This is a genomic window from Sphingomonas sp. S-NIH.Pt3_0716 (assembly GCF_003950715.1).
Lineage (GTDB): Bacteria > Pseudomonadota > Alphaproteobacteria > Sphingomonadales > Sphingomonadaceae > Sphingobium > Sphingobium yanoikuyae_A.
The window spans coordinates 1-108,116 of record NZ_QLJK01000021.1; the positions used below are offsets into that span (position 1 = coordinate 1).

At 63.7% G+C, this 108,116-nt stretch carries 117 protein-coding genes and 1 pseudogene; 53 read left to right on the forward strand and 65 right to left on the reverse strand.

The window, feature by feature from the left end; genetic code table 11:
* Positions 1 to 113 precede the first annotated feature (113 nt).
* Positions 114 to 566: a hypothetical protein gene (locus BRX37_RS16810; RefSeq protein ID WP_125988425.1), complete on the reverse strand. Its 453-nt coding sequence runs from the start codon at positions 564 to 566 to the stop codon at positions 114 to 116.
* A gap of 86 nt (positions 567 to 652) precedes the next feature.
* Positions 653 to 1,003, reverse strand: a complete 351-nt coding sequence (locus BRX37_RS16815) for a hypothetical protein (RefSeq protein WP_069338508.1) — start codon at positions 1,001 to 1,003, stop codon at positions 653 to 655.
* 408 nt (positions 1,004 to 1,411) lie between these two features.
* Between BRX37_RS16815 and BRX37_RS16820 the strand changes: the two genes are divergently transcribed.
* Genes BRX37_RS16820 through BRX37_RS16915 form a run of 20 tightly spaced genes read left to right on the forward strand, consistent with a single transcriptional unit; the run spans position 1,412 to position 21,382 of the window.
* A complete protein-coding gene (locus BRX37_RS16820; protein ID WP_234792482.1) occupies positions 1,412 to 1,660 on the forward strand; it encodes a hypothetical protein in 249 nt (82 codons plus the stop codon).
* Positions 1,661 to 1,701: 41 nt separating this feature from the next.
* Positions 1,702 to 1,986 carry a type IV conjugative transfer system protein TraL gene (traL, locus tag BRX37_RS16825; RefSeq protein ID WP_007406330.1) on the forward strand — a complete coding sequence of 95 codons (285 nt, stop codon included), beginning with the start codon at positions 1,702 to 1,704 and terminating at the stop codon, positions 1,984 to 1,986.
* Position 1,987: 1 nt separating this feature from the next.
* On the forward strand, positions 1,988 to 2,572 hold the full coding sequence (locus BRX37_RS16830) for a type IV conjugative transfer system protein TraE (protein WP_099231087.1): 585 nt from the start codon (positions 1,988 to 1,990) through the stop codon (positions 2,570 to 2,572).
* Positions 2,569 to 3,381 carry a type-F conjugative transfer system secretin TraK gene (locus tag BRX37_RS16835; RefSeq protein WP_069338505.1) on the forward strand — a complete coding sequence of 271 codons (813 nt, stop codon included), beginning with the start codon at positions 2,569 to 2,571 and terminating at the stop codon, positions 3,379 to 3,381. Before BRX37_RS16830 ends, BRX37_RS16835 begins: the two co-directional genes overlap by 4 nt.
* A complete protein-coding gene (locus BRX37_RS16840) occupies positions 3,378 to 4,697 on the forward strand; it encodes a TraB/VirB10 family protein (RefSeq protein WP_125988427.1) in 1,320 nt (439 codons plus the stop codon). The genes BRX37_RS16835 and BRX37_RS16840 overlap by 4 nt, the downstream gene beginning before the upstream one ends.
* Before the next feature lie 24 nt (positions 4,698 to 4,721).
* Positions 4,722 to 5,534, forward strand: coding sequence for a DsbC family protein (locus BRX37_RS16845; RefSeq protein ID WP_069338503.1), 813 nt, complete (start codon positions 4,722 to 4,724; stop codon positions 5,532 to 5,534).
* Positions 5,531 to 6,334, forward strand: coding sequence for a conjugal transfer protein (locus BRX37_RS16850; protein WP_069338502.1), 804 nt, complete (start codon positions 5,531 to 5,533; stop codon positions 6,332 to 6,334). Before BRX37_RS16845 ends, BRX37_RS16850 begins: the two co-directional genes overlap by 4 nt.
* Positions 6,335 to 6,337: 3 nt before the next feature.
* A complete protein-coding gene (gene traC / locus BRX37_RS16855; protein ID WP_069338501.1) occupies positions 6,338 to 8,905 on the forward strand; it encodes a type IV secretion system protein TraC in 2,568 nt (855 codons plus the stop codon).
* The gene (locus tag BRX37_RS16860; RefSeq protein ID WP_069338500.1) at positions 8,902 to 9,279 is read left to right on the forward strand and encodes a hypothetical protein; all 378 of its coding nucleotides are present in this window, start codon (positions 8,902 to 8,904) and stop codon (positions 9,277 to 9,279) included. Before traC ends, BRX37_RS16860 begins: the two co-directional genes overlap by 4 nt.
* Entirely contained in the window at positions 9,272 to 9,958 is a 687-nt protein-coding gene (locus tag BRX37_RS16865; protein ID WP_069338499.1) for a TrbI F-type domain-containing protein, read from the forward strand. Before BRX37_RS16860 ends, BRX37_RS16865 begins: the two co-directional genes overlap by 8 nt.
* Positions 9,942 to 10,529 carry a S26 family signal peptidase gene (locus tag BRX37_RS16870; RefSeq protein WP_069338498.1) on the forward strand — a complete coding sequence of 196 codons (588 nt, stop codon included), beginning with the start codon at positions 9,942 to 9,944 and terminating at the stop codon, positions 10,527 to 10,529. The genes BRX37_RS16865 and BRX37_RS16870 overlap by 17 nt, the downstream gene beginning before the upstream one ends.
* On the forward strand, positions 10,526 to 11,185 hold the full coding sequence (traW, locus tag BRX37_RS16875) for a type-F conjugative transfer system protein TraW (protein ID WP_069338497.1): 660 nt from the start codon (positions 10,526 to 10,528) through the stop codon (positions 11,183 to 11,185). Before BRX37_RS16870 ends, traW begins: the two co-directional genes overlap by 4 nt.
* Complete coding sequence (locus BRX37_RS16880; RefSeq protein WP_069338496.1) at positions 11,182 to 11,469, forward strand: hypothetical protein; 288 nt, start codon at positions 11,182 to 11,184, stop codon at positions 11,467 to 11,469. The genes traW and BRX37_RS16880 overlap by 4 nt, the downstream gene beginning before the upstream one ends.
* On the forward strand, positions 11,466 to 12,479 hold the full coding sequence (gene traU, locus BRX37_RS16885) for a conjugal transfer pilus assembly protein TraU (RefSeq protein ID WP_069338495.1): 1,014 nt from the start codon (positions 11,466 to 11,468) through the stop codon (positions 12,477 to 12,479). Before BRX37_RS16880 ends, traU begins: the two co-directional genes overlap by 4 nt.
* Positions 12,480 to 12,487: 8 nt before the next feature.
* The gene (trbC, locus tag BRX37_RS16890; protein ID WP_069338511.1) at positions 12,488 to 13,231 is read left to right on the forward strand and encodes a type-F conjugative transfer system pilin assembly protein TrbC; all 744 of its coding nucleotides are present in this window, start codon (positions 12,488 to 12,490) and stop codon (positions 13,229 to 13,231) included.
* Positions 13,232 to 13,233: 2 nt separating this feature from the next.
* Positions 13,234 to 15,327, forward strand: coding sequence for a conjugal transfer protein TraN (locus BRX37_RS16895; RefSeq protein ID WP_099231089.1), 2,094 nt, complete (start codon positions 13,234 to 13,236; stop codon positions 15,325 to 15,327).
* Positions 15,324 to 15,737 carry a hypothetical protein gene (locus BRX37_RS16900; RefSeq protein ID WP_069338494.1) on the forward strand — a complete coding sequence of 138 codons (414 nt, stop codon included), beginning with the start codon at positions 15,324 to 15,326 and terminating at the stop codon, positions 15,735 to 15,737. The genes BRX37_RS16895 and BRX37_RS16900 overlap by 4 nt, the downstream gene beginning before the upstream one ends.
* Position 15,738: 1 nt before the next feature.
* Positions 15,739 to 16,644 carry a conjugal transfer protein TraF gene (gene traF, locus BRX37_RS16905; RefSeq protein ID WP_069338493.1) on the forward strand — a complete coding sequence of 302 codons (906 nt, stop codon included), beginning with the start codon at positions 15,739 to 15,741 and terminating at the stop codon, positions 16,642 to 16,644.
* Positions 16,644 to 18,086 carry a conjugal transfer protein TraH gene (locus tag BRX37_RS16910; RefSeq protein ID WP_069338492.1) on the forward strand — a complete coding sequence of 481 codons (1,443 nt, stop codon included), beginning with the start codon at positions 16,644 to 16,646 and terminating at the stop codon, positions 18,084 to 18,086. The genes traF and BRX37_RS16910 overlap by 1 nt, the downstream gene beginning before the upstream one ends.
* 17 nt (positions 18,087 to 18,103) lie before the next feature.
* Positions 18,104 to 21,382, forward strand: a complete 3,279-nt coding sequence (locus BRX37_RS16915) for a conjugal transfer protein TraG N-terminal domain-containing protein (protein WP_125988429.1) — start codon at positions 18,104 to 18,106, stop codon at positions 21,380 to 21,382.
* On the opposite strand, the gene BRX37_RS16920 is transcribed toward BRX37_RS16915, so the two are convergent.
* Positions 21,363 to 21,623, reverse strand: coding sequence for a hypothetical protein (locus BRX37_RS16920; RefSeq protein ID WP_125988431.1), 261 nt, complete (start codon positions 21,621 to 21,623; stop codon positions 21,363 to 21,365). The genes BRX37_RS16915 and BRX37_RS16920 overlap by 20 nt on opposite strands.
* Positions 21,624 to 21,742: 119 nt before the next feature.
* On the opposite strand from BRX37_RS16920, the gene BRX37_RS16925 reads away from it, so the two are divergent.
* The 5 genes from BRX37_RS16925 to BRX37_RS16945 all read left to right on the forward strand — a co-directional run bounded on the left by BRX37_RS16925 (position 21,743) and on the right by BRX37_RS16945 (position 24,033).
* Positions 21,743 to 22,105, forward strand: coding sequence for a MaoP family protein (locus BRX37_RS16925; RefSeq protein WP_069338490.1), 363 nt, complete (start codon positions 21,743 to 21,745; stop codon positions 22,103 to 22,105).
* Positions 22,106 to 22,131: 26 nt separating this feature from the next.
* Complete coding sequence (locus BRX37_RS16930; RefSeq protein ID WP_257211437.1) at positions 22,132 to 22,794, forward strand: SOS response-associated peptidase family protein; 663 nt, start codon at positions 22,132 to 22,134, stop codon at positions 22,792 to 22,794.
* A gap of 45 nt (positions 22,795 to 22,839) precedes the next feature.
* Complete coding sequence (locus tag BRX37_RS16935) at positions 22,840 to 23,124, forward strand: HU family DNA-binding protein (protein WP_069338488.1); 285 nt, start codon at positions 22,840 to 22,842, stop codon at positions 23,122 to 23,124.
* A 3-nt stretch (positions 23,125 to 23,127) separates the two neighbouring features.
* On the forward strand, positions 23,128 to 23,349 hold the full coding sequence (locus BRX37_RS16940) for a hypothetical protein (RefSeq protein WP_069338487.1): 222 nt from the start codon (positions 23,128 to 23,130) through the stop codon (positions 23,347 to 23,349).
* Positions 23,350 to 23,451: 102 nt separating this feature from the next.
* Entirely contained in the window at positions 23,452 to 24,033 is a 582-nt protein-coding gene (locus tag BRX37_RS16945; RefSeq protein WP_069338486.1) for an HdeD family acid-resistance protein, read from the forward strand.
* A 24-nt stretch (positions 24,034 to 24,057) separates the two neighbouring features.
* Here the strand turns inward: BRX37_RS16945 and BRX37_RS16950 are convergent, their stop codons facing one another.
* Positions 24,058 to 24,537, reverse strand: a complete 480-nt coding sequence (locus tag BRX37_RS16950; RefSeq protein ID WP_125988434.1) for a hypothetical protein — start codon at positions 24,535 to 24,537, stop codon at positions 24,058 to 24,060.
* Positions 24,538 to 24,622: 85 nt separating this feature from the next.
* On the opposite strand from BRX37_RS16950, the gene BRX37_RS16955 reads away from it, so the two are divergent.
* Both BRX37_RS16955 and BRX37_RS16960 read left to right on the forward strand, forming a co-directional pair.
* On the forward strand, positions 24,623 to 25,069 hold the full coding sequence (locus tag BRX37_RS16955) for a LexA family protein (RefSeq protein ID WP_069338484.1): 447 nt from the start codon (positions 24,623 to 24,625) through the stop codon (positions 25,067 to 25,069).
* Positions 25,070 to 25,076: 7 nt separating this feature from the next.
* Positions 25,077 to 26,336 (forward strand): Y-family DNA polymerase, encoded by a 1,260-nt coding sequence (locus tag BRX37_RS16960; protein WP_069338483.1) that lies wholly within the window; start codon positions 25,077 to 25,079, stop codon positions 26,334 to 26,336.
* On the opposite strand, the gene BRX37_RS16965 is transcribed toward BRX37_RS16960, so the two are convergent.
* The 4 genes from BRX37_RS16965 to BRX37_RS16980 form a co-directional block, all read right to left on the reverse strand.
* Complete coding sequence (locus tag BRX37_RS16965; RefSeq protein WP_139150106.1) at positions 26,284 to 26,727, reverse strand: SpoIIAA family protein; 444 nt, start codon at positions 26,725 to 26,727, stop codon at positions 26,284 to 26,286. The two genes, BRX37_RS16960 and BRX37_RS16965, sit on opposite strands and share 53 nt — an antisense overlap.
* Positions 26,728 to 26,890: 163 nt before the next feature.
* Entirely contained in the window at positions 26,891 to 27,412 is a 522-nt protein-coding gene (locus tag BRX37_RS16970; RefSeq protein WP_069338481.1) for an SGNH/GDSL hydrolase family protein, read from the reverse strand.
* Complete coding sequence (locus BRX37_RS16975; RefSeq protein ID WP_069338480.1) at positions 27,412 to 28,044, reverse strand: hypothetical protein; 633 nt, start codon at positions 28,042 to 28,044, stop codon at positions 27,412 to 27,414. Before BRX37_RS16975 ends, BRX37_RS16970 begins: the two co-directional genes overlap by 1 nt.
* An 83-nt stretch (positions 28,045 to 28,127) precedes the next feature.
* A complete protein-coding gene (locus tag BRX37_RS16980; RefSeq protein WP_069338479.1) occupies positions 28,128 to 28,640 on the reverse strand; it encodes a hypothetical protein in 513 nt (170 codons plus the stop codon).
* A gap of 341 nt (positions 28,641 to 28,981) precedes the next feature.
* Between BRX37_RS16980 and BRX37_RS16990 the strand changes: the two genes are divergently transcribed.
* The 9 genes from BRX37_RS16990 (at position 28,982) to BRX37_RS17030 (ending at position 36,681) form a co-directional block, all read left to right on the forward strand.
* Positions 28,982 to 30,337, forward strand: a complete 1,356-nt coding sequence (locus tag BRX37_RS16990; RefSeq protein WP_012112698.1) for an IS1380-like element ISPme1 family transposase — start codon at positions 28,982 to 28,984, stop codon at positions 30,335 to 30,337.
* A gap of 214 nt (positions 30,338 to 30,551) precedes the next feature.
* A complete protein-coding gene (locus BRX37_RS16995) occupies positions 30,552 to 30,713 on the forward strand; it encodes a hypothetical protein (RefSeq protein ID WP_206434175.1) in 162 nt (53 codons plus the stop codon).
* 95 nt (positions 30,714 to 30,808) lie between these two features.
* Positions 30,809 to 31,318 (forward strand): DUF1269 domain-containing protein, encoded by a 510-nt coding sequence (locus tag BRX37_RS17000; protein WP_099231069.1) that lies wholly within the window; start codon positions 30,809 to 30,811, stop codon positions 31,316 to 31,318.
* A gap of 61 nt (positions 31,319 to 31,379) precedes the next feature.
* A complete protein-coding gene (locus tag BRX37_RS17005; protein WP_099231071.1) occupies positions 31,380 to 32,435 on the forward strand; it encodes a patatin-like phospholipase family protein in 1,056 nt (351 codons plus the stop codon).
* A gap of 65 nt (positions 32,436 to 32,500) precedes the next feature.
* Positions 32,501 to 33,559: an AI-2E family transporter gene (locus tag BRX37_RS17010; protein WP_099231073.1), complete on the forward strand. Its 1,059-nt coding sequence runs from the start codon at positions 32,501 to 32,503 to the stop codon at positions 33,557 to 33,559.
* A gap of 142 nt (positions 33,560 to 33,701) precedes the next feature.
* On the forward strand, positions 33,702 to 34,196 hold the full coding sequence (locus tag BRX37_RS17015) for a Na+/H+ antiporter subunit E (protein ID WP_164522480.1): 495 nt from the start codon (positions 33,702 to 33,704) through the stop codon (positions 34,194 to 34,196).
* Positions 34,189 to 34,476 (forward strand): MrpF/PhaF family protein, encoded by a 288-nt coding sequence (locus BRX37_RS17020; RefSeq protein ID WP_099231077.1) that lies wholly within the window; start codon positions 34,189 to 34,191, stop codon positions 34,474 to 34,476. The genes BRX37_RS17015 and BRX37_RS17020 overlap by 8 nt, the downstream gene beginning before the upstream one ends.
* Positions 34,473 to 34,709, forward strand: coding sequence for a monovalent cation/H(+) antiporter subunit G (locus tag BRX37_RS17025; protein ID WP_099231079.1), 237 nt, complete (start codon positions 34,473 to 34,475; stop codon positions 34,707 to 34,709). Before BRX37_RS17020 ends, BRX37_RS17025 begins: the two co-directional genes overlap by 4 nt.
* A 247-nt stretch (positions 34,710 to 34,956) precedes the next feature.
* On the forward strand, positions 34,957 to 36,681 hold the full coding sequence (locus BRX37_RS17030; protein ID WP_206434176.1) for an alpha/beta hydrolase: 1,725 nt from the start codon (positions 34,957 to 34,959) through the stop codon (positions 36,679 to 36,681).
* Between the two features lie 75 nt (positions 36,682 to 36,756).
* On the opposite strand, the gene BRX37_RS17035 is transcribed toward BRX37_RS17030, so the two are convergent.
* The 9 genes from BRX37_RS17035 to BRX37_RS17070 are packed head-to-tail and all read right to left on the reverse strand — an operon-like array spanning position 36,757 to position 45,280.
* Positions 36,757 to 37,410 (reverse strand): CsgG/HfaB family protein, encoded by a 654-nt coding sequence (locus BRX37_RS17035; RefSeq protein ID WP_278986336.1) that lies wholly within the window; start codon positions 37,408 to 37,410, stop codon positions 36,757 to 36,759.
* The gene (locus BRX37_RS17040; RefSeq protein ID WP_069338477.1) at positions 37,403 to 37,732 is read right to left on the reverse strand and encodes a hypothetical protein; all 330 of its coding nucleotides are present in this window, start codon (positions 37,730 to 37,732) and stop codon (positions 37,403 to 37,405) included. The genes BRX37_RS17035 and BRX37_RS17040 overlap by 8 nt, the downstream gene beginning before the upstream one ends.
* 28 nt (positions 37,733 to 37,760) lie before the next feature.
* The gene (locus BRX37_RS17045; RefSeq protein WP_069338476.1) at positions 37,761 to 37,970 is read right to left on the reverse strand and encodes a hypothetical protein; all 210 of its coding nucleotides are present in this window, start codon (positions 37,968 to 37,970) and stop codon (positions 37,761 to 37,763) included.
* Positions 37,967 to 38,770 (reverse strand): type IV secretion system DNA-binding domain-containing protein, encoded by an 804-nt coding sequence (locus tag BRX37_RS17050; RefSeq protein ID WP_069338475.1) that lies wholly within the window; start codon positions 38,768 to 38,770, stop codon positions 37,967 to 37,969. The genes BRX37_RS17045 and BRX37_RS17050 overlap by 4 nt, the downstream gene beginning before the upstream one ends.
* Positions 38,760 to 39,008: a hypothetical protein gene (locus BRX37_RS26790; RefSeq protein WP_069338474.1), complete on the reverse strand. Its 249-nt coding sequence runs from the start codon at positions 39,006 to 39,008 to the stop codon at positions 38,760 to 38,762. The genes BRX37_RS17050 and BRX37_RS26790 overlap by 11 nt, the downstream gene beginning before the upstream one ends.
* Positions 39,005 to 39,466: a hypothetical protein gene (locus tag BRX37_RS17055; protein WP_125988441.1), complete on the reverse strand. Its 462-nt coding sequence runs from the start codon at positions 39,464 to 39,466 to the stop codon at positions 39,005 to 39,007. The genes BRX37_RS26790 and BRX37_RS17055 overlap by 4 nt, the downstream gene beginning before the upstream one ends.
* Complete coding sequence (gene mobF / locus BRX37_RS17060; RefSeq protein ID WP_069338472.1) at positions 39,466 to 42,537, reverse strand: MobF family relaxase; 3,072 nt, start codon at positions 42,535 to 42,537, stop codon at positions 39,466 to 39,468. Before mobF ends, BRX37_RS17055 begins: the two co-directional genes overlap by 1 nt.
* A 3-nt stretch (positions 42,538 to 42,540) precedes the next feature.
* On the reverse strand, positions 42,541 to 45,045 hold the full coding sequence (locus BRX37_RS17065) for a type IV secretion system DNA-binding domain-containing protein (RefSeq protein ID WP_099231128.1): 2,505 nt from the start codon (positions 45,043 to 45,045) through the stop codon (positions 42,541 to 42,543).
* The gene (locus BRX37_RS17070) at positions 45,038 to 45,280 is read right to left on the reverse strand and encodes a hypothetical protein (RefSeq protein WP_163000184.1); all 243 of its coding nucleotides are present in this window, start codon (positions 45,278 to 45,280) and stop codon (positions 45,038 to 45,040) included. The genes BRX37_RS17065 and BRX37_RS17070 overlap by 8 nt, the downstream gene beginning before the upstream one ends.
* A gap of 588 nt (positions 45,281 to 45,868) precedes the next feature.
* Here BRX37_RS17070 and BRX37_RS17075 point away from each other — a divergent pair.
* Positions 45,869 to 46,087, forward strand: a complete 219-nt coding sequence (locus tag BRX37_RS17075; protein ID WP_069338469.1) for a hypothetical protein — start codon at positions 45,869 to 45,871, stop codon at positions 46,085 to 46,087.
* A 178-nt stretch (positions 46,088 to 46,265) separates the two neighbouring features.
* Here BRX37_RS17075 and BRX37_RS17080 read toward each other — a convergent pair whose 3' ends face one another.
* Positions 46,266 to 46,823, reverse strand: coding sequence for a hypothetical protein (locus tag BRX37_RS17080; RefSeq protein ID WP_125988443.1), 558 nt, complete (start codon positions 46,821 to 46,823; stop codon positions 46,266 to 46,268).
* 226 nt (positions 46,824 to 47,049) lie between these two features.
* Between BRX37_RS17080 and BRX37_RS26795 the strand changes: the two genes are divergently transcribed.
* Entirely contained in the window at positions 47,050 to 47,238 is a 189-nt protein-coding gene (locus tag BRX37_RS26795; RefSeq protein ID WP_164522481.1) for a hypothetical protein, read from the forward strand.
* A 218-nt stretch (positions 47,239 to 47,456) separates the two neighbouring features.
* On the opposite strand, the gene BRX37_RS17085 is transcribed toward BRX37_RS26795, so the two are convergent.
* The 20 genes and pseudogenes from BRX37_RS17085 to BRX37_RS17180 form a co-directional block, all read right to left on the reverse strand.
* Positions 47,457 to 48,446: an SLOG family protein gene (locus BRX37_RS17085; protein WP_069336083.1), complete on the reverse strand. Its 990-nt coding sequence runs from the start codon at positions 48,444 to 48,446 to the stop codon at positions 47,457 to 47,459.
* Positions 48,447 to 49,095: 649 nt separating this feature from the next.
* Positions 49,096 to 49,548 (reverse strand): hypothetical protein, encoded by a 453-nt coding sequence (locus BRX37_RS17090; RefSeq protein ID WP_069336082.1) that lies wholly within the window; start codon positions 49,546 to 49,548, stop codon positions 49,096 to 49,098.
* 133 nt (positions 49,549 to 49,681) lie between these two features.
* Positions 49,682 to 50,020 carry a single-stranded DNA-binding protein gene (locus BRX37_RS17095; protein WP_069336081.1) on the reverse strand — a complete coding sequence of 113 codons (339 nt, stop codon included), beginning with the start codon at positions 50,018 to 50,020 and terminating at the stop codon, positions 49,682 to 49,684.
* A 714-nt stretch (positions 50,021 to 50,734) separates the two neighbouring features.
* The gene (locus tag BRX37_RS17100; protein ID WP_069336080.1) at positions 50,735 to 51,163 is read right to left on the reverse strand and encodes a hypothetical protein; all 429 of its coding nucleotides are present in this window, start codon (positions 51,161 to 51,163) and stop codon (positions 50,735 to 50,737) included.
* On the reverse strand, positions 51,108 to 51,428 hold the full coding sequence (locus BRX37_RS17105; RefSeq protein ID WP_069336079.1) for a type II toxin-antitoxin system Phd/YefM family antitoxin: 321 nt from the start codon (positions 51,426 to 51,428) through the stop codon (positions 51,108 to 51,110). The genes BRX37_RS17100 and BRX37_RS17105 overlap by 56 nt, the downstream gene beginning before the upstream one ends.
* Positions 51,429 to 51,571: 143 nt before the next feature.
* A complete protein-coding gene (locus tag BRX37_RS17110) occupies positions 51,572 to 52,039 on the reverse strand; it encodes a DUF736 domain-containing protein (RefSeq protein WP_099234220.1) in 468 nt (155 codons plus the stop codon).
* A gap of 194 nt (positions 52,040 to 52,233) precedes the next feature.
* Entirely contained in the window at positions 52,234 to 52,716 is a 483-nt protein-coding gene (locus BRX37_RS17115; protein WP_069338175.1) for a hypothetical protein, read from the reverse strand.
* Positions 52,717 to 52,973: 257 nt separating this feature from the next.
* A complete protein-coding gene (locus tag BRX37_RS17120) occupies positions 52,974 to 53,486 on the reverse strand; it encodes a DUF736 domain-containing protein (RefSeq protein WP_099234222.1) in 513 nt (170 codons plus the stop codon).
* Between the two features lie 187 nt (positions 53,487 to 53,673).
* Positions 53,674 to 54,198: a hypothetical protein gene (locus BRX37_RS17125; protein WP_037444040.1), complete on the reverse strand. Its 525-nt coding sequence runs from the start codon at positions 54,196 to 54,198 to the stop codon at positions 53,674 to 53,676.
* Positions 54,199 to 54,317: 119 nt separating this feature from the next.
* A complete protein-coding gene (locus BRX37_RS17130; RefSeq protein WP_037444036.1) occupies positions 54,318 to 54,851 on the reverse strand; it encodes a hypothetical protein in 534 nt (177 codons plus the stop codon).
* A gap of 28 nt (positions 54,852 to 54,879) precedes the next feature.
* Positions 54,880 to 55,164 (reverse strand): DEAD/DEAH box helicase family protein, encoded by a 285-nt coding sequence (locus BRX37_RS17135; RefSeq protein WP_037444033.1) that lies wholly within the window; start codon positions 55,162 to 55,164, stop codon positions 54,880 to 54,882.
* A gap of 102 nt (positions 55,165 to 55,266) precedes the next feature.
* Positions 55,267 to 55,821, reverse strand: a complete 555-nt coding sequence (locus BRX37_RS17140; protein WP_037444031.1) for a hypothetical protein — start codon at positions 55,819 to 55,821, stop codon at positions 55,267 to 55,269.
* A 21-nt stretch (positions 55,822 to 55,842) separates the two neighbouring features.
* Positions 55,843 to 56,901: a phosphoadenosine phosphosulfate reductase domain-containing protein gene (locus tag BRX37_RS17145; protein ID WP_318276739.1), complete on the reverse strand. Its 1,059-nt coding sequence runs from the start codon at positions 56,899 to 56,901 to the stop codon at positions 55,843 to 55,845.
* Between the two features lie 69 nt (positions 56,902 to 56,970).
* On the reverse strand, positions 56,971 to 57,675 hold the full coding sequence (locus tag BRX37_RS17150; protein ID WP_069336077.1) for a hypothetical protein: 705 nt from the start codon (positions 57,673 to 57,675) through the stop codon (positions 56,971 to 56,973).
* 36 nt (positions 57,676 to 57,711) lie between these two features.
* A complete protein-coding gene (locus BRX37_RS17155; RefSeq protein ID WP_069336076.1) occupies positions 57,712 to 58,221 on the reverse strand; it encodes a hypothetical protein in 510 nt (169 codons plus the stop codon).
* 63 nt (positions 58,222 to 58,284) lie between these two features.
* The gene (locus BRX37_RS17160) at positions 58,285 to 58,599 is read right to left on the reverse strand and encodes a hypothetical protein (RefSeq protein WP_069336075.1); all 315 of its coding nucleotides are present in this window, start codon (positions 58,597 to 58,599) and stop codon (positions 58,285 to 58,287) included.
* Positions 58,600 to 58,618: 19 nt separating this feature from the next.
* Positions 58,619 to 59,503, reverse strand: a complete 885-nt coding sequence (locus tag BRX37_RS17165; protein WP_234792002.1) for a Mom family adenine methylcarbamoylation protein — start codon at positions 59,501 to 59,503, stop codon at positions 58,619 to 58,621.
* 27 nt (positions 59,504 to 59,530) lie between these two features.
* Positions 59,531 to 60,559 (reverse strand): deazapurine DNA modification protein DpdA family protein, encoded by a 1,029-nt coding sequence (locus BRX37_RS17170; RefSeq protein ID WP_069336074.1) that lies wholly within the window; start codon positions 60,557 to 60,559, stop codon positions 59,531 to 59,533.
* Entirely contained in the window at positions 60,556 to 60,915 is a 360-nt protein-coding gene (locus tag BRX37_RS17175; protein WP_069336073.1) for a DUF3768 domain-containing protein, read from the reverse strand. Before BRX37_RS17175 ends, BRX37_RS17170 begins: the two co-directional genes overlap by 4 nt.
* Before the next feature lie 42 nt (positions 60,916 to 60,957).
* Positions 60,958 to 61,317: pseudogene (locus BRX37_RS17180) on the reverse strand (hypothetical protein); the annotation flags it as partial.
* Positions 61,318 to 61,489: 172 nt separating this feature from the next.
* On the opposite strand from BRX37_RS17180, the gene BRX37_RS17185 reads away from it, so the two are divergent.
* From BRX37_RS17185 to BRX37_RS17200, 4 genes are all read left to right on the forward strand, one after another.
* Complete coding sequence (locus BRX37_RS17185) at positions 61,490 to 62,842, forward strand: tyrosine-type recombinase/integrase (protein WP_037522502.1); 1,353 nt, start codon at positions 61,490 to 61,492, stop codon at positions 62,840 to 62,842.
* A gap of 110 nt (positions 62,843 to 62,952) precedes the next feature.
* Positions 62,953 to 64,617: a hypothetical protein gene (locus BRX37_RS17190; RefSeq protein WP_125988445.1), complete on the forward strand. Its 1,665-nt coding sequence runs from the start codon at positions 62,953 to 62,955 to the stop codon at positions 64,615 to 64,617.
* A 2-nt stretch (positions 64,618 to 64,619) separates the two neighbouring features.
* Positions 64,620 to 66,728 carry a site-specific integrase gene (locus BRX37_RS17195; RefSeq protein WP_048939652.1) on the forward strand — a complete coding sequence of 703 codons (2,109 nt, stop codon included), beginning with the start codon at positions 64,620 to 64,622 and terminating at the stop codon, positions 66,726 to 66,728.
* Positions 66,725 to 67,093, forward strand: a complete 369-nt coding sequence (locus BRX37_RS17200; RefSeq protein WP_010409068.1) for a hypothetical protein — start codon at positions 66,725 to 66,727, stop codon at positions 67,091 to 67,093. Before BRX37_RS17195 ends, BRX37_RS17200 begins: the two co-directional genes overlap by 4 nt.
* Before the next feature lie 781 nt (positions 67,094 to 67,874).
* On the opposite strand, the gene BRX37_RS17205 is transcribed toward BRX37_RS17200, so the two are convergent.
* The gene (locus BRX37_RS17205) at positions 67,875 to 68,051 is read right to left on the reverse strand and encodes a hypothetical protein (RefSeq protein WP_202907049.1); all 177 of its coding nucleotides are present in this window, start codon (positions 68,049 to 68,051) and stop codon (positions 67,875 to 67,877) included.
* Positions 68,052 to 68,338: 287 nt separating this feature from the next.
* On the opposite strand from BRX37_RS17205, the gene BRX37_RS17210 reads away from it, so the two are divergent.
* From BRX37_RS17210 to BRX37_RS17225, 4 genes are read left to right on the forward strand one after another with little or no spacing between them, the layout of a single operon-like run.
* The gene (locus BRX37_RS17210; protein WP_048938958.1) at positions 68,339 to 69,181 is read left to right on the forward strand and encodes a hypothetical protein; all 843 of its coding nucleotides are present in this window, start codon (positions 68,339 to 68,341) and stop codon (positions 69,179 to 69,181) included.
* Positions 69,178 to 69,912, forward strand: coding sequence for a DUF4410 domain-containing protein (locus BRX37_RS17215; protein WP_048938957.1), 735 nt, complete (start codon positions 69,178 to 69,180; stop codon positions 69,910 to 69,912). Before BRX37_RS17210 ends, BRX37_RS17215 begins: the two co-directional genes overlap by 4 nt.
* Complete coding sequence (locus BRX37_RS17220; RefSeq protein ID WP_048938956.1) at positions 69,881 to 70,072, forward strand: hypothetical protein; 192 nt, start codon at positions 69,881 to 69,883, stop codon at positions 70,070 to 70,072. Before BRX37_RS17215 ends, BRX37_RS17220 begins: the two co-directional genes overlap by 32 nt.
* A 22-nt stretch (positions 70,073 to 70,094) precedes the next feature.
* Positions 70,095 to 70,514, forward strand: a complete 420-nt coding sequence (locus BRX37_RS17225) for a hypothetical protein (RefSeq protein ID WP_048938955.1) — start codon at positions 70,095 to 70,097, stop codon at positions 70,512 to 70,514.
* Positions 70,515 to 70,527: 13 nt separating this feature from the next.
* Here BRX37_RS17225 and BRX37_RS17230 read toward each other — a convergent pair whose 3' ends face one another.
* From BRX37_RS17230 to BRX37_RS17245, 4 genes are all read right to left on the reverse strand, one after another.
* Entirely contained in the window at positions 70,528 to 71,862 is a 1,335-nt protein-coding gene (locus BRX37_RS17230; protein ID WP_048938954.1) for a TolC family outer membrane protein, read from the reverse strand.
* Complete coding sequence (locus tag BRX37_RS17235) at positions 71,859 to 74,954, reverse strand: efflux RND transporter permease subunit (protein ID WP_199909693.1); 3,096 nt, start codon at positions 74,952 to 74,954, stop codon at positions 71,859 to 71,861. The genes BRX37_RS17230 and BRX37_RS17235 overlap by 4 nt, the downstream gene beginning before the upstream one ends.
* On the reverse strand, positions 74,951 to 76,024 hold the full coding sequence (locus BRX37_RS17240) for an efflux RND transporter periplasmic adaptor subunit (RefSeq protein WP_063976908.1): 1,074 nt from the start codon (positions 76,022 to 76,024) through the stop codon (positions 74,951 to 74,953). The genes BRX37_RS17235 and BRX37_RS17240 overlap by 4 nt, the downstream gene beginning before the upstream one ends.
* A gap of 139 nt (positions 76,025 to 76,163) precedes the next feature.
* Positions 76,164 to 76,574: a hypothetical protein gene (locus BRX37_RS17245; RefSeq protein WP_048938952.1), complete on the reverse strand. Its 411-nt coding sequence runs from the start codon at positions 76,572 to 76,574 to the stop codon at positions 76,164 to 76,166.
* A gap of 224 nt (positions 76,575 to 76,798) precedes the next feature.
* Here BRX37_RS17245 and BRX37_RS17250 point away from each other — a divergent pair, with 224 nt between their 5' ends.
* The 4 genes from BRX37_RS17250 to BRX37_RS17265 all read left to right on the forward strand — a co-directional run bounded on the left by BRX37_RS17250 (position 76,799) and on the right by BRX37_RS17265 (position 79,794).
* Positions 76,799 to 77,056 (forward strand): EF-hand domain-containing protein, encoded by a 258-nt coding sequence (locus BRX37_RS17250; RefSeq protein WP_125988450.1) that lies wholly within the window; start codon positions 76,799 to 76,801, stop codon positions 77,054 to 77,056.
* Between the two features lie 81 nt (positions 77,057 to 77,137).
* Complete coding sequence (locus BRX37_RS17255; RefSeq protein ID WP_037522488.1) at positions 77,138 to 77,875, forward strand: response regulator; 738 nt, start codon at positions 77,138 to 77,140, stop codon at positions 77,873 to 77,875.
* A gap of 62 nt (positions 77,876 to 77,937) precedes the next feature.
* Complete coding sequence (locus tag BRX37_RS17260) at positions 77,938 to 79,215, forward strand: ATP-binding protein (protein ID WP_206434177.1); 1,278 nt, start codon at positions 77,938 to 77,940, stop codon at positions 79,213 to 79,215.
* 81 nt (positions 79,216 to 79,296) lie between these two features.
* Positions 79,297 to 79,794 carry an RcnB family protein gene (locus BRX37_RS17265; RefSeq protein ID WP_051887035.1) on the forward strand — a complete coding sequence of 166 codons (498 nt, stop codon included), beginning with the start codon at positions 79,297 to 79,299 and terminating at the stop codon, positions 79,792 to 79,794.
* A 254-nt stretch (positions 79,795 to 80,048) separates the two neighbouring features.
* Here BRX37_RS17265 and BRX37_RS17270 read toward each other — a convergent pair whose 3' ends face one another.
* The 10 genes from BRX37_RS17270 to BRX37_RS17320 all read right to left on the reverse strand — a co-directional run bounded on the left by BRX37_RS17270 (position 80,049) and on the right by BRX37_RS17320 (position 91,950).
* Entirely contained in the window at positions 80,049 to 82,505 is a 2,457-nt protein-coding gene (locus BRX37_RS17270) for a S8 family peptidase (protein WP_080727355.1), read from the reverse strand.
* Positions 82,411 to 83,502 (reverse strand): AAA family ATPase, encoded by a 1,092-nt coding sequence (locus tag BRX37_RS17275; RefSeq protein WP_202902493.1) that lies wholly within the window; start codon positions 83,500 to 83,502, stop codon positions 82,411 to 82,413. The genes BRX37_RS17270 and BRX37_RS17275 overlap by 95 nt, the downstream gene beginning before the upstream one ends.
* Positions 83,503 to 84,036: 534 nt before the next feature.
* A complete protein-coding gene (locus BRX37_RS17280) occupies positions 84,037 to 84,699 on the reverse strand; it encodes an adenine nucleotide alpha hydrolase family protein (protein ID WP_234792325.1) in 663 nt (220 codons plus the stop codon).
* Positions 84,696 to 84,890 carry a hypothetical protein gene (locus BRX37_RS17285; RefSeq protein WP_063976906.1) on the reverse strand — a complete coding sequence of 65 codons (195 nt, stop codon included), beginning with the start codon at positions 84,888 to 84,890 and terminating at the stop codon, positions 84,696 to 84,698. Before BRX37_RS17285 ends, BRX37_RS17280 begins: the two co-directional genes overlap by 4 nt.
* Before the next feature lies 1 nt (position 84,891).
* Complete coding sequence (locus BRX37_RS17290) at positions 84,892 to 86,529, reverse strand: ATP-binding protein (RefSeq protein WP_234792334.1); 1,638 nt, start codon at positions 86,527 to 86,529, stop codon at positions 84,892 to 84,894.
* A gap of 326 nt (positions 86,530 to 86,855) precedes the next feature.
* The gene (locus tag BRX37_RS17300; RefSeq protein ID WP_063976904.1) at positions 86,856 to 88,088 is read right to left on the reverse strand and encodes a hypothetical protein; all 1,233 of its coding nucleotides are present in this window, start codon (positions 88,086 to 88,088) and stop codon (positions 86,856 to 86,858) included.
* On the reverse strand, positions 88,085 to 89,290 hold the full coding sequence (locus tag BRX37_RS17305) for a helicase HerA domain-containing protein (protein WP_063976903.1): 1,206 nt from the start codon (positions 89,288 to 89,290) through the stop codon (positions 88,085 to 88,087). The genes BRX37_RS17300 and BRX37_RS17305 overlap by 4 nt, the downstream gene beginning before the upstream one ends.
* The gene (locus BRX37_RS17310) at positions 89,287 to 89,856 is read right to left on the reverse strand and encodes a hypothetical protein (protein ID WP_063976902.1); all 570 of its coding nucleotides are present in this window, start codon (positions 89,854 to 89,856) and stop codon (positions 89,287 to 89,289) included. The genes BRX37_RS17305 and BRX37_RS17310 overlap by 4 nt, the downstream gene beginning before the upstream one ends.
* Positions 89,857 to 89,866: 10 nt before the next feature.
* A complete protein-coding gene (locus tag BRX37_RS17315) occupies positions 89,867 to 90,538 on the reverse strand; it encodes a DUF7007 domain-containing protein (protein ID WP_063976901.1) in 672 nt (223 codons plus the stop codon).
* Positions 90,539 to 90,642: 104 nt separating this feature from the next.
* Positions 90,643 to 91,950, reverse strand: coding sequence for a hypothetical protein (locus tag BRX37_RS17320; RefSeq protein WP_063976900.1), 1,308 nt, complete (start codon positions 91,948 to 91,950; stop codon positions 90,643 to 90,645).
* Between the two features lie 75 nt (positions 91,951 to 92,025).
* On the opposite strand from BRX37_RS17320, the gene BRX37_RS17325 reads away from it, so the two are divergent.
* Positions 92,026 to 92,550, forward strand: a complete 525-nt coding sequence (locus BRX37_RS17325) for a hypothetical protein (RefSeq protein WP_063976899.1) — start codon at positions 92,026 to 92,028, stop codon at positions 92,548 to 92,550.
* A 64-nt stretch (positions 92,551 to 92,614) separates the two neighbouring features.
* Here BRX37_RS17325 and BRX37_RS17330 read toward each other — a convergent pair whose 3' ends face one another.
* The 11 genes from BRX37_RS17330 to BRX37_RS17380 form a co-directional block, all read right to left on the reverse strand.
* Positions 92,615 to 93,130 carry a thermonuclease family protein gene (locus BRX37_RS17330; RefSeq protein ID WP_063976898.1) on the reverse strand — a complete coding sequence of 172 codons (516 nt, stop codon included), beginning with the start codon at positions 93,128 to 93,130 and terminating at the stop codon, positions 92,615 to 92,617.
* Entirely contained in the window at positions 93,127 to 93,333 is a 207-nt protein-coding gene (locus BRX37_RS17335) for a hypothetical protein (RefSeq protein ID WP_063976897.1), read from the reverse strand. The genes BRX37_RS17330 and BRX37_RS17335 overlap by 4 nt, the downstream gene beginning before the upstream one ends.
* 32 nt (positions 93,334 to 93,365) lie before the next feature.
* Positions 93,366 to 93,980, reverse strand: a complete 615-nt coding sequence (locus BRX37_RS17340) for a DUF6927 domain-containing protein (RefSeq protein ID WP_063976896.1) — start codon at positions 93,978 to 93,980, stop codon at positions 93,366 to 93,368.
* 34 nt (positions 93,981 to 94,014) lie between these two features.
* Positions 94,015 to 94,659, reverse strand: a complete 645-nt coding sequence (locus BRX37_RS17345; protein ID WP_063976895.1) for a hypothetical protein — start codon at positions 94,657 to 94,659, stop codon at positions 94,015 to 94,017.
* Between the two features lie 68 nt (positions 94,660 to 94,727).
* Entirely contained in the window at positions 94,728 to 95,216 is a 489-nt protein-coding gene (locus BRX37_RS17350; protein WP_063976894.1) for a hypothetical protein, read from the reverse strand.
* Positions 95,217 to 95,231: 15 nt separating this feature from the next.
* Positions 95,232 to 96,170, reverse strand: a complete 939-nt coding sequence (locus BRX37_RS17355; protein WP_063976893.1) for an ArdC family protein — start codon at positions 96,168 to 96,170, stop codon at positions 95,232 to 95,234.
* A 112-nt stretch (positions 96,171 to 96,282) separates the two neighbouring features.
* Positions 96,283 to 98,379 (reverse strand): ParB/RepB/Spo0J family partition protein, encoded by a 2,097-nt coding sequence (locus tag BRX37_RS17360; RefSeq protein WP_125988454.1) that lies wholly within the window; start codon positions 98,377 to 98,379, stop codon positions 96,283 to 96,285.
* A 155-nt stretch (positions 98,380 to 98,534) separates the two neighbouring features.
* Positions 98,535 to 102,743, reverse strand: a complete 4,209-nt coding sequence (locus BRX37_RS17365; RefSeq protein ID WP_063977165.1) for a strawberry notch family protein — start codon at positions 102,741 to 102,743, stop codon at positions 98,535 to 98,537.
* A 57-nt stretch (positions 102,744 to 102,800) separates the two neighbouring features.
* On the reverse strand, positions 102,801 to 103,640 hold the full coding sequence (locus tag BRX37_RS17370; RefSeq protein WP_063977164.1) for a DUF7146 domain-containing protein: 840 nt from the start codon (positions 103,638 to 103,640) through the stop codon (positions 102,801 to 102,803).
* A gap of 52 nt (positions 103,641 to 103,692) precedes the next feature.
* Complete coding sequence (locus BRX37_RS17375; protein WP_081261105.1) at positions 103,693 to 103,986, reverse strand: chromosome partitioning protein ParB; 294 nt, start codon at positions 103,984 to 103,986, stop codon at positions 103,693 to 103,695.
* A complete protein-coding gene (locus BRX37_RS17380) occupies positions 103,983 to 104,645 on the reverse strand; it encodes a ParA family protein (protein ID WP_063977163.1) in 663 nt (220 codons plus the stop codon). The genes BRX37_RS17375 and BRX37_RS17380 overlap by 4 nt, the downstream gene beginning before the upstream one ends.
* Before the next feature lie 757 nt (positions 104,646 to 105,402).
* Here BRX37_RS17380 and BRX37_RS17385 point away from each other — a divergent pair.
* Entirely contained in the window at positions 105,403 to 106,149 is a 747-nt protein-coding gene (locus BRX37_RS17385) for a lytic transglycosylase domain-containing protein (protein ID WP_234781661.1), read from the forward strand.
* On the opposite strand, the gene BRX37_RS17390 is transcribed toward BRX37_RS17385, so the two are convergent.
* Positions 106,116 to 106,391, reverse strand: coding sequence for a hypothetical protein (locus tag BRX37_RS17390; protein WP_063977162.1), 276 nt, complete (start codon positions 106,389 to 106,391; stop codon positions 106,116 to 106,118). The genes BRX37_RS17385 and BRX37_RS17390 overlap by 34 nt on opposite strands.
* A 273-nt stretch (positions 106,392 to 106,664) precedes the next feature.
* Here BRX37_RS17390 and istA point away from each other — a divergent pair.
* Positions 106,665 to 108,116, forward strand: a 1,452-nt coding sequence (gene istA / locus BRX37_RS17395) for an IS21 family transposase (protein WP_318276744.1), incomplete at its 3' end; no start/stop codon positions are given.

Below are 108,116 nucleotides of genomic sequence, written 5' to 3' on the forward strand. Positions count from 1 at the left end.
CGTCCTCACGCAGCTTTTTGCGACGCATCGACCGTGCGCTCCTTGTCGTCGAGTCCTTTTCGGGCATGGGGCAGGATAGTCATAAGACATCTGCTTTCAACACCGCGCTCGACTCATGATGCTGTAGCAACCGGGCTTTGGATGTCGCCTAACAGCTTTTGAAAGATAGACGGCGCGCCCGGTGCGGATCCAACCTCGCTGGCAAGTGCCATGAACGTGGCGCATTCCTCACCCGCATTGTCATAATTGGACGCGACGTCGACGATCCAGCGAACGAACTGCCGGAAACCCGGGTCAAAATAGAGTTCGGGCTTCCCCAGTATGTCGATGGCGAAAGATGCAACGTCGATATCGATCTCGAGGACAGCGACGAGTTGATTGTGAATGACCGGGGTAACAGCGGCATTGCATGCCTTGATCTTGTTGATCAGGCTGAGACTGCGGCCGAGCCTGCGGGCCATTTCCTTGTTCGTGATCCGGCGTCGTCTCCACTCGTGAAGAAAGAGGCGCCTGAAGCACTCCTGGCGTTTGACGCTTTCTTGTGACCCGATACTCCGGTCGCTCATGGCATGGCACCCCCGGTTAGGGGGGTATCATACAGCCGTATGAGTCGGTTCTGTCAATCCCATGTGAATCACCGTTCATCGCAGATTTAGGAATCGGTTCCTTCAAACACGGCGAGAAGAGCGCTGACAAAGACGAACCGAACTGGAGGAACTGTGCCGGTCGCCTTCGCGATGGCCTCCCTCGCGGCCTGGAAGGCGGGTTTGTCTCGAAGATTGATACGCAGCGTTATGCGATAATCACCTGTCTCGTCACGCTCGCTCGCCGACCGCCAGATTTGTCGGAAATCGAGCATTTCTCCAATAATTCCGAGACCATGTATGGCAGTCGAGGAAACCGTCTCGAATTGGCCGGTCTTAAGGGAATAGACCCTGATCGCATCGGCGGTGAGGCGGAAAACGCGGTCGCTAACGCGAAAGGTATATAGGGCTTGGGACATTGAGGCGATTGATACCGCTGTAAGCGGACGCCCGCCAGCGCAGACAGAAGAAAGTTTGCCGCAGTAATAAAAATATTTCAGCGAACGAAAATTTCGGGAATGCACCTGAACTGGTAATACGTTTCCACATCGCAACGAAGAGTGTAAAAATTTTACACTGTTTGCTCGTCAATGATGTGGAGTGTGTAACCTGGTTACACAGGTGTGTAATCCTATTACACCATTTAGTGTAATTCTATTACACACCATGATTTAATACTTGCGATCACCATGAGTTTATATCCTCTTAACGGAGACGACGTGCTTGTGCGTCGTCTTCCAAGGGGAAAGAGCATGACTGCACTTTCGATGCCGAAGGGTAACCAGATCAACGGTATCCTTCTTGGCCTTGCGATCATCGCCTGCGTGATGATCCTGGGCGCTTCGGCGGCCTTTGCGGGCACCGACACCACGTTCAATACCGCGCTCACGAAGTTCACGGACTTCCTCGAGGGCTCGGGCGGCAAGATCATCACCGTGATGAGCCTTGCCGGCGGCATCGTCGCGCTTGCGTCGGGTCGCTTCAGCCTCGGCCAGGTGGCCGTTCCCGTCGCCGTCGGCGTCGGTGCGGGCACCGGCATTCCGATCGTCACCTCGACCGTCACCGCGACGATCTGAGGACCGACTGGGATCAACCGCTGGGAGGGCGGTGAGCGCTTATGGACAGGTATACCATCCCTTCGCATCTCGACGATCCGGAGCTGATCGGCTTCTGGACGCTGGACGAGTTCCTCGCGATGGCGATCCCCTTCATCTGGGGCATCCTTTCGCAGCACGTCGTGATCGGATTGATGGTCTCGTTGCTCGGATGGTGGGGCTTCCGAAAGCTCAAAGCCGGCAAGGCCACATCGTGGATTCTCCACATGGCCTACTGGCACCTGCCGTCGAGTTTTACCGGTCTCAAGGCGACGCCACCCTCCCACCTTCGCGTGATGGTGGGCTGAAATGGATTATAGTGTCGGTCTCGCGCAGTCGCAGCGGGTTCTCAAGCAGCGCAACATGCTCGGCATCGTGGCGCTGGTTCTCGCGGGCCTCGTGGTCATCCTCTTCCTGGTCGGCGCGACGCGCGACCGCGAGATCGTCCTTCAACCTATCGTCCGCACGCCCCTGACGCTGTCCTCGAGCGGGGTCAGCCGGGAGTATCTCGAGATGGTCACGCGCGACACCGCGCTGATGACGCTCAACCGCTCGCCTGAAAATCTCGACTACTGGATGGAGTCGATCCTCAAGATCGCGACGCCCGAAAGTCACGGCTCGCTCAAGCGCGATCTCATGAAGATCCTGAGCGAACAGCGCGGGTCGAGCATCAGCCAGTATTTCACGCTCGCCAGCATGAAGGTTGATCCTGAGAACCTGACCTCGGAAGTGACCGGCACGCTGCATACCGTCGTCGGCTCCAAGGCGGTGACTGCCGAGGCGAAAACCTTCCGCTTCTACTGGTCCTATCGCGGCCTGTCCCTTCAGCTGAAGGGCTTCGGCATGGTCACCAAGGTCGACAAGGACGACGCTGCAACCGGAGACGAGGCATGACGCCCCTGATCGCATTTGGCCTCATCGGAGGCGGGACGGCGATCGCCTCCCGCGTCTGCTCGCTCTCGCGCTTCGTCGGCGCAGGCATGATCCTGGTCGGGGGAATGGCGCTCGCTGCGCCTGCCTTTGCCGACGAGCATCTGCTTGCAAAGGACAATAGCGAGGTTTCCTGCACGCTTTCCAAGTCCGGCCTCACACGGATCAGCCTCAAGGACGACCGCTTTGCCAGTGTCTCCAAGCTGACCACCGGCGTCGAGAGCGACGATTTCACGGTCGTCAACGAGCCGACGCGCGGCGACATCTACGTCTCTGTTCCCGAAGCCTATTCGCGGGCCAACGTCTCCTTCTTCGGCACGACCTCCAAGGGGTATGTCTACAAGTTCAGCTGCCGCCTTGCAGGCGACGACGCGCAACAGGTGTTCGTCGAGAACAAGGATATCGCAGGCGAGGCGCAGACAGCGGTCGCACAGGCCGACACCACGCCGCAGGAAGCGTCCGCCACGCTCGTCCAAGCGATGTTCCAGCAAGCCCCGCTCGAGGGCTTCGACGTCCGCCCCGCGGTTACCGATCCGGTCATGGTGGGGTCGCTCAAGGTGCAGATGCTCACCGAATATCGGGGCACGGCGCTCGCAGGGCGCGTGTTGCGGATCGAGAACAAGGGCGGATCGCCTGTCGCGCTGGGCGAAGGAACGATCGCGCCGTCGAACGCGATCGCCGTATCGGTCGCCAATCCCAACCTCAAACCCGGTGAAGTCACCACAGCGTATATCGTCACGCCGTCGGGCCTCGCCAACGGAGTGCGGCCATGAGCCTCAAGGACCTTTTCCCCGGCAGGAAACCCAAGCAACTCGATGCCGAGCCTGAAGAAGGCGAGGGCGAACTGATGGCCGGCAACGACGCCGTCCGAAAGAAGCAGCTGCTCTACCTTGGCTGCGGCGGCGCGCTCGCACTGGTGCTGGGGTCCTGGTACGTCATGGGCGACGATACCAAGCTCAAGACGTCGGGCGCAGACGACAAGGTCGTCAAGATCACCACCGACGACATGGTCAACCGGAACATGTCGGACCGGGAGTGGCAGGCGGCATCCGAAGCGCAGATGCAGTCGATCAACAACCAGTTGAAGGGTGTCGACGGCCAGCGCGCGCAGATGGAGCAGCTTCAGGCGCAGATCGCCGCGCTCCAGGGCGAGAAACAGTCGATGGCCTCAGATGGCCAGCGGGTGATGAGCGCTTACCAGCAGGAGAACGACCAGCTTCGTCAGCAGCTTGCGCAGCGGTCGAGCGCGCCCCCTGCGCCGGCGCCCGCGCAGATGTACGGGCCGATGGGCCAGCCCAACTATCGGGGTCCGGGCGCACCGATGAGCGCAGGGGAGGCGGCCGCTGCCGCGGTGTCGCAGTCGCGCTCGATCAAGCTCGTCTCGTTCGAGGGCGGGCCGAGCGGAACGGCGACGCGCATTTCGGGTGGCACGACCAGCTATACCGACAGCCCCAATTATCTGCCGCCCAATTCGATCGCGAAGGCCAAGGTGATCGTCGGCGTCGATGCGTCGGCAGGGGTGCAGTCGCAGAGCGATCCGCTTCCCGTCGTGCTGCGGATCACAGGGCCGGCGCGCTCGGTTTACAGCAACGGCAAGCTGCTCACGACCCGGATCGAGGGCTGCGTCATCAACGGCGCGGCACGCGGCGACCTCTCCTCGGAGAAGGTCTATGTGAAGCTCCAGCGGATGACCTGTCCGCAGGCCAATGGGCGCTTCGCGGTCTCGGACGTCAAGGGCTTCATCAGCTTTGCCGGCAAGACCGGCGTGCGCGGGCGGGTGGTCAGCCGCGAGGGCGGGCTTGTCGGCCAGGCCTTCATCGCCGGTATCGCAGGTGGTTTCGGTCGCGGCTTCTCGGCCAACACCAACTCGCTCCTCACCGGCAACAACGTGACGGTCAACGGGAAGCGCGAACAGATCGGCTTGGGCGACATCGCACAGGCCGGGCTGGGCAACGGCATCGCCCAGTCCGCCGACATGGTCAGCAAATATCTGATCGAGCGGGCCGAGCAATATCAGCCGATCATCGAGATGCCGACCGGCATCGATGTCGAGATCGTCTTCCTCGAAGGCGTCTTCATCCAGAACTGAGCCTCGGGCCGAAAGGATATGCTTATGACACAGAATATTCTGCTTGGCGTCGCGGCCAGCGCGGCGATGATGCTGACCGGCAGCGCGGAGCCGGCGATCGGGCCGCAGGTGCAGGCCGCGCTCCAGCAGCGGCTCCCCAAGACGCCGATCACCGGGATCGATTGCACGAAGATCGAGGGGCTGTGCGAAGTTACCGCCGGCGCCAATCTCTTCTATGTCGACAAGTCGGCCCGCTATCTCGTGATCGGCCGGGTCTATGACATGGAAACCCGGCAGGACCTGACGGCAGCGCGCCTGTTGGCGCTCAACCCCGACATGCTGGTGGGCGGCGCGGCGCGCGCCAATGCGGCAGCCGATGCGCCCGAGCCTTCTGCGCCCGGCAACGGGGCGCGGGTGACGGAACAACGGGGGGCCGTCCGCACGCTCGACCTTTCGAAGCTCTCGAACAAGGGAGCGATCATATGGGGTTCGGGGTCCCAGAGCGTCACTGTCTTTTCCGATTTCCATTGCGGCTATTGCCGGGCGCTCAGCCAGACGCTCGAGACGATGAACGTGCGCGTGATCGAGCGGCCGATCTCGGTGCTCGGAAGCCGGGACGTCGCCGATCGCGTGCTGTGCGCGAAGGACCGGCATGCAGCGGTACGCGCCGCCTATGCGCAGGACCCGGTGCCAGGGACGGGCAAGTGCGACACCAGCGGTCTCGACGAGAATGAGGCGTTCGCCAAGGCGCACGGTCTCAACGGCACGCCCGTTCTCGTGCGCTCCGATGGCGCGGTGATGGAGGGGTTCCAGCCCAAGGCGCAACTTCTTGCATGGTTGAAGGGAGCAAGGTCATGAGCCGTTCGGCGATCCGTCTGCCGGACTGTCCGGTGTCCCAGTATCGCCCGCGAGGCCGCACCCGGCGGGTCGCGATCGCGATGGCAACGAGCCTTGTGCTGCTGGCAGGGTGCACGACCTTCGGGACCAACATCAAGGGCAGCTTTGCGTGCGGTGCCCCGCAAGGGGGCAGCTGTGCGCCCGCAACCGTGATCGACGACAAGGCGCTCGCGGAAATCAGCGGCGAGACGAGCTATCGTCCCGCAGGTCCCTTCCAGGCGCCCTTGCGGCAGGCGGGGCCGCAGCGCATCGCCTATGCAGCGACCCCGCAGGCGTCGGGTGTGGGTCCGCAGAAGGTGTTGCGCATCGTCTTTCCCGCGCATGTCGACGGGGCAGGGCGCTATCATGAAACGAGCGTCGTGCAGGCCGTGGTCGATAACGGCCAATGGCTCGCCGCGACCGACGGGCACGGTCCTGCCCTTGCCGCGACGCAGGTCCTCAACGTCAGCCCCGAGATCCTCTCGCAGCTCGGTACGCCGATCCCGCCGTCCGCGTCGGCACCTGTCGAAGTCCCGGCGACCGCGCCGGTCGTGGCAGTACCGCCGGCGAGCGCTGTGGGTGCCCCGACCGCCGCGGCGGTCGCAGCCGCGCGCGCCAAGGCGCGAGAGGCGGCGGCAGGGAAGGGGGTCCCGGTCGCTGCACGGGCTGCAACCCCCGCGCCGGCACCGGTCGGTGCCAAGCCCAAAAGCAATGCGCCGGAATTCGCTTCGGGGAACCCGGCGAACCGGCCTGCCTCGTTCTCTCCGCGCGTGGAGGACTGAGCCATGGCCGCTAAGACAGGCTTCATCGCGCGGCTGCTGGGTGACACACGCGGCCCCGATCAGGGTACGCCCTCGCACGGCGCGCCCATGCTCTCGCAATGGCTGCCCTATCGGAGCTTCGACGCGCGCAACGATCTGTTCTACCAGACCGACAGCCTTGCGTTCGCGCTCGAGCTGGCGCCGCTCATGGGGGCCGATGAGCGCACCGGCGAGATCCTCGCGCAGATGCTTTCCGAGAGCGTGCCGCCCAGCGCGCGCGTCCAGCTTCTCTCGTTCCAGAGCCCGCGCGTGGGCGCGCTGATCGCGCAATATGCGCTGCCACGGTTCAAGGCCGGCGGCGTGCATCGCAAGATCGCGGAGCGGCGATCGGCGTTCCTGCGGCACGGGGCATGGGTCTCGATGTCGAAGGACGGGCCTTTCCATGTCCGCAATCATCGCATCTTTCTGTCGGTGTCGATCGCTGCGTCGAAAGCGACACCCGAAGAACTGATTGGCGTGCGCGACAGTATCGTCTCGACCCTGGCGTCGATCGACATGCCGGCCACGCGAATGAAGCCGGTCGATCTCATTGCGCTGATCGATGACATTACCGCGCCCGCGTTCGACGTGTCGGACCAGGTATCGGAATATTCCGACCTCGATCCGATTGCCGACCAGTGCGTGCGCCGCGACGTCCAGACCGTCGTCCACGCCGATCGTCTGCTCGTTTCGGTCGAGCCGCTGCGCGCCGTGACCAGTCTTTCGGGTGAGACCCAGTATGAGGAGATCCGACCCGACACGTTCGACTATCGCTTCTTCTCGGTTCGCAATCTTCCCAACCGCTGGGCACCGTGGGACGTGCAGAAGCTGATCGGTGACATGTTCTCCGACAAGCTGCGCCCTGGCTGTCCGACGCTGACTTCGTTGTGCCTGTGCTATCAGGACGAGCAGGCCGCCTCGTCCAAGGCGGGTTACAAGTTCATGCGCACGTCGAGCCTTGCGGATTCGAAGTCGGCGCGCCTGCTGCCGCAGCTCAAGGACCAGAGCCGCGAATGGGAGCATGTCACCCAGGAACTGCGCCTCGGCAAGAAGCTGGTGCAGGCCTATTATGCGGTCGGCATCATCAGCCCCAAGGGGATGGGCGATGCCAACGAGCGCACCGTCAAGTCGATGTACAAGGCCGCTGGCTGGGACCTGCTCGACGAACGCTTTCTCCAGATCATGGCGTTCATGTCGTGCCTGCCGATGACGCTGGGCAACGGCCTCGACAGCGATCTCAAGCGCATGAAGCGGTTGCGCACGATGCTCACCAGTACCGCGGCGAACATGCTGCCGATCCAGGGCGAGTTTCTGGGCGGGGGCTTGCCGCACCTCATGTTCATCGGACGGCGCGGCCAGCCCTTCTTCTGGTCGCCCTTCGAGAACAAGGCGGGTAACCACAATGTCGCGGTGTTCGGCAAGTCCGGGTCGGGTAAGTCGGTCGCGCTTCAGGAACTGTGCGCGGCGTTCGCCGGGGTCGGTGCCAAGATCATCGTGATCGACGATGGCCGCTCGTTCGAACATATGTCCAAGAGCCTGGGCGGCAATTTTGTCGAGTTTCGCCTGCGCGACGGCTTCAGCCTCAATCCCTTCTCGATGATCGACGAGGCGCTGGTCGCGCAGGATGAGGATTATCTCATCGACGCGCTCGCGATGCTCAAGTCGATCGTCGGTCAGATGGGTCGCCACATCGACAAGCTCAACGATACCGAGCGCGGCCTTATCGATCGCGCGGTCAATCAGGTCTGGGAAGCGAAGGGGCGGGGGGGCAGCGTCGACGATGTGGTCGAGGCGCTGCGCACCGACGGATCGCCGCAGGGCCAGGATCTGGCGATCGCGATGTTCCCGTTCTCGAGTGCGGGCACCTATGGCAGCTTCTTTACCGGCGAGGCGTCGGTGGACATGTCGAACGCGCTCACCGTCTTCGAACTGTCGGACCTCTCGAGCCGCGAGGAACTGCGCTCGGTCGTGCTGACCGCGATCATGTTCATGTCCTCGCAGACGATGCGCCGGATGGATCGCCAGATCCCCAAGGCGCTGCTGATCGACGAGGCGTGGCAGATGCTGCGCGGCGGATCGATGGCCGATTTCGTCGAAACCTACAGCCGGACCTGCCGGAAATATGGCGCGTCCCTCATCACCGCGACGCAGAGCCTGAACGATTATTACAAGTCGGAAGGGAGCCTTGCCGCGCTCGAGAATTCCGACTGGTCGGTCATCCTCATGCAGAAGCCCGACACGATTTCGGACTTCCAGAAGCATGGCCGGTTCGACATGGACCCCTACACCGAAAGCCTGCTGCGCTCGCTCAAGCGCAACGGCGCGGAATATTCCGACATCATGATCAAGGGGCCGGATTCGATGGCGGTCGGTCGCCTCGTGCTCGATAAATATTCCGCGACGCTCTACTCTTCCAGCCCTCAGACCTTTGCCGACATCGAGCATCTGATCGAGCAGGGATGCTCGATGGACGAGGCGATCGAGCGGGTCGCCTATCCCGAGGAATATATCGGCAAACCGATCGGTACGCCTCTCATGGAGGCGGCGGAATGAACGCGCTCACGCCTTTCGACACCGACTGGAAGACGCCGACGCCCTTTTCCTGGAAGCGCGCGTTCGCCCGGGCGTTCGCGGACATGTGCTATGTGCTGCTGCGCACGTCGGGCTGGATGGCGATGACGCTGCTTGCGACCTTCGGGGTCGCGATCCTCTTCTTCCTGATGCTCGGCGACTTCACCGCGATCGGTTTCTTCTCGCAGGTCGCCAATCTCGGCACGCACTTCGTCGCGGCTGACAGCGCGCGCCGTGCGGTGTTCGGCGACCAGCTTTTCTTCACCTTCATCGTCGCCTTCGGCGTGGTCGCGCTGCTGCGCGGCAAGCTGCTGCTCGCGATCGTCACTTCCACGAAAGGCACCCGGCATGGTTGACGTTCTCGATCGGTCCACAGCGGCCCCCGTATCCGGCGAACCCGCGCCTGTCCCTTTGGCGATCCATCCCGAGGCCACGCCCGCTTCGCCGGCGCGCGGCACGGGTGCGAAGGCCGTGCGCCGCAAGCCCGAGGGTCTGCCCAGGATCGCCTATGTCGCAGCCGCGCTTATCGTGGCGGTGCTGCTTTGGGGCGCATGGGTGACCAAGCATCTGCTCACGCCCCCTGCCACCGTGCCGATGGCAAGTGTCCGGCTCGAGGGGATCGTGTCGGAATATGTGCAGGCCCAGAGCCACAGCAACAGCCCGCCCGAGCAGGTTGCGGCCCAGACGCGGGCATTCATGGGTACGCTCGACGAGGAACTGCGCAAGGTCGGCGCGGGCGGCACCACCGTCCTTGTGGGCGAAGCGGTCCTCTCCAAGAATGTCCCGGATATCACCGATCAGATCCGCAAGGCGGTTTTCGCGCGCGTGCCTCTCCCTGCGGCCGCGCCGGCTCCCGCCTCCGGTCCCGCGGTCGGCGCGATGCTTCCATCAGCCTCCGGAAGTGTCGCGCCGTCCGCGCAGGTTCAGGCGGCGCCAGCGCCCCAGGGTTCGCCGTTCGGCCCGGCACCGGTCTCGCCTGTCGAAGCGACGGTCGCACCGCCCGCGCAGGGAGGCCTCAATGGCGGCGGCTACTGACAGGCTCGCGCCTGCGGGCGCGGTGAGCGGTGCGGCAGGGGAGGGCGATCCGCTCGCCCGCAAGGCCCTCATCGCGCGGCGCGTGCGCCAGTGGAGCGCTGTGGCGCTGCTGGCAAGCGCATGGGCGGGGTATAATGCGCTCGGTGCCTGGCAGCAAAGCCACGCCTTCATGATCAACGCCTCGGAGAGCCTGCCCAACTGGGCCTTCTTCGTCGCGCGCGGCAAGACGCCGGCCAAAGGCGACTATGTGTTCTTCGTGCCGCCCGACAACGCTCTGGTCCGTCGTCATTTCGGACCGGAAACAGGGCCGTTCGGCAAGCGGGTGATCGGGATGGCGGGTTCGCTGGTCGAGCATCGCGGCGCGTATGTCTATGTCGACGGCGTCCGCGTCGCGCACATGAAGCCGCTGACGCGCACCGGGGAACCCCTGACACCGGGGCCTGTCGGGCGCGTTCCTGAGGGCTGCTACTATGTCGGCACGCCCCATCCCGACGGGTTCGACAGCCGCTATGCCGAGATCGGCTTTGCCTGCGCAAAGCAGCTGGTCGGAACCGGGACGCCGATCCTGTGATCCGCCAGGTCGCCCTTGCCGGTGGCTTCCTCGCCATCGCACTGGTCGCCAGCTCTGCCTGGCCTGTCGTCGAGGGCGCATTGGCCCATGACCATGGGGTGATGGGACAGACCTGGGGGATCGTCGAACCCGATCTTCTGGACACGATCGACCGGCGTCTCAAGACCATGCAGGCCGATGGCAGCATCGAGCGCATGCAGGCGGCGCTGCGCGTCAAGGCGCAGGAGCGGGTGCGCAATCCGTTGCCGGTTGCAGGGATCGGTGCGGTACGCGAGGCGCGCAGCTGGACCTTCGATCCCTCGATCGTGCTCGACCAGGACGTGCGCGATCAGAAGGGTCGGCTCGTCGCGCAGGCGGGGCAGCGGGTCAATCCGCTCTCGTTCGTGGCGATGAAGACCGATCTTGTGTTCATCGACGGGCGCGATGACGCACAGGTGGAGTGGGCGATGAAGCGCTGGAGCGCGCAGAACGCCAAAATCATTTTCGTCGCCGGGTCTCCCTTCGATCGCATGGGCGAGAAGAAGCGCCGCTTTTTCTTCGACCAGCAGGGCAAGCTCACCAGCCATTTCGGGATCGCGCATGTTCCCGCTGTCGTAGCGCCCCAGGGGGAAGTGCTCAGGATCAGCGAGATCGAGATGCCGGGAGCGGGCGCATGATGTGGCTCGACATGCTCAGGACGCCGATGGCCGCGCCCGAAACGCCGGGCCTCAAGGCGATGCGCCTGTCGATCCTGTGGTCCGCGCTTGCACTGGCGCTCGCCGTGCCCGCGATCCGACCGCTCCACGCTCTGTTCGGACCGGGGGCAGGGGGCATGATCGCGGGACTTGTCCTCGCTCTCGTCATCCTCGTGCCGCTCTACGTCGTGCGCAAGAACCGCGCCGACAATGCCTATTTCGACGCGAGGGTTCGCAAGAGCGAAGGTGAGGAGCCATTGCCATGATGCGGCGTCTTGTGGGCCTTCTGGCGTTCCTGGCCGCGCTCGCTGCATGGTCCGCGCCCGCCAGTGCGCTGCCTGCCAACTGCACCGGCAAGTTCGTAAACCCTGTGACCGATGTGTGCTGGTCCTGCCTGTTTCCGCTGTCGATCGGCGGCGCGCATATCTGGCCGGGAAGCCGGCCCGACACGAAGAATCCGTCGTTGCCCGTTTGCGCGTGCGGATCGCCTGTTCCCCGGATCGGCATCTCGATCGGCTTTTGGGAACCGGCGCGGCTCGTCGACGTCACGACCAAGCCCTGGTGCTTTCCCAACCTTGGCGGGCTGCGGCTCAATCCGGGTCTCGACATTGGGCAAGGCCAATATACCGGCCCCCGGATCGGTGGCGGCACGACGCAGAACTCTGCCAACTGGCAGGCCCATTATTACGTCTATCCGCTGCTCTACTGGATGGAGATCCTCACCGACTTCCTGTGCTTCGAGCAGGCCTCGTTCGACGTCGCCTACATGACCGAGATCGATCCGCTCTGGAACGACGATGTACTGACGACGCTCATCAATCCCGAGGTCGCGCTGTTCAACAATCCGATCGCGGTCGCGGCATGCGCGGCCGATTGCGCGGCGGCGACCGCGGCGCTGCCGATCGATCAGATGTTCTGGTGTTCCGGGTGCAACGGGTCGATGTTCCCGATGAACGGCAACATCGCGGCGCATAATTCGCCGGTGCAGTCCTCGCGCCTCGCGGCCGAGCGGCTGCTCTTCAAGATGCACCGGCAGGGCCTCGCATGGGGGACGGCAGGGTCCAAGGCGCTCTGCAACAAGTACGTCATGCCGATCCTCAAGAAGTCCCAATACCGCATCCAGATGACGAACCCGACGCCGACCGTGAGCGGCAAGTTCGCCTGCTCGACGATCGGGGCGTCCACGCTGCCGCCAGACGCCGGTCGCGCCTTCCCGGTGGGGGGCGAGGACTTTGGGTATCTGCTCTGGCGCAAGCGCAACTGCTGCATGTTTTGAGGTTGGCGATGAAGAAGCTCCTTCTATCGATTGCCGCGATCGCTTCCATCGGCACCGGCGCGGCCGTGCTCGGCCAGAGCGTGGAGGGGCTCGATCTCGATGCCGTCCGTGCGCGCTCGGCCAAGGCGGACGCCGATGCAGCCGCGCTCGTCGGCGAGGTTCAGCGGCGTGGCGAGGCGTTCCGCCAGGATGCGCAGACCGTGCAGGCGGTCGCGATGGAGAAGATGCGCACGATCGACAAGGCCCGGTTGCCCAAGGGACCGGCAGGCGTCGTCGATTTCGACGAGATGATCCAGACCGCATCGGCCAACCTCAAGGACAATCGCGGCACCGCGCCCCAGTTCATGGTGTTCGTCTCGACCTCGATGCCGCCCCAGGCCCTTAAGCGCATTATCGCCGAGACCTCGGCGGCGGGCGGCGTGGTCGTGTTCCGGGGATTTCCCGGCAACTCAGGCAAGGCCTTCATCGCAGCGCTCGCAAAGGTCGTGGACAAGGAGCAGCAGTTCGCCTCGATCGGCATCGACCCGCGTCTGTTCCGCGCTTTCGATGTCAGCGCCGTCCCGACCTATGTCGTTGCATCGAGCGATTTTACGCCCTGCGACGGGCTGACCTGCAAGACGACGCCCCCTCCCTTCGACCGGATGGAGGGCAATGTGACCGTCCGCTATGCGCTGGAGACCTTTGCCGATGCGAACGGTCCGGGGGCGCTGGTTGCAAGGACCGCGCTCGCCAATCTCGTGCGGACGCCCTGACGATGGCGGGGAGGGGCATCCTTGCGAGCGCCGTTCTGGCTCTCCTGTCCCTGCCGGGGGCCGCGCTCGCGCAAACGAGCGGGCAGGCAAGCCCGAGCGGTGGCTATTACGATCTTCAGGACTATCCCTATTTCAATGAGGCGGCGCAGCCGACACCGCCTGCCCAGGCATCGCCTGGCCCGTCCGCGACCTCTGCGCCCCAGCCCGCGCCGGCACAGTCTGCCATGTCAGCGCCGTCCCTGACGGTGACACAGGCGCCCAGCGCATCGAGCGCAGCCGCACGCGTTCAGGCGCAGGCCGAGCAGCAAGCGCCGACCCAGACACCGGGCCAGCCCTATGTCTATCCCAAGGGCGATCTCGCTGCGGCGCGTGAGCAGGCCAAGGCGCTCGGCAAATCGTCGCGGGCCAGCGCGGCAAGCCTGCCGACCTCGACACCGCTCAGCCAGGTGCCCGGCTATTCGGCCACCGCCAATCCGGCGCAAGCCTATGCCGACGATCCCGATGCCCTGATCGCGGCGGGCGGATCGGCCGCAGGACATAACGATGCGTGGCGCATGGTCACCGATCCGGGTCGCCTCAAGGTGACGCTGGGGGCTGGCGAGGTCGGTCGCGCGCAAGATGTCGAGAAGGACCCCAACAGTTATCTGAGCGGTCAGTCGCTGGGCGCAGCCGACGGCAGCTGCAAGCCGCTCCCTCCAGGCGGGTCGGCAGGCTATTATGAGGCGACCTGCAACACGGGAACCAAGGTCGAGGAAAGCGCGGCGGTGTGCCGGACCCCGCTCGTCATGGATGTGACGCCGGGTTCGACCAAATATATCTATGTTTGCGAAAACTGGATCGGCAATCCGCCGCGCGCGGGCAACAATACGGGCCGGCGCTGCTTTCCTGCGTTCACGCAGCCCGTCGCTAACGGCGTATGCCGGGTGCGCTCGCGCGAAACGGTGCATTATCCCATCTGCCACCAGGGGACGCTCGGGAAATGCTTCGAGCCCGATGTCGCCGATGGCGAGGAGATCACCTATGAGTGCGACAGCCCGGCAGTCGCCCGCTCCTATGTCGTCGAGACGACAGGACAGGTGGTCAACGAGCGCCGGGACGAGACGATGTGCAACGCGTCGACCGCGGGCAAGACCTGCGAGCTGAAATCGGAAACCTGCGTCGATCCCGATCCCACCACGCGCACCGTCAACGGGGTCCAGATTACGCGGGCTTGCTGGAACTGGGAGCGCACGTACAGCTGCGTAGGCACCACGCAAGCCAGCGATTGCGGCGAACTCGCCGGCAATCCGCAGTGCGTCTATGTCCGCGACGAATGCCTCGACGATCCCCAGGTCGGTCCGTGTCAGGTCACGACGAAGGTCTATAAATGCCCGATCCCGACGGCGCCGACGACGCAGCCCAAGCAATATATTTGCGGCGATGATGTCTATTGCCTCGACGGTCAGTGTGAGCCGGTCGAGCGCGAGGCATCGACCGAGTTCAAGGATGCAGTCGTCGGTCTCCATGCGCTTGGGCAGGCGAAGGAAGAGTTCAATCCCGACACGATGACCTTGTTCTCGGGCAAGCGGCAGACTTGCCACAAGCCGGTATTCGGTCTCGTCAACTGCTGCGCGGGGAAGGCCTCGGGCCTTATCACGACCGCTGCCGGCGCGGCGGCGATCGCCGGTGGGCCCGCCGCCATTGCCGCGCTCGCGACCCCGTTCCTCACCATGTTCATGTGCTCGAGCCAGGAGAAGCTGCTCGACGTCCAGGATCGCATGGGGATGTGCCACAAGCTCGGCCAATACTGCACCGACAAGGTGCTGGGCATCTGCACGTCCAGGTCGACGGCCTATTGCTGCTTCGAGAGCAAGCTCTCGCGCATCCTTCAGGAACAGGGTCGCCCGCAGATCAACAAGCCGTGGGGGAGCGCCAAGAAGGAGACATGCAAGGGCTTCACGCTCGACGAGTTCTCGCGGCTCGACCTTTCGAAGATGGATTTCACCGAAGTCTATGCCGAGTTCGTGGATGCAGCGAAGCTCCCCGACGAGATCGAAACCTCCAGGCAGATCCAGGAACGGATCAAGGCCTATTACGACAGCAAGGCGGGCAAATGAGCGTGATCGCCAATCTCGCGGACCATCGGCCGTTTCCCGATCTCTCGATCGCCGAGTTCGCGCTGCTTGTTGCGCTGCTGCGGGCAGGGCCTCATCCGGCGGCATTCCTCATTCCCACGCTCGACGCATGGTTCGACACGAAGCTACGGGCGATCGATCTGGAACCCACGATCGCCCGCCTCATTCGCGCGAACCTCATCCTGCGGCGCGGCACGACCCTGTATCCCAAGCGTCACGCCCGCACGCTGGTCATCGCCGTTTACGGCAACCTGTTCCGCATCCTGGGCGAGGACATGGCCAAGCTGATCTCCGCCCGCGAGCCGTCCCTCCTTGGCATGCTGCGCGCCTATCTCGACCGTCGCGCGAAAGAGGATCGCGAGAAGAAGAACCCCAAGAAAGATGAGGATTGATATGCGCAACGCCCTGACCCTTGCCCTCATCCTGTCGCTCGCCACAGGCGGCATCGCCCCTGTGGCGGGCGCAAGCGCGCAGGAACTGACGCCGCTGCTCGATTCTGTATCCTCGGCTCGCGAGAGCGAGGCGCCATCGTCGGCCGACCGGGAGCGCGACGAGGATCTTGGCGGGGCCGACCGGGTCGCCGCCCAGACAGGCGACGATTTCTACTGCCGCGAGCGGCGGCTCGGCACCTGGTTCTATTGCGACAAGCCCAAGCCCAAGCCGAGCGAGCAGCAGTCGGCGCAGCCCGCCCGCTCTTCGGCCGAACGGCTTGCGGCGATCGCCAAGGAACTGGAGGAATTGAAAGCGCGCGCGATCCTCGAACCGACGCCGGAGAATATCGCCCATTATATCGCGTTCCAGCGCGAGCAGCTCGACCGGGCGTCGTCCTTCGCCGACATGTGGCAGCGCACGATCTGGCAGAACCCCGACCTCGACTACACCCTCCAGCGTCCGGTCAACCAGTTGGGCAAGCGGACCTGGCTCGATACGCGCAACGCCGACCGCGAACGGGTGCTGTCGCAAATTTCGCAGCGCTACGGCGTCTTCTATTTCTATTCGTCGGCCTGCGCGGCGTGCGAGACCTTCGGCCCGATCATGCGCAGCATCTCGGATCGCTTCGGTCTCACCGTCATGGCGATCTCACTCGATGGCGGTCCGACCCGCGCCTTCCCGAACTACACGGTCGATACCGGTCAGTACAAGGCGATGGGCATGCGCGGACAGCAGGTCCCCGCACTCGTCCTCTTCGATACGGTCACCAAGCGGCCGATGCCGATCGGCTACGGCGTGATGGCGGCCGACGAGGTGATGAACCGCATCTTCACGCTCACCAGCATCAAACCCGGGAGTGACTTCTGATGGTCAGGCAGATCCTTCGCCTCTGCGCGGCGATCCTCGCGCAGGCCAGTATGATCCTTGCAGTCGGGGGGCTCGTGGCGACGCCGGCGATGGCCGACGTCCAGGGCGAGATGAACAGCTATTTCAACCAGTCGGGCGCGGCGGCGAACGTCACCGGCCCGACCGCTTTCCAGGGGCAGTCCGCGGGCTATTATTCGGGCGGATCACTCTGGAGCCGCTTCCCGCAAAAGTCGATCAATCCGGTCAATGTCGCGCTGCCTAGCGCGCGGGGCGGGTGCGGCGGTATCGACCTCTTTGCCGGCTCCTTCTCGTTCATCAACGCCGACGAAATCGTCGCGATGCTCAAGGCGACCGCGAACAACGCGATCGGCTTTGCCTTCCAGCTCGCGATCGATTCCATCTCCGCGCAGATCGGCGGGGTCATGAAGGACATGAGCCAGCGCGTGCAGCAGCTTAACGCGTTCAACATGTCGAGTTGCGAAGCGGCGCAGCAGGCGATCGGCTCGATCTGGCCGGCGATGGACGGGGCTTCGTCCACCATCTGCCAGCAGGTCGGTGGCGCGAAGGGCTTCTTTTCCGATGCGGCCGCGGCGCGGCATGGCTGCACCAACAAGGGCGAGCGTGAATCGACCCTCGCCAAGGCGGGCGACGACGGCGAACTGGTGCAGTCGAAGAATTACACCTGGTATGCGCTCAACGCCAAAAGCGCGACTAAGCCATCGCGAGAATATGCCGAATTCCTCATGACGATGGTCGGGACCATCATCTACGATGCGGCCAATACCAAGGACAGCATGGGGACGTTCCGGTTCATCGCGCCGGCGAGCTGGGACACCTATCAGGCGCTGCTCGACGGCACCGCTACGGCGCCGACCGATGTGTGGCGGTGCGACACCACCGACGACAAGGGGTGCCTCAAGCCCACGCCGACCAAATTGACGATCTCGACCAACGAGGCGCTGCGAACCCGCGTCCTCAAGGCGATGGACAGCATGTCGTCGAAGATCCGCTCGAACGCGCCCCTGTCGGGCGACGAGATTGCGCTGCTCGGGATCACCTCGATCCCGCTCTACAAGATCCTCGTCGTCAACGAGGCGGCGCATATGGGCCTGTCGGGCGGTGATCGCGCCACGCTCGCCGAGATGGTTTCGATCGACATGCTGATGTCGATGCTCGACCGCATGCTCGACACGATCTCGCAGGCGCAGGCGGGCGCGAAGTTCGTCTCCACCGATGAGTTCAAGGCGTGGCGCGCGCAGGTCGACACGGTCAAGACCGAGCTGTCGCGGCGCAACGAGAAGATGGCGGGCCAGATCTCCAACACTTACCGGGTAATTCAATATACCCAATTTATGGAATCGACCCTCAAGAACGCAATGAGCCCGCAGCTGTCCGCCTCGCTCCGCTTCGGGCGTGGTCTGTCGGCGCAGGGCGTCCGCTAAAGGGAGGGAACGGCACGATGGGCGCGCTCGAAGTCTTCACGATCGGCGGCGGCGAATATATCGTCAACGTCTTCAACGCGGTCGCGGCGTGGACGGGGGGAGGGGGCTATCGCTCGCTCCTCCAGGTCGTGATGGTGATGGGGTTCATCTACTCGCTGTTCATCGTGGCCTTCTCGCTTGACTGGCGGGCCTGGTTCAACTGGTTCCTCCAGTCGACGCTCATCTACATGATGCTGATGGTGCCGACCGTGACCGTGAAGGTCACCGACCGCATCAATCCGACACTGGCGCCGGCGGTGGTCGACAATGTCCCGCTGGGCCTTGGCGTGATGGCATCTTTCACGAGCCAGGTCGGTGACTGGATGACGCGCACGGCCGAGACGGTGTTCGTCATGCCGAACGCGCTTTCGCTCTCGACCAACGGCATGATCTACGGTGCGCGACTGATGGACAAGGCGCGGACCTTCCAGATCACCGACAGCGTGTTCCGGGCGAACCTCGACGAGCATCTCAAGCAATGCACCTTCTATGACGTGCTGCTGGGCTTCAAGTCGATGGACGATCTCACCCGGTCGACCAATGTCTGGGAGGCGATCGGACCGGGCAGCCCAGCGCGCAGCCAGCGCTGGATCGCCTCGACGGGACCGGGCACCACCGAAAATACGATCATTCCCTGCAACGAGGCCTATTCGCGACTGGACGGGCAGTGGCAGGCAGCGTTCGACAAGGATCTGATCCCCTTTGCCAGGAGCGCCTATCCCGGTCTCTCCGATGCGGTGGCGGCGCAGAAGATCCGCGATGACCTTCCCATCGTTGCCGCGCAGATGCACGGCACGCCGAGCGACGCCTATACCTATCTGCGACAGGTCTCGATGATCGACGCGTTCCTGGCCGCGCGCGAAAGTTTCTCGGACGCAGGATGGGATGCCTATGCCGCCCAGCGTGCCGATGCGCAGGCGAAGAACACCTATACCTCGATCGCGACGCAGGCGATGACCTGGGTGCCGTTGCTCGGGATCGTGCTGACCGTCGTCTTCTACGCGATGTTCCCGGTCCTCTTCCCGCTGTTCCTGTTCCCGCGAACGGGCATCCAGACCCTCAAGGGCTATGGAACGGGATTCTTCTACCTTGCCTCCTGGGGGCCGCTCTACGTCATCCTGCACATGTTCGTGATGAGCCGTGCGGCGGCGCTCTATCATGGCGTCTCGCCGACAGGGCCGACGCTGCTGGTCAGCGACGGCATGGCGAACGTCAACGAGAGCATATCGACGCTTGCCGGTTTCCTCATGATGAGCGTGCCGTTCATCGCCGGAGGCATGGCGCGCGGCGCGATGGCGATCGCGGGACATGCGACCTCGATGTTGCAGCCGGCGCAGAGCGCGGCCGAACAGGCGGCGACCGAGCGCACGACGGGCAATTATTCCTACGGGAATACCTCGTTCCAGAACCTGACCTCGGGCATGACCCAGTCGAACAAGTGGGACACCCAGCCCAAATATAATGACGGGTTCGCGGTCGGGTCGTACACCAATGCCGATGGCGGGATCACCTACGGTTTTGCCGACGGCAGCAACGCGTTCGACACCCGGCAGGGCATCTCGAACCTCTCCTTCACGCCGACGCGGACTTCCGGCTTCGACAGCCAGATGAGCCGCGCCCTGTCGGAAGGGCAGTCGCACACGCAGTCGCTGCGCAACTCCGCGTCGCAGTCCTGGAACGCGACCGCCACCACCGCCACCGATCTGCTCTCGGCAGCCGAACATCGCCGGGGCAGCTCTACTGAAACGGGGTCTGGGTTCAACAACAGCGTTGCGAGGATGACGGATGTGTCGCGTAGCCTTTCGAGCGGCCTGACAAGCAAGTTCGGGTTAACCGAATCAGACAGTCAGCAGGTTGCCCGAGCAACACAAATGACTGGCGACGCAAATGCAGGTATCGAGGCGCTTGCAAGCGTATGGAAGAATAAGTTTGCTGATGTTGGCGTCAAAGGTGGACTTGGAGTTCGTTTAGCATCCATTGCGTCGGAGAATACGGGGCGTACAATCTCAGGTGACCAAGCTTATTCAGAGTTGAAAGATTACCTCACCAAAGAGACCAATTCGACACAGGCCCGTGCAGCGCGGGATGAGTTCATGCGAGAAACCAGCACGAGTGGCGATAGCGAGGTGCGCTCCCTTTCGCAGAAGCTTGGCGTCAGCGTTGGGGAATCGCGCTCGGCGTCGCTCGAGGCGACCCGAGCCGAAGAAACCTTCCAGCGTGTCAGCCAAGACGTGCGCGAATCTGAGCAACGAGGCTGGTCGCTCAACCGTAATGAGAGCCAGGAATTTGTCGTGTATGCGCAGGAGCGTTTGCTGAACGATCCGACCCTGTCGCAATTCAATTGGACGCCGGGCATGGTCATGCCGCGCACGCGTGAGCAGGAGCAGGTCCGCGATATTCTTCTTGGCGAGTTTATGGAGCGCAAGGTGGCTTCGGTCCGTGAAGAACTGGGCGTGACTATTCCAGGGCAGCTCGACAACTCGCTGCACGGTCCCGCCTCCACCACGGCGGGCGGGGTCCAGCAGTGGGGGGAACGCCGCGCCGCTGGCATTCGAGCGCAAGGTCCCGAAGTGTCGATCAGGGAGAGTTCGCGCGATACCGGTCTTGCCGGGGAGGTGGCCGATGCCATTCCCAATGCGTCGGTCCGGATCACCCATGGCGCTTTCGAGATCGGCAACGGCGTCGATGAAGCGAAGGGAACGGCCGCACAGATCGGGAAGCATGTTCAGGAACGCAACGATGCGTGGATCACCACGACATTACCCGGTGTCGAGAGTATTCGCGATACGGCCCGCGATAGGCTTGGCATCGGTCAAGGCACCAGCCACGTTTATGAATTGCCGCGCGGCGAGCGGGCTACACTGCCGATCTCCGGGCGATTGACGTCGAACATGGGGGGGAGGGTGGACCCGGTAACCGGACAGCCCGGACACCATCACCGGGGCGTCGATATCGCGCAACGCGCCGGAGCCCCGATTCCTGCTCCGGCGTCAGGACGCGTGGTTAAGAACGACTTTCAGGCGAACGGCGCTGGCAATTACATCGTGCTCGAACATGGCGATGGCTCGCAAAGCAAATATTTCCACATGCAGGATCGCTCGCGCTTTCCTGTCGGAAGCACGATCGAACAGGGTGAGATATTGGGGCGTGTGGGAAGTTCAGGGAAATCGACCGGCCCCCATCTCCACTATGAATTGTGGAAGGACGGAGCGCCGGTCGATCCTCGGCGTTTCCAGCTCAGGAATGGCCGGGGATGACAAAAAATCCCAAGAACATAACAAACAAGATGAAATAGAAAAACATCTTGGAAGTATGCGGCTCGCTAGGCGCACCATCTCTACGAGAAGATGGATAAACTTCATCCATCAGCTCACGCCCGCGCGGCGTAGCCATATCATACATATTTTCGGGATTGATCGAATAGGACGAACTGGGGAATGGTGCGCCACCGATAGGATGCCGATCCCAGTCCATCTGGCCAGTATCATGGTTCAACATGGCTGCTCCTTTCCCGCCCGTCCGACCCGATGGTCGAATAACGCTTGCAAAGCGTATCACTTCGCGGTGGGATTGGCGAGCGACTTTCCGCATTTGTTCTCCGTGGCAGGAGAAGGCGCATGCAGGGTGAAGCTGGTCCTGAAGATGCCCGCACGATCGCGATGTACGAGCGACTGCTCGACAGGCATCTGAAATTCTACGACGCCCTTCGCCTGCGGGAGCGCCGGCCCAAGAGTGCGGCCCAGCGTCAGTTTCAGGAGGTGGCCTGGGGGAAGGCGGAGCCGGTTTCGGATCATGAGCGCGCCTATGTCTGGTATCTCAAGGCGCTAAAGATCGCACCGTTCAATCGTCCCGCGCCAGCGCCGCACATCGATGACGTGATGGCAGGCTATGATGTGGGGGCCAGGCCCGTCGCGGGTGAGGTCGGCACGAAATGGGATAATGCGTGGCGGGAATATCGGGGCGGTCGCGAGTTCTGGTAACGTCGATGGGCTGAAGGAGAGGAACGATCTGCAATCGCTATCGACTGAGCGCTCGGCAGACGGCCGTGATGCAGGCATGCGGATATGAGGCGTTCGAGGAAAACCCGGTCATCTCGATCCCTCTCGAAATCTTTCCCACCGGCAAGAAGACGCCCAGGCACGGGCTTGTCATCCGGCGATCGCCGGCAGGCAATCGGCCGCTCGAGCCGGTCGCGATGGAATGGGGCTTCCCGACCAAGGTTGCGAGCAAGCGCGATCCGGCGATCAAACTCGACAAATATGTGACCAACGCGCGCAACCTCGCGTCCTCGATGTGGAAGCCATCGATCTCCAATCCCGAGCGTCGCTGTCTGGTCCCGTTCACGCATTTTGCCGAACCGCATCCCGAAGGCGGGAAGGGGGACGATGGCAAACCGCGGCAGATGTGGTTTTCGTTGCCCGATCATCCGATCGCGTTCTTCGCCGGGATCTGGCGGCCGACCGAGCGGGGCGAGGCCTATGCCTTTTGCACCACAGCGCCCAATGCGATTGTCGCCCCCTGGCATCCCAAGGCAATGCCGGTCATCCTTCACCGCGCCGACCTGAGCCAGTGGCTCGATGGCTCGGCCGACGACGCGCTCGCCCTTGTTCGACCCTATGACGGGAAAATGCTCGAACAGGTTGCGACGCCGGACAATGGTGAGGCATAAACCAGGCCCAACCCGATACTTCAACCATAGGCACAGGATTACATCATGCCCGTTTCGACCTCGGATCTTGCCGAGCAACTCTCCAGCGTTCACGATCTTTCAAAGGCTGACGCCAAGAAAATTGTCGAGGCTGTCTTCGCGGATATTACCGATGCTGTCGCTAAGGGCGATGAAGTCAGCATCAACGGGTTCGGCAAGTTCAAAGTGAAGGATTCGCCCGAGCGTCAGGGCCGCAATCCCGCGACCGGCGAGGCGATCACGATCGCTGCATCGCGCAAGATTAGTTTCGCGCCTGCCAAGCAGGTCCGCGATCGTTTGAACGGCGGTTGAGCGATGACGCAGCCCCGGCATGGAAGTGACGAAAGCATTGCCGGGTCTGCGGACGACGCTGGCGCTGCCGCAACGCTCGACGCGGACAACGCGAATGCCGTGCGCACAATGGTCGCCAACCTTTCCGACGAAGACGTCGTGCGCATCTACGAGATGACTGGCGGCGCGGGGCTTGTTGCCGATCTGGCGGCAACGCAGATGGAGAAGCGCAACCTCGATTACTGAGCGCGGCTGCTCGGAAGTCGCTTCGACCTCGCGCCTCCAGGCCCGTTACGGGGAGAAACTCTTCGCCGATTTGGGAATTGTGCGGAAAAAGGGAGACGCATCATGGCAAGCAACACTGCATGGGATCAAAGGTCGGAAGCGCGTTCAGGGTCGGCCTGGGGCTGGATTCTGGCTTATGCCATTCTCGTGATTTTGATCGGATTTGTCGCGCTTGCCAATCCGATCGCCACCGGGTTGACGACGGGCGTTCTCCTGGGCGTGTTTCTGATCGGTTACGGTGTCCTCGCGATTGTCTCCGGTGTTTCGTCGTTGTCCGATCGGGGACGCTGGACCGAAGTGCTGCTGGGCGTCCTGGGTGTCGTGACGGGCGGAATTATCCTGTTCAATCCCTTTGCCGGCGCGATCTCCCTGGTCTGGGCGTTAGGTTTCTGGCTGCTTGTTTCGGGCATATTTCAGGTCGCGAGCGCCATCCGGGGCGCTTACGATCGCGGATGGCGTCTTGCGCTGGGCGTCCTCGATATTCTTCTGGGCGGATATCTGCTGTTCGCTGGTCCCGCGACCAGCCTCGTCATGCTCGCGACGATCGTCGGGATCAGCTTCATTTTCCGCGGCGTATTTCTCGCTTTTGTCGCGTTTGGTCTGCGCAAGCTGGCTCAACCCGGCAGAGCTAATATCCGCAACTAAGTCATTGATTTAACATAAGATATATTATCGTATCGACATCGAAACGATCTTGTGTTGCTGTTTTAGCTGGAGTTTGTGGCGGGCGGCAACCGGATCGTCATAGAGGTCGCGCAGCGCTCGGAAGCGAAAGGCATTCCACCAGCGCTGCCAGCGGTGTTCCTCGGCGTCGTGGAGGATGTGGCACCGCTGGCAGAGCGCGGCGAGATTGGCGGGGCGGCAGTTGCCAGGGTCATGATCGAGGTGCGCGCAGGCGAGAACGACATAGGTCGTTCGCACCAGGTCGAGCGAGAAGCCGGCGGCAACCTTGACCTTCCTGCCGCGCCCGGAGCGCCAGGCGCGTGCCTCGACGTCCCACCAGCGGCCGTCACCCAGATGCGCGACACGCCGCTTGTGCGGTCGGCCGCACTGTTCGCAGCGTCCCCCTGCCCGCCCGAAACGGATATGATCCGAGATTTGCGGCCAGTCGATCGGGTAAAGCCAGCGGTTTTCGGGGCGGATCGGCATCGATGACTCTATGAGTCATCGCGCAAAAGAACAAAAGGGGAAAAATGCGTTCCCCTGATGTTCCTTTGCGGATTATCATGCGCGCATGTCGACCTGCGTGATTCCCCTCTCCCGTCCCGTTCCGATCGCCCACATACCCACTGACCTGTGCCTCAAGATCGTCAGCGCAGCAGGGGCCGGCTTCCCTTCACCCGCGCAGGATTGGGAGGAAACGGCGGTCAATCTGGTCGAGTTGCTGCGCCTCGATCGCGCCGCCAGTTTCGTGTTCCGGGTCAGCGGACATTCCATGCTCGACGCGGGCATCCATGACGACGATGTCGTCGTCGTCGACCGGGACGTGACCCCGTCCAACGGACGGATCGTCATCGCCGTGGTCGATGGCGGGTTCGTCATCAGGCAACTGGTATGGCGCGAAGGAAAGCCGACGCTGGAGGCACGCAACGCTCGCATGAGATACGAGCCAGTCGTCGCGGATGAAGCCGTCGAGATCTGGGGCGTCGTGCGCGCCACTGTCCGCAACCTGCAAGGCTAGACAGGCGATGTGGGGGATAGCGGACGTCCAGAATTTCTATTGCTCGTCGGAGCGGGTCTTCGATCCCTCGCTCCGGGGCAAGCCTCTCATCGTGCTGTCGAACGGCGACGGGTGTGCGATCGCCCGCTCGGAGGAAGCCAAGGCGCTGCACATCAAGATGGGCGCGCCGCTTTTCAAGATCCGGGACATCGTGCGCGAGCACGGTGTCCAGTGCCGATCGAGTTCATACGAGCTTTACGCGGACATGAACCGGAGGTTCAACCAGGTGCTCGCCGATCACAGCGACACCATCGAGATCTACAGCATAGACGAATCCTTCTTCCGCCTGCCGGTCCTGGCGAACGGACTGGGCGACGTCGAGAGCGCGCATCGCATCATCGCGGACGTGAAGCGGGCGACAGGCTTGCCGATCCGGATTGGCCTTGGACCGACGCGGACCCTGAGCAAGGTCGCCAATGCGCTGGCGAAGGCGTCAGAGAAGGTCTGGCGCGGGGTGGTCGACCTGCACGATGTCGAACTGCGCCAGCGCATGTTCGCACAATGGCCGGTCGAGGAAGTCTGGGGCATCGCGCGCGCGATGACACAACGCCTGCGACCGCTGGGCGTGCGCACCACGGCCGATCTTGCAGCGCTTCCGCCCGAGGTCGCGCGCGATGTGGGGACCGTCGTGCTCGAGCGCCTCGTGCGTGAGTTGAACGGGGTGGAATGCACCGATTTCGAGCCTGAGCCGCCGGCATCCAAGGCAACCGCTGTGACGCGGTGTTTCGGGGAGCCGGTGAGCGACGTGGACGCGCTGCGCGAAGCGATGGTTCGGCGCGCCGTTCGCGCGGCCGAGAAAATCCGCAATCAGGGTCTGGCTGCGACGAGGCTGATCGCGTTTGCGCATGGCAGCAGGTTCAAACCGAACGCGCCATCGGCATCGCGCGTCGGTCGATTGTCGCCGGCAACCAACGATCCCCGCGTCATCGCCGGCATGGCCGCGCGCATGGCCGAAGCGATGTTCGAGACGGGCCGGGTCTATACCAAGTGCGGGGTGATGCTGGAGGGATTGGAAAGGATGGCGGCGCATCAGGCCGACTTGTTTGCAAAGCCCGACCCGCGATCCCCTGCCCTTCTGTCCGCGATCGACGGGCTCAACGGTCGCTTCGGCCGCAATACCATGCGCCTTGCATCCGAGGGGTTCGGAACCAAGTCCTACGATACGAAGCGAGCGTTCAAAAGCCCGTCATGGACGACGCGGATCGATCAGGTGCCGATCGCGCGGTGATAATGTCAGCGCGCCCCGTTCCCGCATGTGCAGTGCCTGTTCGATCGGCGGAGAACAGCCAGGTCTTCGCGGCTTCGTCGTTGTCGAACAACTTGCCATTCTCACCGATCAGTCTCTTTGCCTGAAGGCGCTGAAGGGAAGAATCCGATCCGACCACCGCGATGCGTCTGGCCAGCTTGCCATAGAGCGGAATGAACTGCGCGATCTCCTCGGCGATCGTTCGATCCTGAACCGGAAATCCGTTCGCATTGACCAGGATATGGCCTTCGCCGGGCGTTGCTCCGTTGGCTATTGCACGCTGCAATACAAGCCGGGCCTCATCGTGGAACCGAGCTAGGACTTCCCGCGTCCAGAAACCCCGCAATTCGACGTACAGAAAGCGGCGTGCCATATCGTGATTCAGTCGAAACATAAGACATATCCCCTTTCTTCAAAAAGGCTGAGCGGTCGCAACGACCTCTCCACCCTTTGAATATGCTTTTTACAAGTAAACCGATCATTACGGCGCTGCGCGGCTGCGACGATCTGCGCGAATGCTCATGCCCGCCGGGCAGTCATTCCATGACGAGGACCGTGGCTCGTCTATCTGGCACCGGGGTCGGTCTCGTTGTCCCTGGCGCAGGCGGTCGCGCGGAACCAATGGCAACATGGTGCCAATTTTCAGACAGACTTTTCCAATCCAGCGCGGCCGCGATCGGACGATAGCTGGCGGGATGGACGCCATCGGCGGTCGGCACCGCGCTCAACTGGATGACGGTATCGCCAAAGCTGCGGGCAACTGCTGCAACGATGCGGGAAGCGCGTGCATGGTAGGGCGCCAGCCATGTCACGCGAAACGCCGTCGTGCGGCTGCGCAGTGTCGTGAGATTGCGGGCGAGCGCTGGGTTTTCAGGGTCGTTCGATCCGAGCGCAATCAGAGCGAGCGGTGCTGGCGATCGCGACCGGGGCATGCGGGCTATCTCGGCCGACGGCGCACCGACGCGGGCATGGACCTCGCAGCGGATACCCTGGGCCGCCAGCGCGGATGCGGTGCCGATCGCGGTGCTGTCACCCAGGATGAGGCAAAACAGTATCATCAGCGAACTTGCTGCCCGGGGAGGGTTTTGGACGGGGGCTTCTCCAGAATGTGCAGTCCCTCAGCTGGCAAAACGTGTACGCCGTGATTGGTATAAATCGCGATCCGGTCGGAAGTCTCTGCAATGGGATAGCCACGAACCCGAATATTGCCGGATTGATAGAAGGCGCAGCAGCCCTTCTGAACCTTCGCAATCGTCGCTTCGCGCTCGAACTTGGCGGCTTCGACCCCGGCCGGTCCTGAGCTGACGGCTACGACAACGACTATGCCCCCAGCGATAATGTAATTAGGAAGATTGACGACGCGGTTGGCGACGGCGTGCAGGATTTCCAGAATGAGCTCTGATGAGTTCGAACCTTTCCGTTTGCCGTAGACGAGTGCCCCAAGGGCAACAGCGATAACTGACCAAATGAGGAGCGACGACACCATCACCCGCCACAGCCAGTCGAAAAAGTGTGTGATAGTGAGATACAGTACGACGGTGTAACCCTGGCCCATGACCTCACCCGTCGACATTGTCGTCGCTCCGAACGTGAGCCCGAACGATCGCAGGTAGGTGTCGATGTAACTGTAGCCCGCAAAGTAGAGGAACGCGCCACAGACGATCGCCAGCGACGGGATCAGCGCTAACATCGACGAAAAAAGGCCAGTGATCCGAACCGGAACTGCTGAGGCATCCGGGGACGGCGACGTGGGCGCGGGAGGCCGCTCAGGGTTCATGGTCTTGTGGTTTGAACGTCGGGAGGCGGAGCCGAGCCTAATGGCGCGCCGTGTATTTCACCGAACAGCATGATGCCGATCACGGCAACCGCGCATCCAGCGAGACCGAAGACAATGCGTAGCATGCCGATTGTTCGTGCAGCACGTCCGCGCCTGATTTTCAGGAACAGCCGTCCGATGCCCGTGCGACAGGCAAGCCAGCCATCGGCTATGTCGATCGCCCCGAGGGCGGCGATCGGCAGCGCGACCGCGAACACCAGCCATGCCGGCGGTGCATCGAGCAGGATGGCCGTGCCCACCCCCAGTATGAGTGCGAGTGCGGCACCGGCGTGAATTACGGCCGCAAGCGGCGCGATCCTCCACGTCCGGCTCTGGAAAAGCAGCCGGAAAAGCACCAGCGGTCGCCGGCATGTCTCGCAACGGTGGATGCGGTGACCGGGCTCCCACGGCATCATCGCACGATGGCAGTAGGGACAGGGTGTAAGCCCGAAGCCGGCCATCATGTTCATGACGTCTGAACCGTCTGGATCGATTTCTTAGCGATCATCGCATTTCCCGGTCATTGCGGTCTGGAGGGAAGCGGCTGCGTCGTCGGCGTGGACGGTGCGGCAGCAGGCGGCGTCGCAGGCACGAGCCTTGGCTCAAGGCGCGGCCGTGCGTCCCCGATGAGCTTTCTGAAGGCATCGAGGGTCGCAAGCGTGGTGATCTTGCCGATGTCGGTCGAGGCATAGCTGCCGCCCAGAGCGCCTACACCAACCCACATTCTCCAAGTAAGTCGCTGATTTCGCTGTCGTAATCGTGATATTTCGCATATAAATCATGGCGTTGACGGCTGCGAGGGGCGCGTTTCATGGATCACCTGGAGGGTGCGGGCTTGGCGCGGGGAGATCGGGTTGATTTCGACCGCCGTGTGCGTCTGGAGTTCCGTGGTGCGCAGATCAGTTCAGACGGTGGCCTGCTGGTGATGCGCGAGCTTGATGACGTGCTCGGCCTGTCCAATCTGGCGTCGGAGGCGCTGCGAGACAGCCGCACCGGGAAGAACACGCTCCATCGGCTTGACGGATTGTTCCGGCAATCGGTGTTCGGACGACTGGCCGGATACGAGGATGTGAACGATGCCGACCGCTTGGCCCTCGATCCCGTGATGCGTCAGGTCGTTGGCGGCAGGGCCGTCGAGGCGCAAGCTGCTTCGGCATCGCAGATGGGACGGTTCGAGACCGAGACGCTGGCTCTGGCCGCGAACCGGGCGGCGCTGGCCGATCTGAACGGCCAATGGATCGACCGGTTTCATGACCGCAACGGGTTGAAATACATCGTGCTGGACATGGACAGCTCGGTCAGCCCCACCCACGGCGATCAGGAAGGTGCTGCCTGGAACGGGCATTTCGACTGCACCTGCTATCACCCCATCTTCTTGTTCAACCAGTTTGGCATGCTGGAGCGCTGCGCCCTGCGTAACGGCAATGTCCACAGCGCCGATGGCTGGCGGGATGTCCTTGATCCCGTCATTGCCCGATATGCTGGCCGCGACCTTGGTGGACGCTTCTTCCGGGCCGACGCTGCCTACGCGATCCCCGCGATCTATATGCGGCTGGAAGAAGCCAGGTTCTTCTACGCCATCCGTCTGCCCGCCAACGCCGTCTTGCGCGAGAAGATCGCGCATCGGCTGACACGGCCCGTGGGACGGCCTTCGCTGACCAAGGTCAAACGGTTCTTCGAGGACTTCGAGTATCAGGCGGCGTCCTGGGACAAGCCGCGCCGCGTCATCGCCAAGATCGAATGGCATCCGGGCGAGCTGTTCCCCAAAGTCGGCTTCATCGTCACCAACCTGCCGATGGAGCCAGACTGGGTGGTGAGGTTCTACAACCAGCGCGGCACCGCAGAGCAGCACATCAAGGAAGGCAAATATGCCTTTCGCTGGACGCGGCTGTCATGCCGGAAGTTCCGGCACAACGAGGTGCGGCTGCAACTGCACGCGCTGGCCTACAACCTGGCAACCTTCCTGCGCTGCATCGAACTGCCCGAGGCCATGGCGGACTGGTCGTTGACCAGCCTGCAACTCAAGCTGATCAAGATCGGCGCCCGCGTCGTCCGCCACGCCCGCGCCATTACCTTCCAGTTGGCCGAGGTCGCCGTCACCGGCCCGATGGTGCGGGCCGTCCTTGCCGCCATCCGCCGTCTTCGAACGCCTCCGTCATGCGCATGACCACGATCCATGCCCAAGCTGAACGAAAGCGGCAGGACAGGTCCGTCTGCCGCGCGGAAAAGCGGCTCTGCCGGGCCAGAATGCTGCGGGTTCGAGGCTTGATCCACCCGACTTCGGCCGTTTGCGCGACGACAGACATCGCTCGGGGCGAAAAACGCTTGCCCAGCGAGCAAAATCAGGCGATCTTGAAGTCAAGCGGAAGGCCACTTGGGGAATGTCGGTCGACGTGCTGCGCTTCGATCCCAGCAAGATCATCCTCTCGCAGGGACTGGCACCCGGCGAGATGATCGTTTCGGCCGGCACGCAGGCCCTGCATCCCGGCCAGCGCGTCAGGCCGGGGCCGCAATCCGCCGCGGCTTCGCCGCAACGGCCATGAGGAGGGCGCGTGCCTGCCTCCCCCGCACCGGAAGCTTTCCGGCCTGACCGGCTGGCTTCCGGTTCTTTCTCACCCACGATTACGGAGTCATCGACATGAGCAATCTCGTCTTCATCGCCTTCCCGACGGAACAGAAGGCCGAGGAGGTCCGCCAGAAGGTCCTATCCCTGCAGCGCGAATATCTGATCGAGCTGGGTGACGCAGTCGTCGTGGTCAAGGACGACAAGGGCCATGTGAAGCTCAATCAGATGATCAACCTCACCGCCACGGGCGCCGCTTCCGGTGCGCTCTGGGGCACCCTGATCGGCTTCATCTTCCTCAATCCGCTGATCGGCACGGCGCTCGGTGCCGCGTCCGGCGCTCTCGGCGGCAAGTTCAGCGATATCGGTATCAACGACCAGTTCATGAAGGATGCCGCCGAGGCCCTGCAGCCGAACACGGCGGGCCTGTTCCTGCTCATCCGCAAGATGACGACCGACAAAGTGCTGGCGGATCTCAAGGGCGTCGGCGGCACGCTGATGCAGACCTCCTTCGACGAGACCAAGGAGGCACAACTGCGCGCGGCGCTCTCGGCCGCGGCGGAGACCGAGGCCCCGCAGGCTTGAAGCATCGACCGAAGCCCGCCGCCATGAGGCGGCGGGCCGCGCCGACGAAAGAGGGACTTCGGTGAGCAAGACGCCTTCCGCCCCCAGCCGCGGCAACGACGCGCGCGCTCCACTGAACATCGACCTCGCTCTTCAGGGCGGCGGAGCCCATGGCGCGTATACCTGGGGCGTGCTGAGCCGGATTCTCGAAGAGGACTGGCTGACGATCGAGGCGATCTCCGGCACCTCGGCTGGTGCCATGAATGCCGCCGTGCTGGCCTCCGGCTATGCGCTGGGCGGGCGTGCAGGCGCTCGCGACGCATTGGACCGCTACTGGCGGAAGGTGTCCGAGGCGGCACGCTTCAGCCCATTCCAGCGCTCGCCGCTCGATGTGCTGCTCGGCCGCTGGACGCTCGACACCTCGCCGCTCTTCGTGGCGATGGACATGATGTCCCGCGTCGTCTCGCCCTACACCCTCAACCCGTCGGGTACGAACCCGCTGACGGACATCCTCGCCGAGGCGATCGATTACGACGCTATCGCAAGGGGCCCGATCAAGCTCTTCATCTCCGCGACGAATGTCAGGACGGGGCGCAACCGCATCTTTCGGAACGGCGAGATCACGCCGGACGTGCTGCTCGCCTCGGCCTGCCTGCCGACGCTGTTTCAGGCGGTCGAGATCGACGGCGAGAGCTATTGGGACGGTGGCTATTCCGGCAACCCGACGATGACCCCGCTGATCGAAGAGAGCACGGCCAGCGACACCATTCTCATCCAGATCAACCCGGTCGAGCGGCCGGGCACGCCGCGCAATGCTCGGGACATCCTGAACCGCCTCAACGAGGTCTCCTTCAACGCGGTGCTACTGAAGGAGCTGCGGATGATGGCGCTGCTGCAGCGCGAGGCGCTCTCCGGCACGGGCGAGGGCGCGCGCTGGGCGCGCATGCGCCTCCACCGCATCACCAGCGACGCCATGATCGAACTTGGCTATTCCTCGAAGCTCAATGCCGAGTGGGAGTTCTTCACGATGCTCCATGACGAGGGCAGGCGCTCCGCCGAAGCGTTCTACCGGGCGCATCGCGACGAGATCGGCAAGCATTCGACGCTCGATCTCGACGAGTTCACCAAGGGGGTCTGACGGGTGCCTGCGCTGAAGAGAACTGCCGCTGCGACGCGGTTTTACGCCCGGAGCCGAGCTGGCCTATGACCAGCGCCAAGACCTCCCAGGCCGCGCAGGTCATCATCGCCGTAATCCTGTTCGTGGTCGCGCTGTCGATCGCGAGTTCCGTCTTCGCGCCGGTCGCCTTCGCGCTGTTCATCATCGCGCTGGTCTGGCCCTTGCAGAAGGCCTTGCAGGGCGCGCTGCCGCGGCTGCTGGCGCCGGCGCTGAGCCTGTTCGTCATGGTCGTCGCCTTCTTCGCCTTCGGCTCGCTGATCGTCTGGGCCTTCGGCCGGGTCGGCCGCTGGATCGTCAGCGATGCCGCGCGCTTCCAGGCCTTCTACGAGCAGATCACGCTCTGGCTCGAAGGGCATGGCATCGCGGTTGCGGCGCTGTGGTCGGAGAATTTCAGCTCGGCCTGGGTGCTGCGCGCCGTCCAGACCGTGAGCGGCCGGCTGAACAGCACGATGAGCTTCTGGCTGGTGGTGCTGGTCTACGTGCTGCTCGGCCTGCTCGAGGTCGAGGATTTCGGCCGCAGGCTCAAGGTGATGCGCAACCGCGACATGGCCGAATTGATCCTGCGCGGCAGCATCGCGACGGCCGCCAAGATCCGCCGCTACATGCTGGTCCGGACGGCGATGAGCGTCATCACCGGCCTGCTGGTCTGGGTCTTCGCCCGGACCGTCGGCCTGCCGCTGGCCGAGGAATGGGGCTTCATCGCCTTCCTGTTGAACTATGTCCCCTTCATGGGCCCGCTCGTCGCCACGGTCTTCCCGACCCTGTTCGCGATGACGCAGTTCGGCTCCTGGCAGGCGGTCATCGCGGTCTTCGCCTGCCTGAACCTGATCCAGTTCATCGTCGGCAGCTATATCGAGCCGCGGGTCGCCGGCAGTGCGCTCTCGATCTCGCCGCCGATCGTCCTGTTCTCGGTCTTCTTCTGGAGCTATCTCTGGGGCGTCTTCGGCGCCTTCATTGGCGTCCCTATCACGATCGCCCTCATCACCTTCTGCGCCCTGCATCCGTCGAGCCGCTGGCTGGCGGAGATGATCGGCGCGGTGCCGAAGGAGGCAGGCGCCGCGGGTGGATCCGGCCCGGCGGCCTGACCCGCGGCTCCGGGGAGAATGGGACGTGGCGCACAGTGGTGAGACGCCCGGCTGATGCTGCCCGTCCGGGCGATGGCTACCCTGCATCGCAGCGTTGGCAGGCATCGACCGGAGGCGGGCGGAAGCGATGGAGGGGGCGGCCGTGGCCGATGACAGGCGGTTTTCGGCGCTCCTCGTCCGGGGGCTGTGCCTGCTGGCGCTATGGGTGATCCTGATGGGGTCTGCGCTCAAGGATTTGCCGGTCGGCATCGCCGCAAGCGCCGCCGGAGCTTGGGCCAGTACCGTGCTGTGGCCGGTCGGCGCTGGGCTTTCTCTTCGCGGCCTGATCCGTTTCCTGATCCGTTTCCTGCCGCAATCCGTTGTCGCGGGCGTCGATGTGGCGCGGCGCGCCTTTGCGCGTGATCCCGATCTGCGGCCGGGTTTCGCGACCTGCCGCTCGATCGTTCCCGATGGCATGGCACGTGATTCTGCGTGCGCCGTGATGAGCCTGCAGCCCGGCAAGCTACCCGTTTCCGTTGCGGCCGACGGGATGCTGCTGATCCATTGCCTCGACCTGCGCGAGCCCATCGCGGAGCAGGTCGCTGCCGACGAGGCGCCCTTTTGCCGGATATTCCGGGCGGAGCGCCGCGATGGCTGACATTCTGGCCGCCGCGGCGTTCCTCGTCCTCGCGATGACCGTCCTCGCGTTGTTGCGTGTGCTCCGTTCCCGCGTCCTGGCCGAGCGCGTGATGGCGTTGCAACTGCTCGGGACCGGCGGCACGGCGGTGCTTCTGCTGCTGGGAGCCGCTTCCGGCTCTGCCGCCGTGATCGATGTCGCGTTGCTGCTCGCCCTGTTCGCGGCGTTTGCCTGCGTGGCCTTCGCGCTCGGCATGGCCGAGCCGGCCGCCGAACTTGATCCGGCGAAGGAGCAGCCATGAGCGGCCTCGGCGATATCGCCACCATCGTTCTGGTGAGCGCGGGCGCGCTGCTCTTCCTCGCCGGCGCGCTCGGCCTGCTGCGCTTTCCCGATACGCTGAGCCGGCTGCATGCGATCAGCAAGGCGGACAATCTCGGGCTCGGGCTGATCGTACTCGGCCTCCTGCCGCAGATGGCGAGCATCGCGGACGGCCTGAAGCTGCTCTGCATCTGGCTGCTGGCGCAGCTTTCATGATGGTGATAGGTCCGGGCGGATACAGCTTCAACAGCTACTGGAAGCTCGGGCTGCCGCTGATGCTCTGGTTCTTCGTCATATCCGTTTTCTACGTTCCGATGGTCTGGAGCTTCTGAATGTCGCCTCGTGCTTGCCGGGCACTCGCCCGAACCCGCTTCACCGGCCGAAGCTATCGGACGCAGCCCCGGCGCTGCGTGATCGATGGATATAATAGCTCGATCGGCGGGCATGACGGACAGCAGGTGCGATGATGAGCTTCGGCACGAGAGCTCTCCTGCTTCCGCTGCGCTGGAGCCGTGGCCTGTCCGGCATCGGCCTGGCGCTCGGCACCTTCCTGTTCGCAGCCTCGCTCACCCCCACGCTCGTGCCGCGCACGGCCGTGATCCAGGGCGTTCTGGGTGGTGTCTGTTTCGCGGCAGGCTATGGCTTCGGCACGGCCTGGCGCTGGCTCTGGACCTATCTGGAGATGCCGGCGCCCAATGAGCGGCTGCGCCGCATCGTCAACATCGTCGTCGCCGGCATATGCCTGCTGGTCGCCGGCATCTTCCTCGCGAATGCGGCGGAATGGCAGAATTCCATCCGCCGCGTGATGTCGATGGAGCCGATCGAGAGCGCCCATCCGTTCAAGGTCAGCCTGATCGCGCTCGTCACCTTCGCAGTGCTGCTGACCCTGGCGCGTCTGTTCAGGCTGATGGCCCTCTTCCTGGCGCGCCGGCCGCTGGGCTTCATGCCGCGGCGGGTCGCGCTCGTGGCCGGCCTCGCGATCACGACGGTTCTGGTCTGGTCGCTCGCCAACGGCTTCCTGGTGCGCGTCGGCTTCCGCGTGCTGGATTCCTCCTTCCGCGAACGCGACGCCCTGATCGAGCCGGCCAGTCCGCAGCCGACGGACCCGCTTCAATCCGGCAGTCAGGCCTCGCTGGTGAAATGGCGGGAGCTGGGGCGGGCGGGCCGCGAGTTTGTGGCCTCGCGCCCGAGCGCGGCCGATATCACCGCCCTGTCGGGCCGGCCGGCGATGCAGCCGATCCGCACCTATGTCGGGTTGCGCGCGGCCGGGACGGCGGAGGCGCGCGCGCGGCTGGCGCTGGAGGAATTGAAGCGCTCGGGCGCCTTCGACCGGAAGATTCTGGTGGTGATCACGCCGACCGGCACCGGCTGGGTCGATCCCTCGGCGATCAGCCCGATCGAGCATCTCGGCGACGGCGATGTCGCCAGTGTCGCGCTGCAATATTCCTATCTGTCGAGCCCACTCTCGCTGCTGGCTCAGCCGGAATACGGTTCCGAGGCGGCGCGAGCGCTGTTCAGCGAGGTCTATGGCCACTGGACGCGCCTGCCCAAGGAACGCCGGCCGCGGCTCTACCTGCACGGCTTGAGCCTGGGTTCGATGAATTCGGAGCGATCGATCGAGTTGCTCGAATTGATCGGCGATCCGATCGATGGCGCCGTCTGGAGCGGCCCGCCCTTCGGTAACCGTTTCTGGCGCGACATCACAGACCGGCGCAATGAGGGTTCGCCGGCCTGGCTGCCGGAATACCGGGAGGGCCGCGCCGTCCGTTTCATGAACCAGAATGGACCGACCGTTCCGCCTGCGACGCCCTGGGGCGTGATGCGGATCGTCTATCTCCAATATGCCAGCGACGCGGTGACCTTCTTCGATCGCCGTAGCTTCTTCCGAAAGCCTGCCTGGCTCGAGCCGACGCGCGGCCCCGACGTCTCGCCCCAGTTCCGCTGGTATCCCGTCGTGACCGGCCTGCAGCTTCTCGTCGACATGGCCTTCGCGACGAGGACGCCGATGGGCTACGGGCATGTCTACGCTCCGCAGCACTATGTCGAAGCCTGGGTCGCGGTGGCCGGGGCGGGGAGCTGGTCGCCGGAGGCCCAGGCCGCGTTGAAGCGTCATCTCTGGGATCACGCCCAGCGCGGCAGCGATGATCGCGATGGCGAAGAGGGCGCTTACGACAATCGCGGGGGCTGAGGATGAGGCGTCTTCAGGAGCGAGCGACCCGCTCCTGAAGATAGGTCGCCACATCCCGGGTAAGCTCGGATAGCGTCAGGCCGTGGTTGAAGCGCCACCAAGCCCGAGCAGGACACCCCCACCGATCACACCGACGTCTTTCTTGCGCGCCGAGCCACTGGCGACCGCCTCCTGGATGCCGGTGTTGACGTCGACCAGGGTCATGAGGACCTGGCTTTCGAGCGTCTTGGATTTTAGGCCGACCGCACCGCCGAAGACACCCCCGATGCCGCCACCGGACTCGCGGGACTTGGCATCGGAATAGACCACCTTCACCTCGATCAGATAATCAGCTTTGGTAACGGGCCGGGTGGCAGCGGTCGCGCCGGCGATCGCCCGCTCCCGCTCGAGCGCGCTGAAAGCCTCCCCGCGATCGGCTACGCGGAAGCAGTTCGAACGTGCGATCATGAGCTTGACCAGAGGAAGGGCATCGACGCGGGCGGTCGATCCGCCATTCTGCATTTCCGCCATACGCATCAGTGCCTGCAATTGCGGGGAAAGGGCGTCGGCGGGGTCCGCAGCTTTCGTTTCTACGAGCGCTGCGACGCCGAGCGGCACCGGGCATTGGGGCAGTTGCGTCGTCTCGTCGACGCCCGTCCCGCCCTGGCCAAGCTTTTGCGCGAAGGCGATGGAAGGTGTGACGGCCGCAAGCGCGGCCGTCACGGCGAACAGGCAGACGCGCTCAAGCACCGGCCTTATCCTTTTTGGCGTGGGCCAAGGGATCGCAGATCCCCGCGCGCTCTTCCTGCGTCACGACTTTCCTGGCCGCTTCGTCGCAATCCTTGCAATCGGGGCAGTCGGCGCAATCCTTGCACTTGCCCTTATGATGGCGATGCCTGGCATAATGTGCCTTCTTCGCCGCAATCTGCGTCGCAGCGTCGTCTCCAGCCCGCTCTCCGACATAGGCCGACATGGCGACGAGGATGGGCGTTGCCGATTGCGCGCTCGCCGCTGCGGGCATGGCGGCCGAGAGAGCGGCAAGGCTCAGCGCGGCGATAATTTTCAGTTTCATGATGCTGTTCTCCAGTTCTGGCCGATTGTCAGAAGAAGCCGTTGCGTCGGCCGTCGCGACGGTCATCGTGGCGGGTATCGCCATCGCCGAGGGCCGAGCGCCGGACCTCGAGCTCCACCCCATCCCCCTTGCGGCGGATGCGGACATCCTGCGGGGCGAGGTTGTTGCGCTTCGCCCAGCGGTCGGCGTCGGCGTCCGAGCCGAACTCGCCCATTTCCTCAAATTCCCAGTTGCTCATGTCGATGCTCCTGACTGATCGCCTCGCCGGCGCGCGGAGCCGGTCGGGGCGTGACGATGTGCGGGGTTCCGCGCATGATCGGGGCGGCAGTCAGTTGACCGCGCTTCGTCGTCGCTGCGATGCGTCGAAAATCCCGACAGCATTGCATGGTCGCGTAGCGCCACCTCGATCGCGCTGATTTCGTAAGAGGGACGCCCGGGATCGCGACGCACGAAGAGAATGACGGTCGAAGGCCCGGCCAGCCACCGGGCGATCGACACGGGAGCGATGCCTGGCGTGCGGTCTGCGATGCCGGCAATGCCGGTCATCACGGTTGCGCGCACGGTCTCCCCCCAGCGCAGTGCCTGCGGACACGACGGATCGTGACCTGCGACCTCGGCGATCGCGCTGGCGGGCAGCGCATGGATTAGGCGGCGGACCCCTGAGAGCGTCTCTGCCGGCTCATTGCCGATATGGGTGATTGCGCGCAGCAGGACGTAGCGCGCGGCATAGGTGAAGGCTGTGCCGCGCACGTTTTCGACCGGCAGGAACGCTTCGATCGCGGAGGATCTGGCATAGTCGCTCGGATGATCGGCAAAAAAGTCCCAGTTGCCGAGCGCCGGATCGATCAGGACATCGCGGGTCTGGTCGGCAAGCGCGGTGAACGCGTCGCCATCGCCCAGGATGGCGAGGCGGTCGCCCGTGCCGTTTCGGACCGTGCGAAGCCGGTCGGCCGAAGCGGTCTGGACGGTCGCGATCGTCAACAGCGGGCGCGCGGGTTCGCATTCTCTCTGGAAGGAGAGCGGGTAATCAGCGCGCATGGACCCCGCCTCCCCTCTCTTGCATCGCTCTTGAGCGAAGGAAGCGGCCGAGCGGCATGAGGACGGCGTAGGTAAGGCCGAAGATCGCGGCCATCGCCAGGGTTTCGCCGCCCCAGTCGAGAGCGTCCTCATGCTTCGCCTGCTGGATGCACTGGGTCATGGTGTTGGTGTCGAGGTTGCAGGGATGCCAGTGTTTGCTGGCGATGACCTGTTCGAAGGATAGCGGGGCGGCGGTCATGGTCTTGACTCCTTTCGGTGGGGGGCGGCGTCGTGAAACCGGCTGCGCTGCTGCGGCAGATAGCGTTCGAGAAGGCGCTCGATTTCGGGATCGCCGAAGGGATCGTCGTCGAGGCCGGTGTAGGGATTGAGCGACGACAGGCCGGTGTCGAACGCGAGCGGAAGATGGTGGCATCGAGGCAGGTCGAGGTCGGTCTCGAAGGGGCCGGGTTCCCGTCGAGGGAGAGGCATCTCGATCGTGATGGCCCGCGAAGAGACCGACTTTACCGAAGGATGGTTGCCGACCTGCCCTGCTGAACGCGCGCGGGGTGCCTTGGAAGCGCGTCGCTGTATCCGAGGTGCGGGAGCGGCTTTGGACACATATACGGGCGGCTGCGGGGCCTGATAGCGGGCAGACAGACCGATCCACCACATTCCGAGGGCGACAAGGGCAAGGACAGAAATGAGCATGAGCGCCATCACAGTTCCAGTCCGATGTCTTTTTCAGGGAAGGGAAGTTCCGGCGCTTTGGGCTCTACGATTACCCTATGTTTGGTAAGGTCGAGTGAGGGGTCGGTGCGGATATCGATTTTACCGAGAGAGTTGTCCTTGTTGGCTACTTCGGCATTGCTCCCAAGCTTTTCCGGAGCGCGATCGAGGTCCGGCGGAAGCGAGGGGTTGAACGGCTCGTTCGACGTTGCTGCGGGTTGCGCGCCGGCGACGCCCCGCGCCGGATCGACCGAAAGTTCGCCCACGGTCTCGAGCGCCGATGTCTTGTTGCCTTCGTTGCGCTCGATGGCCTGTGTCAGCTTTTCGCGATCGTCGGTGAACAGCTGGATATCGTCGCGGACGCGGGTCACGGTCACGTTGAACAGGCGCTGGTTGGAAAGGTTGGATTCCTTGTGGCTCATCACCGCGATCGCGGTGTCGGTCGTGATGCCCTGCGCCGCGTGCATGTTGAGCGCATAGGCAAGGCTGATCCGCTCCATCATCGGATCGCCTGCCTTGAGATCGTGGATCGTGCCGTCGCTCGCCTCGACGCGGATGCCCGCCTTGTCGGCCGAGATGACGCGGGCGATATCGTTGTTGTTGAGGCCACGATCGCGATCGTTTTTCGTCCAGCGGATCTTGTCGCCTTCGTGCAGCCGGATCTGCTCGCGTTGCGCGAGCTGCATCGCATCGCTTTTGTCGAGGGGCGATATGCGCTGCGGGTCGAAGCTGCGCACACGCGAGCCGATCCGCACCTGGACGCGTCCCTTGTGGTCGACGCCGATGACATCGTAGGTGCCCGGTCCAAGGCCGAGGTCCCTGACGGCTTTCGGGATGTCCAGCACCTGGCCGGGCTTGTAGCTGTGAGCGTAGCGCAGTTCCTCGCGGGTAATGTTGATCTTGTCGAGGACGCCGATCGCGACGCCCTCGCCCTTGATCGCCCCTTCGGCGGCAAGCCCGTCTTGGATGCGCACATTGAGTTCGGCGCGCGCGACCCGGCCCGACGAGAACATGGCCGTCGTCTCGCGCTGTTCGGGCGTAAGGCCCAGCCAATGCTCTGCGGCCGCCTTCACATGCTCGGGGTTGGCCGTGACCTTGTCGCCGAGCACCGCCATCGCCTCGCGCACCTGACCGAGGTTGGTGAGCGCAGCGACCGTGCGCAGCTGGTCGGTGCGCTGGCGCAGGTTTTCGTCCATCCGCGCCAGCGTGATCCCGCCGGCCTGTGCGATCGCGAAGGCCTTGCCGGCATCGACCGCGGTAATCTGCTGGCGGTCGCCGATCATCAGGAAGCGATCGACGCCGAGCGCATTGGCGATGCCGACGAGGTGCTTCATCTGTTCGGAGCCGACCATCGAGGCTTCGTCGAGGATGATCGTCGTGCCGGCGAGCGCGTCACGCGCGCCGTCATAGCCTGCGCCCTTCCCTGCGAGCGCATGGCGCGCATAGCTGTGGACGAAGGAGGAGACGGTGCGACTCTCGATGCCGGTTTCGGCGCCGAGCCGGTCGGCGGTGGCTTTCATGAGCGCCAGGCCGACGACCTTGCCGCCTTCCTGCTCGACATTGCGCGCGACGCTCGCAAGCATCGTCGACTTGCCCGCGCCCGACACGCCCTGCACGGCAACGATCCGATCGCGCGAGATGAGCGCCATGGTGGCGGCGGCCATCTGCCCCTCGTTAAGCTGTTTGTCGCCCGAGGCGGCATTGATGCGGTCGATCACCACATCGGCAGGGACGATCACGCGCCCCTCGCCTTTCCCGCGCTCGATCTCGGCAAGGATACCGCGCTCGGTCGCCAGCGCCTCGGGCGTCGTGACATGGGTCACGAAATCATCGATCCGGTCCGACTTGCCGGGGATCAGCTGCTCATTACGGATCAGTTCGGAGACGCGGGCATCGATATGACTGGCGGTGACGCCCTTGAGACCGAGATCGAGCGCAGTTCGGGCGACGGCGGATACTTCGAACGCCGCTTCACGCTGGGCGTGGATACGGATCGCGGATGCAACAGCATGCTGAGCGCGAATCTCGACGGGCGAAAGACGTAGCCGCTCGATACCTCTGGATACGAGCGGATCGCCGGGGCGGAACATCTCTCCGAGTGTCTCGCGAATAGTCTCGATCACCGCACCGACCCGTTCCATCGTGCCGAGCCGGGTATCCGGCCTGTCAAGACCGGCACGATCCCGGGCGGCATCGACCAGCGCCTTTCCGTCGAACCCGAGCGCGGTTGCCCGATCACGCCATTCCGCGCGCAAGGCATCGCGGTCCTCGACATTCAATTTTGCGTCGCGGGTATTGGTCGTGATCCGGTCGATTGCCTTGGGATTGGTGATCCCCAGTTCAGCCGCCTTGGCCGCTATCTCGGTGCGGCGCTGACTAAAGGCTTCGATGACGGCTTTGGGCACGCCATTGATCTCGAACTGGCCGTGCTTGCCGGTGATGCTGGTTTCATAGCCAATCTTTGCCAGCTCGGCGCGGAACTGGGCATGATAGGCCGCGCCGATGGTGGTGTTGTTCTTCCACAGCTGGCCATTGTGCAGCGCCTGCCAGGCCCCGTTTGCCATCTTCGTCATGTTCGCGACGAGGACGTGGATATGTCCCTGCGGATCGAGCGCACGGCTCGTGTCGTGCTGGAACATGGCATAGACGAGATTGCCGGTTCGCACAGCGTCGCCATGCCTGGAATGCTCGTAGGTCCGCCCTTCGGCAAAGGTCTTCTCGACCCATCCCATGGTCGCACGAACGGCGTTCATATGCGCGGCGAGAACGCGGGCGTCGCCGGCGACATAGGCCATGACGCTGGCCGACTTGGGCATCGAGAAAGTCAGGTCTACACCGGACTGGCGGTTCTGGACCTGCCCGACCTTTTCCCCGTCGGGCATTTCGCCGTTGAGGATCTTCTCGAAGTCCTCCTTGGTGACCTCGCCCGACAGACCGAGCGCTGCCGCCCCCTCCCCGCCCCACGCGGTCGCCTCGGAGGCATGCTCGGCAGTGTAATAGTCGTCCTTGGCGAAATAGTTCGCCGCGCCCGAGGCCGATTTGACGGAAGCGACCGAGAGCATCGGTTACATTTCCGGGTCCATGTCATCGTCGATCTCGGGCGAGCGGTCATGCCCGTGATGACGATGATGATGGTCCTCGGTGCGATCGGTCGCGAACCCGTCGCGCAGTTCGCGCGTCGACTGGTCCTCATGCCGGTCGCCATCGGAACGGTTCGACGGACCTTCATGACTGTGCATGTCGGGGTTCGATCGTGTCTGTTCGGCACCCTGCGCAGCTGTGCGGTTATCGATGAGTGACATCCCCATGCCAGTCAGTTTCGCATCGAGGTTGAGCTGGCCGTGGGTTCCGCGCGCGGTCTCGGCATTGGACGCCGTCCTGCCATCAGCCGACTGCCCGGGTTCTGTTCCGCCGGCTGCTTTGTTCGCTTGTGCGATCTGGATCTGATCCACCACGACCGGCGGTGCGGCGATCACCTCCATCGCCGCTGCCGCCTTCTCCGCTTCGCTCCGGGCATGACCAGCTTCAGACTGCGTCTTCTGTTGCTCTTCTTCCTCGCGCTCTTCCACGCCTCCCACGGGCCGCGTGGGCGTATGCTCACGCCCACCTTCACCCCCCTCATCCGCGCTTTCGTTCCGGCGTCGCCGGTCCTGCGGCGAGACGTATTCGGTCGGCTTGAAGTCCTTCCGGGGAACGGCGCCTGGGGCGATCTCGGGATAGGAGCGTATCTTCAGTTCGATCCGCGAGGCGGGAAAGCCGTCGGGGAATTTGACGAAGCCGTGCAGCGAGGGGAGATTGTTGATGTCGTCGGGCAGGACGAGCGGTTCGATCGCGGTGCGCGGCGTCAGCGTCGAGGCATCGCGGGTATTGTTATAGCCGTAGCTGTAGGCTTCATCCATCTGGCGCACTTCGCGATTGCCGATGAACTCGGAGCATTTTTCGGCGGTCGTGCGGTCGGCGGTGGCGAGGATCAGCTTGGTGCGCGCAAGGCCCGTCAGCGCGGTCGCGTTCTGGAGCCCATAGGTGGCGACCAGCTTGTCGAACGAGTGGATGCCAAGGACGAATGCACCGCCGAAATTGCGGGCGGACTGGAGGCCATGTTCGATGCCCGGTAGCGCATGGAGCGCGTGGACCTCGTCGAAGAGATACCAGGTCCGCAGATCGCGTGTCTTGGGCAGGCGCATGAGGTTGTTGACGGCGAGGTCGATCCACAGCGTGAAGAGCCCGCGGGTCATCTCCAGATCGTTGTACGAGCCGGTGATGAACATGATCGACCCGTCGCGATTGTCGGTCGCGATCCAGTCGCGGATCGAGAAGGCCGGAGGCCCGCCCTTGACCGGGTCCGGCATGAAGCGAAGCGCCTGTCCGTTGACGTTGAGGACGGAGCGGATGGACTCTGCCATCCGCGCCGCCTTTTCGGTCGTCAGCGGGGCAGCGACGGTATCTTCGAGCTTGGCGTGGATCTTCTTGAGGTCGGCCTGCATCAGGTGGTGGGCGATGGCGGCGTTGTTGCCTTCGCCATCTTCCTGAAGCTTCAGGCACATCTCGATGAAGAGCATGCGCGCGGCGTTCTGCCAGAAGGGTTCCTTGTCCTCGGGATGGGAGGGAATGAGCGCGGCGGCGGCCGACACGAAATCAGCATAGTTGCGGCATTCATCGAACAGCGTCCACGGTGCGCAGCGCTCGTCCATGGGGTTGAGGATGACGTCGGTTTCGGGATCGTAGAAGCTTTCGACGAAGGCGCCGGTAAGGTCGAAGATGACGGCGCGGTGGCCGCGCGCACGGATCTGCGAGACGTGACTGCGCAACTGCGTCGTCTTGCCGGTGCCGGTGGTGCCGATGAGCATCGTATGGCTCTGTTCGAGCCTCCATGGATAGGGGATGCCGGCGATGCGGTAGGGCACATGGATGCCCTGGTCTACGCGATCGATGACCGGCGCCTTGGCGACGCGTGCGGGATCGAATGGCGGGTCGTGCTCGGCGCATTCCTTGCGGAAGTTTTTGGCGTTGTGGGCGCGCACGGCATTGAGGAGAACATCGTTCTCGACGAGCATCGCGCCGCGATTGTGGCGCTCCTGGAGCATGTCGCGCCCGCGCTTGTTGGCCCACATGATGAACCACATGATGAGCGGCGCGGCAATGAAGACGGACATGACCAGCGTGGTCAGGAAGATTTTGACGGTCTTCGCCCATGCGTGAACGACATGGGGTTCGTAGGGGACGTAACCGATCGGAACCTTGGTGACGATGCCGCTGGGAAGGGTCAGGTTGATGAGGTGGAACTTGTCCGCGCCGACCCATGTCCAGACGGCGGAATAGAGCTTCATGAGGTCCAGCTGGAACTCATGTTCGGCAAGCCCCAGCCAGACGAAAATGTTGAAGAGGACGATGAAGGTTCCGAGCCAGATCCAGATGGGCACCTGGATGCCGGCCCACGTCATCTTGTACTGGCTGGCGAGCAGCTGTGATCCGCGCGTGAAGTTGCCCGAATTTCGGGTGATCCGTCCGCGTGCGGAGTGATGTTTGACGGTCGCGGCCTGGCCGTTGAAGCGGATGTCGTTGCTACGCATGGAAGGTCTCCAGGCGTTGCTTTGCGGCTGCTAAGAGCTGTGGGACGACGTCACCGTGATCGCGCGTAATGATGACGTCGATCGCCGCTTGCATGTACTCGAGGACGAGCACGGCGCGGGTGATATTGAAGCTATGGTCCGCCTCGGCAAATCTGATGCCGAACATGAGAGCGTAGCGAGCGGCTTCGGACCGGGAACAGCCTCGCTTTGCAGCGATCTGATCCAGTGCCGCCAACTCACTCGGCAAAAGCCGAAAAGCTATGGTTGACTTAGACATGTACCACCCACGGTCAAGTGGATGGTGGGGCTTCCGAGCCTCTTAGATACCGCGATTTGCAGGGGGTTTCCAGCAATAACGTGTAGCTAAATTGCAAACAGAACTTATCGTGCAAAGACAAGTAGTTAGCGTGGGTGTCGTGAGGCGTTTGCACATGCAAACAGGCAAGCGTATGCAAACGGTCGATATTTCAATGTCTTAACCTGCGGCCTGCCGCATAGGGTGTGCAAATCTCTAGGGACTATCGGTGGTTGTCGGGGCATCAGGGGATGTTGTCCGATCGTTGGCTCCGATTCCGGCAGGGAAGCGCCGCAGGCAATCATCCTCGGGATCGTCGGGACGGGGTTTCGCGGAGCAATTCCGCCCCACGACGGACCTGGCCATAGGCCAGTGTCCGTCGCCCTTATGCTGGTCCGGTCAAGACCGGATCAGCGAGCGAGATGGTGGCTCCATATGGAGATGATGCTGCGTGCTATTGTGTCGTCGTCGGCACGCTGGCATCCTGTGTCGTGGAGGCTGGTCACACGATCAGAAAAGGCATGTCCCATGGCACGGAGTATCGAGCAGGAACGCAAGCAGCTTGAGGCGGAGGAACAGCGGTTGAGCGAGCGACGCAAGCAGCTTGCCGAACGGGAGCGAAGCGACCGGCTGAAAGAGGTCGAGAAGTCGGGGTTGATGAAGGCCGACAGCGCGCAGTTTACCGGCATCCTCGAAGCGATCCGAAAACTCGGGGCGACAGAGACGCTCAAGCGCCTGACCGCGTAAGTCGGTCGGCGCTGTGTCGGGCCTCAAGCCCGACAGGCAAAATGATGGGGGAGCGGCCGTCAGGCCCTCCCCCATTTTGCAGAGGCAAAGATTGTCACGGATCTTGTGCCATGCAGGCAGAAAAAAGGGGCACCGGACGAATGTCCGGCACCCCCGACGCAGGGACCGTGGAGGGAGGCTAACCCCAGACCATGCGTACATCGTCGGCGACCGTGGAGGTCGCGGCAATCCTGTCGAGACGATCGAGATAGCTGTGCAGGCCATTGTCGGTCATGGCTTTGCGGATGTCGGGTTTTCCGAGCCGCGCGCGCAGATCGTCGAGGGGAATGTCGCCGCACGCTTCGGTGCCAAGACCCATCGCCTCGAGAACGGCGTAACCGTTCTGGTTGGAGAGATCGATTTCGGCTGCGCCGTCGGGTGAGGAACCGACGCACATGCGGATGGAGCGGGTCGCATCGTCGCGCCAGAACCGGATGGTAAGGCCGCGAAACTGCGCTTCCTCGACCACGGCTATGACGGCTTCGTCATGATCGAACAGGGCGCAGATCGATGCGAGCGACCATGGACATACGCGGGCCTCGAAACTGGCGCTGACAAGCGGGTCATCATCGTCGTCCTCGATGAGTTCACCACGCTCGCGAGCGAAGGCGCGGAACGCGGCGAGCTGGCGAGCGGTGATGATGGCCGGTTTGGCGACGGCGCGCTGCTGGACTGCGAGCGAGAATGTGATCGACATGGGCTTGTCTCCCGATTGAAACCGCATTCCCGATCCCCCTGCTCTTCGACCCGTCAGGGTCGCGCTGGTCGGTTCAGGATTGTCGGTCCGAAGGACCGTGATCGACCCGGCATCCCGGCATCGGGTGCGTTGGTGGTGCGCGGTGCGATCGGCACTGGCGAGGCGTAGCGAACGGGCGACCCGCAGGGGTCGCCGTGACGCGAGCGAGCCGTGCCGGTCGGCTGTCATGGAGGGCGTCCCGGGACCGCGCGAGGCGCAGCGGGTGCGCAGGCGATGCGACGGCATCGCCGCGCCCGCCAGCGAGCCGGACCGGGCGGCGGTGCGCCATGCTCGATGGGTGCCGCGCCGGTCGATGCGGAGCGAGCGCGACACGCGCAGGCGTGGCCGCGATGCGAGCGAGCCGGCGCGGCTGTGATGCGCGGTGCGATCGGCACTGGCGAGGCGTAGCGTGCATCGGCAATGCGACGGCATTGCCATGCCGCGAGCGAGCCGGGCCGCTGCCGTCTATGGGCGTCATCGACCGCAAGGTCAGGCCCACGCGGCGCGATGGGGCTCGATGCCCCGGAGCGCCGCCCAGGGCGACGTAAAAAAAGGGAAGGACCCCGGTTTCCCGGAGCCCTTCCGACAGATGCGTCAGGCGCGGCGGCTGCGCGCAGGCTGCATCGGTGCCTGTTCGTTGCGACGGAAGACGTGCAGCGGGACGCCAGCGGTGCGCATCTTGCGGGCGAAGTCGATCTGGACGCCCGATCCTTCGCACACGACTGCCTCGACGGGACGCAGGCTTGCGATGCGGTCGTTGCGCAGGAACCCCGCCTTGTTGCCGTGACGACGCTCGAGCATCATGCGCACCAGCTTGACGTCGCGCGAGGACGCCCATGCTGCGGCGATGGCGTCGGCTCCCTTGTTCATCGCGGTGGTCATCAGGACCATCGAGGGGATGCGGCGCTTGATCTGGTCGAGGCGTTCGAAGAGCTGCTCGTGGTCGTGCCATTCCATGCCGCCCGAGAAGGCGACGACAGGCCCGGTCGGGTTGTGCTCTTCCCGCTTCTTGGCGGCGCGTGCGGCCAGATAGTCGGCTCCGTCGATCATCGAGGCGGTGAGCTTGGAGGAGACGCGGCTGCCGCGCACGGTCGAGAAGGGACGGCCAGTCTCGATGCGATAGACTTCGCCGGCGTGGTCGCGCATGCAGCGCATCGCCTCGGCGCACCCTTCCAGTGTCTGGCAGAGCAGCTGGGTCTCTTCGAGTTCGACAGCGTAGATCTCCGAGGGGTCGTAGCTGCGGACCAGATCGCCCAGCTTCTTGGCGGCGTCATCCTCCCGGCCCTCGATGCGCTTGGCCACCATGTGGAAGCTGTTGACGAAGCCCCATGCGAGGTCGGCGGCGAACTCCTCCATCCGGGTGTCGCGGAACACATCGAACATCGTCGAGAGCATCTGTTCGACGGCGGCTGCTGCCTGATCGGGATCGGGCATTTCCAGCTTCTCGGCTTCTCCCACGATGCTGAGCTTGGCCATCTCGCTGGCTTCGATGAAGCTGCCTTCGTAGGTCTGGCGGGTTTCGGTGTCGACGCGGCGCTCGTTGAACGCGCGGCCCATGTCGTCGAAGTTGCTGTACTTGGTCATGATAGCCTCCATGTGTTGAAAATCTCACCTTCTCTCGGTGAGGAATCTCATCCGGCATGCGGCGGTCAGGGCGGTCAGGGACGTTAACCGGGAAGCCGTGCCGCGCAGACGGCACGGACCCCGGTTAACGCTCGCGAGCGGTGGAGCCGATTTTCTCGTGCCCGAAAGCGGAGGCGCAGCCGGAGTGTCGGGTGCGTGAAAATTGGGGGACCGCTCGTCCTTGACGGCCCGCAAATCCCCGCATGCCAAACTTCCTCATCACAGAGAGAGAAAATATTATGTTGTGGCAGGCACGCCGGGTCGGACCGACGGCGGGCGACGATGGCGTGCCGCAAGGCACGGCATCGTAAAGCGGGCGCCAGAGAGCCCGGGAGGGCGAACCAGCCCGCGCCGCCCCCAAGGAGGACGCCCGGCGCAGCGAGCGGATCGTCACCCGTCAGGGCGGAGACCCCGCAGGGGGCTCCGGGAGGCCCGCCAGGGCCGAGTAGAGCCGCGTGCCCGCCCATAGGGCGGGACGCCCAACCTCTTCTTCTACGCCCTTCTCTCAACCACCATGGCAGGACCGACCGCCCGAACCGGATGCAAGGGAGCGGCGGCCGCGACAGCGGCCGCAGCCGCAGCCGGAGAGGCTGCGCGTTGGATCACGCGGTCATGGATCGTAGTCGTGGCTATCGCCGTCGTCATGGGCGTCCCCGTAATCAGGCATCTGGGTGTGACCCGGATCGTCGGGGTCGAAATTGTCATCGTGATCGTCGGTTACCGGATTGATGTGTAAATCCGGTTCGTCGTCATATCCGGTATGGCCGACAATCCGGTTCGCCGGCTCCGGCTCAACCGCGCTGTCGTCGTCGAACCAGCATTGGCGCGGGCAAAAGAGCAGCAGCCGGTCGCGATGGACGAAGGGCTTGCCGTCCATGAGGATCGGACGGGTCGCGAGACGGCGGCAGGGCTGGTTCCGGCGATCGTAGAAGCCGCATGGCACCGCGAGCGGCGTGGGGGCGACGGCATCGCCGTCGTCACTGCCGCGCGCCGGTGCCGGGATTTCGGGTTCGGGGTCCGGCGCGAACGGATCGCCGTCGAACATGTCGCGCTGGGTGGTCATGATGCCGATCCTTTTCGAGCGGAGGCGCGCGCGCAAGGCGCGATGCGTCAGCATCGCGTCGAGGGCGGCGCGCCGGTCAGAGTGAGCACGCGGCAGGGGCGGTGCCTTGCGGCACCGCCCCGTGCGGTTCGGGTCAGTAGAATTCTGCCCGGTCGGCGATGATCTCGCAGCCGTAGCGGTCGTTGCCGTCGACGTCCTGCCAGCGGGTGTAGTGGAGGCGGCCTTCGATGGCGATGAGGTCGCCTTTCTGGCGGTTGTTGGCGATCGCCTTGGCGAGGCCGTTGAAGCAGGTGACCTTGTGGTATTCGGTTTCCTTGACCGTGAAGCCGTCCTCGCCCTTGTAGGTGTGGCCGTCCTTATTCAGCTTGGGGCGATCGGTCGCCACGAAGATCGTCGCGACGCTGGTGGTGCGGTTGACCTCGCGCAGCTCGGGGGTGCGGGTGATGCGGCCGACCAGGTTCACGTTGTTCATCTCGAAGCCTCCTTGGGATGTGGCCGGCGGTTCGTCCGCCGGTGTCACCTGAGGAGCGCCGGGAGCTGGGGCGCCGCACCGCAGGGCGATCGGGACCGTCGCGCAGGCGGCGGGATCGATCGACCGGAGGGGAACCGCTTTTGCAGGGGTGGTGCGGGCAGCCGCGCAACGCGCGGCAACACGGCCCTGCCAAAGGGGTTGCGGGGTTCCGGCTCCCGGCGCAGGTGACACGAAACGGCGGATGGACCGCCGGTCGCAGCCCAAGGTTCCCGCAGGCTTCGAGATGGACAAGTCTCGTGAACCGACAGGGTCGGGTGCGTCATCCGTATCCCCGGGCGATGGAGTGCGGGGGGCAACCGGACCACCAGCGTCGCGACTCCTTGGGATGGTGGCGACAGCCCGGAGCTGAACAAGGACGGTCACATGCGGACGTGACGGCCGTGTCGAGGAAGCCGGATGCCGCAAGGGCACCTTCGGGCGGAACGCTTGCCAGGGCGATCGCCAGCAACCGCCATCCCCGGCACCGTTCCGATCGCCATCGAAGGCTGCTTTCAGGGCGCTTCCGCTGGCAGGGTGGCGATGGCTTTACAGGCCGCCGGATTGCGAGATCAGGGCCGGTTGGCGGACAGTTGCGATCCCAACCGTCGGGGCGGTGCCGCAAGGCACCGCTCCTTTCAGAGGGCGATTGTCGATGGCGATTGGATGAGAGACCCGTTAGCGACGGTCCAGAGGCTTCAGGAGCCGTGCCTGAATGGCGCGGATGATCTTTGCGAAATATCCCGGCGGGGTTCTACCGTAGAGAAAGCCGCCACTCTTGAGATCGATCACGTCGTGGCCGCGCCAGTCGAACTCATTCGCTTCGTTGAGAACGACATAGCTTTCCTGCGGGCGCGGCAAACCCATAGCGGTCGCGACAACCTCAGGGATCGCATCGGTGTCGCTATCGGGTACCTCGCCCTTGGTGGTGATGGGCGCAACGACGATGCCGGAGGCATCGGCGGCAAGGACTATAACGGGGCGTTCCTTGACGCCTTCGTCCCTGCCCGCCGCGGCGTCGGTGCTGAAGAGATAGACATAGTTGAGGATATCACCCGGGCGAGGCGGCGGTGCCGGGGGTGTCGTGGTCCCATCGATCGGCGGCAATTTCGGCGTCACTGGGAAGCGAGGCTTCAAGACGGGCCGCGAAGTCATTGGGGAAGGTTCCTTCGGAATAGACACGGCGGTTTCCATGAAGCGCAGCGAGCGCAGCTTCGGCATGTTCGAGCCACTGGGCACTGACGACGGCCGCGAACGGACGCTTGTGCTTGGTGAGAATGACAGGCCGCGTCTGGCTTTGATCGACATAGACGCCGGGAGACTTGTGAAAGTCGGTGAGGTTGACGGTGTCGTCGTCAGCGCGGGTCGCCATGATATCCTCCTGCGGTGGAAATGGCAATTATACGCATTGTGCGCGGAATAGCCAGAATGAAGACGGGGACCGCTTCGGGGGGAGCGAAGCGATCCCCGTCGAGGGAGCGAAAGGGGCGACGCATATGCGCCGCCCGTGGTCGATCAGGCGTTCTCGAGCGGCGCGGTGGACTGGCCGAGACCGTCCGGGGTCGGTTCGCTGCCGGTGTCGCTGACGCTGCTGCCATCGGCCCCGAAGGGCGGCGCGATATCCTCGTCCGACTTGATCCCGAGCGCGGACGTCACGTCGCGGCGCTTCTGGGCGCGCTGCCACACGACATTGTACGAGCCGTCGTCCTGGCGGAACGCCGAGACCTGGAGCGGCTGCGCCAGCGAGGGATCGTCGATGCGGCCGTTGAGGAAAGCTTCGCCGGTGTTGGTCGAGGTGAGTTCGAAGAAGGCCCCGACCTGCACCCACGTCCGGCTCGGGGTGAGCGCGTGGATTTCGTAGCGCGGCGCGCGCGGGTTGGCGGAATGCACCGGCTTCAGCGCGATCGTCATCGCCACTGTCAGCGTCGAAATGCGGCCCATGAAAATGCCCGCGTCGTTCTGCTTGATCGATCCGATGTTCATGTCGTGTCTCCGTGAGATTGTGCGTCTGGACCCCTTGTCCTCGACACTTTCTCCCATCCTCCTCCTCTCCCCGGCCCCTTGGCCGGGCAGGGCGCGAAAGCGCCCCTCACCGAACGCGTTCTTCACGCGGACGGTGGTGGTTCGAAGAGGGGCATTTTGGCGACTGGACTGTCGAATTGGGTAACCCTTAAGGGTTACTCACATGAAGATTGTGCTTCAGCTGCATCGTCCGGCGCCTTGATGGGGAGGATATGGAGCGGCGGAGGGATGTAGTTGGCCTGACGGAAATGCTCCATGATCGCCTCGTAGGAACCTAGTTGCGACGCTTCGTCGGCGGTCAGGACGGCCTTCTCGTCTTGTGCGGCGGTATAGACCTGTCGTGGACCTTCGCCGATCCAGATGCGGATTTCAGGTGTAAAATGCCCGTAGTTACCGTCGGACCAGCTTCTGAAAGGCAGGTCGTTATGGCAGCAAAAGTCCTCCATGTCGTCGATATCACCGCCGACCACTTCATGGGCGCGTAGGCAGAGAGGTTCTCCAGAGGGTATCTCCGTCAGCGGCCCCCCATCCCATTCAAGAGAAAGGCCGCATCGGTTGGCGGTTTCGATGAGTTCGGGCACCCGATCGGCAGGGAGTATCCCTCCGATGGTAATGGATACCGAGACGCGATCTGGCATGGTGCAGACTCCTGAGGCCAATGACTTGCCGGTCCCGTCCGAGGCTTGCGCTCCATTCGTCCAGCTGCCAGTCATCACCCTCTCCTCTTCATGCTCCAGTTTCTGCCATTCACTCTGTGCTCATCGGTGAAACGGATTGAGGCGATAAACGGGTTCAACACAACGATGAATTGACTCGTCATGGATGAATGATCGAGGAACTCGTTCCCGGCAGGCAAAAAAAGGGCGATGCCGTAACGGCACCGCCCCTTTGAATTTCAGGCGTCTTCGGCAACGCGCTTGGCGCGACCGCGACCCTTGGCGACGGGCTCCTCCACCGGCGCGGTGGACTGGCCGAGACCGTCCGGGGTCGGTTCGCTGCCGGTGTCGCTGACGCTGCTGCCATCGGCCCCGAAGGGCGGCGCGATATCCTCGTCCGACTTGATCCCGAGCGCGGACGTCACGTCGCGGCGCTTCTGGGCGCGCTGCCACACGACATTGTACGAGCCGTCGTCCTGGCGGAACGCCGAGACCTGGAGCGGCTGCGCCAGCGAGGGATCGTCGATGCGGCCGTTGAGGAACGCCTCGCCGGTGTTGGTCGAGGTGAGTTCGAAGAAGGCCCCGACCTGCACCCACGTCCGGCTCGGGGTGAGCGCGTGGATTTCGTAGCGCGGCGCGCGCGGGTTGGCGGAATGCACCGGCTTCAGCGCGATCGTCATCGCCACTGCCAGCGTCGAAATGCGGCCCATGAAAATGCCCGCGTCGTTCTGCTTGATCGATCCGATGTTCATGTCGTGTCTCCGTGAGATTGTGCGTCTGGACCCCTTGTCCTCGACACTTTCTCCCATCCTCCTCCTCTCCCCGGCCCCTTGGCCGGGCAGGGCGCGAAAGCGCCCCTCACCGAACGCGTTCTTCACGCGGACGGTGGTGCGATCCGGCCATGCCGGGGAGAGTTTCAGTTGGGCAGATGTCCTGCGATCAGCGCGCTATCTGCCGGGTCAAGGCAGTGCCGATATCGGCATGCGCGGCGACAAGGGCGCCGATCGCGCGCGAAACGACAGCGCTCGCTTCGTCGTCGGGCGTCATGCACCAGCGTTTGCCTGCGTGTCGGATGTCGATCAGTCGATCGGTCCGGTTGTCTATGCCGAACGTATAGCCGTCGCGCTCGCTGACGCCCGCAACCGTGACGTCGGTGGTTTTCTGCATGACAGCGACGATGGGCGGGATCGCGGGCGTCAGCGTCACGATGTCGACGATTTCGGCAGGTGGGACCTTCGCGGGTGCAGGCGGCTTGCCGAGACGGGGCATCGCAGGGATGGGCACCAGGCCATTTACGGCGTCCTGGGCCATGTCCGCTGCCATCGCGGTTGCCATAAAGATCGCGGTGCGCGCGAGATCGTGAGCGATGGCCTCGCGATGCGCGTCGGAGAGCGTCGGCAAAAGATGGCAGAGTTTGGTGTCGAGCGCGAAGGCGACGGGTTCGGCATTGGGATCGATGCACATGGGTCATGACCTTTCGGCAGAGATCCGGACCCCATGTCCGGATTGCCGATCCGCTCCCCCTTCCCTGCCGGCGCAGCCGGTTCCGGCATCGTTCGACGATGCCGGGGCGACGATAAGGGTCAGCCAGAGGGATGTGTGGGATGTTCGAGCGGAGGATGCTCGGACAGATGCCTGCGGGCCGTCGCGAGCTTGCGCAGCGTCGAGGCGAGAAAGAGTCCGTGCGACGTCTGGGGATCGACCAGTCCGGCGCGTTTGTTGAGCCGCGTCTCGTGATGTCGGATCGCGTCGACTGCGACCATGATGTCGTCGAGCGTCAGTGCGACGACCGTGCAGGTGACAGGCAAGGGCACGTTGCGCAGCGCGAAGGCGAGAAAATGGGGTGCGACCGGCAAATGGTGGGCGAGTGCCAGTTCGACGGCGTGTCGCAGCTGGTCCCTGTCGTGTACCAGTTCTTCGAGCAGCCGCGACGCCGGCATCGCGGGAACCGCGCGGAACGCGCCATGTTCGAGCGTGATGGCGATGGGATCGCTCGAGGCGAGACCGATGACATGCTCGGAAAGGATGGCGATGACATCGCCCTCCTCGATGCAGGGTGTGTCGAGGCAGGCGTCATACGCCGCTTCGCTGCTGTCGTAATAATGGACGCGGTACATGGCGCTGTTCCTTTCGAGCTGGGAGGGATCAGGCGTAGCGGGGGCGCTCGGCGGGAAAGCGCGCGGGCGGCAGTCCGGAAAAAACGAAGGCCCGATAGCGTCCGCCGCTATAGGTGACCGAGCTGACCGGCGTGCGATGGCGCTGGAGGCGTGCGAGAAGGCGGTTGGCGCGGTGCATCGCGTCGATCGCGGTCCGTTCGTCGAAATGGAGCGCGATCGCGCGGACGAAAGTGCCGGTATCGTAGAACCAACCGCCCTCTTCAGGGCCGCCATAGGCGCGATCGATCTCGTAGAAGGCAAGGATGCTGCGCATGGGGGACTCCGTTGTTGCCGGGGCTGGAATTCATCCCCGATCCAAGTCCCTCGCTTCCCTCTTCCTTCGGTCAGGCGTCCGATGGTGCCGTCGTGGGGACGGTCATGACGCATCGGTCCGTTGGCGACGTATCGCAGCCTCGGCATGGAGACTGTCAACCAGATCGTTGCGGTCCGAGCGGATCTCGCTGTCGGGATCGGCGATGACCGCTGCGGCGCGGTCGAGCAGGTCGGCAAGGTCGCGATCCTTCCTGCCGCCATCGGGCCGTGTCGGGTGCGCAGCTTCTTCCCCGGCCTTGTCGAGCGAGAGGACCAGGATCGTTGGCTTGCGGGCCTCGTCGAGAGAGCGGCTATCGGCGACGAAGCGTCCGCCGCGGGTTATCGCAAAGGCGTTGAACGTCGGCGAGACCCCGCCGTCGGCGTTGGGAATATGGGTGCCGCGGTCGTGGAACTGGATGTCGATGAACCGGGGCGGTCCGCCGTAAGTCTTTTCGAGAAAGCAGAAGGTGACGCGGCGACCCTCGCTTGTTCTTGCGGTGATGGTGAACGCCCCGTCGGGGACGTCGATCGCCTTGTGCGGGACATCGTTGAACCCGGCAAAGCCGATGGCGAGGGCATCGGCCCGGCTCATGACGGGGAGATCGGTAATATCGGCCATGGGAAGCGGTCCTTGCTGGGGTCAGGCGGCGCGCTTGACGTCGATGAGGTCGGCAAAGCGCGCGCGAACGGCGTTTGCGGTCGGGTAAAGGTTGGAGAGATCGTGGCGCGCCAGGATCGGTGCCCGTGACGCCGCGATGATCGCGGCCTCGTCATGGGTCGGAATGCGGGGCGGCCAGCCCCTGACGTAGCGCAGTTCGGGCGGCATCGCGGCTTCGAGGCGGCGACGCTCGGCGGCGTCGGCCTTGGCCGTGCCGATCCGTCGCGCGAGATCGTCGGGTAGCAGGCGCGGATCTGTGTCCGCGAGCCACCGGCCAGGCTGAAAGGAAAAGGTCGAACTCGCTTCGAGATCGACCAGATGCAGAAGCGCGTCGCGATTGGCCGGCGCCGATGCTGACGCTCTGGCGTCGGCGAGCGACTGGAGAACGCAGAAGCGGCAGGAAAGGCGCGAACTGCCATGGCAGGTATAGGCGATGTGGAGCGGGATATGCAGCGTGGCGTGGGCAGCCAGCACTTGCGGCGTCGTCCAGTGCGTCAGCGGGTTCCACAGCATCATGCGGGTGCCGTGGGGATTGCCCGCCGGCGCGTAGCGAGGATCGGGTTTCCATTCGGGCGTGCGAGCGCGAGCGGGACTTTCGTCGCGCCGAAGACCCAGGACATTTACGATGGTCGCGCCGCGGAGGGTTCGTGCGAGGTGCGGCCCGATGACATGGGCTTTCATCTCGGATGTGCAGAACCGAAGCGCCGAGGAAGACCAGGGGCCTATCAGATTGTAGGTTTCGAGCGCCTCGTAGCGCGCCTTGCCGTTGGCAAAGCGCTTGGCCCAGCGATCGAACAGATCACCCGCAGCGCGGCGGACGATCGTGAGGGGCAGACCTGCCAGAGCGGCAAGATCCTCAACCGTCGCCGGGGTCTCGTCCCATTCGGCGCGGCCGAGATCGGCATGGAGGGCAAGGCGACGTTCACGGGGGTGACCGAGTGCGTCGAGCAGCGGGTTGACCGTGAACATCGCGGCCGAGCTGTCCTTGCCGCCCGAAAGGTTGAACACGACCCATGCGCCTGCTGCGATGGCCTCGAGCATGGCGGGAGGCAGTGCGATCGCGGGCAGACCGGATATGCGATGCGATGTATCGGTGTCGAGCATGGCCGATCAGGCCGCGAGGTTTTGCGGAAGTGCCATCCAGTCGAATTCTTCGAATGGCACGTTTTCCCAGGATGCGGCGCGCGAGGGATGATAGACGCTCGCGTGGCAGAGCAATCCGAGACTTTGGGTCGCATCGTTCCAGAAGCCGATATCGCCGCTCGAGGGATCGCGAACGGCGAGCACGACGCCATCGACGCCACTGTCTGCCCCCGCTTCGATGCGGTGCAGTGCGCGCTCGAGGATCGTCTGGGTCGAATGGAAGCGGACGCCGTCCCCTGTGACGACGACACACCCTCCGGCAAATTCGCCGGGACGAAGCCGGTCGCAGTCCGACACCCAGGCAAAGCCGCAGGGAAGCGCGGATTTGCATGCTGCCAGGAGCAGGTTGGCGACCTGTTCGACGCCGAACTGTTCGCCGCTGAACGTGACTTGTGCGTCGTTGGCGTCGTTCGACCGGATGTCGATGGCGCAGTCGAGACAGGGGAAGCCAGGATCGGGAAAGATCGCGAGGAAGGTTCCGAACTTCGAGGCGCCTTCGGGGGGGAAGACAGCCCGAAATGCCGGATCGAGGGCGTCATATTGCCGCGCAAGATCCTCGTCCTCGCCGCCTGTGTCGAGAATCCCGCAGGCTTGCTCGGCGACGCGAAGGAGCATGGCGTCGGCATGGCTCATGAGGATGGTGAAGGCGGCTTTGGTGTAAGTGTTCGCCATGATGCTGATCTCCGTCCGGGTTGGGAACAGGCGCGGTCAGGCGCTTTCGACGTCGGACAGACGCGCGCGTGCGGCCGCGGCCTCGTCCGGGAAGGCGCCTGCAAGGTTGGTGTGGAGGGTCTCGAAATCGGGGACCGGGAAGCGCCCGTCGGGACGCGGGCGAGTGATGAGCAGGGCGCTCACGACCGCGGCGGTGGAATCGGGATGCACGATCCGGGGGGTTTCGCCGTCATGGATGACAGGCGCGCTGAAGCCGGCTTCGAGCCAGGTGCCAAGGCCCTCCTCGACCTGTTCGGCATAGGCACAGACGGCCTCGTCGGTCTCGTCGTCGATGTGCAGGACGAGCGTGACGTAGCGGCCGAAATCGTGGGCGTTTGACAGGGCAGCGAGACGGCAGCCGGGAGGCGGCGCGCCGTAGCGCGCGATCAGCGCGCATTTGTAGGTTGCGATTTCGAGGCGGTTGAGCGCGTCGAAGTCGGGCGATTGGCCAAGCTGCGCGCAATCCTCGTTGGTGGGACCGGCACCGAGGTCGATGACATGGGGCATGGGGTTCTCCGTCGATCGCTATTGATCGATCGCGCCCATCCCCCTCACCTTCTGCCCGGAGGCTCAGTCGCCAAAGAGGCGCCGCTTCATCGCGATCTGCGCCGGTCCATCCTTTGCGCCGAGCGTTTTCAGCCGGTCGGTTTCGAGAATGCGGCCAAGGTCGGCAGGAAGCCGCGCCCAGCGTGACGCGATCGCGATGGCGTCGGAAGCCGATTTCAGCTCGCCAGGTTCCGTCCCGTGCCAGACAATCGTGTCATCCTCGCCATCGAGATGGGGATGCCGTCGTAGAACCTGAACGAAGAAACTGTTCAATGGCCGGTCCCAACCGATGCTGACGCTGATATCGGGTTCGATGCCGGTAAAATCGTGACGGCTCATGTCGCGTCTCCTTGGAAGGTCAATTCCTGACGAATGTTTCCGCCTCACGCCGCAGAATGCCGGGTGACGAAAACCGATCCTGTGTCGTGCCGTTCACGCCTTGGGACAGGCGATCGCGAATGACGTCGCTTCGGCGTGGATAGGCAAGTCGAGGCAGGTCCTGGCCTGTTCGGCGCGCGTCACGGGTCAACTCGAAGCAATAGGTAAATAGCGGGCTTTGCCGATCGCGCGTGAGGATGCCGCGGTTGGTCAGGCGGGTGAGCCAGTCGGCGGGATGTTCGCCGGACATGGGCGCAGGCGCGCCAAGATCCACAAGGTGGGCGATTGCGCCGCCATGTCCTGAATCGAGTGAGCGGATTTTGGAGAGGGCGCGCCCGGATATCGTTTGCCCCGCGAGGCGCAGGACAGTCCTCGGCCTCGTTGTGCCCCGATAGGCCCCGGAGAGAGCGGCATAGACGACGCCGCAATGACCGAAGGCAGGGTCGGAAAAGCTGACGACGGCATCGATGGCAGGTTTGGCCTGGCGCAACAACCTGAAGGCACGGGCTGTAAAGAAGCTCTCGCCGTTGGCTGCGACACTGGGCAGGCACAGGAGACGCTGAAGGACGCAGCCGCGTGCAGCATCGGCATAGCCGGTGTGCCGGCAAATCACCGCGTTGCTCGCGGGTACGCCGAAGACGATCAGACCCACGAGCGAGGAACGCCCCGCGGCGCCCGGGCCGAACAGGCCGCACGCCAGCTGGGCGGCGGGATAGCGTGGCAGGTAATGATGATCGGCGAGGAACGCCCTGGCGATCTCGTGGCTGACGACATCGACGGCATAGCGCGACGGCTCGATCACCGTGTCGTTCGAGACGAAGAGGCTGCGCCGGTCGCGCCAGCGTTGTGAACGGGTGGTGAGCATGGGATCGTCCTTGGGCCCTGGAGCGTGTCAGGCAACGTAGCGCGGCGTCTCGGGCCGCCGGCTGTGCCAGATGTCGGCGGCCCAGCCCTCGACCCAGGCATCTGTTATCGCGTCATGGTCGAGCTCGCCGGTTTCTATAAGGTCGCGGATTTCCGCCCGCGCCTGCGCGATGGCTTGTTCCCAGGGATCGAGCGGCGGGGGCCGGACCGGGATGTCTGCGGCCTCGGTCAAGAAGCGCGGGGGTTCGAGCAGGCGCGCGCATTGGGTTCGATACCAGCGGTCCATGAAGTCGGCTGCAAGCCGGTCCGTCTTGGAGATGCGATGCCGCAGGGCATGCCTTCGAGCCGCGATGCCCCATCCCTGGCTGTCGATCGAGGCAATCCAGCGTGCGAAGGGCGCAAGATAAGGCAGAGCGTCGCCCTTGACCCCGAAGAGATGTGCCTTCGTCCCGATGGGCAGGATATGGGTGAGCCGCTCGACGACGGCGATCAGTCCCTGAGGTCCGTGGGTCGGCCGACGGCACATGCTGCCGATACCGATGACCGAGCCGGGAAGGACGATCGCGTCGATGGAATCGAGCGATCGGGCATAATCGTCGGGCTCGCGGCCCTGGATCACCGGCATGAACCGTTGGCGGATGCCGAGATCGCCGGCGCGTGCGAAGCATTCGCGGTTGGTCGCGGCAGTGCGCGCGACGCGGTCGAGAACCTCTTCCCGGTCATGGGCGACTTCGTGCTCGCAGCAGTAATCGACCGACGATATGCGCCGAAAGGGATAGGATGCGGCCAGGGTCATATAATCGGCGATCGACCATGGCAGGCCGCGGTAGCGCACCATCATGGTGTAGCCTGCGGAATCGAGGTCGAGACTTGCGAGGTCTCTCGCATTGGCGAGGGTCCCGGTTCGCCATCCGGACCATTGCCGCCAACCATCGGCCTTGCGCCAGCGCGACAGGCAATTGGCTGAGATCAGAACGGGCGCGCACAGCGCGGCAGCGCGCGCCAGAAGCGGGCCGTTCGCCAGATGGGGGAGGCCAAGGACGATTTCGATCGTCACAGATCCTCCCGCAGCATGAGCGTCAGCACGCGGCGCGTGATGCGCGCGTCGGCGGGGTCCTGCGAACCATATTCGAGGTGTTCGTCATAATAGTCGATCGAGAAGAAGACGCGGACGTCGCCAACGGTAAACTCGCCGCGATTGCGCTCCTTGTCGCGGGGGTCGAACGTGCAGCGGCGCAGGGCCTGGAGGAGATGGGCCTGCGCGATCGCCTCGGATGCAGGCGTATCGCCGGCAAGAGCGCCGAGGCAGGTGCGGGTGACGACGATGCGGGCGGTGCGATCGAGGCCTTGGCGGCAACGGTCGTTGAGGCGGCCTATGGTGTCGATGCGCGTATCGGTGGCGGCGCAGATCATGATCGATCCTTCCGTTTGCAGGGTTGGTTTTGCGAAATGCGGTCAGGCGGCGATCGCGTGCGCGGGTCCGCGGCCTCGTTGTGGGAAAGCGGCATGGAAGCGATCGAGCCAGTCGGTCATCGTCGGTCGCTCGCCGATGGGTATCTGGCCCGCAACGTCCTGGAACCGGATGAGGTCTGTCGGCGCGTCGCGCACGATGCGGTCGATTTCATCCGGCGGAAGCAGCTGCTCGTTCCGAATGAAGAGCGTCATCGAGCCGGGCCGCGCCCGGGTCGTTCTGCGCCACAGGCCCTCGACGGTATGCAGTCGTGGCGCGGCGCGCGCCTCGACCAGAACGATGAGGCGCAGGCACCATGCGGGGAGCGCTCGGATTTCCTCGGGCCGGTTGGCGATGCACAACCATTATGTCGCCATTGAGACGATCCATTCCCTTTGACGGGATAAGGATATTGTCCCATTATCGATCGGGTCGGGGCAATAAAATGGAAACGCCCAGTGTCATGTCGAGGGTTCAGTGCATCTTTTCCCGTTCGATCCTTGGCTCGGCGTCGAGCCTATACTTCTTGATGGGACGATGATCCGGCCTGCGCTTGATGACTCCATAAAGCAGGACGCAATCAAATACTTACCCGAAACAAATCTCCCTTCTCTCCTTCATTCCGACGGAAGCCCCGTTGTAGAAGTCAATTCGTTCATCACGTTCCTGCGATCCGATGGCGTGTCCCTTGCCAGCGCAGGCCACTATGCTCGAGATCTTCAGGTCTTTGCCCGTTACCTGCGGGATGCGCGTTCAAAGTCGTTACTCGACGCATCGAGTGCCGACGTAGGGAAATATCGCAGCCTTCGGCTCGAAGGGCCGGGCGAGCTCCGACTATCGGGATCGTCTTGGAAGCGCACCTCTGCGGCGCTAACGCGGTTCTATCAATGGGCCGCCAGCGAGGACGCAGGACTGATATCAGTTGCGCCGAAAACCAGATTCCGCCGTGATGGCGCGGTTGCCGAAGATACGATCCGCATGATCCCGCTCGAGGATTACGTTCTGTTCCGAGACCAAGGCCTGCTCGGTGGGGGTTACGCGAACGGCATCACTCACCGGCGGAATCCGATGCGCGATGCCGCGTTCGCCGAGCTGCTTGTGACGACAGGGGTTAGGCTCGAAGAAGGCGCAAGCCTTCTGATCGGTGAGCTTCCGACGACGAACGCCCGCGTCTTTCACGGCTGTCGCAGCACCATGATCGACCTGCCCGCCAGAATCACCAAAGGGCGCAAACCTCGATCAGTGCCGTTCCCGAGGCGGGTAGCCAGTAACTTCATCGACGCTTATATTCGCGAGGAGCGGAGCCAGTTGGTCGATCGCTGGCGACGCGCGGGTGGGGTCCGGACCATGCGGCAGCCGCTCATCGGCACGCTTGCAGGCGGGCAACGCGTTTTGATCAAGGGCGAGCGGCGCCCTCGATCACTGGCGACTCTGCGCATCGACGAACGACGCAACCTCCTATTGCTGCCCGGATCGGGCGCACCATTGGAAAGTGCGCAGCCGGCAGCATTGTGGCTGGCGCAGGACGGCCAAGCCCTCACCCCCGCGGCATGGCAGTCGATATTCCGGCGTACCAGCAAGAAGTTGTCGGAGGACATGGGCTGGGACCTACACGTATCGCCCCATACCCTCCGGCATACCTTTGCCGTCTACTGGCTTACACACCTCGTCAAAGCGGAAGTGATGAGGCTCGACGATCGATCTGTCCCGGATCGAACCGAGGAAATCTACATGAAGGTTGTCAGCGACCCCTTGCGCCGGGTCCAGCGATGGCTGGGTCACGCCAGCGTCCTGACCACTGAAAAATATCTCACCTACCTCGATGAAGCCTTCGAAATCGTAGATCAGGCGGCCGAGGCGCTGGACTCTCGTCTGATGGGCTTCTTCTAGCAGTGGGTCGCCCTCGCCTCTCGTTCCGCGATTTACCTCCGCAGCAGGATGAGGAGCCGCGAGCCGACGCGATCGTAGCCTATCATCATCGTGACGGTGTCGGGCGCGAAATGACCTGGTTGCTGCACGAGGTGGGGAACGAAGGCCTGGGTCGCGATCTTGCCTTGTACCTTGGGCCGATGATGAACGAGCTGTTCGCCGGCCTGGCCGTCCCGAGTGTCGAACAGTATCGACAGAGCTGGATCCCGCTCGGGAAACATCTGTCCTCCAGCGGGCGCCTCAACGGGGGGCTTCGCGTGATCACGGCCGCTGACATCGATGCCTGCGACGTTCGGGGTCAATACTCCCGGTTCCGTTGCCTTGTTCACGGCCTTCGCGCGATAGACGAACGAAACCCTGATCTGCTTCGTCCGGATCTGAAGGCGCGGATCAACTTCACGAGCCGGCACAACGGAACGGCATTACGGCCCCGCGAACCGTTGACACCGTTCGTCGCTCGCGTCCTGAAAGACGCCGCTGATCGCAGCGTGGTAGCTACACGCGAAAGGATCTTGTCGGGCCGCGAGCAGATCGAAGCTTTGCGAAACAAGCCGGAGAGGAGCCGCTTTGAGAATGTGTTCCTGAGGGTCGCCGACGGCACGCGCCCCGCTCGAAGCGAGTTCGACATGTTCAAATATCGCAAGGTTGCCATCGCCGCGGCCAGCGATCTTCTCGTTCTGACCCTGCCTGATGCGATCTGCTTCATCATCGCCATCGCGCTCCGGGTCGAAATGCCGATAGAATGCCTGCGGACCCTGCGGCGCGACTGCCTGAAGAACCCCGCGAGAGGGTACGTCTCCATTGAATACACAAAGGGACGAGGCGGCCCCCGCGCGAAGATCAAGCGCGAACGCGTGCGTGATGGTGGAATTAATACGCCCGGCGGACTCGTTCGCCTTGCCCTCGAACTATCCCGACCCGCCGCCGAGCGAATGGCCGATCGAGGGGACCCGAATGCGGATTACCTGTGGGTGGGCTTCGTTGCAGCCGGACTGCCGAGCTGGCGGCGGTTCAGCCTTTCTACCCACAACTTCTATGCCGCGATCAGGAGCCTTGGGCTCGTCGACGAAGCGGGCAAGCCGATAACCAAGATCGTTCCCGCCCGGCTAAGGAAGACGGTGAAGCGGGACAATTACTTGCGCCACACAGGCCACCTTCGGCGCTTCGCGAGCGATCACTCGAAGCCAGTTGCCGCTCGGCATTATGCCGCGGTGGACGGGCTTCGAGAAGAGCATGCACGCTCGGTAGCGGTCGCTGAAGGTCAACTGTTCGACATGGCGATGATGCCGTTGGTCCTGCCACCGAAGGAGGAAGTCAGCGCGCTCGCATCCGGCCTCTCGATCGGAAACCAAAAGCTCGACGCAGGCGCGGTCGCGTCGTTGGTCTCAGGCGATGCCGATACGTTCCTTGGCATGTGTTCCGGCTTTTGGTCGAGCCCTCTTGGGCGGAACGACAACGGCTCCTGCGCCACCGCGTTCACCGGCTGCCTCCATTGCTCGAATGCAGTGTTCACCGCACGAAAACCGCCTGCATTGCTGACCTATCTGACATGGCTAGCTGAACGGCGCGCCGTCATGACGGAAGCGGAGTGGCACGAGCGCTACAGCGCCGACCATAATCGAATTATGGTACATATACTCCCCGTGTTCGACGCTGGCGATATCGAACAGGCTCGGTCCACGGCGGAAAATGCCGCTGTGGCGCCAGCGCTGCCGCCACATCTTCAGCGGGGCTGAACATGCGTCGGGTTCTGGAACGTGCCGAAGCATCTTGGCGGATTGACCGTTCGGCATTGGTGATTCCGCCCCAGATGGTCGTGAGTGGCCGTGAGCAGCAGAATATCTCTCTGGTCGGGGACGATAAGTGGCTGCTCGAATGTGCCATCGCGCGGCCGACAAAGGCCCATGAAGCCTGTATCTGCTTCGGTCGGATCGCCGATGCTGATGAGCGGGAGCTCATACGAGAATACCTGTTCCTGTCTTTAAACTACGACTCCCGAGACAATGTGCGCGGCCGCCTCGGCGTCCTGAAACCTGGTTCGCTGATGCAGGTCGGCAATATAATCCGGCATTTTCTACAAGAAGTGCGGGAAGCCGGACTTCGACTCCACGAGATCGATCAGCCTTGGCTGGATCAGTGGCTGTCCGCGAAGCGGCACCTCGCACCGGCAACTCTTGTCTACAAGATCCTCTGCGTACGGCGACTTGCGCTCTATACGCCCTCCCTGTCGTTCCGGGGAATCGAGATAGCTCCTTGGGGTAACCGTTCAGCGACTAGGATCGCGGGATACCGGGGTGGCCGAGAAAATGTCACACCGCGAATACCGGAAGCCATTAGCGCGCCGGCGTTGCGGTGGGCCATGTTCTACGTCCATCATGGGATCGACGATCTTATCGCCCGACATCGTATAGCTGGCATCAACATCGCCGCGCGTCGGCAGAGAGTGTCACCGAAACTAAGCGACCAGCGCCTGCGCGCTTATTTGGATGCGCTTGAAGCATCGGGCTCTGGAGTACCGGCGACCCAAGATGGTCGACCCGCGTGGCCAGAAATCTGCAAGGCCAGCGGCCTCGGCGTGGCAGTGCTGAAGGCACGCTCAGCTATGCTCGAGAAGGCAATCTCGCAACTCGGAACCGAGCGCCCAGGCGCAAGCAGTGGTTGGGCCAGCATGCCAGGAACAAACATTGCGTGGCGGTCGCATCTTCCCAGCTTCAGCAGCCGTTATACCTTCATACCGGCGATAGCCGCGTGCTATCTCGTAATCGGCCTATTATCAGGAATGCGCGGCGAGGAAGCGGCCGCGCTCAAGCGTGGTTGCCTCAGACTCATGCGCGACGAACATGGGAAGGTTAAGGGCTACGAACTCGTCGGAAGAATCTTCAAAACCCGTAAAAACGTCGACGGCGCTGAACATCGCTGGACCGTGATAGAGCCTGTTGCCAGGGCCGTATTGGCAGCAATACGGTTGCAGGACTATCTACACAACAGCGCCGATCGAACGGAAGCGCCGCGAGATGATGAGCCCCTGTTCAAACCGGCCTTGATTCGGGGGGTGGGCAATGTCCAGCTTACGGCGCATCAATCGACCGTATACCTGAATTACTTTGCCAAAGAGTGTCGCCGGCTCGCCGAAGAAATGGCAGCGGCGGCGCCCGCCGAAGCCGACCGCATACTGGCACTTTATCATATCCCGGACGAGGGTGATGAACCCTGGCGGTGGCGCACGCGTCAGCTCCGCCGCACCCTTGCATGGTACATCGCCAGTCAGCCCTTCGGCGTGATCGCGGGCATGATACAATATGGGCACGCGAGCGCCATGATGTTCGAAGGCTATGCGGGCACTTCCCAATCCGGCTTCCGTTCGGAGATCGAAGAGGAACGTCGCCTCGCTCAGCTCAGCGATATCGTCGAGATGTACGAGGACTGGAAGGCAGGGATCAATCCAGGCGGCCCCATGCGATCGAAACTCGTCGCCGAATTTACAAGCATCAGAAACAAGATCGGAGATCTGCCCGGCACGGTCGTTGATGATCGGCGCCGCGCAAAAATGCTCTCGAACACCGCCGTCACGCTTCATCCGGGTTATATCAACGACTGCTTCTTCTATGCCGACCACGCCCTCTGCTTGAAGGTGAAAGGAGCTGAGGCGCAGCCGGCATTTACGAGGTGCCAGCCTGCTCGTTGTCCGAACAGCGTGGTGGCGAGGCGGCATGTGCTGGCTCTGCAATCATGCATCGCAGATGCCGAGACCATGAAAAATGGCAAGAACATCAGCCCGATCCAGAAACACGCCATTGAGGCACAGATCGATATTTACAGGCAGTTGCTGGAACAGGTCGAACGATGACGACGAAAGCGAACCCTCCCCGGAAATCGCAAGCCACCGTCGCGCTGCTTGACGCCTATAACCGCTTGCGCGACGGCAAAGGCACCGCGACGAATGGCAAGCTGAGCATAACCAATGTTGCGCGCGAGGCGGGGGTCAGTCGAGCGACGGCCTATCGATGCTCCAAACTTCTCGCTTTGTTCGATGAAGCTCCGAAGCCGCCGAAGGCTAAACCACAAAGCACGAGCGGCAAGGCCGAGCTGCGAAACGTGATCAACCAGTTGCTCAATCGTATCATCATGCTGGAGGCTGCGTTGGAAGCCAAAGACGCGGAACTCCGGCAATTGCGCTCAATGCTGCCAAAACCACGGCCGGCCGACTCATGATGCGAGCAAGTCCTGAGGACATTACAATCGACGCCACGTTGCACGCTCAATTCGCTCTACGCTACATGGCGACGCGAGACCGCCACGGGCGGGCTACGCATTGAAGGCAGGTTCAGTGTAAAACCCTCCCCGCTTGCGCAGCACTGATCCTCCCCTGCACAACGCTTGATGGATTTTGGTTGGGCCCATCACTCGACGAAGAATTCCCTCAATCAACGGCCCGCCTGCGACCAGCAGCTTGAATGGGTATCTCGCATGTAAATGACCGCGATTGGCCGGTAGGCGACTGTCCGGTTCGGAGCCGGGATGCGTGGATAGCTGACGGTCGTTCGGAGTCGGCAACCGACCAAAATGCGTCGTTCACCGCTCGGGCTTCTAACGGCAGCTTGTTTCGGAACCTGCCGTTTGCTCGTTGCGAACCTTCGTGGCCGCCCAACAAGGGATTACAATCGCTGCGACACCGGTATGGCTTTTGGTCGATGAGTCGCGATGGAGGATCCGGTGCAGATCTCCAGGATAGACCTTCACCAAGATGATTGCCTCAACTCAGACTGTTACTAGATGATCGGCAAGAAAGGGCCTCCGCCGTCGATGGATCGTGAAATCGAAGATATGTCCCTACGCCTGAAGCAAGGGCTTCTCTGCCACGGATTGACCGTCACGGCCGCCCATTGAATGTTCCAGGTCGCCAGCACCTTCGATGCGGCGAGCAGCGGCAATGAGGTTCTGCTTTTAAAGAACAACTGGAACGACCGGTTCACCTGGATCACTCAGTTCTATGTCACGGTCGTCGATGCGGACGGCACGCGCACCCATGCCCTCCCAGCACGACAACGATGTTCACTACGTCCGGTAAGTCGAGCATGGACTCCCCATCAACGATCTCGCCTGCCATCTGAAGTGCCATCAAGATCCCGACCGAGATGGCGATACCCAACTCGGCCAGCACGCTGCGCATCCCCAAAGCCGACCGGGCGTCACAAAGATTTACAATCGTCGCCAACTCCTGTTGCCTGAAGGGCCGATAACAGCCTCAGACATCAAGGAGGCGGTTATGCGGCAGGACGATCGACACTGGACACGGATCATCCTGCGGCCCGATCCGTCCCCTTGATTGCATACCGCAATTTCCCCTTTGCGCTGGCTGTTGTCCCTTGCTCCTCCCCCTGGACGGCCAGCGCCGACGCGGTGCGGATCCTCGCCCCCCGGATCCGCACCGCGTCTTCTTGTTCGAAAGGCTTCACCATGAACCATTATCCGATCGCGGTCGCGACCGCATTGCTCGCCAGCGTGTCGACTATCGCCAATGCTGCCCCGGCCATGACGCTCTATCCACAGCAGATTGGCGCGGAAACGGCGCGCTATCAGCATGGCAGCGCGACCATTTCCCTGAAATCACCGACGGCCACCGTCGAAATTCGGCCCCTGCCGGTGGAAGACGGACGCGCCGCCTTTTCCATTGCCATCTTCAACCATGACGGCCGCCCCGCCAATCTGGGGATGGAAAATATCACCGCTGTCGTGAACGGCATTCCGACACCCGTTCCCACCTATGCGCAACTGGCGGAAGCAGCCGAGCGGAAGGCACGCCAGGCGAAGATCGGTACTGCGCTGTTCGCCGGCGTGCTGGCAGGCGTCGCATCCACCGCATCGAACCAGGGCAGCTATTATCGCCATGTCCGTGGCCCGCGCGGCGGCTTTACCCAGGCCATTCACTGGCAGGACGATACGCCTGGCGTGATCGGCGCGACGGCCGCGGTCGCAGGCGGCGCGATGGTGATCGGCGGCATCGACCGCAAGCTCGACTACACGCTGGACCAGTTGGGAACCCAGATCTTACAGACGACCACGATCGACCCCGGCAGCAGCTTTGGCGGCATGGTCATCCTGCCGATCGATCGGGACGCCGGCCATCCGGCCGATATCAGGGTCAATGTCGCCTTTGACGGCAGGGTCTATGCCTTCGGATTTCGCCTGACGCGCTCGGGCATCGGCGTGCCTGCGCCCGTGCCCGCGGCGGCAAGGGCGGACGCGCCCGGCGTCCAGGCATTGCCTGTCGACCTTGCCGGCGAAGGTGGCGGCGAATGACCATGGCGGAAAGGGGCCGGATGTGCGCAGCGGCGATACCGCTGGTCGGCGCCCTGCTGTTGTTGCCAGCGTGCGCCGGCACAGCCGTCCATGACCTCAGCATGGCGCCCGCGCGGTCGCAGCAGATACCCGGCGCCATTGGGGTGCGGGTGACGCTGGCGCCGGACATCCGGTCCGATCCCGATGCGGGCAAGGCCGCGCATCGTCTGCAGGCCGAACTGGTCAAGGCCTATCGCAAGGCTGGCCTCCCCGCCTCCGTCACGCCGGACGGGCAGCCCTCTCCCGGCGAAGCCACGGTAAGAGTCCAGATCGTCCGGGCGGACCCCGGCAACAGCACCGAACGGTTGCTGATCGGCTTCGGCGCGGGTCGATCAGCCCTGCTCACCAAAGCCTCGTTCGACATCGCCGGACAAGCCGGCCCGGCCATGTCCTTTTCCGCCACCGCCAAGGATGGGCGCAAGCCCGGCCTGATCGTGCCGGGCGCTGTGGCGGCCGCCACCGGCGAATTGTCGCGCCTTGCCATCGGTGGTGGCGTCAGCCTGCTGGTGGGACGCCGCAGCGGGCTGGACGGAGGCGCCAAGCGATCCGCCGCTCTCATCGTCAAGCAAACGCGGCAATTGTACCGCGCGTCCGGCTGGCCCTGGCCATCCGACAAGGGCTGCCCCTCCCCCTCTTGCCAGCAAGGTTCCCGCAATGAAGATGCATCCCCCCATCCAGCCGCCGCTTCCTGAAATTCCGCTGGTCGACAATATGTTCGCACCAGAAATATTAGCTGGCGGCCTGACCGGCCTGTCACTGCTCAACGGCATCGTGACGGTCACGCTGGAAAATCCAAGGGCCGACCATGGCCGCCCCGATCCCGGCCTGGAACGTGTTGCCCCGATAAGATGATCTTGCCCCGAAAGGACAGCCCATGGCTGCGACATTTTCCTTCAGCATTCAACAGCAGCTGGTGCTGACCGCCGCCCGTCAGTGGTGTCGGGCGCGGCACCTGCACATCCCTGCCCAGCCGCATCTCTACCGCAAGCTCGCCCGCCACGGTTGCGGACAGCTGGCTCCCGCCTGCGACAGCCTGATGAGGCTATCCGAACTCGTGCTGGGGCATCCGTTTCGCTGCGGTGCCGGCCTGGCCCTGTCGGAGGATGAATGGCGACTGCTCGACATGATCGAAGGGCGCGAGCGCCAATTGGTCCACGAATGCAGCGTCGCGCTGGCGAGCGCTTTCCGCCATGCCATCAGGTCGCTGCACATCATGATAGACATGGCCTTTAACATCGACAGCGGCGAGCCGGTGAAGCGTACCGTCGCTTCGACCGGCCTGATCGCCGCCTGATCGCCAGACACGATCATTTCATCAGCGCATTCACTCCGGTCAGCGTCTCATCGCCCAGATCGCCGGTCGCGGCGGCGAGCTGGAGCCGGGCCGTCATATAATCATATATGGCCTGACGCCGGTCGCGGTCGGTCGAAAAGCTCTGGCTCTGCGCATTCAGGACATCATCCTGCGTGCGGATGCCTACCTCCCGCCCGGTATTGGCGGCATCCTGCTGCAAGCCGGCCGATCGGTTCGCGGTGTTCAGGGCCGCTATGCGGCGCGCGCCGGTCGATACGGCATGCCAGGCCTGCTGCGCCTGAAGACGAGCATCCCGCCGCGCGGCATCCAGGGCGCGCTCGGCCTTGACGGCGTTGGCGCGGGCTTCCCGTTCCTTCGACTGAATCGCCCCACCGGCATAGAGCGGAATGGTGATACGCAGCCCGGCCGACGCCGACTGGATGCGGTCGGGAATGATGCCATTGCCCCCTTCCCCGCCCAGCCGATACTGGCCCTGATAACCGGCGACGCCTTCGACGACGGGGCGTCCCGCAAGGCCGTAGCGGTCGATATCGGCTCCTGCGGCCTTTGCCTGATGCTCGGCCGCCTTCACCAGCGGCGACTGACGCTCCGCCTGCTCGATGGATGCTTCCAGCGTCACGAGCGGCAACGGCGCGGCGAAATTCCCGGCGGGTCGGTCCAACCCTTCCGCCGGCAAGCCCGTCAGTTCGGAAAAATCGGCACGGGCATAGGCCAACTCGGCCTCGGCGCCGATGCGCTGTGCTTCACTCGCGTCGCGGCGGGCCTCCGCCTCGCGCACGTCGGTGATGCGCGCGCGCCCGGCATCGAAACGCGCCTGCGCAGCGCGCCGTTGCTGTTCTGCCGCATCGACCTGTGCCTGATAGGAGCTTAGCCTGTCCTCGGCCGCCAGCACCTTGAAATAGGCCTGCGATACACGAAGGATGAGTTGTTGCTGCTCGCCGGCAAACTGCACATCGGCGCCGGCCGCCTTTTCGCGCAGCTGGATCGACTGTGCATGTTTAGATGCATCATACAAAGGCTGAACCGCCTGCACGCCAACGGTCGCCCGGCCGCTCGATCGGCTTCCGGTAAAGACCGGGTCCAGTTCTTCCGGGAAACGGGCGTTGGTTTCTGTGACATTATATTGGTATCCGCCCTGAAGCTGTACGCTGGGCCGCTTGAGCGCCCGCGCCTGAACGGCGGCCTCCTGCCCCGCGTCGCGCTCAGCCTGCGCGCCCAGATGATCGGGATCATGCGCCGCCGCTGCTTGCCATGCCTCCATGAGGTCGGTCGCATGGGCGGGCGGCGCGAGCATGGCCGCTGCGGTACAGAGGAAAAGGCGCTTCATGCGGAAATCTCCTGGCTGTCGGCGCGATGCTGCGGGCGGTCGAAGACCAGCTCGTAGAGCGCGGGCAGGACGATGAGGGTAAGGATGGTGGCGACCATCAGGCCGCCCATGATCGCCCAGGCCATCGGCCCCCAGAAGGTCGACCGGGTGAGCGGGATCATGGCGAGGATGGCGGCGAGCGCGGTCAGCAGGATCGGGCGCAGACGATGGACGGCGGCTTCGCGCACGGCCTCCCGCATCGCCAGGCCATGGCCCGACAAGGTGTCGATCTGCGCGATCAGGATGACCGAATTGCGCAGCACCATGCCGAACAGCGCCAGCGATCCCAGCATGGCGACGAAGCCGAAGGGGATGCGGAACAGGGCCATGATGAGCGCCACGCCGATCAGCGCCAGCGGCCCGGTCGCCAGCACCACCAGCATCCGCTTCACATTCTGGAGCTGGAGCATCAGCAGGATGACGATCACGAAGATGGCGAAGGGCACGGCGGCCATGGTCGCCTTCTGGTTGATGCTGCTCTGTTCTTCCGACCCGCCCTTGACGATGGAGGCGCCGGACGGAAGATCGCGGCGCAGCGCCTCGATCTGCGGTTCGATCCGCTTCGTCAGGTCGCTTGCCTGCTCGCCTTCGACATCGGCGGAGATGGTGATGGTCGGCTGACGGTTGCGCTGGTAGATGACGGCCGGTTCGCTGCCCGCCGATACATGGCCAAGCTGGGCCAGCGGCACTGCGCCATTGGGGGTGGAGATCGGCAGGTTGGCGATGCGACCAAGGTCGGTCCGCTCCGCCGCACTCAGGCGAAGCACCACGTCGAGGGCCAGATCGCGATCCCGAAAGCTGGTGGTACCCGCCCCGCCAATCGCCGCCTGCAACGATTGCTGCACCGCCTGCGTCGACAGGCCGATCGCGCGAACCTTATCCTGATCCAGGTCGATCCGAATGGCCTTGAGCGGTTCGCCCAGATCGCTGTTCACGTCGCGCGCGTGACTGTCCGCACGGATCAGTTCCTCCAGCTTCTTCGCGACCGGCACGATCTGCGCAAGGTCCGGTCCCGCCACACGATACTGCACGGGCTGGCCGACCGACGGGCCATTTTCCAGACGGCTGACACGGCCGCGCGCTTCGGGGAAATGCATGGCGAACAGGCTCTGGATGCTGGCGATCACGCCTTCGCGCGCTTCCTCATCCCTGGTCTGGAGCACGAGTTCGGCCAGCGTGATATCGGGCGTCTGGACATTGAGCGGCAGGTAGAAGCGCGGCGATCCACCCCCGACATAGGCAGTGGTGGACACCACCCGGTCATCGCGCGCCAGCAGCTTTTCCATGCGGGCGGCGACGGCCTGCGTCTGGGCGAAGCTTGCATTTTGCGACAGCTGAAGGTCGACCACCAGTTCGGGTCGGTCGGACGCGGGAAAGAATTGACGGGGCACGCCGATCTGGAACAGCAGCATCGACCCCAGAAACATGGCGAGCGCGACCGCCACCACCGTCTTGCGCCGGTCGAGGCAGCGGTCGAGCACGCGCCGGAACCAGCCGTAGAAGCGGCCTTCATATTGTTCTTCGGGCTCTCCCGCGTCGTCACGCGCATCCGCGCGCTGGGGCAGCAGATGATAGGCGATGAACGGCGTGAAAATGACCGCGACGATCCACGACAGGACCAGCGAAATGGCGATTACCTGAAACAGCGAGATCACATATTCGCTGGCTGTCGCCTTCGACATGGCGATCGGCAGGAAACCGGCGACGGTGATGAGCGTGCCGACCAGCATCGGCACCGCCGTCACGCTATAGGCGCTGACGGCCGCCCGCGTCCGGGTCCATCCCGCCTCCAGATGCGTCGCCACCGCCTCGACCACGATGATCGCGTCATCAACCAGCAGACCCAGCGCAATGATGAGTGCGCCCAGCGAAATGCGCTGAAGGTCGATGCCTATATACAACATGCACAGGAACGTCATCGCCAGCACCAGCGGGATGCACAGCGCCACCACGATGCCCGGCCGCCAGCCCAGCGACAGGAAATTCACCGCCAGCACGATGACGATCGCCTCGATCAGCGATGTCGTGAATTCGCCGACGGATTCGTCGACCACATGGGTCTGGTCGGACACGGTATGAATGCCCACGCCGACCGGCATTTCGGACTGGAGGGCAGCGATCGTGCGCTTCAGATCCTCGCCGAGGCGCGCGACGTCACCGTCCGACCGCAGGCTGATGCCCACACCGACCGCGTCCTTCGCTCCGAAACGCATCCTGAACGTCGCAGGATCGACCGGCTTGCGTTCGACCCTGGCTATGGCGTCGAGCCGAACGCTTTTGCCGTTTGCGACGATCGGCGTTGCGGCAATGGCCTCCACCGATGCGAAATCGCCCGTCACCTGCATCCGCACCCGTTCCGCGCCGGCCTCTACGATCCCTGATGCAGCGACCGCGTTGGTGGTGTCGAGCGCGTCGGCTATCGCCTGCGCAGAGATGCCCGACATGGCGAGACGCGCACTGTCATAGGTGACATAGATGGCTTCATCCTGCGCGCCGATGATCTGCGTCTTGGCGACATCGGGCAGCGCCTGGATACGGTCGCGCAGCGTCTCGGCATAGCGTTTGAGCACCGGATAGGAAAAGCCGTCGCCCGTGACGGCATAGATATTGCCGTAGGTCGTGCCGAATTCGTCATTGAAGGCCGGTCCGACGACCCCGTCGGGCAGGTCCGCGCGATTGTCGGTCACGGTCTTGCGGATGCGATACCAGATATCGGGGACGGCGCTGCTCTTGACCGTCGATATGAGCGTGACGTTGAGCGTCGCCTGACCCGGTCGGGCCTTGCTCTTCACATAATCGATCTCGGCGATATTCTCGGTCAACACCGTCTCGATCGGCTTGATCACCTGTTGCGACATCTGCTGCGCCGTCGCGCCGGGCCAGCCGACGGTAATCATCATCGTCTTGACGGTGAATTCGGGGTCTTCCTTGCGCCCCAGCGCCATGTAGGAAAACAGGCCCGCAACGGCCGCCAGCACCAGCAGGAAGCCGACCATCTGCTGATGGGTGAGCGCCCAGCGGGACAGGTTCATGCCCTTCATGTCGATGCTCATGACTGCGGCACCTGCACGATACGAACCTTCTCGCCCGCACGCAGCAGATGCACCCCGGCCGTGACGATGGTCTCGCCCGGTTTCAGGCCGGACCGGATGGTCAGCATGTCGCCCTGCGCCGCGCCGATCTGCACGGCGCGCGGCTGCACCACCATCGTTCGCTGGTCGAGCACCCATGCCTGTGCGCGCCCGTTGGATTGCAGCACGGCGGTCAGCGGCACCCGGACGGCGGCATCGCCGGCATCGCCTTCGACCCGCAATTCGGCGGTTTCGCCCATCAGCAGCGCCTGTGCCGGCGCATCGACGGACAGGCGTGCCGCAAAGGTCCGCGTCGCGGGATCGGCAGCGCCCGATATGCTGCGCAGTCTGGCGGCATAATGCCGGCCCGGGCTGCTCCACACGCTCACGCTCAATCGTGAGGCGGACCGGACCCGGTCCAGACTGCCTTCCGGGAGCGCCACCGCGATTTCCGGCCGGGACGGGTCGGCCAGCGTCACGATCGCCTGTCCCGCGCCCACGACCTGACCAACCTCACCCTGAATCTGCGTGACGACGCCGGCGCGCGGCGCCGTGAGGACGGTGCGGCCCAGCTGCGCCGATGCCGTTCCGCTCTGGGCGCCGGCGGCACGCAACTGCGCCTGCGCCTGAACGGCCGCCGCCTTCTGCTGATCGAACTCTGCGGGGGAAATGAAGCCCTGCTTCAGCAATTCGCGCGACCGCGCCAGATCAGCCTGCTGCACGGCGGCGGCGGTCCGGGCCGAACCGCTCTGCGCCGCCGCGCTGTCCAGCGCCCGCGCATAATCGCTGTTGTCGAGACGCAGCAACGTCTGGCCCGCATGGACGCTGCTGCCAAGGTCGATCCTGCGCTCGACGATCCGGCCCGCCACTTCGAAACCGATCTGGCTTTCGAAGGCGGACCGGATTTCGCCGGCATAGGTTGTGCCGATGCCGGCATCGGCGCCGATGCGCTGGACGGCCACGGCACGCCGTTCATCCCTGACCTGCGGCTCATCCCGACAGGCCGGAAGCAGCAGCAACGCGATCGGTACGATATGGGCAAAACGTGCCATTCCATCCCCATGGAAAAAGGCCGCCGAGGCAGGCCGGTTCATGCAAGGCCAAGGGAATGGAGCAGGTCTGCAACCATCTGATACGCACTTTGTAACGCTATGTAACAGGCTGGCGGCGCTAGGCGCGCGTTCAGCCTGGTCAGTCGCCGATAGTGCCGGACCATGAGGCCGACCCGCCATTGGGACCGGTCATGTTGCGATGATAGGTTGCGGTCCCGTCGCCATTGGCTGTCGCGCTGGTCGATCGCCCCCAGCTTTTTCCGCTGTTGGTCACATGACTGGTGGAGCCGTGGAACTGCCCGTCCTGCGCCTGATACCCGCGCTGGCTGCTGAAGCCACGTCCGTCATTGGTCTGGACATTGCGACTCATGGCTGCCTGCCCGCCGCCGCGCGAGGCGTTGTAGCTGCTGTGCAGCCCTCGCCCATTCGGCCCCTGCACGTTGCGGCTGTGGCTATATTGAAAGGAACGGTTGCGGGCTTCGGCCGTCGATATGCTGGCTGCGATGGCCAGGGTCGAAACGATGATCGTGGTGAATTGGCGCAATGTCATGATGCATACTCCTTCTCCGCGTCAGCAAAAGGCGCGGGACGGGACATGTCGCACCGCGCCGTGAACGGCCTTGCCGCATAATGTGTCGGATATTTGCAGCGGGATCGGGCGCCGGATCGCGCTGTTACAAACCGTAATCTGTCTTCACCCGGGGGTCGAACATGCTGCGGTGGCGCGCGCTATATCGGCCACGCTCATTTTGGGCCTGATACAAGGAGAATGACATGAAATATCTGACGAGCGCCCTGTCGCTGGCCGCCGCGGTCATCGCCCAGAGCCCGACCGCCATGGCGCAGGATGCGTCGGCAAAGGCCAGGGAAATGTTCATCAAGGCCGACACCAATCAGGATGGCGCGCTGTCGCTGGAAGAATGGAAGGCGGCCGGTCGCCGCGATCGTGGTTTCGCGATGATCGACGCCGACAAGGACGGCAAGATCACACCGGACGAACTGCGCGCCGCCGCCGCAAAACGTGGCAAATGATCAATTGCCCCTGGAACCATGCTAGATGGTTCCGGGGGCGCTGCACCATCGGCACAGGCGCTGACGACAAAGAGGTATGGCATGGTGGCCGAAACGCAGGCATCAAATGGCAAGGTCGCGATTGTCGAGGATGATCCCGGCATTCGAGATCTGGTGCGCATGTTGCTGACCCGTGAGGGGTTTGAAGTCCTGGCCATGGAAAATTCGGCCGGCCTCGACGTCGATGGCGTGCTGGAACGGCTCGATTGCCTGATCCTCGACCTGATGTTGCCCGGCGAGGATGGGCTGGAAATATGCCAGCGCCTGCGCGCCCGCTGGCCGCGCCTGCCGATCCTGATCGTCACGGCGAAGGACGATCCGATCGACCGGATCATCGGGTTGGAAATCGGCGCCGACGATTATCTCGCCAAGCCGTTCAACAAGCGGGAATTGCTGGCGCGGCTGCGCTCCATCATTCGCCGGACCCGTGACATAGACACGGCCGTCAGCGAGGAGAATGGCGACAGTTTCCGGTTTGACGGCTGGCTGCTGCGCCTGGGAGCCCGCGATCTGACCAACCCGGCGGGCGAGCCGGTGGGCCTGACCACCAGCGAATTCGACCTGCTCCATGCGCTGGTGCTACACCCACGCCGCATCCTGTCGCGCGAACTGCTGATCGACTGGACACGAGGCGGTCATGCCAGTCCGGTCGATCGCGTCATCGACGTGCAGATGAGCCGGCTTCGGCGCAAGCTGGGCGACGATCCGCGCGAACCCGTGATGATCCGGACCGTGCGGGGCGACGGCTATCTGTTCGCACCGGCCGTCACCCGATGCTGAAGCTGCGCCCGCCCCGGTTGCGAGAGCGGATAGGCCTCATCGTCCTGCTCCATCTGCTGGCCATGATTGCCGTCATTCTGCTGTTCCTGGAACAGACGGACATGCGCAAGATGGCCCCGCTATATCGGGTGCCCGTTCCCGAAAAGGTCGCTTTGGTCGTCACCGCATTCGAACGCACGCCGCCCAGATCGCATCCCGATCTTGTCCGCGCCTTTTCCGATGCGACCATGCGCGTCACCATGCTGGCGGCACTGCCTGCGGGCCAGGCATCCTCTGCCACGCCCGCGACCCTGTCCCGCTATCAGGAGGCTTTGGGCGGCAGGCCATTTCGCATCGAAACATCAGGCGATATCGGCCCCGCAGACCTCGACATGCGCCCCGCCGTCACGATGAACCCCGTGCGGATATCGGTCGCCCTGTCCGGCGGCGATGCCATCATGATCGAACAGATGGTCGCAGCGCCGCTGACCAAGATCGTCAACAATCTGATGCTCTTCCTGGCGGCGGTTGCGATTGTCGATATCGCTGTCATCCTGTGGCTGGCCGCGCAGACGACGCGGCCTGTCGAACGGCTGGCCCGCGCTGTCCGCGAGGACAGGCTGGATGCGCTGAAGCCCGACGGCCCGCGCGAGATCGTGGAACTGGGCGAAGCGTTCCGGCAATTGCGCCAGCATCTGCGGACGCTGCTTGATGAACGAACGCGCATGCTCGCGGCCATCGCACATGATTATCGCACCTATCTGGCCCGCATGGACCTGCGCAGCGAATTTATCGAGGATGAGGAGCAGCGCGCGCTGGCGGCCAAGGATATCGAGGAAATGCGCGACCTGCTGAGCGACACGCTTACCTTCGCACGGGAATCGGCCGCGACCGACCTGGACATGGCGACATGCGACATTCGCGCCGAACTGGCGCTGGTCGCCGAAGAGCGCCTACAGCGCAACCAGCATGTGGACGTCGCGCCCCTGCCCCATGCCGTCCATGCGCATGTCTCCCATATTTCCTTCCAGCGCATGATGGCCAACCTGCTGGACAATGCGGTTCGCTACGGCGGCGGACAGGCGCGTATCCTTGTCGAACCCGACGGCCCGTTCATCCGCATCATGGTGGAGGATGACGGCCCCGGCGTACCCGAACCCAGCCTGCCGCGCCTGACCGAACCGTTCGAGCGGCTCGAGCCGTCGCGCGCGCGCAGGACGGGGGGCGTGGGCCTTGGCCTGTCGATCGTCCAGGCACTGACCCAGCGCTACCGGGGCGACCTGGTGCTGGAAAATCGCGCGGAAGGCGGGTTTCGCGCCATCCTGTTGCTCCGCAGTGCAGGAGGAACCGGACCGGCATGACCGACACGGACTGATACATGGCACCCGACCGGATGATGCAAAGGCCATCCATATCAGGCTTCCCACCCAAGGAGTCCGATCATGCCCCGGTTTTTCAATCCCCAATCCCTCACGAAGCACGGTGTCAGCGTCAGCGCCGCTTTTGCAGGCAGCGCGACCCTGTTCCTGTCCGTCATGGCCATCATGGCCAGTCCCGCCGCAGAGGCGCAGGTCGTCCGGCATACGACCGTCGCGCCCCGCGCCGGGGTCGTGCACAGCCGCACCGTCATCGTCGATCGCGGCCGTCCTGGCTGGTGGCGCGGCCACCCCGGATTTGTCCATTATCACGGGCCGCGCCATGGCCATTATTTCGCGCCCGGCTACGGCTATTACCCCATCCCGCCCAGACATGCGCATAGCGTTTGGATCGTCGGTGGCACCCTCCCCCTGTCGATGCGCCATTATGTCGTCGTCAATCCGGTCGGCTATGGACTGTCCCCAGCACCGACCGGCCATATCTGGTGCTATGCGGGAACGAATTTCGTGCTGATCTCCCGAAACACCGGCGTCATCATTCAGTCCGTTGCCGGTGGTTGGTGAAAAAGCGACACTCGCTGGCAGTGCTTCTGACTGCCAGCGGCCCATACCGGTCTTTCCGCCGACGATTCCCAATGCTCAGGTGCAGACGGCCCAGGACTGGCAACTCGCGACCAGAGCCGGACGTTCGGCGCGGAAATGCATATGTCCGGCTACTCCGTAAGCTGCCGCGGCCGAAATTATCTCTCGCCCATCAGCACGCCTTTCGCCGCTACGGACAATCCCATCACGCCTGCCAACGTGTCAGCACCGGGTTGCTAGATAATGATCGGCTGGGTCGCACTGAGGACCGCGACTGCCGCCTGGACCTCCGTGTAAAGGTCTGCTTCGATCCCCTGCGTATCGATCTCCACAACGAGAGCAAAGCGAGCCTCTTTCTCTCCCTCCTCCAGGATCTTCTTGGATTTCCACCATCCTGCGACGGGATGAACGGCCAGAAGATTGCGTCTCGCCAAGTCTGAAGCTCTGCAGGTCAACTGGTCGATATGCAGGGAGCCGACATCGCGCCGGATGCTCCCAAAGTCCCACAGGTCATCTTCTTCGACCTGAGGGCCGACGGGTTCGACCGCCTTGCTGATGCGCGCCATGAACTGCTGCGCATTTTCTGCGGCCCGGTTCAGCTTGAACCGAAGATTATGAGAGGCATAGCGATATCGCGAGCCGCGCGATGCCTCGGCCGGGTTGGGCGCTACGAAGGAACTGAGCGCGACCCGAAGGTTCACATTGGCGTTGCCGAGCTTGCGCAGTTCCTCGACGGGCCATGGCAGCGTGAAGAGTCGCATCTCCCTGTGAACATCGCCGCCAGTCTGTTCAGAGAGGCCGTACGGAATGATGACGTCCTGCACGATCAGGGTAAGGGCATTAGACGCGCTACGATGCGCCCTCTCGAGATCAGGAACACCGTAGCCGTAACGCTGAAAGAGCCGGGCGTAGCTGCCCTTGTTGGCATTGGCGGGAAGATGCGACTGCATTTGCGGCGTCCATCGAGCGGACGCCACATAGAGGGCGCGAACGGTTTCGGGCCATAGCAGCGGATAGTCCGACCAGAGTTCGGTAATCTGCTTCGCCGCGATCGCCGTCGCAGCGCTTGTGTCATGCGTAAAACTGAACGAGCGCTGCGGATAGGCATGATGGGTCGTGAGAAGGGATAGCCAGCCGTGTCGCAGCGGTGGAGGCAAGTTGTCGGCAGCCCAGTTCCCGCCCTCGAGAACGATATCGGGCTTGAGCGGCCAGGTCGAAGTCCAGGATGCGGTACGGGAGCTGGGGGAAAGGTCGCCAAAAGGCGCGACGCTGATGAGGCCCTCGTTGGGTGGTAGCATAGTCTTTTCGGTATAGGCGCCCACGCTGATGGCATTCCAGGCCTGTGCGGGCGACTCCAGCTCATTTTCCGGCAGATCGCAGATGTCGAGATAGTGACCCGCTGTGAACATGGAATTGTTGGTATTACCCGCCGATATCATGATGAGGCGCGGCGCCGCCCGATCGCCTGAGACGCCAGCGGCGAGTTGGTCGATTTCGGTCGACCATGATGTGGGCGCGCCGTCATGGGGCGTGTCCTCGTCGGTCGTGACCGCCATGGTGAAGGTCCGCCGACGCACAGTCTGTTCTACTGTGTTGATCGCACGGCGCGTCACCACCCCCAGCAGGTGATGCGGGTTGGGGCCTCCGTCCGGCATCAGCTTCACCGATTCCAGACGATGCGAAACAGTGACTGGCATCGTCGATTGCAGATCGGGCGTTAGGTCGCCAAACAGTGCTAGGCCGGCAAGCTGAGTGCCGTGCCCTTTCACGTCGTCTAGCCCCCAGGCCGGGTCGGCGGCGTGGCGGTCCTGTGACGGAAGGACGGGAGCGATCAACGGATGGGCGCGGCTAACGCCCGTATCCAACAAGGTGACATAACCTCCATTGAGGCCGCCGGCATAGGTGGTCCGCTGGGCGAGATCCTGAACCCATGCAGCCTGCTCCTGGACCTCCAGAGCATCGAAAAAATCAGCGGTCACCGCTGGCGCCGCAAGGGCACGCACGGAGCCAAGTCGTCTCACGGCCAGCGCGATATGGTCCCGTGTCGCGAGGCCGATGACGACGACATCTTCAGGAAAGTGCAGGCGATCGGTCCCGATCTGAACCTGATAGGCAGCGGCCTGGGCGATAAAGGCTTCCGCTTCACTTGGCTCAAGCCAGATTTCCCAGTGCGTCGCGCCATTGCCAGCGGGAAATTTCTCCTGCGGGCCGCGCCATAACGCGCGCAGGCCCGCCTCGGTAATGGCCGCCATGCTCTGAACAAGAGTGGCGTTCTTGGGGCGACCGGGGATGATCTCGCCGTCCTTCTCCCTGTCCGGCGTATCTTCTGTCTCGAATTTTTCGATCTTCTTTCGAAGATTCTCCACGCCCTGGGCCGTGGCGAAGACGGTGGCGGTTTCGGTGGTGCTTCCGCTGACGACTTCGGCGGCGCTGCGCAGCAGCTCAATGCCGCTTGATCCCAGGCTATCCTTGGCGAGCGGCTCGCCCGGTCGGCCTTTGACTTCGAGATAGACCCCTGGGAGGCCGTCCGCTGTTATCGCTGGGAGTTGGTCGATTGCTTGCAGAAGAGCCTGCGCATGGCCACTGCGATTGAGGACGTCACTTGGCGTCTTGCCGCCGCCCCCGCCCTTGGCCTGAAACGGATGCGGCTTTCCGAGGTCTTTTAGGAGAAAGTGAGGTAAATTCCGTGGCATTCGCGCTTCTTCCCAGCCCCTGCAGCGAGCGACGACGCTCTAGCGAATTCACTAGATCGACGGTCGTTATGCTATTGCGATCGCCAAGAACCGCGCGCCGCGCCGCGTCTTCGGCGGCGGCTACGACATCGGCCGTCGACAGCCCGATCGCGCAATCGGTGACCTTTTTCCAAGACAGGCGTGCGTGGGAGAAGCCGATGAGGCGTCGTTCAAGAGCCTGGCGGATCGATGCCGCATCGGGCAACTCATAGGAAAGGACGAGATCGAAACGGCGCAGGACTGCCCGATCCAAGATTTCGGCCAGATTAGTCGTAGCGATGACGATCGAAGGCCCGGTGTCCTCGTCGAGGAACTGGAGAAACGAGTTCAGCACCCGGCGCGCTTCACCCACGTCATTGCCATCGCCCCTCGCTGCGGCGAGAGCATCGATCTCGTCGAAGAGATAGACGCCACGCGTCGATTTGATGGCGTCGAACACGAGTTTCAGTTTCTGGGCGGTCTCGCCCATGAACTTTGTTATGAGGCCGTGCAGCATCACGGAAAAGAGCGGAAACTGGAGCTCGCCGGCAAGGCTGTGGGCGCTCATCGTCTTTCCAGTGCCCGGAGGTCCGGAAAGCAGAATGCGCCGCCGCGGCTTTAGGCCCTTCTCTTCAAGCTTCTCACGCATGCGGGTCTCGAAAACGATATGCGCCAGCTCTTCTCCGATAAGCGGTGGCAGAATAACGCTGTTCAACCGCTCGCTGGGATAGGAGGCGAACAGGAATTCGGCGAGATCACCACGCGGAGCGGCGATTGGCGTGAGATTCGGCTTTCGCGAGGCAGGAGGCGTCTGGCCAGCATTGGCCCACTGCCGCAGCGTTTCGGCCAAGCGCTTGTGACCCTTTTGCTCCTCTGCAGCCGACAGCTGCATAGCAAGATCGAAGAAGCGATCGGAATCCCCCTCCGCGTGGCTCTTTACGAGACCTATGAGCTGCTGTGCCGATGCCATTTCCATCATGTATCGCGGAATGGCTCGCGATACACCCCCTGTTGCGTATTTAGATACGCCATGAAAGTTGCCGGACGTCAATGCGCACTCACGCGTTTCTGGCCGAATGGAGGTTACCACCTGTTGATCATCTAATAGCTGGCATGCCGCTATCTGGGCAGTTTTTTTTCATCCTACGGTGAGGTGCGTGGAATGCTGAATGTCCACTGATGGCTAAACCAGACGTTCGACATGAGACTCGGGAATGGCAGAAAAGTCCCAGACCACGTCATAGCTGTCGTTCGGCTCAACAGCGCAGGAAGACGCGAGCCGTACGACCAACTTGGGCGCGTAACAGACATTTCCCAATCTGTCGGCGCAACGATCAAGGCCGCATCAGCAAGTCCCGACGGGCAATGGCAAGTCAGTTTCTTCCGCTCAGCAAAGTCATTCCGGATGCCGCCGCGACGAGTCGCACCGCCTTCGGCGGTTGCGCTCGGGACAGTTGCAAAGTGCAGTAGCGCTTTGCAACTGTCCCGAGCGCTTCAATGGCCTCGGATCGTCTCAAACGGCGGATAATTTTGTAGCCCATAAATAAAGGGTTGCGGTGAGACGAGACACCATCTGCAAACATAACAGCCAGCAGGCCGACTTGGGGGGCACGGGCAGGCCTTCGGCGACGATGCGGGCGGTGCAGTCTGCCCGATCCCAGTTCCAGCGGCGCAGGGGGTAATCGCACCGATAGAGGGGATCGTCGATCGAGAGCGCATGATTGGCGCGCGCAGTGTCGCGGGGTCCGGCATCGTAGCCGATGAGGCGTATGACCCGCTGACCCCTGCTCCATGCCTCGATCGCCGGTTGCCAGGTCTTGAGGAACGCGTCCTGCGGCGCTTTCTTGTATTTGAGGCTGCAACTGGAGCCGCCGAGCGATTTGCTCGGCAGCGTCGCGTTGGTCAGGCACATTTCCAGGATGCCGTAATAGGGCGGCCAGTGCTTGAACCGTTTTGGCGTGTACGAGACGATCTCGTGCCGGATGCCCCGGTCGCGCATCCAGGGGCCGATGACGTCGAGATAGGCGTATGTTTCCGGTTTCTCGTTCCCGGTGTCGGCTGTCAGCACGAGGTCGGGAGTTGCCCCGCGGGCATGCAGCTCGAGAAGCAGCGCAGTGCTGTCCACGCCGATGCCGTAAGCGAGGACCACCGGAGGCCCCGGGATGGGCATTGTCATGACGATTCCTCCGGCTCGAGATAGCTGTCGAATGGGGGACCGACCGCCTCGATCCAGGTGCCTTCGCGATCGAGTTCGGCGATGCGCGCTTGCAGGGCCGCCTTGAGTGCGTCGGGGTCGAGATCCTCGCCCTTGGCGTCGCTCGACACAGTGCTGAACGCGATCGTGAACGCGTGATTGTAGCGCGCCATTTCAGGCGACCTCGGGATCAGACGTCCCGGATGCGCGGGGCGCGATGGCGATGTCGAGCCGGTTGCGGCTCATGACGATGGTGACGGTGCGGTCCTCGGGAAGAAGGTGACGATGGTTGAAAAGCCGCGCGCGGATACTGTTTTCGAGCGCCGCGTCGTCGCCTTCGAGCAGACCGATGATGCGTTCGGCCGCGTCGGCGCGAAATCGCTCCTGCTGGGTCTCGTAGCTGTCCGCGTCGCTGTCTTCGCTGGCGTAGAAAATGGCATTTTCAAACAGATCGGCAACGTCCTGCGCGGTCATGGCGGTGCCGCGGCGAACGAAGATGCGGGTTTCCTCGACAGAGTTGCAGGAGAACTGGTCTGGCGCGAACGCGACATCGGCTGCGCATTCCACGGTGGCGAGGACGCCGGCTTGACCGATCGTCGCTAAAAGCGTGATTGCCTCGACAAATCCGTCCTCGGCTTCGATCGGCGCTTCCTTGCTGTCGGAGATCGTGAAGGTGCGGTCGCCCTGCGTGACGCGGAAGACAACGTCCTCGACGCGCGAGAGACGGTCGTACCAGCCATAGCCGGTGAAGGCGTCCTGGGCTTCGACCAGCGGTCCGCCGAAGGGGTTTTGCGCCGCGACCGCAGATTGCACCGGTTGGGCGACCAGCGCGTCGAAGTCGGGCATCAGGACCATGGCGGGATCGGTTTCGCGCATGCCCGTTTCGTAATTGCGGCTGCTGTCGGCCGCGGGCGCGGACCAGGTAAAGAGATACGGTGCCGCTTCGGGGAGAGTAACACCCATGTCTCTTGCGGCGCGCCAGTCGTGAAACGAGAGCCGGTGCCTGTCCTGCGCGGCGATCGCCCGGAAGATGGCGACGTGGACGGCGTGCCGCAGGTCGGCGATGGCGGCGTTCTCGACCACTTCCTTGCGTGCGGGAAGCACGAGCTGGATCTGCGGCGCATCGAAAATGTCGACCTTGGCGATCCAGTGCCCGCCGCGATCGACCTCCTGGACGAAAGGCAGGGCGCAGGGAATGGTGACGCCGTGGAAGTTGAGGCGGTGATCGCGCGAGGAATAGTGGGAGGGATTTTTCCGGAAGACACCGATCCGGGTGCCGTTCCATTCCTCGACATGATCGGCGTCGGCGAGCCAGTCTTCGTAGGGAAGGGCCTCTCCATCGAGGAGCACGGCAACCGGATAATGTTTCGCGGCGCGCGTAATGTCGTCGCGCAGGGTGCGGACCCACTCGCCCGGCACGCAGACGGTGATGGCGGTCCCGCAGGCGATAGGATCGGACGTGATCGCGATCGGGCGGCTCGTTTCCCAGGCAGTGGCCGGGATGTGCGCCATCCAGCCCTGGCGATCGGGCCGCGAGTAGGAACGAATAATGACATTCCGCCCGGCGAGGCTGAAGACGCCCATCCCGGCGGGATCTTCGGCGCGGCGGGTCTCGTCGGACCATCCCGATCGACCCAGTGTCACGATCGAGGCGGGGTCGGCAATGCCGTGACCGTCGTCGACGACATGGAGGAAAGTGTCGGCGCCCGATGTCTGGATCGACACCGATACGCACTGCGCACCGGCACGGCGGGCATTCTGGAACAGTTCGTTGATGACGTCGAAGGCGGTGTTGTTGAACAGCCGCGTCACCTTGGAGATGGTCTCGGGTGCGACGGCGGTTGCGATGGTGGCTGGGATCATGGGGACGCTCCTCGTGGCTGGCGCGCTTCTTCACGCCTCCCCGCTCGTTCCCTCTCCCCTCTCCTGATCGCCGGGGAGCGTCTGCTCTTGCAGGAATGTCCCGCGCCCGCCTCGAAAAGCCCCGACCACGGTGCCGCCGTCCCAGTGACCCCCAAGAATGCCTTTGCGCACGATACCGCAGACAGGAGCCCTGCGCGCGGCGAGAAGCCGTGCGCGGCGGGTATCGCGGTCTATCGGTTCGCCTGTCGCGATGTCTGTCAGGGATCTGAGCGGCTTCATGGCTTGTCTCCGGCGATATCTTCCATGGCAAGGATCTGGTCGAGTGTCGGTGGGGGCGTGCAGCGCGGTCGACGGCCGAACAGCAGTCCCATCTTCTGAGCATATTTGTGGACGGCGGCATGGTTCCGGCCCAGTGCCGTGACGACATCGGCAAAGGCGACGCCATTGTTGTAGGCGCGCTTCAGCGCATGGCGTTCGTCGTCCGTCCAGGGCTTCTGATATCCATGAACCAGGCCGAGGTTATTGGCGCGCGTGAACAGCGACGCCTTGGTCCGCCCCATGCGCGTCGCCAGTTCGGTCATTGGAATCTTGCCATAGAGCGCGCGCAGGGTGGCGATATCGTCGTCGGACCAGACCGGACCGCCGCGAAAGCCGTCCCGCATTGCATGGGTGCCGCGAAGTCCAAGATATTCGCTGCGCCAGCGGATCGAGTAACGGGTCCGCCCGAGACGCGTCAGGAGGGGTGTGAGGCTTTTGCCCTCCCGATAGGCAAGCGTGAGGAGAGCGTCCTCTTCGGGTGTCCATGAACGTCCCCAGCCCCGCCCGTAGCCGAGGCGTTGCAGGATCGCCTTGATTGCGATCTTGCTGCGTTCGCAATAGCCTGCTTCGACCAGCAGGGATGCGATGTGGCCGTAGCGATGCCCCTCTTCTGCCAGCGACAGCGTGAGCATGGCCTCGGCCTCGGTCCAGTCGGGGGGCTTTGCCGGATGGCGAAGGCCAAGACTGTTGGCACGGCTCGCGGTCCCTGACAGCGGGCGGCCGATAAGGATCGCGATCTGGGCGATGGGGACGGCGGCGGCATATCCAGCGCGCAACTGGGCATCCTCCCACGATGTCCAGCGTGGGGGGTTGCCTTCGGTGAGCCCCAGGACCCCGGCCCGCGCATAGACGGCGCTGCATGCGCGACCGAGATCGGCGGCAACGTCCGCGGTCGCGCGTGAGCCATAGTGGCGCGAGAGCCAGTTATCCTCGTCGGGCGTCCAGGGACGCTGGGAATGGCGGCGAAGGCCAAGCGTTGCGACCTTGTCGCGAACGCCGGCAAGACCCCGCCCCAGGGCGGCGGCGATCTCGGCCAGCGGGATATCGGCGCGAAAGCCGGTCTCGAGCGTGGCGACTTCCTGCGGGGTCCAGGCATTTTGCCGGAAGGGCATTTCGGGCAGGCGGCCCTCGGGCTCGGGGCGCACCGGACAGGCGACCAGTTCGACGACGGTGGGGGCAAGATCGGTCATAGCGACACCACAGCGACATCGCTCAGCCGCGCGCGCAGCCTGGCATGGAGGCGGGCGATCCGGTCATCGCCCCTTGGCATGGTATCGATCGCCGCGATTGCCGAGAGGAGATTGAGTGCGCGATCCGTTCGATCGGCGTCGAGGGACAGGTGCCGCGCCAGATCGCATGCCGTGCTGGCGTTGGGCGAAATGCGCTTGAGCGCGTCCATTATGGCAGCGGCATCGGTCGCGGAGGGATCGAGGAGGAACGCGTCGAGCGCGCGCGTGCCCTTGAGTGTTATGCCAGGACCATGATCGGCGACCTCGGCAAGGCCGGCAAGATCCAGCAGCCGCGCTGCCTCATCGGCCTCGATCGCCGCTGCCGCGCGAAGTTCCGGTGTCCTGCCCACATGCTGGGTAATGGTCGGATCGATATGTGCCAGGACTGGCGTCGCCGACAGTGCAGGCCCGAGCGCGAAGAAGTCGCCGGGGGCAAGGTTACGCAACAGGTCTGCGTCGCGTGGCGCAAAGCCCAGGAGATCGGCCGCGCGCGCGATGTCGCGGTCGAACACATTCAGCCCGACAAGGAAGTTCTGAAGTTCCGACACGACCGATGTCGATAGCTTGGCGAGCCGCTGGGTGGCGATAACGGTTGCCAGACCGCGTTTGCGTCCTCTGGCTGCAAGGTCGGTGAGGGTCGCGACCCCGAGCCGCCGGGCTTCGGCATCGCGCGCCGATCCTGCGACATGGGGCGCGAGAAGATGCCCCTCGTCGATGCACACAAGAACAGTATGTGCCCAGTCCTCACGCGGCGCGCCGACAAGCCCCGCGAAGAAGGCGGCAGCCTTGATGATCCGCTGGTCGGGGTCGAGGTCGGTGAGATCGACATGAACGGAGAGACGGTGCCGGCGGCTTCGGGCGGCAGCGGCGGTCAGGCCATCGGCGGTCAATTCGACCGCGCGGATCGTGGTCGCGCCGATATGCCGTGCGAGATTTTCGAATTCCCCTTCGGGATCGACGATGGCGACGGTCGTGTAATCGAATGCTTCCTCGATGATACGACGCAGCGTCCGGCTCTTCCCGGCACCCGAGCTGCCCTGGATCAGCAGCCGTCCGGCAAGGAGGCGATCGAGATCGAGTTCGAGCGATCCGGTGGAGTGGCGGCCGAGCGGTACGCGATTGGCCGCGGCCTCGGCGACGGAAATGGAAGCGGGCGAGGTCATGTCCGGTCCTTTGGGGCGACATCGGCGTCAGGCAGTGCCGGATCGTTGGCGGGCGGGGCGGCAATGGCGTCGGGATCGGGCGCAGGCGCGCCGTCCATGCTCTTCCAGTCCAGCATGTCGTCGCTTTCCCGTTCGCATTGCTGGCAGGTCGTGGAATCGTAAGTGCTCAGCAGCACCCATGCCTGGGTCTCGACATCCCAGACGGCGACCGCGTCCTTCGTCACATTGTCGCTGCCGCAATGGTCGCAGACAGGCTTGACCGCCTTTGTCGGGGGACGGAGGCGATCCTGGGTGCAGACTGACCAGTCGCCGTAGAATTTGCCGCCATAGGGCAGGCAGTCGCCCTCGATCTGGATGGCATGTTGGCCAAATCCGTCATGGAAATGAATGTCCGTATCCGGGAAAAACTTTTCCAGGACGTCGCGGGGAGCGCAGATCTTTACGTCGCTCCCGTAGGTGGTGTGAACATAGCTGAGGGGGCCGATGGCCGGCCCTTCGCTGCCCCATGCCTGCATGTCCCGGTCGGCGTTGTCGCGACCGTGAAAGAGATAGAGATAGACGCTCATGGCTCGTGCCTCACGATGCGGTGGGAAGGAGGGAGGCAAGCGCGCTGGCCGGCACCTGCTTGCTGATCGGTGCCGTGCTTTCGACGCGGATCGCTTCGAGGCTGTCGAAGGTCTCCGGCATCTGCCGGCGCTCGTAGCGGTCCTTGTCGACAAGTCCGTAGATGGGCTCGCCTTCGTGGCGGGCAAAACCCAGGGCATCGACGCTCACGACGCGGCGGAAAACGCAACCGACCTTGCCGTCGGGCACCCAGTCGGCCCAGGAGCCCGAGGCCGAGACGCTCTCATATTGGCCGATGATCGCCTGATAGGCGGCGCGCCGTCGCACGACATGGCTGTCGTGGATCGAAACCTCCTCGCCGGTCAGGTCTTTCCAGCGATCGGGATGCCAGCATCGCACCGATCGGCGGGCATTCTCGACCTGAAGAGCGATGCCGGGGATCGGCAGGCGGCGGAATTCGTCGGCGAAGCCGTAGAGAACCAGCGCATAATCGACATCCTCCTCGTAGAAGGGATCGTCGCGTCGCAGGGCGTCGGGCATTGCGGCTTGACGCTCGTCGGAAAGGACGTAGCCGCCATAGCTCGGCGTCCAGACCCGCCAGATGCCGGGCAAGACCTGCTCTGCCCGGTCGGGGATATCCCATGGCGTGGTTGCGGGCCGCAGGCTCGGTTGAAATCGGGTCATCTGTCGTCTCCCTTTGTGGATCGGACAGTTTCTCCCTCTCTCCTTCGGCTTCGATCGTCCCGGGGCGCAGTTTTCGAATAACGGGTTAAGTCATGTAGTCAGTTTCATCCGATCCGTAGCTGATCGAGAATGGCCGCTTCCAGCGCATCGCCTTCGAGATCCTCAGCGTGGATGGTGACGACAGGCGCGATCTCGCGCAGCTTCTCGACCTGGCGCAGCTTCAGCCCGAGCGTGTCAGCATCCTCGCCGGTCACGATTTCGAGGGCGGATTCGATGACCTCGCCGGTGGTGAAGTCCCGCAGGTCGAGAAGCAGATCGGGACGCAGATCGCCCGCGCGTGTCGCGATATCGAACAGGAGGCGTTTGAACCCGACACCGATGCCGCGGCGGCGGAAGCGATATTGAAGGTCGAGCAGCCCGACGATCGTCTTGCGCTCTGCAAGATTATGCACCGCAATAAAGTTTGCGGGTCGGGCGATAGGCTGGGCGTAGGCGCGGAGCGCGGCATAGCCCTCGCGCGGATTATGTTCACCGACGACTGCCAGAACCAGATAGGGCGGTCCCATCCGGCGCTGATTGACGCCGATATGCCGGATGCGGTTCTTGACCGTGAGTTCCCGGCCCTCTGCAAGGGTGATGGTCGAGCCGGTGACGTCGGTCGCGTAGAGAAGCAGAAACGCCTGCGGCGCATGTTCGCTCGGCCATTTCCGAGCCGCCTCGCGAAGTTTGGCGAAGACGATGCCGCGCTCATAGGGATCGATGTGGGTGTAGAGATGGCGCGCGAGCGGGATGCCCGGTGCGATCTGAACGCGCTCGGCGGCGTGGCGCAACGCGGCAAATTCGCTCGCCATCGATGTCGTCCTGGGTTCCCCGACCTCGAGCGGATCGACGACGTTGACGTGCGCCATTTCCATGAGAAGCCACAGCAGCCGGGCAAGCCGTGGGATGGCGACGCCGCGGGTGCGATCGTCGGGCTCGGTATCGGCGGGGAGCTGTGCCAGCTTTTCGGGGGCGAGGCGGTGCGCGGAGAAGAGCCCGTCAGGCTCGTTGATCGATCGCGGCGTGGCAGTCGCCCGTTCGCGGATACGCGGCGGCGCCTGTTCGCGGAAGAAGGGGCAATCGACATGATGTTCGGGGCGTCGCTGGCGAATGCTGGTCAGGCGGCGCAGATAATAGGTTTCCGCTTCGGAGAGATAGGCCGGTGAAAGCAGCGGGGGATCGGCCCCCTCTCCCAGGCAGTCGCAGGCGATCCATTGGTGATGGTCGCGCGCCTTGACCACCATGATGACCGAAGCGCGGTGATCGGCGTCCTCGCCCTCGCCGGTGTACCAGCGCACCAGCGCCTCGCGGACCACGTCCGGGACGGGGGAACGGGAGGCAAGGCCCCTGGTATCGCGCGGAACAAGCCACATGGCGGTGAGGATACTCCATAAAGCTTGCAAGGTCACCTTTGTTCACGTTACGTTCAATGACGGAAGGAGTTCGCCATGCAGCAAGCGGATTTTATCGGTGCGTTCGATCTCGACACGGTGCTCATCGAATTGTCGGTGGATCTCGATATTCGCGTTACGCGCAGGATGCTGGCAGGAGCCTGCATCGGCAGCGATCCCGAAGATGCCTATCTGTCGGCGCGGGAACTGCGCGAATCGCTCGAATGGATTCATGAGGGCCAGGAGGCGGGCAAGGGAAAGCTGACCACGATCCTCGAAACCCCGTGTGACGATTTCCAGCGTTGCCTCTATTATTGCGTCGCCGGCAAAGGCGTCGTCACCATGCTGGATGACCTGGTGTGGCTGGAGAAGCTGCTCGAGGCGCGGGGGAGGCTCGCAGCGAGGCTTTATCGCGACAAGGCGGCCGTTAAGCCTCTGGTCAATCCGTATGTGGCGTCCGAACCCGACGGGCCGGTGGGGCGGTTCGATCCTGCCTTCAGGATCGGTGCATCATGGTCGCACGATCCGGGTCCCGACTATGTGGCGGACGACGATGGGCCGGGTCCCCGGCTCACCTACTGACGGCAAATAAAACAGCGGTCCGGCATGGGGGGATGCCGGACCGCTGCCTCAGGGAGGGAATGGGTCAGTAACGTCCTTCGCAGGCAAGCCGTTCCCCATGCCGCCAGCGTGCCGGGTCGATATATTCTCCGGCGTAGGCGCCACGCCCCTGGGTCTTCGCTTCGAGGGCTGCGGCGAGATAGGCCGATGCGCGCTCGGGATCGCTGCGCAGATACTGGGTCGCCGGCACCGCCAGGCCTTCCCGGATCATCCTTTCGCCCAGATCCTGTCCATCGACGGTGACGATCGCGACCGGTCGGCCATAGCTGTTGGCGCCGGTGGGCGTGACGGTGGCGGTGCCGCTTTTGAGTATCCGGGATGCCAAATCCTGCGCCAGCTTTCCGCATGGGTAGCAGGAACCCTTTGTCGAGCACATTTGCTTGCGCTCGAAGGCGTCGGCACCCGACAGGCGAAAGTCGATCGAGACGGTGTCGCCGTCGATCGCCCTGCCCTTCCCGCTGATCGGGCTGTCGTCGGGCGGTGGCGAGACCGCGCCGCAGGCGGCAAGGGCCGCGAGCAGAAAAGGAAGCGCGCTCCTCATGCGTAGCGCAGTTCGACTTCGACGTTCGGCCCATCGACGATGAAGGGCACGACGCAAAAGGGCTGGAGGGGTTCGGCGGTACGCACGATCGACACATGGCGCGCGCCCGCGTCGAACATGCGGGCAGCGACCGCCTGTGCGTTGGCGCGGCTGCACAGTCGCCAACGCTTGGGACTGATGGAGGTGGGAGTTTGGGCGGACATGGGGGTCATCCTGACTGGGGCGGCGGCGTCGATCAACCGAACACCGTCTTGTGGACGCGGGTTTGCGGCACGAGCGTCCAGGGGAGGTCTCGCAGGCCGCCGATGCGGTAGGAAGGATAGCCAGATCCCGGTTTTGCCAACGCGATCTTGCGGCCGCGCTTGTGGACGATGAACTCGTCGCCCTCATAGCCGTCGGTGAAGCGCACAGGGTTCGGCAGGCGGATGTGCATGCCGTGTTCGAGTTGCCGGGTGGGGCGAGCGAGACGTTCGAGGCAGCGCCGGCGCCAGTGCAGCGCACCGGGATCGTCGGTATCGCCCAGCAGCGCGAGGATGCGCTCGGGGCATTCCGCCTCGCATGGCCCCATATGTTCGGTCATATCCTTGAAGGCGAACACATACCCGTCCTTCGCCCGCGGGTTCCAGGTAACGAGGCAAACGATGGCGAAAGCGGGTTCATCGATGCCATCGGTCGAAGGCACCGCGGCCGCGTACCAGACCTTGTTGCGAAGACACGAGGAGGCAATGACGCGCAGCCCCTTGCCTTTCCCGTCGGCATCGCGCCGGTCGTAGGTGAACTGTGCCTCAAGATAGGCCTTGGGGGTTTGGTGGGGATACATGGATGACAGGGGCATGCTGAGCCAGCCCATGGCGGCGTCCTTTCGAAATGCGGTGGCATGAAGGTCAGGCGAACAGGCCGACCGGATCTGTGCGGGGGGCCGAGAGACGCAATTCCCGGCGCAGGCGGGCCGCGAACCGTTCGGGTGCCAGGAGGTCGCGGATCGACGCGAAGCGGCGAACGTCGCCGATGCAATCGTGAAGACCATCGACACGGCGATAAATGACCTCGCTGTCGGGACCCGGTGCGCCCAGTGACAGCTGGACGTGGACCTCCTCGCCATGAAGCGTGATTTCGCCCGATTGCGAGGGGTGGCTGCGGTTCGAGTGGATGCGGTAGCGCCCGTCTTCGAGACCGAGCGCATCGGCGAGACGCCGCATGGCCTTGCGACCGTCGGCGTGGAAGCGATCCTTTGCAGCTGCGTCATGGGCGACGCCGCGCACCGCGAGCGTGAGCAAGGCCGGGAAGCGTCGTAATTCGGCGATGGTATCGATGCAGCGACGCCGCAACAGGCTTTCATCGCTGCCCGCGCCGGCGATCGTGCCCAGATGCCGGGCAAGGAGGATCACTGCCGGATCGGTTTCGGCATTCTTGCCGGCATTGCGGCAATCGTCGATCGCGGTCGTGATCGCGTGAAGGGCGGCGGTGATCGTGGCGAGCGCACTGGGGTCGAGTGCCTGCTGGTGACGAAAGGCGACATCGTAGGACATGGCGGTCTCCTCGAGCGCCCTATGCGCTCGACTCCCCGCCATCCCCCTTCCCTCCCTGTCTCCGGGTCTCAGGCGCTATCGCGATCGTCGACCGCGATCAGCGTGTCGATCGCGACAGCGAGAGCCGTTTCGTCGCCGTTGACGATGCGCGCCGTCGGCCTTGCCGCAAGGACGCGGGCGCGAACATCGTCCAGCGCCCGGCCCTTGAGGGCATAGGTGAACACCTGGCCGTCTTCGATCGTCACCAGTTTCGTGCGACATTGCGCGCGCAGCCTTTTCGTTTCGGTCGCGCGGGTGATGAGCGCCGCGACCTCGAACTCGAGACAGTGGGGAAGGACGCTGTCGCCGAGCCGCGAGGCTGGCCTGTTGGCGGCGAGCCATGCGTTGACGGCGTCCTCGGTGACGGTCCCTGTAGGATGGAAGTCGTCCGCGCCGCCCGAGCCACGGTTCGAGGCGAGGAAGGCTTTGTTGCCATCGATCCAGATTTCCGCGCTGTAGCAGGCGGTCTCGTGCGAGAGGGAAGCGACGAGCTGCAATTTGCGCAGTTCGATGTGCATGGCGGGCTCTCCGTGTCATGCCGCAAGGGCTTGCGATGTGTGGGGTTGGGCGGCTTGGGCTGCGGCTGCCTCCCTGAGCCAGGCCACGGCCTGCTCGGCTTTCGCCGCGGCCTTGATGATCGCGCTCGCATCGCCTTTCAGAATGCGCAGCCAGTTGTCGATGTAGCTGGCGTGATTGTCGTGGAGCTCACCGGGAAGATCGAGATCGGCGCACACCAGACATTGCCCGATGCAGGCGACCAGTTCCTCGAACGCATAGGCGTTGTCGCCGAAGCGTTTGCCGAACTCGCGCGCGAGCCGCTGCGGTGCCCCTGAATAATGCACATATTCGTGCGCCAGGGTGCTGGCATAATGATCGTCCGACTTGAACGCGCCGCGCATCGGCATCTGGATATAGTCGCCGATCGGCGAGTAATAGGCTTGGTCTCCGCCATGTCGCACAGTGCCGGGCAAGGCTCCGAAGAACGCGTCGATCGCGGCGCGATGCACGCTTTCGACCCGCGGTTCGGGCGCTGCTGCGACAGGATAATAATAGGCCGGGAGGCCGTCGATCTGATCGACGTTAAAAACGGTATAGGACCGCAGGAAACGGATATTCTTCGTGGCCGCTTCGCCGGTCATCCGATCGGTATCGGTCTTCGAGAAGCTCGAATAATAGACGCTGTGGGCGCCGCGCTCGCCGCGCCGGACCTGCCCGCCCAGTTCGGTGGCCTGGCGATAGGTCATCCAGTTGCGGCCCGCATAGCCCTGTGCGTCGCCGATCGCCCAGAGATAGAGAGCGTTGATGCCGGTATAGGGTGTGCCGCAATGGCGGAGCGGACGGCCCCCTGCTCCGGTCAGGCCCCAGGGTCTGGACCAGGGGAGAACCCCCGCTTCCAGCTTGGCGATGATAAGGCTTGTGATCTCGGCCGCGACGTCGCGGCGCGGTCCTGCGGGTTTGCGTGTAAAGGTCATGGCGATGTCCTCGCGTCGCGGCCTGTCGCTTCGGGCCGCGGATAAAAAGAAAGCGGCGCGCCCCGGTATCGGGACGCGCCGCAGGGAAAGCCCAGGAGACGATGGGCGGGGGTTATTCGGCAGCGATCAGCGTGGGATCGGTCTCGTCGGAGGCAGTGCCGTCGTCCGGCAGGACTGCGTCCTGCGTATCGACATGGTCGCTCTCGGCGTCATCGGCATCCTCTGTCTCGATACCCTCGCCCTCATCGAATGCCTCGTCGTCGAGATCGCCCTCGTCGAAGTCGCTTTCGTCCACCAGCGCGGAGGCGATGTCGTAGCGCATGGCATCGGGCACCCAGGCCAGCGCGGCGTCTTTGGTCTCCGCCTCGGTGATTGCTTCGCCGGCGAACAGCTTCTCGCAGCTCGAAGAGATCTCGCCCTTCTTCGACCCCATGTAGCGAGCCGCGAGCGGGGCACCGCCGACCTGGGTCAACAGCGCGAGAAGGGTTCCCTTGGACACGCGATCGAAGAAGTTTGCCGAAGTCGGCCGCCACCATTTGGCCGGTTCGATCTCGAGGATGCTCGCGAGGCGGGCATGGAGCGGGTTGGTCTTGACCGAGTTATAATCGTCCTTGGCCTCGAGCGAGGACGCGACGACGATGGCAAGCCATGCGGCCTTGGCGTCGTCGTCGAGCGCGCGGAACCCTTCGAACCGGGTGACTGGATCTGAGGCCTGCGTCCAACTGGTGTCGAGCCCTTCGCGCGCATCGGCGATCGCCTGCTGGGCCTGGGTCGCAGGCTGATCCTTGGGCATCTGGGGGTCCTGCGGATGGTTTGCCCGCAGTGTGGTGCCATATCGGGTAAAATGCGTCGGGTCGGCGAGCGCGAAGAGCATGTAATCGAGCGCGAGCGCCGGATCGCCAAGGATCGAGGCAGCGAGAATATCGCGGCGCTGAACGGCCAGTTCATCGTGCAGACGGGCGCTGAGCGCCTTGCCCCCCGGTGCGACCGCTTCGGGCGGCAAAGGGGCGGTTTCGCGCGAGGACGGCGAAGAGGGGACCGGACGATCGTCGCCGGGGAGGCGGACAGGCGCCTCGCTGTAGTAGGTGGTGTCGAGCACCATCTTGCCGTCACGGCCGAGCGTCAGGAACACCCCGACCTGCCCCTTGATCTCGTCGGTGAGTTCGGGTGCCTTGGAGTTGAGCGCCTCATATTCCTCGCGCAGCGCGTCATACTCTTCCTCGAGCTTGCCGTAGGCGTCGGGTTCGAGGCTCTCGTCGGACATTTCCTCCTCGAGCACTTCGCATCGCTCGACGATGGCATCGGACCGTTCGGCCTCTTCCTGCGTCATCGGTGCGGGCGGGAGCACGACACGGTGAAGGTCGGAGGTGATGCCGTAGAGACTGGTGGTCGCAACGGGGCGGACCCATGCGACGCCCAGATTCTCGCCGAGGCGTTTGGCTTCCGCCTCCATGATCGCGGCAGCCAGGGTCTGAGCCAGTTCCGGATCGGTCCACCGATCCCCGTCCTCGCTGAAGAGTTCACGCTCGATGCGTCCGCCCGCCGCGACATAGGCATCGGCGCCGACAAGCACGGCAACCGGGTCGGTCGCTTTCATGCTATCGTTGGCGATGGCCCTTCGGATGCTGTCGGCATTGACGTAGGAGTTGTGGCCGTATTGCTGGAAGACGCGTTCCTGCTTGGCGACATCCTCGGTCGAGCCATAGGCCTTGGCGAGGTCGAGCGATATCCGTCCTTCGGAAAGCGCCTCGAAGATCGGGGGCGCGAGATTGGCGAGACGCAGCCGCCCTTCGATGAAGCGGCGGGTCTGCCCGAAGCGGCGTGCAACCGCCTCGATGTCGCCATCGGCTTTGAGAAAATGCTGGAAGGCAACGCATTCCTCGGCAGGGGTCATTGCCTCGCGCTGGAAATTCTCGGTGAGCGAAACTTCGCGCAGGTCGGCTTCGTCGCCGCTGATCACCTTGACCGGCACATCATATTGGGCCGCATCGATCTCGCCGGCTTCCGCCAGCATCATCGCGCCGAGATAGCGTCGATCGCCGGCAATGATCTCGAACATGCCCTTGGGGCGGGCAGCGGTGACGAGCAGATTCTGCATGATGCCGCGGGCGCGGATGCTCGCCGCCATCGCCTCGATGTTCTTCGGCGGGGTCGTGCGGACATTCTTGTCGGAGCGCTTGAGCTTGGCGAGTTTGACGGTCTGGGTCATTTGGGGTCTCCATGAGCATGATGGTGTCCGGCGCGCGTCTTTCCCCACACCGGACACCCTCCCCGATCCTCCTCCCCTTCCCGTCCCGCGCTTCGCGGGGGTTAGCCACGGGGGTCATGGCCCGAAGCGCAGGAGAAACGGGTATCGGCGGGAGGTCAGGCGGTCAGGCGCGCAAGCACCGCATCGGCAGTTTCGACCGGCACGAAGACGCGGGTCTTGTAGGCGATGATTTCGGTGAAGCAGCCGATCGACTTCAGCCACGGCAGCTGGTTGGCCGGAGCGCCCACGATCTCGATGCGGGGGCTGGTGTTGACGCGGACGCGTTTGACCTCGCATGCGAATGGCCGTTTGATGGTCACGGTGCCACCTTCGAGGGCGGCCTTGACGACTTCCGCAGGGCTAAGGACATCGTTGCTCTCAAGCCCCAGTTTGGAAAACAGTGCGGGCACGTCGCGGGGAAACACCATGCGCCCGAGCCACGAGCGCCCGCTGTCGTCGACCACCCGGTTGACGACGAGATGATCGCTGGGAAGGGCCGACCAGATCGGCAGCAGGAGTCCGGTCGCAAGGCGGATCGTCTCGGTGTCGACCTTGTCGAGGATCTCACGGACCTCGGCGCTCCATTCTTCCTCGAACCGCGCGCGCGAACATTCGCTCCAGGCCGTCTCGTAAAGATCGTTGAGCGCCAGATACTCGTGACGGGAGGGACGCATCAGTTCGATCCGGGGAATCGCCACGCCATCTTCGGTCAGCCAGGGCCGTGCGTTGGTGCGCAGGGCAACCTTGCCGGACTTGCCGTTGCGCACGAAAGCCGCGCTTCTGTCGGTATCGGCGATCCGCAGGACGCGCTCGAGCGAAACCGGATTGCGGCGGCGGGTGACCTCGATCGTGAGGAGATGGGACGTCGCTTTGCTGACCGGATCGGTGCGCAAGATCCTGTCGTCGAGGACGGTTGCTGTCTCCACCGTCATGGTCTCGACGCCGACATCGAGCGTGCCTGCCTCGCGCGCGGCAGCGACGCGGGCTTCGACCAGGGCGAGAAACTCGTCGAAGATGACGTTCTGCAAGCCGATCGGCAGCGCCAGAAGGCGGTTGAGCCAGCGCTGGATGGGGGGCAGGTCCTCCTTCAGCACGCCATCGGTGTCGAGCAGTTCAAGCCCGGTGCGGTGTTGGAAGTCTGTGAGGTTGGTGCTGGTGAGCTTGCCGGCGACCAGCAGATGATACCAGCTGACGAGGGCCGCCTTGGCATATTCGCTTTCCAGATTGTCGGCGGGATCGAACAGGTTCTGCCCGCCGGTCTGGCGCTGACCGCGAGTGAGCGCGCCCAGGCTGTCGAGCCGGCGCGCGATCGTCGAGGTGAAGCGCAGTTCGCCCTTGCAGTCGGTGGTCACGGGCCGGAAGAGAGGCGAGCAGGCCTGATGGGTGCGATGCGTGCGTCCGAGGCCCTGGATCGCCCGATCGGCCCGCCATCCCGGTTCGAGGAGCAGATGCGCACGCTGTTGCTGGTTCCTGGCGTCGAGGCTGGCATGGTAGGAGCGCCCGGTCCCGCCCGCGTCCGAGAAGACGAGGATGCGTTTGGTGCCCTCCATGAATGCGGCGGAGTCGGCCTGGGTGGCGCGCGCGGAACGCGATTCGAGCTTCTGCCCGCCACCTGGCAGATTGATGAGCCGCTTGGTGCGTCCGGTGACCTCGGCCACCATCTCGGTGCCGAACCGCGTGATGATGGCGTCGAGGACGGCGGCGATCGGCGGCAGGGCGCATAGCTGCTCGATCAGATTGTCGCGCTCCGCTTCGGCTTCCGGGTTGGTGACAGGGTTGCCGTTGGCATCGAGCAGCGGTCGCGATCGGACCTCGCCGGTGTCGTCACGGTAGAAGGTCATCTGCTGAACCGGAAAGGCGCGGGTCAGATAGTCGATGACGGCTTCGCGGGGCGAAAGATCGATGTCGAGATCCGCGCGCTCATCGGCCGAGAGTTCGCCGAGGCGGCGGTCGAGGATGGCTTCGGCCGTCGTCACCAGCTGCAACACGACGGATTGATCTGCGGCAAGATGCTGTTCGATCGCGGCGATGACGGTCGGCAGCTTCGACGACAGGAGGAGTGCGCCGAAAAAGCGTTGCTTGCATCCCTCGAACCGTGAGCGCGCTGCGGCCTTGGCGCCGGAGTTCAGGGTCTTGCCCTCGGCAGCATCCACGACGCCGGTGAGTTCGAGGGCTTTTTCCAGACCGCGGTGAATGATTGCCCATGCGTCGGCATAGGTGTCATAGACTTCGATCTGTTCGGGCGTCAGTTCGTGGCGCAGGATGTCGTATTCGACGCCTGCGAAGCTGAGTGCGCGCGCGGTATAGAGTCCTGTGGCCTTGAGATCGCGGGCGACCAGCTCCATCGCCGCGATGCCACCCTGACGGATCTGGGTGATAAAGGCTTCACGGTTGGCGAAGGCGGTATCTGGCCCCCACAGGCCGAGCCGCACCGCATAGGCAAGATTGTTGACCTCGGACGCGCCGGTGGCGGACGCATAGAGCACGCGCGCGAGCGGCAGATGGTTCTGGAGCAGGACCCCTGCGATGCCCTGCTGCGACCCCTTCTTGGTGCCCATCGATCCCTCGCCGCCTGCAACGCCGCCCATCTCATGGGCTTCGTCGAAAGCGATCACGCCGTCGAAATCGGCACCTGCCCAGGCAATGATCTGGTCGAGCCGCGTGGCATCGCCCCGGTTTGAGCGCAGGGTCGGATAGGTGACGAACAGGACTCCCTCGGCCATCGATATCGGCTCGTCGATTTTCCAGCGCGAGAGCGGCTGCACATCGGCGGCAAGACCGCCCAGCGCGGTCCAGTCCCGGATCGCATCGGCGTGCAGTGCTTCGTTCTTGCTGATCCAGATATTCTTGCGACGACCGGCAAGCCAGTTGTCCAGAATGACGGCCGCGACCTGACGCCCCTTCCCTGCCCCGGTGCCGTCGCCCAGGAAATAGCCTTTGCGATAGGCCCGACCGTCGTCGGCGAGGACCAGGCCGACGCCTTCCTTGTCGGGCTTTGACAGGCCGGGGATGAACTGGGTCCAGGCATGACCGGCATAGACGACGGTCTCGAGTTGCGAGGAGGACAACAGCCTGTCCGTCACGGTTCGCTCAGGGAGCGCGGGCACATGGGAGGGGATCGGCGCCGGGATCGAGCCCATGGCGATGGATTCGACCAGGGCGGTCGGATGCTCCCCAGCGGTATCGAAGACGATCCGGCTCGGGCGATAGGGAAGATAGACGCCGGTCTGCTCGGCCAGCGGTGCCGCCGTTTCGAGGACGGCATAGCTTACGGGAAGCACGTCGTTGCGCGCCGGTGCGCGGAAGATTCGCGGCGTGGCGGCGGGCTTCGACTTGACGCTGCGCATCAGCGAGATCGGGCCGCTGCGTTTGACAGGCGTTGGCGCGACCGCGGTCATTGGCAGGCGTGGCGGGATCGCGAGGACATCGAGAAGGTCAGCGACATCGCGGCGCTGGATCGTTGTTGTCGTGGTATCGCCCACGGCCTTGTCGATGACGTAAAGGCGGACTGCGACCCCGGTGCCGTGCTTGCCATAGGCATGGGTGAGCCGGATCGAGGTGCGGAGGCTGACGCTGGCGAGCGTGGTCGACCAGACCGATGCCATGCGTGCCGATTGCGCAAACCAGTCGGGCATGATTGCCACGACGCGTCCCCCCGGTGCCAGACGTTTGATGGCGGCCTGGAGATGGCGGACGGCTGCCAACGCATCGGCGCCGCGGCCGAGCGACCGCGAGAATGGCGGGTTCATGAGGATGAGGCCGGGGCGCGGTGCTGCCGTCATGACGCTGGCGATCTGTGCGCCGTCATGCCCTGTGACGCTGGCAAGTGGATAGGCCGCTGCTAACCGAGCGCGGCGGGCCGGGTCGATCTCATTGAGATGAAGCGCCGCGACAGGTGGCAGGCAGGCGATCAGCAGGCCGTTGCCCGCGCTCGGTTCAAGGACGATATCGTCGTCCTGTGGCGCGGCAAGCAAGCAGGCAACCGCCGCAAGGTCGAGCGGCGTCGAGAATTGCTGCCAGTCGATCTGTTCCTCGCTGCGGACGGTCTGGGTGGGAAGTCGGCCGACAAGAGCGATCGCCTCTGCGATGCTTGGAGGCTTTGCCCCGCCATTGACCGCCAGGACGGTCGCATGCTCGAGGATTTCGAAGCTCTCGCGCTGGGTCCAGTGGCCATCGGCGTCGCTGCCGCCAAAGGCGTTTGCCATTGCGTCGTTAAGCTTGGCGCGGGTGATTTTGACCCCGCTTGCGATCGAGGCCGCGACGTGACGGGCAGCAGCGGTGGCATTTCCGGCGCGGGCAGGCGCCGTATCGAACAGGTCGGTCATGGGGATCTCCAGGGCTTGGGCTGCTCGTGCAGCTCGCAAACCCGATCCCCCTCCCCTTCAGGCTCCTGGCTTCAGGACGTCGGCCCAGTCGCCGAAGCGCGGCGGTGGCGGCATCCGCTTGAGGATGAACCCCTGTGGGCGGTAGGCGGCCCAGGCTTTCCGCCGCGCGCGCCGCCCTTCGAAATCATTATCCTCGGCGAAGATGAGCGTGGTGACACTCGCGGGGATATAAACACGGTCGAGGCGCGCTGCGCCAAGGGTCGCCCAGCAGGGAATGCCGTGGATCTGGCTGAAGGCAGCCGACGTCTCGAACCCTTCGCCAAGGGCGAGTGTCTCGCGAACGCGCACCCCCTGCCACGTCGCGCCGCCCGGCGTTCCCAGGGTGACCTTGTCGAGATAGCTCCCGGTCTCAAGGTCGAGGAAAATACGCTGGATCGCTCGAAGTACGCGCCCTTCCCGCGCCGCGACCAGGAGGGCCGGGAGAAAACGGGTCAGGGGCTTTGGACCCCACGGGCAGCGCGGATGAAAGCGCAAGTCGTCGAATGTGCCGGTGATACCGCGAAAGCGCAGATAGGCTTGCGCCGGCGTACCCTCGATCGGGAGAGCATCGTTCCACAATCGCTCGAGATTTGCGGGGCGTCCAGCGCGCTGGGCGGGAGGTGGCTCGTAGCGACGACCCGGTTCGATGCGGGCGATCTCGCGCAGGACGTCGTCTGCCGCGCAGCCGGCAAAGCAATGGACCAGGATGCCGTCATGCCCTTGCCGCAGCGACAGGCTGGGTTTGGAATCTGCGTGCGCAGGGCACCGGCACATGGCGTTGAAGCCGTGCCATGTGCCGCCAAGGGTGCCGACGATATCGACGAGGGTCTGGGTGGGTTTAAGGGCAACGAGGGGCATCACATATCCTTTCTCGTCTGCTCGACCCCCCTCCCCTTTTCTGATCGTCCTATCAGCGGTCCTTCGTAAACAGCGCCCAGGCTTCTTCGATGAGTACGCCCTGGGTGACGCCTCGGCGCTGAGCTTCATCCGCGATTTCTAATGCGACATGCGGCAGTACCTTGGCGTGGACTTGTCCTGTTCTTGGACTTGGACGCCGACCAGCCTTGCGAGGTTCAGGGTCGCGAGAAACGAACCCATGTTCTTCTGCCGCCTCGTCTGCCGCTCGGAGTGCAGACGCATCTTGTGGTTTTGGCCGGGTTTTCAGGCCACCGATGTCGATGGCGAAACTTGGCTTTTCGGTCATCGTGCAGTCTCCTTCAGTCGTTCTACGACGGCTTGCATAAATGCTGAGGCGTTCTGCTGTGCTGCGACTGCATTCCCCTGGGGTGGCATCGTGTAGAGATCGCCACCGAATTCGAAGAGGCTGGAGAAAGCCGATCGTTCCAACAGGTCGGGTTCTATAACGTCAACGCCTTGTCCACGGAGCGAAGCGACAATCCCGGAATGCTGCTTGGAACGGACTGTTTTTGTCATCGTGAATACCGCGGCATATCGAATCTGCCGACCCAGCGATTCCTCTTCTTCCATTATCAGGGCGATCGCGCGTGCGCCGATTGTTGCATCGAGAGTGGTTGCTCGCATCGGTGTAATAACAAGATCGGCTTGCGATATCGCTCGCGACATCAGTCGTGAAGCCACACCTTCCATGTCGACGATGACGATTTCCCCATCGCGATCGAATTCTTTGATTGTTTTGATGACTGTCGATTCCGTCACGTCGTTGAGAACCTTGATTCTCGGAGGCAATGCTCCTCGGCTTGCCCAAAGGCTGACGGACATATTCGGATCGCAGTCTAGAAGCGTAACGGGCACGCCAGCGTGAGCGAGTTCCGTGGCCAGAATGACCGCTGTGGTACTCTTGCCGGCCCCTCCTTTCGGGGACGCGATCGTGATTGTTGGCATGGGGACCCCCTGAATGTTGTTGCCCGGAGCGCTTTCGCAAACCGGGTTTTGGTATCAATCGGATATGCTTATCAACCGGATTTCATCGATGACCAGATATGGCAATTAACCTGGTATATGCCATAACCGGATTGGAATGGAAACCCGGTATTGGCGTCGACCGGGTACTCGAGATGACCCGATAATTCCTTGCACCTGATAAGAGGGCTTACCCGATAATCCCTTATACCTGATAACACATCATACCTGATATTCCTAAATATCCGGTTTCCCAGATTATCGGGTGATCTCAATAATCCGGTATAACCTCTAACTCGGTTCGTCAAATTATCCGATTAGGATCGTCATGCGCCCAGGAGCGATGAGGGCGTGCACACAATCGTGCACAGCGGGCTTTGACCGAAGCCAAGTGACTTAGGGCCCGGAAGCAAAGCTCATTTGGTAGTTGCACGATCTGATACGATCAGACTGACGTCGAGTAGAGGGGCGCTCTGCCAATTTAGCTCAACAAGTCACCCCTTGACGGACGCACAGTGTAATTTTTTTCCACATTGACCGGATTGGTCGACTCTGGCTGTTTGAAGCTATGAACTCATGCCTCGCAATAAGACTTGTAACAGGTGTAACAGCGATCGCGGCCGTTTCTTCACCCGTCGCTGCGTCGCAGCGTAGAGTCGAGATCGTCGCCTTTGGTGACATATCCCGGGGTGCTGTAATTGATGTCGGTCCCGCGCGCGCTATCCCCAGGCAAGCAGACGTGCCTGAGATTGGTGTTTCGCCGGAAAGACTTCAAGCCGATTTCCGCAATATTACAGCGGGAGAGAACGCCTGGGGTTCGGATATACCGAATCCTTCGGTTTCTGTTCCTCTTTGGATGCAGACCGGCACGGTGATGACCGGCGCAGCTCGGGCTGCGCAAAATGTCGTCGCACCCTTCATGTATAGTCCGGCCGCCTGCTCAATCACGCCATACCGTCCGCGTGGCGATCTGGCCCCTTGGCAGGAGGCACGAAGAGCGCGCTATTTCCCGATGATCTCAGCCGTAGCTTGTGAAGCTGGGGTCCCGACCGGCCTTCTCGACGCTCTAGTGGCCCAGGAAAGCCAGTATGATCCGCTTGTGGTCTCGCCCAAGGGCGCCGTTGGCCTGACCCAGTTGATGCCTGGCACGGCGCGCGGGTTGGGCGTTTACAACTCTCGCGATCCGCTTGCCAATCTGAGGGGAGGGGCGAGGTATCTTCGTTCTCACCTAGACGAGTTCAAAAGGGTCGACTTGGCGCTGGCAGCCTATAATGCCGGTCCGGGTCGCGTTCGTATGCTCGGCCGGATACCGCCGTTCCGTGAGACGATCGATTATGTTGCCGCAATCACCAAGGGTTGGAGCAACGGCGTGTCAAGAATGGCGTCGATCCAGACGGCTTCCCACCCCAGTCTTCCTAGGATAGCGCAGGGCAGGGGGGTCGAATTGTTTGCCTACACATCAACGAGTGTTTCAAACCCCAGATAGTGTGCAAAATAGATCGCAATACATAAAACTGCCGGCGCACCTTGGAGATAGTTGATCTGCCAACGTACCCAGACCCTGGGGAGCACGAGCATCTTATCCAGCGTCGATGTTGTGGGAAGACCGATTCCCCCCTGTCGATAGTCGTAAGCTGTTTTGGCAATTGCGAAGGTAGCGCACATTAATGCCATGACGCCGACGGCGGCATAGAGGGAGAGCCAGGCCTGAACTGTCGCTTGGGGCATGTTCGCTACCTAACAGTAAGATCCTGTCGCTTCCTTAACTCTCTGATCGTGCCGAAGTTACCGGAGGCTGGATCAGTTTGCGCTAAGGGATGCAGTCGCGTTGAGCGCGCGAAGGGAAGGGTGGCATCGTTGGATTAGCGCTCTTAAGCTGCGCAGACTGAGGATCAGCGTGCAATAGGCACCCCCTTCGTGGGGTGATCGGCGTGCAAAAAGGACCCCTTCATCCCGGGGATTTAGTTGGCCGACTGGTTTTGATCAGTTGGCGAGAACGGGATGTTGATCGTGGAGACAGTGGTTCGGATTCGGCGTGAGCATGCAGCGGGTAAGGCGATCAAGGCGATCGCTCGTGACCTTCGTTTGTCGCGGAAGGTCGTCCGCAAAGCGATCCGGTCGCCGGAGGCGGCGTTCAACTATCAGCGCAAAGTCCAGCCGCTGCCGCGGATCGGTCCTTATCAGGATCGTCTCGATGCGCTGCTTGAGGAGAACGAAGGTCGCGGCCGTCGCGATCGGCTACGGATGACGCGTATCCATGACCTGCTGGTGCGCGAGGGGTTCGATGGATCCTATGATGCGGTGCGCCGCTATGCGGCGCGCTGGCGTGCTGCGCGGCGGAAGGATGCTGGCGAAGGCGCACCGGCGTTCATCCCGATGACCTTCCAGCCGGGTGAGGCCTACCAGTTCGACTGGAGCCACGAGGATGTGGAGATCGCCGGCAAGCCGATGCGGGTGAAGGTGGCGCATATGCGTCTCTGCGCCTCGCGCGCACCCTATGTCCGGGCCTATCCGCGCGAGGGCCAGGAGATGCTGTTCGATGCCCATGCCCGGGCGTTCGCGTTCTTTGGCGGTGTGCCGCGACGCGGTATCTACGATAATATGAAGACGGCGGTGACGGCCGTGTTCACCGGCAAGGAGCGTGTGTTCAACCGCCGCTTCTTGATCATGACCGATCATTACATGGTCGAGCCGACCGCCTGCTCGCCGGCGGCGGGATGGGAGAAGGGCCAGGTCGAGCAGCAGGTCCAGACGATCCGAGGCCGCTTCTTCCAGCCGCGGCTCCGGTTCGCCAGCCTGGCCGAGCTCAACGGGTGGCTGGAGGCCGAGTGCCGGCGCTGGGCCGAGCATCATGCCCATCCCGAACGCGGGGATATTACCGTCGCCGAGGCGCTGGATATGGAGCGACCGGCCCTGCAGCCGATCCTGGCACCGTTCGACGGCTTCCATGAGAGCGAGCATGCCGTCACCGGCACATGCCTCATCAGCTTCGATCGCAACCGCTACTCGGTCATGTCGACGGCCGCACGCCGGACCGTTCAGGTGCGCTCCTATGCCGATCGCATCGTCATACGCTGCGGCGATGCGATCGTCGGGGAGCATGAGCGCCACTTCGGTCGGAACCGCACGATATACGATCCCTGGCATTATCTGCCGGTCCTCGCGCACAAGCCCGGCGCGCTGCGTAACGGCGCACCGTTCCAGGACTGGGATCTGCCGCCCGCCCTGCACCGATTACGGCGAAGGCTCGGCACCGGGGACGAGGCCGATCGCAGGTTCGTGCGGGTCCTCTCGGCGGTCCTCACCGATGGCCTGGAGCCGGTAGATGTCAACGGGCACCGAAGATTCCGCAAAAGTGGGCATCTAAAATTCCCTAGTTTGGCGGGAGGGTTTGTGTCGGTGATCAGCCGTGATGGAGATCGGGCTTTTCCTTTGCTGGCGGGCGGCCGCGCC

Excerpts from the sequence above, each read along its gene's own strand:
- BRX37_RS17020 (WP_099231077.1), top strand. The coding sequence starts at position 34,189 with ATGGCTGACATTCTGGCCGCCGCGGCGTTCCTCGTCCTCGCGATGACC.
- BRX37_RS17320 (WP_063976900.1), bottom strand. The coding sequence starts at position 91,950 with ATGTGGCTTGTTCCGCGCGATACCAGGGGCCTTGCCTCCCGTTCCCCC.
- BRX37_RS17110 (WP_099234220.1), bottom strand. The coding sequence starts at position 52,039 with ATGAACATCGGATCGATCAAGCAGAACGACGCGGGCATTTTCATGGGC.
- BRX37_RS16820 (WP_234792482.1), top strand. The coding sequence starts at position 1,412 with ATGATCCTGGGCGCTTCGGCGGCCTTTGCGGGCACCGACACCACGTTC.
- BRX37_RS17125 (WP_037444040.1), bottom strand. The coding sequence starts at position 54,198 with ATGTGCATCGATCCCAATGCCGAACCCGTCGCCTTCGCGCTCGACACC.
- BRX37_RS17345 (WP_063976895.1), bottom strand. The coding sequence starts at position 94,659 with ATGTCCTACGATGTCGCCTTTCGTCACCAGCAGGCACTCGACCCCAGT.
- BRX37_RS17215 (WP_048938957.1), top strand. The coding sequence starts at position 69,178 with ATGACCATGGCGGAAAGGGGCCGGATGTGCGCAGCGGCGATACCGCTG.
- BRX37_RS16920 (WP_125988431.1), bottom strand. The coding sequence starts at position 21,623 with ATGTTGAACCATGATACTGGCCAGATGGACTGGGATCGGCATCCTATC.
- BRX37_RS16815 (WP_069338508.1), bottom strand. The coding sequence starts at position 1,003 with ATGTCCCAAGCCCTATATACCTTTCGCGTTAGCGACCGCGTTTTCCGC.
- BRX37_RS17130 (WP_037444036.1), bottom strand. The coding sequence starts at position 54,851 with ATGTACCGCGTCCATTATTACGACAGCAGCGAAGCGGCGTATGACGCC.
- BRX37_RS17250 (WP_125988450.1), top strand. The coding sequence starts at position 76,799 with ATGAAATATCTGACGAGCGCCCTGTCGCTGGCCGCCGCGGTCATCGCC.
- BRX37_RS17085 (WP_069336083.1), bottom strand. The coding sequence starts at position 48,446 with ATGACCAAGTACAGCAACTTCGACGACATGGGCCGCGCGTTCAACGAG.
- BRX37_RS17245 (WP_048938952.1), bottom strand. The coding sequence starts at position 76,574 with ATGACATTGCGCCAATTCACCACGATCATCGTTTCGACCCTGGCCATC.
- BRX37_RS17205 (WP_202907049.1), bottom strand. The coding sequence starts at position 68,051 with ATGCGCAGCGTGCTGGCCGAGTTGGGTATCGCCATCTCGGTCGGGATC.
- BRX37_RS17230 (WP_048938954.1), bottom strand. The coding sequence starts at position 71,862 with ATGAAGCGCCTTTTCCTCTGTACCGCAGCGGCCATGCTCGCGCCGCCC.
- BRX37_RS16830 (WP_099231087.1), top strand. The coding sequence starts at position 1,988 with ATGGATTATAGTGTCGGTCTCGCGCAGTCGCAGCGGGTTCTCAAGCAG.
- BRX37_RS17160 (WP_069336075.1), bottom strand. The coding sequence starts at position 58,599 with ATGAGCCGTCACGATTTTACCGGCATCGAACCCGATATCAGCGTCAGC.
- BRX37_RS16915 (WP_125988429.1), top strand. The coding sequence starts at position 18,104 with ATGGGCGCGCTCGAAGTCTTCACGATCGGCGGCGGCGAATATATCGTC.
- BRX37_RS17225 (WP_048938955.1), top strand. The coding sequence starts at position 70,095 with ATGGCTGCGACATTTTCCTTCAGCATTCAACAGCAGCTGGTGCTGACC.
- traC (WP_069338501.1), top strand. The coding sequence starts at position 6,338 with ATGGCCGCTAAGACAGGCTTCATCGCGCGGCTGCTGGGTGACACACGC.
- BRX37_RS17355 (WP_063976893.1), bottom strand. The coding sequence starts at position 96,170 with ATGACCTTTACACGCAAACCCGCAGGACCGCGCCGCGACGTCGCGGCC.
- BRX37_RS17360 (WP_125988454.1), bottom strand. The coding sequence starts at position 98,379 with ATGACCCAGACCGTCAAACTCGCCAAGCTCAAGCGCTCCGACAAGAAT.
- BRX37_RS17105 (WP_069336079.1), bottom strand. The coding sequence starts at position 51,428 with ATGGCGACCCGCGCTGACGACGACACCGTCAACCTCACCGACTTTCAC.
- BRX37_RS17240 (WP_063976908.1), bottom strand. The coding sequence starts at position 76,024 with ATGGCACGTTTTGCCCATATCGTACCGATCGCGTTGCTGCTGCTTCCG.
- BRX37_RS17030 (WP_206434176.1), top strand. The coding sequence starts at position 34,957 with ATGATGAGCTTCGGCACGAGAGCTCTCCTGCTTCCGCTGCGCTGGAGC.
- BRX37_RS17370 (WP_063977164.1), bottom strand. The coding sequence starts at position 103,640 with ATGCCCCTCGTTGCCCTTAAACCCACCCAGACCCTCGTCGATATCGTC.
- BRX37_RS17310 (WP_063976902.1), bottom strand. The coding sequence starts at position 89,856 with ATGAGCGTCTATCTCTATCTCTTTCACGGTCGCGACAACGCCGACCGG.
- BRX37_RS17145 (WP_318276739.1), bottom strand. The coding sequence starts at position 56,901 with ATGCTCGAGGCCATCGCAGCAGGCGCATGGGTCGTGTTCAACCTTTCG.
- BRX37_RS16835 (WP_069338505.1), top strand. The coding sequence starts at position 2,569 with ATGACGCCCCTGATCGCATTTGGCCTCATCGGAGGCGGGACGGCGATC.
- BRX37_RS17285 (WP_063976906.1), bottom strand. The coding sequence starts at position 84,890 with ATGGCGCGCTACAATCACGCGTTCACGATCGCGTTCAGCACTGTGTCG.
- BRX37_RS17300 (WP_063976904.1), bottom strand. The coding sequence starts at position 88,088 with ATGACCGATCTTGCCCCCACCGTCGTCGAACTGGTCGCCTGTCCGGTG.
- BRX37_RS17115 (WP_069338175.1), bottom strand. The coding sequence starts at position 52,716 with ATGCCAGATCGCGTCTCGGTATCCATTACCATCGGAGGGATACTCCCT.
- BRX37_RS17280 (WP_234792325.1), bottom strand. The coding sequence starts at position 84,699 with ATGACAATGCCCATCCCGGGGCCTCCGGTGGTCCTCGCTTACGGCATC.
- BRX37_RS17200 (WP_010409068.1), top strand. The coding sequence starts at position 66,725 with ATGACGACGAAAGCGAACCCTCCCCGGAAATCGCAAGCCACCGTCGCG.
- BRX37_RS17350 (WP_063976894.1), bottom strand. The coding sequence starts at position 95,216 with ATGCACATCGAACTGCGCAAATTGCAGCTCGTCGCTTCCCTCTCGCAC.
- BRX37_RS17050 (WP_069338475.1), bottom strand. The coding sequence starts at position 38,770 with ATGCGCGCTGATTACCCGCTCTCCTTCCAGAGAGAATGCGAACCCGCG.
- BRX37_RS17275 (WP_202902493.1), bottom strand. The coding sequence starts at position 83,502 with ATGATGGAAATGGCATCGGCACAGCAGCTCATAGGTCTCGTAAAGAGC.
- BRX37_RS16850 (WP_069338502.1), top strand. The coding sequence starts at position 5,531 with ATGAGCCGTTCGGCGATCCGTCTGCCGGACTGTCCGGTGTCCCAGTAT.
- BRX37_RS26795 (WP_164522481.1), top strand. The coding sequence starts at position 47,050 with ATGGAGGGCGTCCCGGGACCGCGCGAGGCGCAGCGGGTGCGCAGGCGA.
- BRX37_RS17255 (WP_037522488.1), top strand. The coding sequence starts at position 77,138 with ATGGTGGCCGAAACGCAGGCATCAAATGGCAAGGTCGCGATTGTCGAG.
- BRX37_RS17045 (WP_069338476.1), bottom strand. The coding sequence starts at position 37,970 with ATGAGCAACTGGGAATTTGAGGAAATGGGCGAGTTCGGCTCGGACGCC.
- BRX37_RS17185 (WP_037522502.1), top strand. The coding sequence starts at position 61,490 with ATGATCCGGCCTGCGCTTGATGACTCCATAAAGCAGGACGCAATCAAA.
- BRX37_RS16945 (WP_069338486.1), top strand. The coding sequence starts at position 23,452 with ATGGCAAGCAACACTGCATGGGATCAAAGGTCGGAAGCGCGTTCAGGG.
- BRX37_RS17330 (WP_063976898.1), bottom strand. The coding sequence starts at position 93,130 with ATGAGGAGCGCGCTTCCTTTTCTGCTCGCGGCCCTTGCCGCCTGCGGC.
- BRX37_RS16935 (WP_069338488.1), top strand. The coding sequence starts at position 22,840 with ATGCCCGTTTCGACCTCGGATCTTGCCGAGCAACTCTCCAGCGTTCAC.
- BRX37_RS17365 (WP_063977165.1), bottom strand. The coding sequence starts at position 102,743 with ATGACCGACCTGTTCGATACGGCGCCTGCCCGCGCCGGAAATGCCACC.
- BRX37_RS16960 (WP_069338483.1), top strand. The coding sequence starts at position 25,077 with ATGTGGGGGATAGCGGACGTCCAGAATTTCTATTGCTCGTCGGAGCGG.
- BRX37_RS17315 (WP_063976901.1), bottom strand. The coding sequence starts at position 90,538 with ATGACCCGATTTCAACCGAGCCTGCGGCCCGCAACCACGCCATGGGAT.
- BRX37_RS16965 (WP_139150106.1), bottom strand. The coding sequence starts at position 26,727 with ATGGCACGCCGCTTTCTGTACGTCGAATTGCGGGGTTTCTGGACGCGG.
- BRX37_RS17380 (WP_063977163.1), bottom strand. The coding sequence starts at position 104,645 with ATGCCAACAATCACGATCGCGTCCCCGAAAGGAGGGGCCGGCAAGAGT.
- BRX37_RS16880 (WP_069338496.1), top strand. The coding sequence starts at position 11,182 with ATGATGTGGCTCGACATGCTCAGGACGCCGATGGCCGCGCCCGAAACG.
- BRX37_RS17155 (WP_069336076.1), bottom strand. The coding sequence starts at position 58,221 with ATGCCCCATGTCATCGACCTCGGTGCCGGTCCCACCAACGAGGATTGC.
- BRX37_RS26790 (WP_069338474.1), bottom strand. The coding sequence starts at position 39,008 with ATGACCGCCGCCCCGCTATCCTTCGAACAGGTCATCGCCAGCAAACAC.
- BRX37_RS17325 (WP_063976899.1), top strand. The coding sequence starts at position 92,026 with ATGCAGCAAGCGGATTTTATCGGTGCGTTCGATCTCGACACGGTGCTC.
- BRX37_RS16980 (WP_069338479.1), bottom strand. The coding sequence starts at position 28,640 with ATGAACATGATGGCCGGCTTCGGGCTTACACCCTGTCCCTACTGCCAT.
- BRX37_RS16840 (WP_125988427.1), top strand. The coding sequence starts at position 3,378 with ATGAGCCTCAAGGACCTTTTCCCCGGCAGGAAACCCAAGCAACTCGAT.
- BRX37_RS17270 (WP_080727355.1), bottom strand. The coding sequence starts at position 82,505 with ATGCCACGGAATTTACCTCACTTTCTCCTAAAAGACCTCGGAAAGCCG.
- BRX37_RS16940 (WP_069338487.1), top strand. The coding sequence starts at position 23,128 with ATGACGCAGCCCCGGCATGGAAGTGACGAAAGCATTGCCGGGTCTGCG.
- BRX37_RS16845 (WP_069338503.1), top strand. The coding sequence starts at position 4,722 with ATGACACAGAATATTCTGCTTGGCGTCGCGGCCAGCGCGGCGATGATG.
- BRX37_RS16975 (WP_069338480.1), bottom strand. The coding sequence starts at position 28,044 with ATGTTAGCGCTGATCCCGTCGCTGGCGATCGTCTGTGGCGCGTTCCTC.
- BRX37_RS16955 (WP_069338484.1), top strand. The coding sequence starts at position 24,623 with ATGTCGACCTGCGTGATTCCCCTCTCCCGTCCCGTTCCGATCGCCCAC.
- BRX37_RS17040 (WP_069338477.1), bottom strand. The coding sequence starts at position 37,732 with ATGAAACTGAAAATTATCGCCGCGCTGAGCCTTGCCGCTCTCTCGGCC.
- BRX37_RS16990 (WP_012112698.1), top strand. The coding sequence starts at position 28,982 with ATGGATCACCTGGAGGGTGCGGGCTTGGCGCGGGGAGATCGGGTTGAT.
- BRX37_RS16895 (WP_099231089.1), top strand. The coding sequence starts at position 13,234 with ATGGCGGGGAGGGGCATCCTTGCGAGCGCCGTTCTGGCTCTCCTGTCC.
- BRX37_RS16925 (WP_069338490.1), top strand. The coding sequence starts at position 21,743 with ATGCAGGGTGAAGCTGGTCCTGAAGATGCCCGCACGATCGCGATGTAC.
- traU (WP_069338495.1), top strand. The coding sequence starts at position 11,466 with ATGATGCGGCGTCTTGTGGGCCTTCTGGCGTTCCTGGCCGCGCTCGCT.
- BRX37_RS17025 (WP_099231079.1), top strand. The coding sequence starts at position 34,473 with ATGAGCGGCCTCGGCGATATCGCCACCATCGTTCTGGTGAGCGCGGGC.
- BRX37_RS17265 (WP_051887035.1), top strand. The coding sequence starts at position 79,297 with ATGCCCCGGTTTTTCAATCCCCAATCCCTCACGAAGCACGGTGTCAGC.
- BRX37_RS17235 (WP_199909693.1), bottom strand. The coding sequence starts at position 74,954 with ATGAGCATCGACATGAAGGGCATGAACCTGTCCCGCTGGGCGCTCACC.
- BRX37_RS17095 (WP_069336081.1), bottom strand. The coding sequence starts at position 50,020 with ATGAACAACGTGAACCTGGTCGGCCGCATCACCCGCACCCCCGAGCTG.
- BRX37_RS17260 (WP_206434177.1), top strand. The coding sequence starts at position 77,938 with ATGATTGCCGTCATTCTGCTGTTCCTGGAACAGACGGACATGCGCAAG.
- BRX37_RS16950 (WP_125988434.1), bottom strand. The coding sequence starts at position 24,537 with ATGCCGATCCGCCCCGAAAACCGCTGGCTTTACCCGATCGACTGGCCG.
- traF (WP_069338493.1), top strand. The coding sequence starts at position 15,739 with ATGCGCAACGCCCTGACCCTTGCCCTCATCCTGTCGCTCGCCACAGGC.
- BRX37_RS16900 (WP_069338494.1), top strand. The coding sequence starts at position 15,324 with ATGAGCGTGATCGCCAATCTCGCGGACCATCGGCCGTTTCCCGATCTC.
- BRX37_RS17340 (WP_063976896.1), bottom strand. The coding sequence starts at position 93,980 with ATGGGCTGGCTCAGCATGCCCCTGTCATCCATGTATCCCCACCAAACC.
- BRX37_RS17065 (WP_099231128.1), bottom strand. The coding sequence starts at position 45,045 with ATGCGTAGCAACGACATCCGCTTCAACGGCCAGGCCGCGACCGTCAAA.
- BRX37_RS16995 (WP_206434175.1), top strand. The coding sequence starts at position 30,552 with ATGTCGGTCGACGTGCTGCGCTTCGATCCCAGCAAGATCATCCTCTCG.
- BRX37_RS17000 (WP_099231069.1), top strand. The coding sequence starts at position 30,809 with ATGAGCAATCTCGTCTTCATCGCCTTCCCGACGGAACAGAAGGCCGAG.
- traL (WP_007406330.1), top strand. The coding sequence starts at position 1,702 with ATGGACAGGTATACCATCCCTTCGCATCTCGACGATCCGGAGCTGATC.
- BRX37_RS16910 (WP_069338492.1), top strand. The coding sequence starts at position 16,644 with ATGGTCAGGCAGATCCTTCGCCTCTGCGCGGCGATCCTCGCGCAGGCC.
- BRX37_RS17140 (WP_037444031.1), bottom strand. The coding sequence starts at position 55,821 with ATGGCCGATATTACCGATCTCCCCGTCATGAGCCGGGCCGATGCCCTC.
- BRX37_RS17165 (WP_234792002.1), bottom strand. The coding sequence starts at position 59,503 with ATGCTCACCACCCGTTCACAACGCTGGCGCGACCGGCGCAGCCTCTTC.
- BRX37_RS16970 (WP_069338481.1), bottom strand. The coding sequence starts at position 27,412 with ATGATACTGTTTTGCCTCATCCTGGGTGACAGCACCGCGATCGGCACC.
- BRX37_RS17390 (WP_063977162.1), bottom strand. The coding sequence starts at position 106,391 with ATGCCCCAAGCGACAGTTCAGGCCTGGCTCTCCCTCTATGCCGCCGTC.
- BRX37_RS17375 (WP_081261105.1), bottom strand. The coding sequence starts at position 103,986 with ATGACCGAAAAGCCAAGTTTCGCCATCGACATCGGTGGCCTGAAAACC.
- BRX37_RS17150 (WP_069336077.1), bottom strand. The coding sequence starts at position 57,675 with ATGGCGAACACTTACACCAAAGCCGCCTTCACCATCCTCATGAGCCAT.
- BRX37_RS16865 (WP_069338499.1), top strand. The coding sequence starts at position 9,272 with ATGGTTGACGTTCTCGATCGGTCCACAGCGGCCCCCGTATCCGGCGAA.
- BRX37_RS17080 (WP_125988443.1), bottom strand. The coding sequence starts at position 46,823 with ATGTCGATCACATTCTCGCTCGCAGTCCAGCAGCGCGCCGTCGCCAAA.
- BRX37_RS17305 (WP_063976903.1), bottom strand. The coding sequence starts at position 89,290 with ATGACCTCGCCCGCTTCCATTTCCGTCGCCGAGGCCGCGGCCAATCGC.
- BRX37_RS17010 (WP_099231073.1), top strand. The coding sequence starts at position 32,501 with ATGACCAGCGCCAAGACCTCCCAGGCCGCGCAGGTCATCATCGCCGTA.
- BRX37_RS17190 (WP_125988445.1), top strand. The coding sequence starts at position 62,953 with ATGACCTGGTTGCTGCACGAGGTGGGGAACGAAGGCCTGGGTCGCGAT.
- trbC (WP_069338511.1), top strand. The coding sequence starts at position 12,488 with ATGAAGAAGCTCCTTCTATCGATTGCCGCGATCGCTTCCATCGGCACC.
- BRX37_RS17220 (WP_048938956.1), top strand. The coding sequence starts at position 69,881 with ATGCATCCCCCCATCCAGCCGCCGCTTCCTGAAATTCCGCTGGTCGAC.
- BRX37_RS17175 (WP_069336073.1), bottom strand. The coding sequence starts at position 60,915 with ATGATCTGCGCCGCCACCGATACGCGCATCGACACCATAGGCCGCCTC.
- BRX37_RS17195 (WP_048939652.1), top strand. The coding sequence starts at position 64,620 with ATGCGTCGGGTTCTGGAACGTGCCGAAGCATCTTGGCGGATTGACCGT.
- BRX37_RS17075 (WP_069338469.1), top strand. The coding sequence starts at position 45,869 with ATGGCACGGAGTATCGAGCAGGAACGCAAGCAGCTTGAGGCGGAGGAA.
- BRX37_RS16860 (WP_069338500.1), top strand. The coding sequence starts at position 8,902 with ATGAACGCGCTCACGCCTTTCGACACCGACTGGAAGACGCCGACGCCC.
- BRX37_RS16810 (WP_125988425.1), bottom strand. The coding sequence starts at position 566 with ATGAGCGACCGGAGTATCGGGTCACAAGAAAGCGTCAAACGCCAGGAG.
- BRX37_RS17335 (WP_063976897.1), bottom strand. The coding sequence starts at position 93,333 with ATGTCCGCCCAAACTCCCACCTCCATCAGTCCCAAGCGTTGGCGACTG.
- BRX37_RS17135 (WP_037444033.1), bottom strand. The coding sequence starts at position 55,164 with ATGCGCAGCATCCTTGCCTTCTACGAGATCGATCGCGCCTATGGCGGC.
- BRX37_RS16870 (WP_069338498.1), top strand. The coding sequence starts at position 9,942 with ATGGCGGCGGCTACTGACAGGCTCGCGCCTGCGGGCGCGGTGAGCGGT.
- BRX37_RS17055 (WP_125988441.1), bottom strand. The coding sequence starts at position 39,466 with ATGGCGCTCATGCTCATTTCTGTCCTTGCCCTTGTCGCCCTCGGAATG.
- BRX37_RS17120 (WP_099234222.1), bottom strand. The coding sequence starts at position 53,486 with ATGAACATCGGATCGATCAAGCAGAACGACGCGGGCATTTTCATGGGC.
- mobF (WP_069338472.1), bottom strand. The coding sequence starts at position 42,537 with ATGCTCTCGGTCGCTTCCGTCAAATCGGCCTCGGGCGCGGCGAACTAT.
- BRX37_RS17210 (WP_048938958.1), top strand. The coding sequence starts at position 68,339 with ATGAACCATTATCCGATCGCGGTCGCGACCGCATTGCTCGCCAGCGTG.
- BRX37_RS17090 (WP_069336082.1), bottom strand. The coding sequence starts at position 49,548 with ATGACCACCCAGCGCGACATGTTCGACGGCGATCCGTTCGCGCCGGAC.